Source organism: Williamsia phyllosphaerae, assembly GCF_014635305.1.
GTDB classification, from domain to species: Bacteria; Actinomycetota; Actinomycetes; order Mycobacteriales; family Mycobacteriaceae; genus Williamsia_A; species Williamsia_A phyllosphaerae.
The window spans coordinates 56,369-168,496 of record NZ_BMCS01000001.1 but is presented as its reverse complement, the minus strand read 5'-3'; the positions used below and the strand labels follow the sequence as shown (position 1 = coordinate 168,496).

Genomic DNA, 112,128 nt, shown 5'->3' with positions numbered 1-112,128 from the left:
GCGACACCCGGTCCGCGACCGGGGTCACCGCCGATCTGGCGGGACGCCCAGCAGCCCCACGAAGTACCGGTACGCGCTGTCCAGCACGATCGATCCGAACGCGGGCAACAACGGCGGCCGGGTCTTTCCCTACTGACGCCCCCGGCGCGGAGGTTGGTCTCGTGAATCGGACATCGGGTACGTTGTTCGCGTGACTAAGAGTGGCCGGGGTGTCCGGTTCGGTTCCGCGTTCCTCGTCGCGGTGGCAACCGCGTCCCTGACCAGCGCATTGGCGGCGTCGCCGGCGCAGGCTGCCCCGATCAAGTGGGGGCCATGCCCCAAGATCCACGGCGCCTCGCTCGCCACGCAGTGCACCGTCGTGCGCGTGCCCCGTGACTACGCGCGTCCGTCGGCCGGGACCATCGCGGTGACTGTGTCGAAGCTGCCCGCGCGCGATCAGGCGAACAAGCGTGGCGTGCTGATCGGCAATCCCGGTGGGCCGGGCGGGGACGCCATCCCCATGTTCAGCCAGCTGGTCACCCCCGCGCCCCTTCGTGAGCAGTGGGACCTGATCGCGGTTCAGCCGCGCGGGTTGCTGGACGCCAACCCCGTCGCGTGCGCCGAGGTCTCCGGACTCAGCCCGGCCGCGGTCTTCACCGCCGGAGCGGTCACCCGTTCAGCCTGCAACGCACGCACGCCGGGTGGTACCGCGAACATCACCACCGCAAACACCGCCCGCGACATCGAGTCCGCGCGCCGGCAACTCGGCCTCGGCGCGAAGGTCGACCTGCTCGGGATCTCGTACGGCACCACACTGATGTCGACGTACGCGACTCTCTTCCCGCAGCACGTCGATCGTCTGATCCTCGATTCCGCGGTCGACCCGAACCTGGAGTGGAACACGCTGCTGACCGCCCAGACCGAGGGGTACAAGGCGCGGGTACAAGCGCTGTTCGCCTGGATCGCAGAGCGCGACAACGTCTATCACCTCGGAAAGACCCCGCTGGCGGTGTACCGCACGTGGAGCCGCAAGGTGACCGCGGAGGCCGGCGTCCCGCCCTCGCTCGCACCGCCGCCTGCTCGGGTCGGCGACGCACCTCCGGGGTTGCGTGGTGCGGCTCGCGATTACCTGGCCGGCGTGAACACGAACGCGGCCACCCGCGCGTACTTCGACAACCTCGTGGCGAGCATCGCGACCGGCAAGTCGCAGAACGCGTCCACGCTGCTCTCGTTGACGCGCGCCGCGGCGCCGTCGCGCGACAACTGGCCGATCATCGCCCAGCGCATCATCGCCGCACCGAAGCCGGCGCCGCAGTACCCGCCGGACGTGCAGAAGCTGCTCGTCAACTCGTCGCAGATGCAGACGATCCTGCTGTGCAACGAGAACGCGGTCCCCGCCCGACCGCAGGTGGCGCCCGCGTCGCTGCTCGACTCGTTCGTCATCGGCGACGTGTTCACCGGCCCGGGGTACCTCTACGAGTCGGGCCTCGCATGCTCCGGCGCAGCGCCGGTCGCGCAGCCGATACGAATCAGCAACCGCGGCTTGGCCACCGCGCCGCTGCAGCTGCAGAGCATCGGCGACCCGCAGACCCCGTATCGGGGTGGTCTGGTGCACCGGGACCGCATGCGGTCGCACCTGATCGCCGTCGGCGGTGGCGACCACGCGCAGTTCGGCCGGGGGAACCCGGTCGTCGACGCCGCGATCGTCGAGTACCTCCGCACCGGTCGTACCCCGGTGACCAGTGCGCCGCAGGCCCCGATCACGACACCGCTGCTACCGGCGAAGCGATAGCGGTCGGCACCAACCGAATCCCCAACTTCTTCTGCACGGCCACGATGATCCAGCGCACGATTGCCCCGGCGACGAAGAGCACCGGTGTCGTGATCACGCTGATCAGCATGAAGAGGAAACCGGACATCACGGCAATGACGAAGGCGGCCGCGATCACACCCCAGACCGTCGCCGGAGCCATGTAGACGCCGATCCAGCCGAACGTCAGCACCACCAACGAACTCATGCCCCAGACGTAAAGAAGTGGCACGACCACGAAAGCCCCACCGTCGACGTGTCGAGCGCCGTGCGCGAACCACAGAGCGGCGATCACCACGACGACCACCAACGCGGTGATGCAGTACAACCCGACAAACCAGCGGGTCACACGGTGGCGGCATTCCTCGGTGAGCGGGCGACGAACATCGTTGTTCATTCCCACATCACACGCCCGGGGGCGCTCTCGAGAACAGGACCCCGGTCACATGTACGGCACATCACAGGCGTGCGGAATCGACCACGGCCATCCGGTGTTGTGCCCTCTATGAGCAACCTCATCTCCGTCGACGTGTGGTCCGACATCGCCTGCCCGTGGTGCTACGTCGGCAAGCGCCGCTTCGAGGCCGGTCTGGCCGCCTTCGACGGTCGTGACGACGTCACGCTGACCTATCACAGCTTCGAGCTGGCCCCCGACACCCCGGTGGACTTCGACGGCTCCGAGGTCGATTTCCTGGCCCAGCACAAGGGGATTCCCGTCGACAAGGTGGAGCAGATGCTCACCCAGATGACCGGTCTCGCCGCGGACGAGGGGCTCGCCTTCGATTACGACGCGCTGGCGCACACCAACACCCGCAAGGCGCACGAGGTGTTGCACTTCGCCAAACAGCGAGGTCTCCAGCTCGAGTTGGCCGAGCGGTTGTTCGCCGCCTACTTCACCCAGGGGCGGCACCTCGGTCGCGACGAGGAACTGGCGGATCTGGCGGCGGAGGTCGGACTCGATCGGGACGAGGTGCTGGCCGCGCTCGCGGGCGGGGACTTCGTCGACGCGGTCGACACCGATATCGAGCAGGCCCGCGCGTACGGCATCAGCGGCGTCCCGTTCTACGTCATCGACGGTCGGTACGGGGTGTCGGGTGCGCAGCAGCCGGAGGTCTTCCGATCCGCACTAGAGCAGGCCCGCGCCGACGGCCAGGTGACGGCGCAGTGAGCACCGAACCCGTTGCGACACCGACATTCACGATGATCGGATCGGACACCGCGGCGGCGTGCGATGGTGACGCGTGCGCCGTGGTCGTCGAAACGGTCGTGGAGTCGGCCGACTAGCCCACTCCGTTCGCCGTACGTTCACCTCCCGGGTACTCAGCGGGGCTAACGTTCCGTCGGTGATCAAGCATGCGTCGACGACGCTCCTGTCGGCTGTGGCCGTCCTCGCGGCCACTTTTGTCGCGGCCCCGGCCCCGGCCCAGGCAGTGCCGACGCCGGCCCCGACCTCGGTGACCATCGCTGAGGTCCAGGGTCCCGGGTTCGCGTCTCCGCTGGCGGGCCGGGCGGTCTCGGACGTCCCGGGGATCGTCACAACGATCAGGACCACCTCGCCGCGCGGGTTCTGGATGCAGTCCGCGGTTCCTGATCGCGACCCGTCGACCTCCGACGGCATCTTCGTTTTCACCGGTTCGACCGCCCCGACGGTGACACCGGGCGACGCGGTCACGGTGAGCGCGACCGTCACCGAGTACCGGTCGGTGGGGTCCGGCGAGACCGCCGCCACCACGGCGAATCTCGGCGTTACCGAGCTGACGAAGCCCACCGTCACGGTGAGGTCGTCGGGTAGCCCGCTGCCCGCCCCGGTGACCTTCACGCCGTTCTCGGTTCCGTCGCGCTTCGCGCCGCCGGTATCGGGAGACATCGAGCAGGTCAGGCGAGTGGTGCCGGCGCGTTCGGCGCAGGAGTTCCTCGAGGCGCACGAGGGAGAACGGGTGTCGGTGCCGTCCCCGCGCATCATCGCGCCGAGCAACACCTTCGGCGACGTCGACATCACCTCGAAACCGCAGAGCGACGGAACGATCCACGGTGGGGCCGTGCTGTCGAGCTACAACCTTCCCACCGGCCGTATCAAGGTCTCCGCACTCGACGGCAGCAAGCCGGTGATGAACACCGGCGACCGCTTCGCCGGTCCGGTCGTCGGGCCGCTCGACTGGTCGAACTTCGGCGGTTACGTCATCGATGCCCCGACACTGCCCGCGGTGGTCTCGAGCGGACTGACGCCGACCGTGGCGTCGAGGGTGAACGACCGAGATCTCTCGGTGGCCACCTACAACGTCGAGAACCTCGCGCCCGGCGACTCCGCGGGCAAGTACGCGGCCCTCGCACGGGGGATCGTGACCAACCTGGCGAGCCCGGATGTGGTGGCCGTCGAAGAGGTACAGGACAACTCGGGTGCGGCCGACGACGGAACCGTCGCCGCCGACGCCACGATCGCGCGCCTGACCACCGCCATCGCGGCCGCCGGTGGCCCGCGCTACGACCACCGCGGCATCGATCCGGTCAACGACACCGACGGCGGAGCGCCCGGCGGCAACATCCGAACGGTGTTCCTGTTCAACCCGTCCCGGGTGTCGTTCGTCGACCGCGGCAAGCCGTCATCCTCGGCCGCGACCGTCGGTGTGCGCGGACCCGCCGGCCGGGCGCAGTTGTCGGTGTCGCCGGGCCGGATCGCGCCCACCGACCCCGCCTGGAAGAACAGTCGCAAACCGTTGGCCGGCGAGTTCACCTTCCGAGGCCGCACGGTCTTCGTCGTGGGCAACCACTTCAACTCCAAGGGTGGCGACCAGTCCGCCGACGGACGCTTCCAACCACCGGCCCGATCGTCGGAAACCCAACGCACGGCGCAGGCGTCGGTGGAGAACGCGTGGGTCCGGTCGTTGCAGGCCATCGACCCGCGAGCCGCGATCGTCATCGCCGGCGATCTGAACGACTACCAGTTCAGCCCGGCTGTCCGCACGCTGACCGGCAGCGGGGCCGGCCTCACCGACCTCATCGCGACACTGCCGCGCGCGCAGCAGTACACCTACGTCTACTCCGGCGTCTCGCAGGTGCTCGACCACATCATCGTCAGCCGCAGCCTGCGTCCGAGCGCGCGCTACGAGGTCGTCCACCTCAACGCCGAGTTCGCCGGGCAGACCTCCGACCACGACCCGCAGGTGGTCCGCGTCCGGCCGTAGCTGTAGGCATTAAAGTCGGCATCATGCCAACAGCGCTGTTGATCGTCGACGTGCAGAACGACTTCACCGAGGGTGGCGCGCTGGGCGTCGTCGGGGGAGCGTCGGTGGCGCGTCGGGTCACCGAGTACCTGGCGTCGGACGCCGAGTACGACCTGGTCGTCGCCTCGCGGGACTGGCACGACGCGGACAACGACAACGGCGGACACTTCGCCACCGACGGGCCGCCGGACTTCGTCACCACCTGGCCCGTGCACTGCGTGGCCGGGACCACCGGAGCCGAGTACCACCCGGACCTCGTGGCCGACGCCGTGGACGTCCACGTACGCAAAGGGCAAGGCGTGCCTGCCTATTCGATGTTCGAGGGCACGACCGACGACGGGGCGCAACTGTCGGACGTCCTCCGCGAACTGGGGGTCACCGACGTCGACGTGGTGGGCATCGCGACCGACTACTGCGTACGCGCGTCCGCTCTCGATGCGCTCGGCGCCGGGTTCTCGGTGCGGGTGCTCACCGACCTCGTCGCCGGTGTCGCGCCCGAATCGTCAACAGCGGCACTGTCCGAGATGACCGCCGCGGGCGCAACCGTCATCTGACCTGAGCGACCACGAACACCCGCCGGAACGGGAAGTAGGTGGTCCCGTCCGGTCGCATCGGGTACGCCGCGGTCAGCTCGGGCGCGAGATCGGCGCGGAACGCCGCCCAGTCGTCCTCGGACAACACGTCACGCACCGGGGTGAGCGCCGTGCCGGTGACCCATTCCAGCACGGGGTCGGGACCGGACAGTTCCTGTGTGTAGGTGGTCTCCCACGCGTCGACCCGACACCCTGCCTCCGACAGCAGCGCGGCGTACCCGTCCGGGTCCTCGACGGTGTCGCCGCCACGGAAGTCGATGCCAGACAATGCGTCACGCCACCGATCGGACCGCGCCACCTCGCGGATGATGCGGTGCGACGGCGCCTCGAAGTTGCCGGGGACCTGGACAGCCAACCATGCGCCGGAGGAGAGTTCCTCCGGCCACCGACGGAGCAGGTCGCGGTGTTCGGGCACCCACTGCAGCGTCGCGTTCGAGATGACGACGTCGGTGTCGGCGGAGGGGGTCCAGTCGCGCACGTCCTGTAGTCGGGCGTCGAGTCCGCGGCCGCGTGCGGCGTCGACCATCTCCGGTGAGTTGTCGGTGGCCTCGATGGCGGCGTGCGGCCACCGGCGGGAGAGCTCGACCGTCAGATTGCCGGGGCCGCAACCGAGGTCGACGATTCGACGCGGGTCGGCGAGGTCGATGCGGGCGAGCAGTTCGCCGTAGGGACGTCCGCGGTGGTCGGCGAAGGTCAGGTAGTCGGCGGGGTTCCACATGGTCGGTCCTCCTTTAACAGGACGGGCGTACTGCTAGAAAACAGTACGCGCATACTGTTAGCGATCGCAAGGGTAACGGTTCCACAACACGAGTAACCCTTTCGGGAGATGCATCGATATCCGGGTGGTACCAGCAAGTACCGGTTGGGCGACAGGAGAAATGATGCGATCCCAGTACACGATGCTGCAGTTTGTGGGAGTGATCGCGTGTGCGAGCGCAGTCGTGGTCACGGCAGCGTGCGGGACCGACGGTGCGGAGTCGGCGCAGAGCTCGTCGACGGTGACCGTCACAGAGTCGGACGTTCCGACGTCGGCCGGCGAGCAGGCGAGCAGCGAGGCCCCATCGACTCCGGTTGCGGGATCCGCCGCGGCCGAGGCGACTGCGTCGGCAGCGAGCGGGGCGCCGATCATGCGGTTCCGGAAGGACGCGAACGTCAATGCCAACGATTTCTACGGTCCCGGTGCGGGTGTCAACGCCAAATTCTTCCAGTCCCCGTCGGGGAATGTGCGCTGTGGCATCGATTTCGACGATCCGCAGATACCGAGCGGCTGTCAGGCGTCGACCTCGGTCCGCAGCAACACCGGGGTGACCTGCCTGAACCGCGGCAACAGCGTCTACTCCACTCAGTTGATCAGCGGCGCCGCGGTGAGCAAATGCGTGAATCAGCCGTTCTTCGTCGGCGGTTCCGGTAACCCGGGCCAGGACACGGTCGGCGGCCGGGTCCTGCAGTACGGGCAGATCATCTCCGTCGGCGGAACGACGTGCGAATCGGCGGCTGTCGGCATCTCGTGCTGGGCGAATTCGGTGGGCTTCACCCTGGCGCGGGACCGCAACGACACCTACGACCCGGGGTACGGGCAGCGGTGACGTCGGCCTGCCCTCAGCGGGGCAGCGCGGTGATCGAGGCGTGGGTGCGGGCTTCGCCGTCGACGGTCATCCACACCAGGATCCCGCCGTCGGTGGGGGCGGTCGCGATGCGCACGTCCTCGCCGTAGGTGATCGGCTTGTTGTACTCGATGATCAGGCGGTACGGGTTGTCGATCACGTCGGCCAACTGGGGGAACACCTCGCGCATGGCCTGGAGGTAGACCGCGTTGTTGACGTGGTCGAGTCGGTCGGTGTCCCCGAGGCGCAGTGGGAACGGCTGCTCGGTCTGCGCATCCACCGGGTCGTTCAACCAGGCCTTCCACCGGAGGCGCCGTTCGTCGGTGGTGGTTGCGAGGAGTTCGAAGAACTTGTCCTCGAGACGCGACGGCGCACCGGTCTCCATGTTCATGTTGATCCAGAACCCCTCGGTCTCGATGAGACCGCCCTCGCGTCCGTCGACACCGTCGCTGGTCATCCGGACGCGCATGTTGCACCACCGCGGGGAGATGCCCGCGCACCAGCGTGAGAGGTGGACGGTGTCGGGCCACTCGATCGGCCGGATCACGTCGATGACGGTGCGCCGCACGATCCAGAACTTGTGCGTCTCGAACGCACCGCAGTCCACCAGGTGTTGGGCGCCGCACTCCTGGAGGTAGCGGGCCATGCCGTCGACGCTGAGCTTCTCGTACCGATCGATGTCACCGCTGGACAGCGGCCACGAGGTCCGGAAGACGTATCCCTCGTCGGGGAGGTCGGCGAGTGTGCCGGTCACGGTGGTCTCCATCAGTCCGGTAGTGCGGTGATCGACATGTGGGTCCGGGCGCGCCCGTCGACCGAGAGATACACCAGCACACCGTCGTCGATCGGTGTGGTGGTGAGGTGGACCTCTTCGCCGTACATGATCGGCTTGTTGTACTCGATGACCAGACGGTGCTTGCCTGCGACGACGTCGGGTACCTCGTCGAACACCTCGCGCAGCGCCTGCCAGTAGATCGCGTTGGTGACGTGGCCGAACCGGTCGGTGTCGCTGTGGCGGATCTGGAAGGTCCGCGGCGATTCCTGCGCCATCGGTGTCGTCAGCCAGGGAGACCATCGGAGTCGACGCTCGTCGGTGGTGCTGCCCAGCATCTCCAGGAACTTGCCCTCGATGTGGCCCGGGCCGCGGGTCTCCATGTTCATGTGGATCCAGAACGCCTCGGTCTCGATCCGACCGCCGTGATCGCCGATGATCTTCACGCGCATGTTGCACCATCGCGAACCCAGCGCAGCGCACCAGCGCGACAGGGTGAGCGTGTTCGGCCACGTGACCGGCTCGATCATGTCGATGACGGTGCGTCGGACTATCCAGAACGGATCGGTCTCCATCGCTCCGGCGTCGATGAGGTGATACGCGCCCACCTCCTGCAGGTAGCGGGCGACGCCGTCGACACTCAGCTGTTCGAACTGATCCATGTCGCTGGTGGCCGCCGGCCACGAGGTGTGGAAGACGTATCCCTCGGAGGGCATGTCGACGAGCGTGTCGCTCAGGGGCATTGATATCTCCCGGTAGGCGCCGGTGCACAGGGCTTTGTCGGTGAACCTACGTCATGGGTGCATCGTGAGCTGCTGCCCGCCCCGAACGGTCAGGGGAGCAGGATGAATTTGCCGATGTCGTGGGGTTGCTGCAGCTCGGAGTGGGCGGTCGCCACGTCGGCCAGGGGGAACGTCTTGGCCACGACGTTGACGAGCTTCCCCTCGCCGGCGAGGCCCACGAGTTCCTGGCGTGCGGCGTCGCGACGCTCGGCGCTGTCCGGGTTCGAGCCGCCGATGGACCCGAATCCCTCGGCCTGGGCGCGCTCGAACGCGGCCGTGGTGACGATGCGCGACCGGTCGGCGACGAGCTCGAGGGAGACGTCGACGGCCTCGTCGGCTCCGACGGTGTCGAATGCGGCCGTGATGCCCCCGGGAGCCAGATCGCGGACACGATCGGCGAGCCCGTCGCCGTAGGTGGTCGGTTGCGCGCCGATGCTGCGCAGGTAGTCGTGGTTGACCTCGCGGCCGGTGCCGATGACCGTCGCCCCGCGCAGTCGGGCCAGCTGCACGGCGAGGAGTCCCACGCCGCCCGCCGCGCCGTGGATCAGGACGGTGTCACCCTGGCCGACCCCGAGCACCTCGAGCGCGTCGTAGGCGGTCGCGGCGGTGAGCAGCAGCCCGCCCGCCTGCTCCCAGTCGAGACCGGCGGGCTTGGGGATGATCGACGACGCCGGCTGCACGGCCCGCGACGCGTAGGTCCCGACCCCGCGGAACGCGATGACCTCGTCGCCGACCGCGATCGGGCCCGCGGGTCCGACGGCGTCGGGACCCACGGCCGAGACCACGCCCGCGCCCTCGGATCCGAGGCGCTTCGGTAGTTGCGACTCGTCGGTGCCGAACGCACCGCTGTAGAGCTTGTGATCGATCGGATTGACGCCGATGGCGCGGAAATCGACGACGACCTCGCCCGGCCCGGGCTCAGGAACGTCGGCATCGATGACGGACAGGACCTCGGGGCCACCGAACGCGGTGGCGACAACGGTTGGGCTCATGACCGGGTCAACTCGCGCCACCGCGGGCGAATTCCTCGGTGTTTGTCCGGGACCTCGGGGCCTGGACCGGCGTCTTGGTGGGCATGTGGCCTCGCCGCGGGCGGACCGGGGGTAGATTCTGGAGCCATGTCCGATCAAGCCCGGAGCGCGTCGAGAGCATGACTCCGGTCTATCGCGCGGCGCTCGGCAGCGACTTCGAGAAACTCCACCCCAACGTCCAGTGGCGCTACGGGGTGGACTCGACGTCCGGCGTCGCCCAGATGACCAGCGGCATGGTCGAATCCGTTTTCTGCACGTCGAAGCTCACGCCGCCGGTGCTGCGGTTCTTCCGCAAGCGCAACGTCATGCCGACCACGACGAGCCGCCTGGTCCCGTTCTTCATGGACAACTACTGCTATCGCGACGAACGCGGCCGTGAGTGCCTGGCCGTCATCCGACGCTTCGCGTACTCCAACGGCGAGCAGCGTCTGCACTCGTTGCTGGTGAACGGCTCCACCGGTCTGATCGACTACTTCGGCGACGGTCCGGATCTGTTGATCCCGCTCACCCCGCGCGTCGGGCCGGGGGGATCGTTGATCCTGGAGAGCGAGCCGATGCGGATGCTCAGCCGCGGACTCCGCATGGGCATGCGCGGGTTGTTCGCGACGTCCATGCGCTACGTGGAGGAGTGGGACGACGACGCGCAGCGGTTCCGGCTCGACGCGACCGTCCGCAACGTGACGCTGGGGGAGATCATGCACTTCCGCGGGTGGTTCACCGCGGCGGATCGACCGTGTTCGATCCACGAGATCCCGGACGAGGCCTGGCCGCTGCGTCTCGAAGAGCGCGAATAGGTCGCTGCGGTTGGAAGAGCGCGAATAGCGTCACGGGACGCTGCGACCGTCGGGTAACTTCGCGGCATGGCTGTCAGTGGAGAAACCGAATTCGATGTCGACGTCGCGCCGTCGGTGATCATGGAGATCTTGCTCGATGTGGAGGCGCTGCCCGACTGGTCGGGACCGCACAAGAGTGCCGAGATCGTCGAGACGCATTCCGACGGTTCTCCGAAGCGCGTCAAGGTCGCCGTCAGCATGGCCGGACTGACCGACAACGAGGTGCTCGACTACACCTGGACCGACAACTCGTGCTCCTGGGAACTGGTGGAGGCCGATCAGCTGTCGTCGCAGAAGGGCAAGTACACCGTCACCGAGAAGAACGGCGGTGCGCATGTCGCCTTTGAGCTCGAGGCCGACCTGAAGATCAAGCTCCCCGGGATGATCGTCAAGCAGGCCCAGAAGAAGGCGGTCGACACCGCGAAAAAGGGACTCATCGCCGAGGCGAAGCGCCGCAGTTCCTAGCGCCGCACGGTGGCGCGGGAGTTCGTGATCGGACCGTTGCACGTGTTGCGATCGAAACCGCTGTCGCTGGTAGTACGCTAGCGATCATTCGGCAGACGAAATAGTTGCCTGCCTGCTCGCTGCGAAGAGAAAATCATTTGAGGTGCACCATGTTTCGTGTTGATCGTCGGTCCGCTCTACGCGGCGTCGCAGTGGCCTTCATCGGGTCCTCCGCGGTGGCCCTCACCTCGTTGATCGGCGCGGGCGGCGCGTCGGCCGCCCCGCTCGTCTGCGATGCGGTCAACGGCCAGCAGGTCAACCGCGTTGTCGGCACCGGCGGCTGCGGCGCGAGGGCGCTGACCCCGAGCCGTGCGCACGCCGAGGACCGCAGTGGTGTCGGCACCGCCGTCGCCTCGGCGCAGCGCAACGGTCGGGCCAACTCGTACAACACCGCGCCGAAGTCCAGTGCGCTCTCCGGCGCTGATTCCGGTGGCACGAGCTACTCGGTCACCACCGGACCGGGCGGGCTCGCGGTCTCGCAGGCACGCCTCGGCGGCACCTCGATCGCCGTGGCCGGCATCGGCGGCAACGCGTTCTCCGGCGCCGGCGGCGTGCGCTGCTCGGGTGGTGCGGCCGCGGCTTACGACACCACCACGGGCACCTACTGCTTCGGTACCGGTCGGACGTACTTCACCAACGTGCGCTGACCCCGCCCTCGATCGATTGGGTTGGGTCCCGTTCGTTCACCTGCAGGCCATGTGTCCGTACCGCCGACGATCTAGCGTGTAGCAGTGAGTGAACTCAAGGATCATTACCTGGCGCCCGTCACCGACATCGTCGATCTCAGCACGTCCATCGGTCGCGAGCAGCTCGCCGACATCGTCGACCTGGCGGACACGTCGGGGTTCTCCGTCGACGACACCGACGACGACGATCCCCGGCTGATCCTCAAGTCCGACCACGCGGTGGTCGACACGTGGCGCGAGGACTACCCGTACGACGAGCGCATGTCGCGCGCCGACTACGAGATGGAGAAGCGGCTCCTGCAGATCGAGCTGCTCAAACTGCAGAACTGGACGAAGGAGACCGGCGCGCGGGTCGTCCTGCTGTTCGAGGGGCGCGACGCCGCGGGTAAGGGCGGCACGATCAAGCGGTTCATGGAGCACCTCAATCCGCGTGGTGCGCGGGTCGTCGCGCTGGAGAAGCCGTCTGAGCGGGAGTCCACCCAGTGGTACTTCCAGCGCTACGTCAAGCATCTGCCCGCCGCGGGGGAGCTCGTCCTGCTCGACCGCTCCTGGTACAACCGCACCGGCGTCGAACGGGTGATGGGTTTCTGCACCGATGCCGAGCACGAGCGTTTCGTCCGCCAGGTCCCACTCTTCGAGAAGATGCTGATCGACGACGGCATCCACCTCGTGAAGTTCTGGTTCTCGGTCACCGCCCTGGAGCAGCGCACCCGGTTCGCGATCCGGCAGGTCGACCCGGTGCGGCAGTGGAAGTTGTCGCCGATGGATCTGGCCTCGCTGGACAAGTGGGACAAGTACACCGCCGCCAAGGAAGAGATGTTCTCCCACACCGACACCGACTTCGCCCCGTGGACGGTGGTCAAGAGCAACGACAAGAAGCGTGCGCGCGTCAACGCCATGCGCCACGTGCTGAGTCTGTTCGCCTACGACGGCAAGGACGACTCCATCGTCGCCACCCCGGATCCGCTGATCGTCGGGCGCGCGAAGAGCCTCATCGGCGAGTAACGACCGCCCGGTTTCGCGTACCGCTCAGAAGGGCGGTTCGCTGTCGTCGTCGAACCCGTAGTCGGCGGGGCGGGTCTCGGACGAGGCGACTCGTCCGAGGTCGTGGATGCCGTGCGGGTCGTCTGCCGCCTTCGTCTCGAACTCGGCTGCGGCTGTCTCGGCTACCGCTGCCGCGTCGTCGATCGCCTGCTGGTTGGCGACGCGTGCGTTTCGTCGGCGGGCGTGCTTCTCCTCCAGGCGGGTTCGGCGTCTGGTGGGTTCACGATCCGGTTCGTCGTCCGTGGGCGGCGGAGCGTGGGTGGGTTGTTCGAATCGGATGTCGCGCAGCGACGGGAACAGGTCGTCGCCGGTGAACGCCGGCCCGGGCACGATCAGCCCCTCGGGGGTGATGATGCTGGTCTCCGCGCGACCGTCATCGCCGATGACCAGGGTGTCGAGGAAGTCGCTGAACGTCTTCATGTTGTGGTGGAACCGGCACTTGGGGCCCAGTCCGGCGGGAGTGGTCTGGCCACCGCGCTCCGGGTTCTCGTGGTCGTACTCGTCGGTGTGGTCGAGGTCGCAGCGCCACGCCGGTTGGTTGCAGCCGGGGATGTCGCAGTACAGACCACGAGCGCGGATGACGGTGTCCAGGGCGGTCGACGGACGGTACGGATCGCTGGGTTGAGTCGACGGGAGGGGTGCATCGTCGGCGCCGATCGGCCGGATCTTCGTCCCGGGCTCCGACAGCATTTCCTGCACATGGTCTGCCGACACGACGCCGTAGCCATCGAGGAACCCGGGGTGCTCTCCGTCGCCGGCCGCGGTCTCGAGGTCGCACAGGACGTGGATGACGGTGGTCGTCCCCGAGGCGCCCGGAATGTCCCTCGGTGCGGGCGCACTCGGCTCGGGCACGGTGGGTGCTTCGCAGTGGTCGCCGCCGCACTGGCATTCCCAGGCGACGCCCATCGCGAGGCAGAACAGGGCGTCACTGCCAAGGGCCTGTTTCGTCCGTGGGTCGTCACGACACACGCACGAGGCCAATTGCGCGATCCGTCGCGTCATGGCGATGGCGTTCTCGGCCGTCATCGACGAGTTGATCGTCGCCATGCCGTCCTCGCCGCGTTCGAACCAGTACCCACGGGCATCGCGGGCCCGTGCCCGTCGAGCTCGAACGGCGGCCGGGTCGACGCGGAACACGATCCGGTCGATCATGTCGCGCATGCGGGGCGTCGACCACGATCCGCCTCGGCGCAGTGTTGCGGCGATGTCGGCATCGACCAACGACTGCAGGTCCGGGTCGAGGACGAGATCGGTGCGTTCGACGATCGTCCTGACCTGTTGGGCCGTGATCAGTCCGTCCCGCAGGCAGTCGCTCACCCCCGGCAGCCGGTCCCGCAATGCGATCGAGGTGTCCAGCAGGCGTTCCGCGGTGGCCTGCGGGATCGCGTGCACGACCGCGATCCGGGTCGCGCACCGCGACAACACATCCAACCGGCGCTTGTCGTTCGCCTCGTCCGGCGCCACGAGTTGCGTGTGCAACTCCGCGGCCCGCTGGAATCGCACCCACTCGAGAAACGACTGACCCGCCGCGGCGTGCTTCATGTCCAGTAGGAGGTCGTTGACCGGCGCGCCGATGGGGTCGGCGAGCAACCCCACCGCTGCCGCCGGCACCCCAGACCAGCTGGGTTTGCCCGAGGTGGGACCACTCTCGCCCCGAGCGTCAGTGCGCTCTTCGGTCGACGGGCATTCGATCATGTGTTCGATTGTAGTGCGGGGGTCTGACACCGAACAGACGCGCGGATCAGGTTGTGGACAACTCGATCGGTAGCCGCGGAGTCGGCCCTTCACGTCCTAGGACACGGCGTCCGCGATGGCGCGAGCGACACCACGAGGATCTCTGTGGGAGGTGTCGATCACCTCGGCAGCGTCGTGGAGCCACGTCTCGGCTGCATCTGCGTAGGCATCGAGGTACCGCAGACGGAACGACGAGGGGCCCATCACCGCGTCGTCCATGATCCGTGAGCGCAGTGTTGCCGGGTCGGCATGGAGCACGAAGTGGCGCAACGGGATGTCGTGGTCGGCGAGGCCCGAGCTGATCTCGCGCCAATACTGCTCGACCAGAACGGTCATCGGCATTATCATGATCCCGCCGGTGTAGTCGAGAACGTGGCGCGCCGTCTCGACGACCAGCGATCGCCATGGTGGCCAGTGTTGGAAGTTGTCCGTCGCAGGTAGCCCGGGTGTTATGTCCATCAGGGTCTCGCCCACCTTCTCGGCATCGAGCACCCGAGAGTTCGGTAGCAGGTCTCTGAGGATGGAACCCGTGGTTGTCTTGCCCGAGCCATGGGTGCCGTTGATCCAGACGATCACCATCCTGACGCTACCGTCGGCACCGGTGCGCGAATCCAGCCCGACCGCATCGGTAGCCTGAACGGGTGCGAACTCTCGGCGCGGGCCTGCTCACCCTGATCGCGACGATCGCAGTGGTCTGCGCGGTGCCGTCTCTGTGGGCGCACTACCGGGTCGTCGACCCCGGGGGTTTCACGTCGTTCGTCGAACCCATGGCCACCGACCGTGCCATCCAGGACCTGATCGCCGACGAACTGGCGGTGCAGATCTCCGACCAGGCCTCCGGTGTCGTCCCGTCGTCGATCGTGGAGCCGGCGACGCGCGCCTACACACGCAGCGACCAGTTCCCGGCCGACTTCGCCGATGTACTGGGCCAGCAACATGATTGGTTGTTCACCGAACCGACCACCGAGGCGCAACGCAACGGGATCATGGAGCTCAACCTGACCCCGATGGTCAACCGCGTTCTGCGGGGATACGGGCTGTCCGGGGTCCGGGTCGACGGACAGATCGAGGTGGCGCTGAGCGAGTCGCAGCGCAGCGGTCTCGAGGCCGGTCGCTATCGCGCCATCGGCGACCGCATCACGCAGGTCGGTTTCGGGGCTGCCGCGGTCGCGGCCATCGCTGCGCTGCTCGCGCTCGTGATCGCCCGTCGTCGCGGGTTCACCCTCGCAGCCCTCGGCGTCGGTGTGGTGGTCGCCGCCGCGGTCAGCTGGCTGCTCGGAGCACTGATGCGCAGCCGCGCGCGAGACGAGGTCGCCGGCGCCGAGAACTCACCCCGTCGGGTCGCCGAACTGATCATCGACAAGGCCGTGGCGGACTTCCACACCACCGCGCTGGTCGTCGGCGGCGCAGGGGTCGTGGCCGTTGCGCTCGGGATCCTGGTGTCGCTGATCTTCGAGCGTCGTCAGGCGCGCTGACCCGTCTCGCTCAGGCGTCCGCGCTCCCCACGGTCTGCCACAGGAACTCATACGCCAGAGCTGATTTGAACGCCGCCTGCTTGTTGTCGGCCGCGCCGCCGTGCCCACCCTCGATGTTCTCGTAGTAGGAGACGGTGTGCCCGTACTCCTCGAGTCGCGCGGTGAACTTGCGGGCATGTCCGGGATGGACGCGATCGTCGCGGGTGGAGGTCGTCACGAGCAGCGCCGGGTAGGTCGCCTCCCGTTGCACGCGCTGATACGGCGAGTACGCCGAGATGAACTCCCATTCGGCCGGGTCGTCGGGGTCGCCGTACTCCGCGACCCAGGACGCGCCGGCCAGCAGCAGGTGGTATCGGCGCATGTCCAGCAGCGGGACCTGGCAGACCAGGGCTCCGAACAGCTCCGGGTACGACGTCGCCATGACGCCCATCAGCAGACCACCGTTGGAACCGCCCTGCGCGGCGAGCTGACCCGGCGTCGTCAGACCACGTGTGACGAGATCGGTGGCCACCGACGCGAAGTCCTCGTAGACGAGGTGTCGGCCGGCCTTGATCGCCTGGGTGTGCCAGGACGGGCCGTACTCGCCGCCGCCACGGATGTTCGCGATCACATAGATACCCCCGCGGGTGATCCAGCTGCGGGCGGCGATCGCGGAATAGCCCGGGGTCATCGAGTTCTCGAAGCCGCCGTACCCGTAGAGCAGTGTGGGGCCGGTGCTGACGTCGTCGCGTTTGACGACGAAGTAGGGGATCGGTGTGCCGTCGTCGGAGGGGACGAAATACTGGGTGGCCGAGATGGATTCGGCGTCGAAGAAGGCCGGTGTCTGCTTGAGCACCGACACCCCGTCGGTCGTCGTCCCGTGCAGCAGGCTGGGTGGCGTCGTGAAGCTGCTGGCCGAGAGGAAGATCTCGTCGCTCACGTCCGGGTCGGTGTCGAGCACGGAGATCGTCGCCAGCTCGGGCAGACCCGCGAGGGTCGACTCCGACCATCCGTTGCCGATGTCGCGCAGGTGCACGTGGGTCTGGACGTCGCGCAGTGTGACCAGCACCAGGTGGGATCGGGTGAACTGCACGTCCTGCAGGCTGGTGTGCTCGTCGGGGCGGAACAGGACCTCACCGGTCGCGTCGCCACCGCCGACGAAGTCGTCGTAGTCGAAGGCGACCAGCGTGCCCGTCGCGTGGGTGACGCCGCCGCGCTCCCAATCCGAGCGGGTCAGCACGAACAACCACTCGCGCCGGATCATGGTGTGCGCATCGGTCGGGACGGGGATGCCGACCTCGCCGTCGGGACGGAGCTCGACCATCTCCTGATGGAAGAAGTCGGTGGCGCGCACCAGGAAATCGCGTTCGAAACCGGGCGTGTGATCGTGGCCCACCTGGACCGCCACATCGGCGACGTCGCCGGCGAACACCGTCTCGGCCGCGTCCAACGGGGTCCCGCGTGTCCACCGCTTGACCACCCGCGGGTAACCCGAGTCGGTCAGGGACGCCAGGCCGTCGGTGTGGACGCCGAAGTCGGTCCCGACGAACACGGTGTCGCGGTCGATCCAGCTGACGTCGGACTTGTTCTCCGCCAGTGCGAAACCGTTCGAGTCGCAGTCCGCGTCGATCCATGTGCGCGTGACGAGGTCGAACTCGCGGACCACCGCGGCGTCCGCGCCGCCGCGCGACAGCGAGATCAGGGCGCGGTCGTAGTCGGGTCGCAGCACCGATGCGCTCTGCCAGACCCAGTTCTCGCCCTCGGACTCCGCGAGCTGGTCGAGGTCGACGAGGACGTCCCACACGGGGTCCTCGGTGCGGTACGAGTCCAGATCCGTCCGCCGCCAGAGTCCGCGGGTGTTGGTGGCGTCGCGCCAGAAGTTGTAGAGGTACTCGCCGCGGCGCCGTGCGTAGGGGATCCGCTCGTCGGTGTCGAGCACCTCCTGGGCCGAGGCCTGCAGATCGGCGAATCGATCCCCCGAGGTGAGCGCGGCGACCGTCGGCGCGTTGTGCGCACGGACCCAGTCGAGGGATCGCTCCCCGGAGACGTCCTCGAGCCAGATGTACGGGTCGTCGGCGTCGATGTCGGCTGCGGTGCGATCCGCGGGATCGGAGTGGGTGTCGGTCACCGGTCGATTCTCTCAGTGTCGGCGCCCGGACCGCCCACTCACCGGGTGAACCGGTCCTTGAGACCCGGGTCGGCCTCCCACCACAGGGCGGGCGGAGCGGGTGCCGCCGCGTCGGTGTGGTCGTTCGGCGACGACGCCACGTCCGCGGCGGCCGCGTCGAGTTCGGCGTCGATCTCGGTCGCCCGGATCTTCTCGTCGGAGGTGAACCGACTCATCAGCGTCAGCAGGAACGGCAACCCGACCACGTCGCCGAGCACCCACAGCACCCCCGCGCCGATGATCTGGTCGGTACGCAGCGCCGGGCCCCACGTGCGATCGAGCGCGGCGTAGTAGCCGTGCGCGATGTCGTGGCCCTGCCAGATGACGACGCCGAGGGCTCCGTCGCCGATGGTCTCCACGATGGTGATGACCAGGGAGATGACCTGCGGGAACCGACGCGGTACCGGGTCGAGCTGCAGGCGTGAATAGAAGTAGAGGAAGCCGACGGCGACGAACAGCAGTCGGGTGGTGACGTCGGCGGCCGTACCGCGCAGCACCGCCTCGTACCAGCCGGTGAGGTAGAACAACCACGGCGTGACGAGGATGAGGCCCGACGCGACCGCCGGGTAGGTCAGCACCCGCGCGAACCGACTCGCGAGCGCGGCGTCGAACCGGCGGGTGCCCGCCGACCCGAGGGCGTCGCGCAGGACGGTGATCGGCATCCCCGACGCCAGCCCGAACGGGACCACCAGCAGCAGCAGGACCACCTGCAGGGCGCGGACCCAGAAGAGGATGTCGGCGTAGGCACCGACGAAACTCGAGGTGCTCGCCACCCAGATGCCGACCCCGAGCACGCTGAACGCGACCCCGCGCCCCACCGGCACCGTCGAGCGCCGCCACCCCCACCAGTATCCGGCAAGTACGACAAGACAGACGGTGACGGTGACGAGGTCGAGATGCCCTGTGACGAGGGCGGTTTCGACGGTCAGGGGCTCGTGCAGTGCGCTCACCGGATCGAGTGTGCGCCTGCCGGGGGTATTCGGCCAGGTCGGTGACCGGTTGGTGCGGAATGACCGGCATCACCCTCGGCCTACCTCGAGTCGGGGGCGCCACGTAGGCTAAGCCTCGTGGCTGAACACTTTGACACAGTTGTCCTCGGCGCAGGTCCCGGAGGGTACGTCGCCGCGATCCGGCTGGCGCAACTCGGGCAGAAGACCGCCGTCATCGAAGAGAAGTACTGGGGCGGTGTGTGCCTGAACGTGGGCTGCATCCCGTCGAAGGCGTTGCTGCGCAACGCCGAGCTGGCACACATCTTCCACTCGCAGGCGAAGACCTTCGGTATCTCCGGAGACGTCTCCTTCGACTACGGCGCGGCGTTCGACCGCAGCCGGAAGGTCTCCGAGGGGATCGTCAAGGGCGTCCACTTCCTGATGAAGAAGAACAAGATCACCGAGATCGACGGCTACGGCGTCTTCAAGGACTCGAAGACGATCACGGTGGGCGACGATCGTGAGATCACCTTCGACAACGTCATCATCGACACCGGGTCGACGGTCAAGCTGCTGCCGGGCGTCGAGCTGTCGGACAACGTCGTCACCTACGAGACTCAGATCCTCACCCGCGACCTGCCGAAGTCGATCGTCATCGTCGGCGCGGGCGCGATCGGCATGGAGTTCGGCTACGTGATGGCCAACTACGGCGTCGACGTCACGATCGTCGAGTTCCTCGACCGTGTGCTGCCCAACGAGGACAAGGACTCCTCGAAGGAGCTGGCCAAGCAGTACAAGAAGCTCGGCATCAAGATCATGACGTCGACCAAGGTCGACACCATCGACGACCAGGGTTCGCAGGTCGTCGTGAAGTACACCGACGCCAAGGACAAGGAAGGCGAGCTCACCGTCGACAAGGTCCTCATGTCGGTCGGTTTCGCCCCACGCGTGGACGGCTTCGGCCTCGACAAGGCCGGCGTCGACCTGACCGAGCGCGGCGCCATCGCCATCGACGACCACATGCGCACCAACGTCGACGGCGTCTACGCCATCGGCGACGTGACGGCCAAGCTGCAGCTCGCCCACGTGGCCGAGGCGCAGGGTGTCGTCGCCGCGGAGACCATCGCGGGCGCCGAGACCATGACGCTCGGTGACTACCGGATGATGCCGCGCGCGACGTTCTGTCAGCCGCAGGTCGCGTCGTTCGGTCTCACCGAGGACCAGGCCAAGGACGAGGGCTACGACGTGAAGGTGACCACCTTCCCGTTCACCGCGAACGGCAAGGCGCAGGGACTCGGCGAGCCGGCCGGCTTCGTCAAGCTCGTCACCGACAAGACGCACGACGAACTCCTCGGTGGCCACCTCGTCGGCGACAACGTCGCCGAGATGCTGCCCGAGCTGACCCTCGCGCAGAAGTGGGATCTGACCGCCAACGAGTTGGCCCGTAACGTGCACACCCACCCGACGCTGTCGGAGGCGATGCAGGAGACGTTCCACGGCGCGATCGGCCACATGATCAACCTGTAGGACCGTTCGAGAGGCCCGTCGTCGGAGAGGCCAGTGTGGATGCCGAGCTGACCAGGGCGTGGACACCACCCTGGCCGCTCGACATCCGACGGACGCTGTCGCTGCACCGCCGCGGCGCCGGTGACCCGGCGTTCCGTTTCCGCACCGACGGCTCGGTCTGGAAGACCTCGCACACACCGGACGGGCCGGGCACGCTGGCCATCACCCGTCGCGACGGGGTGGTCACCGGCCACGGTTGGGGGCCCGGGGCGGCATGGATGCTCGATCACCTGCCGAGTCTTCTCGGCGCGGACGACGACCCCGATGCTCTCGTCGCACACGATGACGTGGTCGCCGCACTGATGAAGCGGTCCGGAGGAGTGCGCCTGGGTCGCACCGACCGCGTGTGGGAGGCGTTGGTCCCGGCGATCCTCGAGCAGAAGGTCGTCGGCCGGGAGGCGTTCCGGGCCTGGCGGCATCTGCTGATGCGCTACGGCACACCGGCCCCGGGTGCGCCCGACATGAGAGTCGCCCCACCGCAACGCGATTGGCAGGACATCCCCAGTTGGGAATGGCATCGCAGCGGCGCCGAGCCGGTGCGTATGCGGACGATTCGGGGGGCGACGATGCTCGACGTCGAACGCCACCACACCCGACTCACGATGCTGCGCGGTGTCGGAAAATGGACAGAGTCGGAGACCCGGTGTCGCGCACTCGGCGACCCCGACGTGGTCCCGGTCGGGGATTACCACGTCTGCCGGACCGTCGGGCAGACGCTGATCGGCCGACCGGTCGACGACGCGGGAATGCTCGAGCTGCTCGAACCGTATGCGGGACAGCGATATCGCGTTGTGCGCCTGACCGAGATGTTCGGCACCCGGGCCGAGAGGCACGGCGCGCGGATGTCGATCCGCGACTACCGGTCCATCTGAGCGGCCGGCGGTCCGGAGACGGTTCAGTCGAGTCCGGCCTTGATCGGCGATTCGCGGAACTCGTCGTGTGAGCGCATGTGCCGGAGCGAGAAGGTGTGGGTCTGCGGGTCCCAGGCGCGGTTGGCGGGAAGCAGGATCGTCATGCGGATCAGGTTGCCGATCCCGGTGACCCACGCCAGTGCGGCCATCGCGGTCTTCCCGTGCAGCCGGTACGTGCGTGCGCCGCACGCCACGTACTTCAGGAACTCGCGCGGCCCGGCGAGGAGCCGTCGGCCGGACACGGTGGCTCCCATGCCGGGGATCAGCGCGATCTGAAACCCGGCCTCCTGTAGGTGCAGACTGCGGTCGAGATCCTCGAAGACGTCGCGTCGATAGGACACCTGGTCCTTGATCGCCTCCCACGCGTGGCGTCGGATGGCGGAGTTCGCACCGCTCAACGCCAGCAACCGCAGGTGCCTGCCGTCGGCCAGTCGCGCCGCGGCCACCCGCTTGATCCGGTCCTGTCGTCGTTGGAAGTGTTTCTGGAACGGCAGGTCGTGCATGATCATCAACGACCCGCCCGCCGCGATCTCGGCGTGCTCGGCGAAGGCCTCCTCGATGGCCTCGGCCCAGCCGGCCACGACCTCGGTGTCGGAGTCGATGCTGGCGATCACGTCGTGCGAGGCCGCGTCGAACCCGGCGTACCGCGCATGGGAGACCCCCGGCTTCGACTCGTCGATCATCCGCACGCGGCTGTCGCGGCGCGCGATCCCGGTCACCAGCTCGGCAGTGGCGTCGGTGCTGTTGTTGTTCACCACGATGATCTCGGCGACCGCCTCGCCCTGGTGGATCAACTGTTCCAGGCAGGCGACTATGCCGGCTTCTTCGTTGTATGCGGGGAGTACTACCGAAATGGGCACCGTCGATTCTAAACAGACGAAACGCGCGCGGTCCTGGTCATCGTGACCAGGAAGTCCGGAATCGTCCGTTCATCCGACTGACCCGACGGTCATGCCGTTGCGGGCAGAGGGAGCAGGCGTCCGGGGCGGCGCAGGGTGTCGAAGGCGAGGATCGCCGACTGCGCCTGCGCGATGGCCTTGGGGCGGTTCAGGTCGAGGCCCAGCGCGGCCGAGACCCGGGTCATCCGGTTGTCGACGGTGTTCGGGTGGACCGAGAGACGGCGGGCGGTCTCCCGACGGTTCATACCGCACGACATGTGTACCCGAAGGGTCTCGAGCAGTTCCGCACTCGCCTCCTCCAACGGGCGGATGAGTGCGGCGAGCCGTTCGTGGGCGGGACCGGGCCGGGTGATCTGATACTCCACCACCAGGTCGTCCATCGTGTAGACGCCGGGCGACTTCCCGATCGCCCGTGCCAGATCGAGCAGCTCGTCGGCGCGCAGGGCCATGTCGGGGATGGACTCGGCGGTGCCCGCGACCCGCGTCGCGGTGATCTCGGCGCCGACGGAGCGGCCCAGCGCGGTCACCTCGTCGGCGCCGACGAGTGCGTGGGCCCCGTCGGCGGGCAGGACGACGGTTCCGCCGGCCTCGCTGAGCACGGTCAACGCCTGATGGCCCAGGACGCGACGGACCGCGGAGTCGAGGGACCCGACGGTCGGGACGCCGGACCCGGCATCGAGCGTCCGCTCCTCGACCGCCAATGCGATCACCTGATAACGCTCGACCACCGCGAGGCCGACGAGACGCGCACCGGATATGTCGATCCGCCCGGCGAGGAGCGCCTCGCCGAAGGCCCGACGCGACGACGCGGTGACAGCGCGGGTGTCGGTGGCGGCGAAGGCGCCGGCGGCCTGGGTCGCGACATCGGCGCGCACGTCGACGAGGAGTTTGATGTCGGTGGTGAACCGGCCGGTGCTGGCGGCGCGCTCGGCGAGGGCGGTGAACACGATGTCGAAGCCGCGGTCGAGCAACGCCAGCACCGATGCGAGATCGACGCCGTCCCGGGCCCAGCCGGCGATCGTCTCCCGTAGTCGGACAAGGGGTTCGGGACCGGTGCGCAGGAAACCCGACGGCGCCATGGCGTCGGGGACGGTGGCGATCGCGACCCGCATCGACGTCTCGACGAGCTCGTCGACGACCGGTGTGGACGCGTCCGGCGCCGGGATCCGATGCGAGGCGATGGTGGCGGCGGCGCGGTCGACGAGGTGGTGGGCCAGTGGACCCAGGTCGGTCCCCGAACTCGGATCGCGCAGGTACGACCGGAACGTCTCGTGCAGTGCGTCGGTCAGCGATTGGTCGTTCGATGTGCGCTCACGCGTGATCATGGCAGCTTCCCCCCGGATGCTTCGTGGACATGCCCCCCGGCATGGAGTGTCAGGCTAGCCGACCGGACCGTCCCGGCGGGGCGTTACCGAGACGTCGGGGCCGGGGATTTGCGGGCGGTGACGAACTGGCCCTGACCGGTGATGGTCTGCTCGATGTCGACGAGGCCGGCCGCGGCGAGTCGATCGGTGATCTCGTGACGGCCGAAGATGCGGAAGCCGCTGACCCGGTTGAGGACGCCGAGTCCGGGCACCGCGGTGATGCGGGTGCGGACGGTGGTGAACACCGCGACCTCGCCACCGGGGGCGACGACGCGCGCCAATTCGTCGACCACCGCGAACGGATCGGTGATGAGGTACAGCGCCGCCAGGCAGGCGACGGTGTCGAAAGTGTTGTCGGCGAACGGCAGCGCGTGCGCATCGCCTCGGACGTATCCGGTACGTGCTCCGCTGTTGTCGCTCACAGCCCGGCCGAGCATCGGTGCGGAGAAGTCCACTCCCACGCTGATCCCGTCACCGGTCAACCCGGCGGCGAAACGGCGCGTGTAGTTGCCGGGACCGCAGGCGACGTCGAGGACCTTCCGGTCGCCGGAGCGGCTGAGGTGTGTGGTCAGGGTGCGGTCGTGGACGACCGTCGAGGCACCGCCCAGGCTGAACAGGCGGGTGAAGATCGGTCGCCACGCCCGCTCGTAGACCTCGGCGAACACCGGGTTCTGCATCACCCGGAGGCTCAGTGAATCCGCGGCCTCCGGGGGATCGAGGACGTCGAGGTAGCCGGCGGAGTCATCGCGGACGGGAACGGTCAGCATCGCCCGGATGCGGTCGGTGGGTGCGGTCATCGGTCACGCTGCACGCGCAGGGTACCCAGGGTGGTGGCCAACGAATCATATTGTCCGACAAGCATGACCAGGCCGATCTGCTGACGCTCGGACAGGTGCTCGGTGATTGTCCGCCAGGTGAGGTCGGTGATGTCGCGGTCGGTGACGAGCTCGTCCACCGCGCGCAGGATCGCCGTGTCCCGCGCGGACCACCCGGCGTCTGGCCCGGCGACGATGCGTTCGACCATCGCCGCGTCGATACCTGCGCGACGGCCGAGGCGTATGTGGTGGTCCATCTCGTAGGCGGAGTCGCGCAGGTGCGCGGTCCGGAGGATGACCATCTCGGTGTCGCGGCGCGACAGCGTCCCGAACGGCATGAGGCGGGCCGAGTAGTACAGCCACCCGCGGAACAACCCGCCGGTGCGTCCGAGGGTCGAGAAGATGTGCATGTCGGGCAGGCCCAGCGTGCGCGACGCGAGGCGGCAGAAGGCCCAGTTGATCGGGCCTAGCTGTCGGAGGGTGCCTGGTGCGATGCGAGGTTCGGTCACGCGCTCGACGGTAGCGGAGTCACTCGATGAGGTAGGGGGAGATGGTGCTGCGGTGCTCGTCGATCTGCAGCGTCGCTCCGAGAGCAGGGAACGCCCGCTGCGCGCAGTTGACCCGCTCGCAGACGCGGCAACCGGCCCCGATCGGCGTCACCTGGGCCTGCGGGCCGATCTCCAGACCGTCGGCGTAGACCAGCCGTCCGGCGTGGCGCAGCTCGCACCCGAGGCCGATGGCGAATGTCTTGCCCGGCTGGCCGTAGCGGGCCGCGCGCCGCTCCACCGTCCGCGCGACCCACAGGTAGGTGCGTCCGTCGGGCATCTGCGCGATCTGGGTGAGGATCTTGCCGGGTGATGCGAAGGTCTCGTAGACGTTCCACAGGGGGCAGGTGCCCCCGCTCGAGGAGAAGTGGAACCCGGTGGCGGACTGCCGTTTCGACATGTTCCCGGCGCGGTCGACCCGGACGAACGAGAACGGGACGCCGCGCAGGTTCGGGCGCTGCAGCGTCGACAACCGATGGCAGACGGTCTCGTAGGACACCTGGTAGAACGCCGACAACCGCTCGATGTCGTAGCGGAAGTCCTCCGCCGCGCCGTGGAACTGGGCGTAGGGCAGCACGGTGGCGGCGGCGAAGTAGTTGGCCAGGCCGAGCATCGCGAGACTGCGCGCCTCGTCGTTGGTGAAGTTGCCCTCGTCGGCCAGCGTGTTCAGCAGGTCGCCGTACTCCAGATAGGCCAACTCGGCGGCGAGCTTGAAGGTCCGTTGGCCGCCGGAGAGGTGCCGCGAGATCTCGAGGCGTCGCGCGGTCGGGTCGAACCGGTGCAGAACGGTGTCGCCCATGTCGACGCGGCGCACCACCGACACCCCGTGGACGGTCTCGAGTCGGTTGTGGATCTCGCGGCGCACGTCGCCGGAGTGCATCCGCATCCGGTTGGTCAGTTCCTCGGCGGCGGTGTCGAGGTCGTGGAGATAGTTGTGCCGTTGGTAGAAGTAGTCGCGGACCTCTTCGTGGGGCGCGGTGATCGCGCCGCGCATGCTGCCGTCGACCCGGTCGTCGGTCGCAGCCGCGAGTTGGTCGGTCGCGATCCGGTAGCGCCGGTGCAGGTTCACCATGGCGCGGGCGAGGTCGGGGTGGGCGCGGACCATGTCGGCGACCTCGGCCGATTCTGTCCCGCTGCCGACGTCGGGGTCCTGGAGCACCTCGTTCATCTCGGCGACCAGTCGCACGTTGTCCTGCGAGCTGAAGAACACCTCGTCGACGCCGAAGACCTCGCTGAGCTTGAGCAGGACCGGATCGGTCAGCGGTCGCGCGTCGTGCTCGAGCTGGTTCAGATAGGACGGCGAGATCGCCAGCGTCTGGGCCAGCGAGACCTGGGAGAGCCCGCGCTCGGACCGCAGTTGGCGCAGTCGCGATCCCACGTAGGTCTTGCTCACCGTCTCAGGCTACGACGGGTTCGGCGCGTGCCGCGGTGTCGCGTCGGGTCCGGGTTGCCGGACCCGCACTGTGATTGTCGCCACACCGGGACGCCTCGCCCCTGTGTGGACCCGACGTGTGGCGCCCGGAACGCCCGCGTCGGTCGGCGCAGCCCGCCCGTGTAAAAACGCAGTACGGGCGTACTTTTTGGCGCTCGACGCCCTGGGGCTTCGCAGACTTAACTTTGCAAACTTCGCAAGAAGTGCGCAAATGCTGGCCTCAATTGGCATTCGCAAGGTGTGGACCAGCAGGTTTGTTCTGTGGCACTCTCGTTGCAGGCACCGCCCAGTCAGCCAGTTGATTGCGAAGAAATTCGTGTCGACGTAGGCGGTCCGCAAATCGCACGATGAAACAACGAAAGCGAAGTGGCGTACATGAGCACTGTCGGAAAGCCGAAGACCCCCGCCGAGATCCAGCAGGACTGGGACACCAACTCCCGCTGGTCGGGCGTCAAGCGTGACTACACCGCCGAGCAGGTGTCGGAACTCCAGGGCACCGTCGTCGAGGAGCACACCCTCGCCCGTCGTGGCGCGGAGATCCTGTGGGACGGCGTCACAAAGGGTGACGGCAGCTACCTCAACTCGCTGGGCGCCCTCACCGGCAACCAGGCCGTGCAGCAGGTTCGCGCCGGCCTGAAGGCCGTGTACCTCTCCGGCTGGCAGGTCGCCGGTGACGCGAACCTGTCCGGTCACACCTACCCCGACCAGTCGCTGTACCCGGCGAACTCGGTGCCGAACGTCGTTCGTCGCATCAACAACGCCCTGCTCCGCGCCGACGAGGTCGCCGCGGTCGAGGGTGACAAGTCCATCGACAACTGGCTCGTCCCGATCGTCGCCGACGGTGAGGCCGGCTTCGGCGGCGCGCTCAACGTCTACGAGCTGCAGAAGGCCCTCATCGCAGCCGGTGCCGCAGGCACCCACTGGGAGGACCAGCTCGCGTCGGAGAAGAAGTGCGGCCACCTCGGTGGCAAGGTGCTCATCCCCACCCAGCAGCACATCCGCACCCTGAACTCGGCTCGTCTGGCCGCTGACGTCGCGAACGTGCCCACCGTGGTCATCGCCCGCACCGACGCCGAGGCCGCGACCCTCATCACCTCCGACGTCGACGACCGCGACAAGCAGTTCGTCACCGGCGAGCGCACCGCCGAGGGTTACTACAACGTCAAGAACGGCATCGAGCCCTGCATCGCGCGTGCGAAGTCCTACGCGCCGTACGCCGACCTGATCTGGATGGAGACCGGCACCCCCGATCTCCAGCTGGCCCGCAAGTTCTCGGAGGCGGTCAAGGCCGACTTCCCCGATCAGCTGCTCGCCTACAACTGCAGCCCGTCCTTCAACTGGTCGCAGCACCTGGACGACGAGACCATCGCCAAGTTCCAGAAGGAGCTCGGCGCGATGGGCTTCACCTTCCAATTCATCACCCTGGCCGGTTTCCACTCGCTGAACTACGGCATGTTCGACCTGGCCCACGGCTACGCCCGCAACGGCATGACGGCCTTCGTCGACCTGCAGAACCGCGAGTTCAAGGCTGCCGAGGAGCGTGGCTTCACCGCCGTCAAGCACCAGCGTGAGGTCGGCGCCGGCTACTTCGACCGCATCGCCACCACCGTCGACCCCAACACGTCGACCGCAGCACTGAAGGGCTCCACCGAAGAGGGCCAGTTCCACTAGGAGAACTGTTCCGCCTCTCCGGAACTCTTCGCCGGTAAGACAGGCGGTCCGCGACTTCCGTTGCGGGCCGCCTGTTGGCTTTCGTCACCTGAGTTCGTTCCCGAGAAGAGTTACCCTCGTCTCGCCTTTTGTCTGTTGTTGCGTGAGCACGCTGCGCGTCTTGTTTCTTTGAAGGAGTTGTTGTGAGCGAGAAGATTTCGCGGGTCGGTGTCATCGGCGCCGGTCAGATGGGCGCAGGTATCGCCGAGGTGTGCGCACGTGCCCACGCCGACGTCCTGGTGTACGAGAACACCCCCGAGTTGGTCGCCGAAGGTCGTGACCGGATCCTCAAGTCGCTCGACCGCGGCGTGAGCAGCGGCAAGCTGACCGAGCGCGAACGCGAACAGGCCACCGACAACCTGCGTTTCACCTCCGACCTCGCCGACTTCGCCGACCGCCAGATCGTGTGTGAGGCCATCATCGAGGACGAGACGATCAAGACGAAGGTCTTCGCCGAGCTAGACAAGGTCGTCACCGACCCCGACGCAGTCCTGGCCTCGAACACGTCCTCGATCCCGATCACCCGTCTCGGTGTGGCCACCGCCAACCCCGAGCGCGTCATCGGCATGCACTTCTTCAACCCGGTACCGGTGTTGCCGTTGGTGGAGCTGATCACCAGCCTCGCGACCTCGGATGCGGTCTCCGCCCGCGCCGAGCAGTTCGCCGGCGAGATCCTCGGCAAGCAGGTCGTGCGCTCGGCCGACCGGTCGGGCTTCATCGTCAACGCCCTGCTGGTGCCGTACCTGCTGTCGGCGATCCGCATGGTGGAGAGCGGCTTCGCCACCGCCGAGGACGTCGACAAGGGCATGGTCCTGGGGTGCGCGCACCCGATGGGTCCGCTCAAGCTCACCGACCTCGTGGGCCTCGACACCGTGAAGTCGATCGCCGACAAGATGTTCGACGAGTACAAGGAACCGCTGTACGCGCCGCCGCCCCTGCTGCTGCGCCTCGTCGAGGCCGGTCGCCTCGGCAAGAAGTCGGGACACGGCTTCTACGAGTACGCCAAGAAGTAGTCACATAACCCGCGCCGTTTCGCGGCTCGCGGTGTTTACTTTCTCCCACGTCGTCGGGTCGGTGACGCAGGCGAAAGGGTGACGATGACTGCTCGCCCGCGGGTCCGGTTGCCGGTTCTGCTCGTGGCTCTTGTGACGGCGGCGGTCACGGGTGGTCTCGGGTCGGCGCACGCCGCCCCTAGCGTGACCGTCGGTGGCGGCGCCGGACTACTCATCGGCACCCGGTCGTCGGCGCAGTTGTGCACGCTGAACTCGATCGGTCGCGACCGCTTCGGCGGACTGGTCGGGCTCACCGCGGGTCACTGCGGCAGCGTCGGAGAGACTGTGCGACTCGAGACCGCGGCGGGTTCCGGTGTGATCGGTGTCGTCCGGTCGTCAGTGCTCACCGCCGCACCCTCGTCGGTGTCGGGACTCGACTACGCGGTCATCACGTTCGCCACCACGAAGGTCCGACCGACCGCCACGCGTGGCCGGGTCATGATCGCCGGTGTCGGACGGGATCCGGCCGTCGGCGCGACGGTCTGCAAGCAGGGGCGAACCACCGGCTTCAGTTGCGGACCGGTCCTCCGTCCGCTGGCGCCGACCTCGATCGTCGTGGCGACCTGCGCGCAACCCGGCGACTCCGGTGGCCCGGTCATCGCGGGTGGACGCGTCGTCGGACTGCTGCGCGGGAGCGTCGTCTACTCCGGCACCGCCGGATCCGCGTATCCCTCGTGCTCGACGCCCGCCGATGCCGGGCGGACCCCGGCGGCAGCCTCGTCGATGAGCGCGATAGTCGCCGACCTCGGGCGCGCAGGTGGGGTGGGTGCCGGGTACCGACCGGTCTGAGCACCCGGCAGCCAGTCGGATCGTCAGCAGTTTGTGTCGCTCAGCGATACAAACTGCTACGGATTCGGCGCGTCAGCTCTCGGCGAGGCGCTTCTTCTCGTGTTCGACGTCGAAGTCGGGTTCCGGCCACTCGAGGTCCAATGCCTCCAGCGCCTCGATCAACAACTCCGTGATCGACAGGCGCGCAAACCATTTGCGGTCGGCAGGGATGACATACCAGGGAGCATCGTCGTTGTCGGTGCGATCGAGGACGACCTGGTAGGCCTCCTGGTAGGCCGACCAGAACGCCCGCTCGTCGATGTCGGACGGGTTGTACTTCCAGTACTTGTCCGGCCGGTTCAGCCGTTTGGTCAGTCGCTCGCGCTGCTCGTCCGGCGAGATGTGCAGCATCGCCTTGATGACGGTCGTTCCCTCGGCGGCGAGCTCACGCTCGAACTCGTTGATGACGTCATACCGCTTCTGCCACTCCTGCTCGGGCACCAGGTCGTGAACACGCACCGCCAGGACGTCCTCGTAATGCGAGCGGTCGAAGACCCCGATCTGACCGGGCGTCGGCAACTTCGCGCGGATCCGCCACAGAAAATCGTGCGCGAGCTCATCCTCGGTGGGTTTGCCGAACGTCGCGTGTGACACGCCCTGCGGATCGACCATGCCCACGACGTGCCGGACGATGCCACCCTTTCCGGACGTGTCCATCCCCTGCAACACCAGCAGGATGGAACGTCGGTCGCCGCTGCGGCCGTGGGCGTAGAGCCTCTCCTGCAGCGCCGCGAGCAGTTCACCACGCTCCTTGAGCAACGCCTTGCCGTCGGACTTGTAGCCGTCGAAACCCGGTGTGTCACGGGGGTCGACGTCGGTCAGACGGCCCATCGACGAAGCGCGCAGGGTGGTGGTGGGTGCCGCCGGCGGTTCGGCGTCGCTCGATGAGGCCATCGGGTCAACCTACCGGTCCGAACAGACCTCCACCGCCGAATGGCTCGCGGTGTGAGTCCGGTTGGCTGCCATCGTCGTTGGTCAACCCGTACGCCATACCGGCTTCGGAGCTGATGACCGTCGACCCGTTGTGTGTCGCCAGGTCGGGATCGGCGGCCAGCGCATCGATCACGCGTCCGACGAACGTCGGGTCCTCCGCGCGTTCGAGCGAGAACCCGGCGAACTCGTCGATGCCGAGGGACAGGAGCAGCTCGGTGCGGATGAGCCCGAGCCACAGACTGATCGCCGACACCCCGGTGCCGTCGAGTTCGTGGCCCATGTCGAACGACATCTTGTCCAGCGCGGTCTTGCTCATCCCGTAGAGCACCGAGTGCAGATGCCCCCGTGATCCGAACGACGAGATGTTCACCAGCAGCCCGGAACCCTGCGGGACCATGATCTGAGCGGCGTGGACCGACGCGACGTAGTGCGCCCGCAGACCCACCTCGATCAGCGTGTCCCAGTCGGAGATCGGGCGCTGCCAGAACCTGTCGCTGAAGCCGCCGAAACCCCGCGGTGCGGCCCAGACGTTGTTGACGAGCAGATCCAACCGCGACTCGTCGGCGCGGATGCGGGCGAAGACCTCGGCGACCTGATCGTCGTCGACGTGATCGCAGGTCACCGCGTGTGCGCGACCACCCGCGGACCGGATGTCGGCCGCGACCCGGCCCAGGGGATCGTCGGGGTCGGTCCCGCCGCGCCCGGTGAGATAGACCGTCCACCCGGCCGCGCCCAGTGCGACGGCCACACCGCGGCCCACGCCACGGCTGCCGCCCGTCACCAGGGCGACCCGGTGGTCGGTCACCGTTCCACGTCGTCGGGGAGCTGTGCGAACGGGGGAGCGCCCACGCCGGTCACCACGTGACCGCCGAACGCGTCCTGGGCGGCGAGCAGTCCGTCACCGGCGCCCCGAGGGGTCGCGATGTGGACATCGGTCCCGTCGGCGACCGGCGGGTCATCCGGGTCGGATGCGGCCGTCAATCCGCGAATACGGCCCTGCCACACGAACTTCCCGGCGATGGGATCGAAATGGCCGACCAGCTGCACCGGCACCTCGACGGGTCGACGCCCGGCGACGGTCACCGTGGCGGGACCGGAGTAGCTCCCCGCGTCGTCATCGTCGTGGCCGGACTCATCGGCATCGCTCATGTAGGGAGACTAGATGCTCACGGCGCATCGGAGGGGAAGTGCGGCAGCGGGTGCTCCTGCGCGTTGAACAGTTCCGCCGACCCGCCGACCTCGGTGATGCCGACGAACGAGGTCCACACCAGCATCGTCAGGTGGTTGATGAGCGCCTCCTGCGACACGCTGCGCTCGACCATCCACCAGTGGGTGGCCAGCTGCACCCCACCGACGAGGGCGTACGCCCAGGTCTCGAAGCCGCTCGTGTCGAGGTCGCGGTCGGACAGACGATCGGTCATCGCATAGGAGACGACCTGGGCGATGAGTTTCTCCGAGTCGGCGAGCACCTTCGGGGAGGCGTAGTTCGAGCTGGTGACGAACGCGTAGATCTCGGGCTCGTCGGAGATGGTCTGCACGTACACCGAGATGACGCCGCGGGTCATCGTGAACTCGTCGACGTCCTCGACCAGCGTCTCGGTCAGTCGGGGCAGCAGCGTGATCTCGATGAACCGCACCATCGCCGCGGTGTTGAGGTCGTTCTTGTCGGTGAAGTAGCGATAGAGGACCGTCTTCGACACCCCGATGTGGGCGGCAATCTCGTCCATCCCCACGTCGGCGCCGAGCACCCGCACCGCCTCGAGGGTCCCGTCGACCAACTCGGTGCGCCGCTCCTCCTTGTGCTGCGTCCACCGCTGCTTGCGGCCGTCGGTCTTGCCGTTCGTCTCGGCGGGGGCGGTGGCGCGCAGAGCCGCCTCCAGTCCCTTCGTCGCATGCGCGGCCGCGGCCACTGCGGCGCGAGCGGCGGCGGCTGTGGTGTGACGGGCTGGCATGACGCAAGAGTATCGGTGGTCACGCTGCACGACGACGTTGCTGCCGTCAGGGCCGATTCGGGTAAGACTGGACGGGTGAATCCGACCCATGTCCAGGAGCGCGACACCGCTGTGTCGCCCCCGCCGCCGAACACGCTCGGCGGCCTCAGCGGTGGTAACGCCGCCGACGACGAACGCCGTCGTTCGCTACGCAAGATGAAGATCGTGGCCACCGGACTGCTGGTGTTCGCCGCGTGTGTCTACCTGTTCACCCGGTGGCTCGAGGATCGCGGTGGCGACGACACCGCGGGCTGGGTGGCCTACGTCCGGGCGGCCTCCGAGGCGGGCATGGTCGGCGCGCTCGCCGACTGGTTCGCCGTCACCGCCCTGTTCCGCCAGCCCCTCGGACTCCCGATCCCGCACACCGCACTCATCCGTCGCAAGAAGGACCAGATCGGCGAGCAGCTCGGCGATTTCGTCGAGCAGAACTTCATGACCCCGTCGGTGATCGAGGGGCAGGTCTCGAAGCTGGAACTGCCCCAGCGCGTCTCGCGGTGGCTGGCCGATCCGAAGAACTCGCCGCGGGTCAGCGCGGAGGCGTCGCGCGCCATCGGCCTCGCCGGTGAGATGCTCGCCGACGACGACATCGAACAGTTCATCGTCGCAGGCATGCGCTGGATGGCCGAGCCGCAGTGGGGCCCGCCGGCGGGCCGTGTCCTCGAGTCGCTCATCGAGGAGAACCGGCTCGCACCGGTCATCCAGATGCTGTGCGACCGCGCGCACGACTGGGCGCTGGGCAGCCAGGGCCTCATCGACAGGGTCATCGACAAGGACGGGCCCACGTGGGCACCGAAGTTCCTCAACGCGGTGGTGGGGGATCGCATCCACCGCGAACTCGTCGACTACACCGACAAGGTGCGCACCGATCCCGACCACGACATCCGTCGGGCGATGAACGAGTTCCTCGAACAGTTCGCCCAGGACCTGCAGCACGACCCGGACACCATCGCCCGACTCGAGCAGATCAAGGAGGAGTTCATCGGCCGCGACGAGGTCGCCGGCGCGGCCTCCACCGCGTGGCGCTCGGCCAAGGCGGTGCTCGGCCAGGCTCTCGACGATCCCGACAGCACGCTGCGCTCGAACCTCGCCGACGCCGTCATCAAGGTGGCCACACGCGTCAGCAACGACGAGCCGCTGCAGGCCAAGATGAACATGTGGACCGTGCGCGTGGCCCGACACGTCGCGAACAACTACGCGACCGAGATCGTCTCGGTGATCACCGAGACCGTCCGAGGGTGGGACGCCGAGGACACCAGCCGCAAGATCGAGCTCCAGGTCGGCCGCGATCTGCAGTTCATCCGTATCAACGGCACGGTCGTGGGCTCGCTCGCCGGCCTCGCCATCTACACGGTGTCGGTGCTGCTGTTCTCCTGAGATGTGGCGTCTACCACTTATGACGGGGAAAATTAGCTGACTGCTTGCATTTGCTAGCACTCGTCCGAATACTGGACATCGGAACCAGAGGAGGTTACCGATGAAGCCAGAGGCGGTTGATCCCACGGAGAACACGTCAGATGACGTCGACCTCGAGGAAGCAGCCAGTCGAGCGGTCGCAGGCGTTGCCAGTGCCGCACTGGACATCGGTGGATTCATCCGGTCTCAGCGGGTCGCCGCGGAGGTGTCGCTGCGCCAGTTGGCGGAGCGCGCCGGCGTGAGCAACCCGTATCTCAGTCAGATCGAACGAGGGCTTCGCAAGCCCTCCGCCGATGTGCTGGCGCAGATCGCCAAGGGTCTGCGCGTGTCGGCCGAAGTGCTCTATGTACGCGCCGGCATTCTCGAAGAACGCCCAGCCAGCCCTGTGCGCGACGCGTTGCTCGTCGATTCGGCGATCAGTGAGCGACAGAAGCAGATGCTGCTGGAGATCTACGAGTCGTTCTGCAGAGAGAACAGCTCGGACTCCGCGAAGTCCTAGCAGCACATGGCTATTCGAGAATCATCGGTCGCGACCACCGCGCCGACATCACCAGATCACTCACATGAGGGAGACATCATGAGCAAGTCAGACCGTAACTTCGCCACCCCGATCTTCGCCGCTGTCGGCGCGGGCGACCTCGCCCTGCAGCAGGTCAACGAGGTCCTCAACCAGCTCCGCGAGCGCACCGAGGCGGCTGCCGAGACCGCGCAGACCCGCATCGAGGAGACCCGCGAGCGCCTGAACTCGCTGCCCGAGGACGTCCCGGCCGGCATCGACGAGCTGCGCACCCGCTTCACCCAGGAGGAGCTGCGCAAGGTCGCGGAGGCCTACATCGAGGTCGCCACCGGCATCTACAACTCGCTTGCCGAGCGTGGCGAGGAGACCGTCGAGCGCCTGCGTCAGCAGCCCGAGTTCCAGGAGAACGTCTCGAAGGCCGAGAAGGCCTACAACGAGGCGATCGACCTGACTGAGGACGCGCTGGGCACCATCTCGTCGCAGACCAAGGCCGTCGGTGAGCGCGCCGCCAAGCTCGCGAATCTCGCCTCGGGCAAGGTCGCCGGCGCCGCGGGCACCGTCGAGGCCAAGGGCCGTGGCGCCAAGGACTCGCCGGCCAAGAAGCTCGAGGAGCTCAAGAACGAGCCCGTGACCTCCAAGAAGGCCCCGGCCAAGAAGGCGCCCGCCAAGAAGGCCACCCCGGCCAAGAAGGCTCCGGCCAAGAAGGCCCCGGCCAAGAAGGCTGCGAAGTAAGACCCTCGCACCCTGCTCGACCCCGTGCCCCCGCGACTCCACAGTTGCGGGGGCACCGTCGTGTCCGGTGTCAGTGGACGCCGGTGTCCGCCGATGTCCGATATAGACTGCGCGCGTGAACTTCGTCTCCGTACTCGACTACTCCCGCAGCTTCTTCGTGCTGATCCTCACCGTGATCGCCGGCGTCGCGGCACTCGTCGCACTCATCCACGCCGCGATCCAACGTCCCGATGCGTTCCCGGCCGTCGATCGTCAGAGCAAGGTGATCTGGGTCAGCATCCTCGTGGTCGCGACCCTGTTCCTGTGGCTGTTCGGACTTCTCGGCATCTTCGGCATCATCGGGATCGTCGCCGTGCTGGTCTACCTGGTCGACGTCCGTCCCCGCGTGGACTCGATCCAGAACAAGAAGTGGTTCCGCAAGGTCTGACACCCCGATATGACAATGTTCGTTGTCGAAATACCTTGACATCGAGCAGTGTCATGTTGCATCGTTGATTGACAAGGTTTTTGTCGTCGACGACGGGTCATCCGGCCCGCATAGGAGTGCACGATGACCATCGCTGAACCGCTCACCCGGCTCGACAAGGTGTCCGACCGCCAGGATGTCGCGCGTCGTCTGCTCGCGTCGTCGGCACGGAAGTCCTACGACCCGCTGATCGAGGTCGACTGGGAAGCACCCATCGACCACGAAAGTTTCTACGGGATGACCCCCGAATGGTGCAGCCTCTACGGCACCGAGATGTGGGATCAGATGACCGAGGCGCAGCGCATCACGCTCACCGAGCACGAGGCCGCCAGCATCAGTGCGACCGGTATCTGGTTCGAGATCATCCTCATGCAGATGCTCATCCGCGACGCATACAAGCAGGACCCCGCGTCGCCCCACTTCCAGTTCGCGCTGACCGAGATCGCCGACGAGTGCCGTCACTCGACGATGTTCGCCAAGGCGGCCGACTACTTCGGCATCCCCAACTACGAGCGCCCGAAGTGGATCAACTTCCTGAGCCGTCCGTTCAAGGCGCTGGCCTCGGGGTCGCTCGCCTTCGGTGGCACGCTCGCCGCCGAGGAGATCCTCGACATGATGCAGCGCGATTTCATGAAGGATCCGCGCGTCCAGCCGGTCACCCGCACCGTGAGCAAGATCCACGTGCTCGAAGAGGCCCGCCACATCCGCTTCGCCCGCGAGGAGACGGTCCGCATCGCGGCTGACATGAGCCCGATCCGTCGGCACATGACGCGCCTGATGCTCGCGATCACCGTCTACATGGTCGTGTTCTGCCTGGTCAACCCCAAGGTGTACGAGGCGGCCGGGCTCGACAAGAAGGCCGCCGTCAAGGCCGCGCGTCGCAACACGTTCTACAACGACCGCAAGCGCAACGGATGCGCCAAGACCGTGTCCTTCCTCGACGAATGCGGTCTCATCGGCGGTCCGGGCAAGCTTCTGCTGCGTCGCGGCGCGATCATCTGATCGCCGCGTACGAGAACGCACGACGTGCGCGCATAGAATCGGCCGGTGGCTGAATACCGGATCAACGAGCTTGCCGACATCTCGGGTGTCAGTGTCCGAAACATCCGGGTGTACCAGGATCGTGGTCTGCTGCCATCTCCCAAGATCAAGGGGCGGACCGGGTGGTACTCGCAGGAGCATCTCGTCCGGCTGAACCTCATCTCCAAGCTGCTCGACCGCGGGTACACTTTCGCGACGATCAGCGAGTTGTTGCTGGCCGCGCACTACGGGATGAAGGTCGAGCACGTTCTCGACGGCGAGCCCAAGGGCGGCCGGTGGCGGACCTTCAAACGGGCCGCGACCATCACCATGACCGAACTGCGCCGCACCATCGGCGCCACCGACACCACCATCGCGATGAGTCAGCGACTCGGTCTGCTGGCCAAGGAGGGTGCGCAGTACGCGATCAAGAGCCCGGAACTCCTCGAGGGCGCCGAGGTGCTGGTCAAGGCGGGTATCGATCTGGAGTCGCTGCTGCGCAAGTGGGAGCGGGTGCAGAACGATCTCGACGACGTGGCCGACAGCTTCGTCGCGATCATCACCGACAAATACTTCGGCGAGGACGGGCAGCTGCTCGACCTCGAGGAGAAGGAGGTCGCGAAGGCCGCCCACCTCATCCGGACGGTGCGGCCGATGGCGCACGAGATCGTGCAGTCGGCCTTCCGTCGCGCGCTCGACCGGAAGATCTCGATCGCGATCGGCGAGGCGTCGGAGATACTCGAGGGCGACCACGGCGAATTCGACGCTCAGCTCGACATCGCGCCTGACGGCAGCGGACCCCAGACCACCTGACGAGAGGCACGACTCCATGACCAGGTCCAGCAAGGCACTCACCGGGCTCGCCGTCGCCGGGGGTGTCGGCGTCGGCGCGGTCGGGATCGGCGTCGGCACCATCCTCACCGCCCTGGTGCGCTCCGCGCTCACCGCCGCCCCGCCGGTCGACGACGGCCCCGATCATCTGCTGGACCGGCCGCGCGCGACGCCGGAGCGGATCGCCGTGCGCGCCGCGGACGGCAACCCGATCAACGTGCTCGCCTACGGGCCGGCCGACGGCGATCTGATCGTCGCCGCGCACGGATGGACCTGCAACACCCGGCACTGGTGGGCGCAGATCAACGACTTCGCCGACACGTGCCGCGTCGTCGTCTACGACCAGCGCGGTCACGGTGAGACCCCGCTCGGCAAGACCAAGCTCAGCACCGACCTGCTCGGATCCGATCTGGAATCGGTTCTGCAGGCGGTGGTCCCGGCGGATCGGCGTGCCGTCATCGCCGGCCACAGCATGGGCGGGATGTCGGTGCTCGCGTGGGCCGCCAATCACCCGCAGAGCGTGGAACGGTTCGCCCGGGGCGTGGTGCTCACCTCGACCGCCGCGGTCGAGATCATGCAGAACCTCGCGGTCATCCCCGAGGGGTTGCCGCGGTTCACCCGCCCACTGGAGTACGCGGTGGGCCGGATGATCGCGACGACACCGATGCCGTTGCCGCACACCACCGTCTCGCCGAAGATGGCGCAGTACATCGCGTTGAACACACAGGCCCGACTCGCGCACGTGGAGTTCTGCGACCGCATGATCTCCGAGTGCCCGGCCGTCGCGCGGGCGCGATGGGGTGCGGCCATGCTGGACCTCGACGTGTGGCAGGGCGTCCTCAACCTGACCGTGCCCACCGCCGTGGTCGTCGGCACCGACGACCGGCTCACCCCACGCAAGCACTCCGACGCGATCGCCGCGACGTTGGAAGAAGCCGGCCACCTGCACGAGTACCTCGTGCTGCCGCACACCGGACACATGAGCAACATCGAGGAGCACGACGCCTACGACCGGCTGCTCACCGAGCTGCTCGAGAAGACCACCGACAGAGCGCAGTTCATCGCCTGACGGCTCGGCGTGACGGGGCGGTCAGACGTCGTCGAACCCGTCGAGTACCGCGCGCGAACCCGACAACCCCAGCCGGGTGGCGCCGGCGGCGATCAACTCGGCCGCGAATTCCGCGGTCCGGATGCCGCCGGAGGCCTTGATGCCCACACGTCCGGGAACGGCGGCACGCATCAGTCTCACGGCCTCGACGCTCGCCCCGCCGCAGGGGTGGAATCCCGTCGACGTCTTGACCATCGACGCACCGGCGGCGGCCGCCTTCACGCACACCTGGGTGACGCAGTCCGGGCCGCTGAGCTCCAACAGCGCGGCGGACTCGATGATCACCTTGAGCACCACCTCGGGGCCCACCGCCTCGCGCACGGTCAGCACGTCGGCGAAGATCTCGTCGTAGTGTCCCGCCACGGCGGCACCGACGTCGATGACCATGTCGACCTCGTGGGCGCCGGAGTCCACGGCCAGGCGGGCCTCGGCCGCCTTGACGAGCGAATGGTGTTTGCCCGACGGGAATCCCGCTACGACGCACGTCGCCTGATGGCCGGTGTCGATGGGCAACATCGACGGCGAGAGGCAGACCGCCGCGACACCCAGTTCGGCGGCCTCGGCGACCGTGGCGTCGGCGTCGGCGCGGGTCGCCTCGGGCTTGAGCAGGGTGTGGTCGACGATGGCCGCGACCTGCCGGCGGGTGTATTGCGAGGTGATGGACTCGGTCATGCCCACGAGCGTGGCACACCGACGCCCGAGCACACCGACGCGCCCTGCGTGAGCGTCAGGTCCGGGTGCGGGCCGTCCGGGTGTCTCGCAGCAGCGCGTTCACCGCGAACAACAGGGTGCCCGCCACCAGAGCGGAGAACCCGGCCGCCAGAATCCAGTGCTCCAGCGGGTATTCGTGCCGCGGGCCGTGGTCGACGGCGGTCGAGTAGAACAGGGTGACGGCGAAGACCGCCACCGCGGCGTACAGGACACCGGCATAACTGACGATCGCGACCGCGGCTCGGTTCTGCTCAGGCATGATCATGCGCACCTCGTCTCGCCCCTGTGGGAACTGTGGCCGATCGTACGCGCGCCGCTGCGTCGACGTAGGCGTTCGGCGACCACGTCAGAACACCTCCCGGTGGGCTTCCTGCTCGAGCACCGCGTCGAGATCGGAGAGACGGTTCATCGTCGAGACCGCGCGTGCGGTGCGGTGATTGGCCGAGAGCATCTCCCGGTGCCGGTGGGTGAACGCCCAGTACCCGGCGGTGAACGGACAGGCGTCGTCGCCGACGCGCTTTTTCGGGTTGTACTCGCAGGAGCGGCAGTGGTCGGACATCTTGTTGATGTACGCGCCGCCGGATGTGTACGGCTTCGTGGCCATCAGGCCCCCGTCGGCGTGCTGACTCATCCCGATGACGTTGACCGGCATGACCCACTCGTATCCGTCGACGAAGTGGGCGCGGAACCATTCGGTCAGCTCGGCCGGATCGTAATTGCGTTGCAACGCATGGCTGCCCAGGATCATCAACCGCGGGATGTGGTGTACCCACCCGCGGTCCCGGACACCCTCGAGCGCATCGGACAGGCACCGTGCCGTCACGGCGTCGGCGTCGAGGTCGCGGAACCAGTCCGGCAACGGCACGTGCGCGTCGAGTGAGTTCTTCGTCATGTAATCGGCGCCGAAGTGCCAGTAGAGATGCCAGATGAACTCGCGCCAGCCGATGATCTGGCGGATGAAGCCCTCGGCGGCGGCGAGGTCCACGTCGCCGTTGCGTGCGGCGTCCTCCGCGGCGTGGACCACGTCGAGGGGATCGAGCAGCGACAGGTTGAGCGGCACCGACAGCAGCGAGTGCGACATCGTCCAGTCCGCGCCCATGATGGCGTCCTCGTAGCGTCCGAACGTCGCGAGCCGCTGGTCGATGAAGGTGCGCAGGGCCTCGTTGGCCTCGTCGGTGGTCACCGCGAACAGGCGCGGTCCGTCGGCGCCGGACCACTCGATCTCGAGGGCGTCGAGGTCGGCGCGGACCTGCTCGTCGATCTCGTCCTCGGTCGGCCACCAGGGTGGGTCGACCCCGAGGGTCTCGGACTTCGGCGGTGACTCACGGTTCTCGTGGTCGTAGTTCCACGTCCCGCCCGCAGGTCGGTCGCCGTCCATGAGGATGTCGAAACGGCGGCGTTGCTCCCGATAGAAGGTCTCCATGCGAAACGACGACGCCGTGCCCGCCCAGGTCTCGAAGTCGTCCCGGGAGAGGGCGAACGAGGGGTTGGGCAGCACCTCGGCGACGAGACCCTCCTCGACGAGGGCGTGCACGAAGTCGTGCGCTGCCCGCGAGGTGGGTTCGTGCACGACGACCGGCCGACCGAGTTCGACGAGCGCGTCGCGATATCCCTCCGCCTGCCACAGTTGGGCTCGCTCACCGAGTTCGGCCGCGAGGTGTCGCATCCCCGACAGCAGCAGGTGCGCCTTCTGGCGGTGTCCGCCGCGTCGACGCAGCGCCGCGGTCGACTCGATGAGGATGATGTCGCGGTCGGCGTGCTCGGGGGCCGAGTGGATGTGGCGCCCGAGTTGATCGGCGAAGAGCCACAACGGCTCCGGCTTCGAGGTCATGACCGCATCAGATCACCGTGCAGGTGGTCTGGCCCTGCGACCCCGACGTCGAGCCCGATGTGTTCTGGTCGAGCGGCACATCGGTTCCGGTGACCGCGAAGTCGACACCGGTGGGGGTGACGGTGAGCTTGTCGATCGAGAGCTGATCGAACAGGGGCGGGAACAGCGACTTCGACACCCCGTCGACGAGGGTCTGCGCGAAGTTCGACGGGATGCCGAACACGAGGGCGCTGGCCTTGACCACCTGGAAATCGATCTTGCCGCCGGTGGTGACGGGCTTGATCTCGGTGCTGACCGGGATGGAGATCAGCCCGGCCACGCTCACGCCCGCGTTGACGGTGATGGTGCCGCTCGACGGGTCGCCGGTGAGGCTGTCCAGCGTGAAGTCGCCGAACAGGCCGCCGAGGCCGGTCGAGGGCTGCTGGCTCTGGGTGGTGTCGGTGGACTGCTGCGAGGACTGCTTGCTCAACTCGACGATGCGGGAGAACGGGACCGATCCGGTGGCGGCGAGTCGGCCGATGGTCGAGCCGTCGGAGATGCCCTTGATGTTGTCGGCGCGGCCGTGCAGCGAGATCGCCGATCCGTCGTCCCCGGAGGTGTCGATCTGGACGTAGGGGACCTCTTTGGTGGCCGCCTGCAGCAGCATCGGCTTCTTGCTCAACGACACCGACGCCGACGACCCGGTCAGTTCCGTGAACGACTTCTCCAGGCAGTCCTTGGTCGCGTTACGCAGGTAGAGCTCGCTGCCCACCCCGGCGACGACCAGCACCAGCACCAGCACGAGAGCGCTGATCGTGACGATCATCCCGACGCGGCGGCGCGGCTTCGCCGGTCGCGGCGGGTCCCCCGCGGGCTGTGACGGATCGTCGAACCCGGTTCCGGGCGGAGGTGGACCCGACGGCGGGCCGTATCCGGGTACGGCGGGGTACTCCGTTCCCGGGGGAGCCTCGAACGGCCGGGTCTGCGAGTAGGCCTTGGCGGTGGGGGCGTCGTCGTTGTCGTTGCGCTCATTCATCGCCCTCGATTCTGCCTGCCCATGTTGTGCCGATCGTGAGACTTCTCTGAAACCTCTGACCGCGACGTCAGACGTGCAGCATCTTGTTGTCGAGCACCGCGATCGTCGACCGGGCCTTGTTGACGCGGTCGAAGTCGAGTTCGTGCAGGTCCAGGTGCTCGTCGTCACCGTATTCGGCGAGTACGTCCCCGAACGGGTCGACGAGCAGCGAATGGCCGATCCCGGTCGGCGCGGCGGAGTCCGCGACACCGGGATCCGGCGGGACCGGTTGGCCGACCGCGGCGACGATGGTGCTGCTGTCGAGTGCACGGGCCTGGGCCAGCACCCGCCACTGCTGCTGCTTGCCGGGGCCGGCGCCCCAGGATGCCGGGACGACGATCAGTTCCGCGCCGGCCCGCGCGAGGGTGGTGAACAGTTCGGGGAAGCGGATGTCGTAGCAGGTCGCCAGGCCGACGGTGTGTCCGCCGACCTCGATGACCACCGGGGTCGACCCGGGCGCGACCGTGGCGGACTCGCGGAACCCGAACGCGTCGTAGAGGTGGATCTTGTCGTAGGAGGTCACCGTTCCGTCCGGCGCGGCGGCGATCAGCGTGTTGCGCACGCGTCGGCGACCGTCGAGGGTGTCGGCCGGGGTGAACATCCCCGCCACGATCGTCACGGCCGACGTGGTGGCGGTGTCGCGGACGCCGGTGGCCCACGGACCGTCGAGGGGTTCGGCGATCGGGTCCAGCGACACCCCGAACCGGCACATCATCGCCTCCGGGAACACGACCAGATCGGCACCGTCGGCCGCGGCCTGCTCGGTCCGTGCACGCAGCAGATCCAGGTTGGCGGCGGGATCGGTCCCGCTCGGGACCTGGGCCATCGCGATACGCATGCATCCGATTCTACGGTCGGACGGGCGCGACGACCTCCCACGGGACGGTCAGGACGTTGTCGCGCAGGCGCCTACGGGGCAGCTCACACGGCACGCCCTGGGCGTGCAACGCGGTCCGGGCGTGCTGCCACCGCACACGACGGCCGTAGGCCGCGTACGGTGCCGCGGAATCCCAGCACCGATCGGCGGCGGTCAGCAGATCGTGGATCGGGGTCCCCGGCACGTTGTGGTGGATCAACGCCTTGGGCAGTCGGGGCGCGATGTCGGACGGTCGGTCGGTGTGCTCGGGGTCCCAGGCCAGGGTGAGCGAGCGCGGCCCGTCGGCGTCGAGGAGGATCCAGGCGCACCGACGGCCGATCTCATCGCACGTGCCCTCGACGATCAACCCGCCGGGAGCCAGACCGGACTGCATGCGCGCCCATGCGGGGCCGACCTGCGACTCGTCGTACTGTCGCAGGACGTTGAACGCGCGGACCAGGTGCGGGCGCAGTCCGGCGAGTTCGAAGCCGCCGCGGGCGAAGCGCACCCCATCGCGGTCGTCGACCACGCGGGCGGGGTCGATCTCCAGGCCCACCAACGTCGTTCGCGGTGCCACCGCCCGCAGTCGGCGTGACATCTCCACCGCGGTGTCGGGGCGGTCGCCGTAGCCCAGGTCCACCGCGAGTGGATCACGGTGCGAGCGAAGGAGTTCGACGATCTCGGCGCGACCGGCCATCCACCGGTCCACGCGACGGAGACGGTTGAGGTTCGTGGTGCCCCGGGTGATCTGGCCCTCCGGGGATGAGGCTGTCCGTACGGACCCGTCGGGACCCACGCGAACCCAGGTGGGAGGTCAGCTGTTCTTGGCGATCCAGTCGGCCGTGAACTCCGCCTCTCCGCGGAACAGGTCGACGAGGTTCACCAGGATGAGCTGCTCGAGTTTGCCGTTGACGAACGGGACGTAGACCTTGACCTCGGTGGTGCGTCGCAGGGTGCACCCGGTGTCGGTGGGGAACAGTTCCTGCACGCCGGACACGTTGCCCGGTCCCGCCGGGATGCCCGCGCTGTAGGTGCCCTCGGTCTTCTCCGGGTTGTACGGCCCGAGGAACTCCTTGCGGGTGATGATCATGTCCTTCTTGATCACCGCGCTGGCGATGGCAGGCAGGTCGGATTTGGGGAGCGTCTGCACGAGGACGATGTCGACACCGTTCTCGTCGACGACGAATTTGTCGACGTCGGACTGCGGGGTCAGCTTGCGGAACTCGACCATCTGGTCGTCCCAGAACTCGCGGCTGGACAGTGCCGAGTAGACCTTCTCGGTTGGATGCTCATATCGGGCTGAATAACTGAGACGGCGCGCCATGGTGGTTACCGTACCGCCCGGGCGATCAGCGGTGCTCCTCGTGCCACGCAACGGTGAAGTCGCGCTCGGCGTCGAAGAGATCGGTGAGGTTCGCGGCGATCATCTTCTCGATCTTGCCGCCGACCAGGGGGATTCGGACAGTGACCGTGCCGCTGAACTCGACGGTGGTCTCGTCGGCGGTGCCCGAGGCGTTGATCGTGCCGCGGACCGTGGCCGGGGCGCCCGACACGACGGCGTCGAACGTCCCGGTGGTGTGGTCGGCGTCGTCGAATGTGAGCTCGACCCCACGGTGGATCGACAGGTCGCCGGAGATGAGGCCCGAGACCGCCGAGGGCAGCTTGTCCGACGGGATGCGCTGGATCAGGTGGATCTCGGCGGCCGTGTCGGTGATGTCGGTGGATTCCAACTCGCCGGGAGCATCCGGGGTGCCGACCGCGAGGGTCGCCCAGTACTCCGGGTCGGAGAGCGCCGCGACGTACGCGGACATCCCGAACGGGCAGGTGATCGTGTGCCGCAGCTTCGTCGCCATGATCTGCAGACGTTACCGTTGGGTCCGTGAGCCCCGAACGCGCCTCCGCGGACAGCCCCGGTCAGCCGGTGTCGCTGTCGCAGCTCACCACCCTGCGCCTCGGCGGTCCGGCCCGCGCGTTCGTACGTGTGACCACCGCTGATGACCTCGTCGCGACCCTCACGCGCCTCGATCGCGCCGGTGAACCGGTCCTGCTCGTCGGCGGTGGATCCAATCTGGTTGTCTCCGACGACGGTTTCGCCGGGACCGTCGTGCAGATCGCCAACGACGAGGTCCGCTACGACGTCGGTTCGGACGGCTCCCCGCGAGTGGTGGCCGACGCCGGGGCCGGCTGGGATGCCGTGGTCGCCGACACCGTCGACCGGAACCTCGGCGGTCTCGAGTGCCTGTCCGGGATCCCCGGGGCGGTCGGGTCGACGCCGGTGCAGAACGTGGGTGCGTACGGCGTCGAGATGGCCGACGTGCTCGACGGCGTCGAGGTGCTCGACCGCACCGACGGCACCCTGCGGTGGATCACCCCCACCGAGCTCGCCCTGGCCTATCGGACCAGCGCGCTGAAGAACCATGACGACCGCGTCGTCGTCCGGGTCGCCATGGCGCTGACCGACGACGGACTCAGCGCTCCCATCCGCTACCGCGAACTCGCGCACACGCTGGGGGTGGAGCAGGGCGAGCGCGTCCCGGTCGCCGTCGTCCGCGAGCAAGTGCTCGCGCTACGGTCCGGCAAGGGGATGGTGCTCGACGCCGATGACCACGACACGTGGAGCGCGGGGTCGTTCTTCACCAACCCGATCGTCACCGACGATGATCTCCCTCACATCCTGGCGGCCATCGCGACCCGGGTGGGCGATGTGCCGGTCCCCCGATTCGCCGCCGAGGGAGGCATCAAACTGTCCGCCGGGTGGCTCATCGAGCGAGCCGGGTTCTCCCGCGGATACCCCGACGAGACCTCTCCTGTACGCCTGTCCACCAAGCACACCCTGGCCTTGACCAATCGTGGCGACGCCACGACCGAGAATCTGCTCACCCTCGCCCGCCAGGTGCGCGACGGTGTCGAGGCCGCGTTCGGGGTCCGGCTCGAACCCGAGCCGGTGCTGGTCGGCTGCCGCCTGTAGGCCCTTCGGCCGAGACGGGCACCGTAGATCACCAGGTAATGTCGATTTACATGACCAGTAGTGACCCAGTGCGGTTGACCCGGCGAGGAGCTCTCGCGGCTTTGGCCGTGGGCGCTGTCGGCGTGACCGCCGCAGCCTGCAGCAAGAGCGACAACGGTGGTTCGACCACCGGCGCCGCCGCGTCGAAGAGCGCCGAGCCGACCGCGGAGATCAGCTACCTGCCGAAGTTGGACTCCGACGCCAACCCGAGCCCGACGGCCGAGTTCGCCGTCAAGGTCTCCAAGGGGCAGTTGAACCCGGACGTCAAGCTCACCAACGCTCGCGGCAACGTCGTGACCGGCGCGTTGTCGGAGGACCGCTCGACGTACACCGTCACCGAGCCGCTCGGTTACGGCGGCACGTACACCTGGTCCGGTTCGGCAACCGGCGAGGACCGCAAGGTCGTGCCCATCGAGGGCACCGTCACCACGCTGACCCCGCAGGAGCAGGTCAACGTCGTGGTGAACGTCGCCGACGGCCAGGAGGTCGGCATCGCCGCGCCCCTGATCCTGAAGTTCGACTCGACCGTGACGGACAAGAAGGCCGTCGAGCGTGCGCTGAAGGTGACCACCACGCCGCCCACCGAGGGCAGCTGGGCGTGGCTCCCCGAGGACAACGGCTCACGTGCGCACTGGCGCAGCAAGGAGTACTTCGCTCCGGGGACCAAGGTGTCGATGAAGGCATCGTTGTACGGCCTCGACCACGGCGACGGCGCCTACGGTGCGGCCGACGTCACCAGCGATTTCGTCATCGGGCGTGCGCAGATCGTCAAGGCTGACGCGAATTCGTTCAAGATCGATGTGATGCGCGGCAGCGACGTGCTCATGACGCTGCCCTGCAGCTACGGCAGCGGCGATCTCGACCGCAACGTGACGCGCTCGGGCATCCACGTCGTCAGCGAGAAGTACGAGGACTTCGCGATGTCCAACCCCGCGGCCGGTTACTTCAACGTCCGCGAGCGGTTTGCTGTGCGCATCTCCAACAACGGCGAGTTCATCCACGCCAACCCGGAGACGATCGGTGTGCAGGGGGCGTCGAACGTCACCAACGGTTGCATCAACCTGTCGCTGGACAACGCCCAGCAGTACTTTGGCGTCGCGGTCTACGGCGATCCGGTGGAGGTCACCAACACCCGGATCCCGCTGTCGGAGGCCGACGGAGACATCTACGACTGGACGTTCTCGTGGGACGACTGGAAGTCGATGTCGGCGCTGGAGGGCGAGGTCGTCAGCTCGAGCGCGCCGGCGACGCCGTCGAATGCGCCGCAGTTGTCCGGCACCCCTACCTCGACCCCGCAGCCGGCCCGTCAGGGGCAGACGGGCTGATCGGGCTCTACCCGGTCTTGACGTTGCGGCGGGCGCTGGCCTGATCGCGCGGCTTGAGCAGGATCTGGTCGAGGTTGACGTGCGGCGGGCGTGAGGCCACGAAGCCGATGACCTCGGCGACGTCGTCGGCGGTGAGCGGGGTCAACCCGTCGTAGACCGCGTCGGCCCGCTCGGAGTCGCCGTCGAACCGCACCAGCGAGAACTCGGTCTCCACCATTCCGGGCAGGATCTCGGTGAATCGGACGGGTTGCCCGATCAACTCCAGCCGCAGGGTGCGGTGCAGGACCGCCTGCGCGTGCTTGGCCGAGGTGTATCCGGCGCCGTTGTCATAGGCCTCGATCGCCGCGATCGACGTGACGGTCACGACGAGTCCGTCGCCGGAGGCGATGAGCGCGGGCAGCAGCGCCTTGGTCATCCGCAGTGTGCCGAGCACATTGGTCTCCCACATCCAGCGCCACTCGTCGAGGTCGGCGTCGGCCACCGTGGACAGTCCACGAGCGCCACCGGCGTTGTTGACGAGGATGTCCACAGAGTCGAGCTGGGCGCAGAACCGGGCGACGGAGTCGTCGTCGGTGACATCGAGTTCGATGGCGCGACCGTTTATCGATTCGGCCACCGCGGTGAGTCGGTCGAGTCTGCGGGCACCGACGACCACCTCATAACCCTGTGCGGCAAGCGTTCTCGCCGTGGCCTCGCCGATGCCCGAACTGGCGCCGGTGACGACCGCGACGGGTCGGGGGTCGGACGGAGTCGATGTGTCGCTCATGTCCACGAGTTTACGGTTGCCGTCTGTGCGCCTTAGGCTTAGGCCCACAGGCGCCTTGAAGCAGTTCGAGGACCGCCGTATCGCAGGGTTTCACCGACGGTTAGGGCGCCGACCGCGTATGGGCACAATCAAGCGTGACGTTTCATCGATGATGGACATCTGGGTGGACTCGGCCACCGAACTCGAACTGCAGGTCACCGTCGCTCGTCTTCCCGGCATGGAACTCGTCGAGACGCTGTCGGTGTCGGTGAACGGCAGCTCGGTCACCCCCGAGGAGATCATGGGGGAGGCCGGCACCCGGATCCACCGACTGAACGTGGAGCGCGGCAACGTGCTCGTCCAGTACTCCGCGGCGGTCAACGCCCCGGCCGATCCTGTCGCGGTGCAGGTGGGTGAGCGGTCGCTGTACCTGCGTCCCAGTCGATACGCCGAGGCCGACAAGTTCTTCGGTTACGTCTCAGCGGAATTCGACCTGTCCAAGCCGCCGATCGATCTGCTCTACGAGGTGTCGCGGTTCGTCGCGGCCCGCCTCAACTACATCCCCGGTGCCAGCGACCCGATCGACGGCGCCGAGGACACGTTGCTGGCCAACGCCGGTGTGTGCCGCGACTTCGCCCACCTCGTGGTCGCGCTGCTGCGCGCGCTGAACATCCCGGCCCGTCTCGTCGCCGTGTACGCACCGGGCTGTGTGCCGATGGACTTCCACGCCGTCGCCGAGGCGTTGATCGACGACAAGTGGCTGGTCGTGGACGCGACCGGACTGGCCCCGCGTCAGGCTCTGGTCCGCATCGCGACCGGTCGCGACGCCGCCGACACGGCGTTCCTCGACAACCACTCGGGCAACATCACCCTGAACAACTACGAGGTCATCGCGACCGTCGACGGGGACCTGCCCATCGACAACGGCGCCGACCACATCAGCATCGGCTGAAATCGTCCGATATACGGGCCGTCGAGGGCAATATGCCCTCGACGGCCCGTATTCCGGACGATCTCGGTGGAGGGTCAGGCTCCGAGAAGGGCCGCGCAGCGCAGCAAACCGATGTGGCTGTAGGCCTGCGGGTGGTTGCCCAGGGACCGTTCGGCGACGGGGTCGTACTCCTCGGACAGCAGGCCGGTGGGGCCGGCGGCCTTGACGAGCTGGTCGAACAGCGCCTCGGCGTCCGAGCGACGGCCGATCAACAGGTACGCCTCGACGAGCCACGCGGCACACAGGTGGAAGCCGCCCTCGCCGCCGGGCAGGCCGTCGTCGTGGTGGTAGCGGTACACGGTTGCGCCGCTGCGTAATTCGGCTTCGGTGGCCTTGACCGTCTGAGCGAATCGCTCGTCGGTCGGGTCGATGAGCCCGGACAGCCCGATGTGCAGGGTGGCCGCGTCGAGGTCGACGCCGTCGTAAGCGGCGGTGAACGACTTGGCCGAGGCGTTCCAACCCTGCTCGAGAACCTGCGCCGCGATCACGTCGCGCAGCACCGACCAGCCCGGTTCGACCTCACGCCCGAAGCGCGCGCCGATGCTCAACGCGCGGTCGACGGTCAACCAGCACATGACCTTCGAGTAGACGTGGTGGCGCGGGTTGCCGCGGATCTCCCAGATCCCGTGGTCGGGCTCGAACCACCGACGTTCCACGGCCCACACCATGTTGGCGACGAGATCCCAGTCGGCGTCGGTGAGCGGGGTGGCCAGGCCGGATGCGGCGCGGGCATCGGCGAGGTGCCCGATGAGTTCGACGATGGGGCCGAACACGTCGAGCTGGACCTGCTGATTGGCGGCGTTGCCAACACGGACCGGCCGCGATCCCGCGTATCCGGGCAGCGAGTCGATGATCGCCTCGGGTGGCAGACCGCCACCGGCGAGCGTGTAGAGCGGGTGCAGCCACTCGGGTCCGTTGACCGTCCCCAACACCCGGTAGAGCCAGTTCAGATAGCCCTCGGCCTCGGCGTGCGAGCCCACCGACACCAGCGCGGACGCGGTCATCGCGGCGTCACGCAGCCAGCAGTACCGGTAGTCCCAGTTGCGGACGCCACCGATCTCCTCGGGCAGCGAGGTGGTGGCCGCGGCCATGATCGACCCGGAATCGGCGTGCACGAGTCCCCGCAGCGTCAGTGCCGACCGCTTCATCAGGTCGGGCTTGAGGCCCGGCAAGGTGAGGCGGGAGACCCAGTCGCTCCAGTAGGTCTCGGAGAGTGCGCGGCGTTGTCCCTCGCTGCGCTCCTCCTCGCCGATGTAGTCGGTGCCGCAGCGCAATTCGAGGACGATTGGCCCGTCGGACGGATCGACGACGGCGGTCGCACGCTGGTAGAAGCGATCGGTGTCGATGCTCCAGGTGACACCCGGCGACCGCAGCACGATCGGCTCGTTCGAGCCGAGCACCCGCAGACCCTCGTCGACGGCTTCGAGCTGGACGCTGGCCTGACCGAACTCCGGACGCGGCGCGAACTCCACGAGCGTCGGCACGGTCCCGGTGACCACGCGCATCAGATCGGTGCGGCCAGGTGCGACATCGTGCGGCAGGTAGTCGATGACCTCGAGCCCGGCCCAGCGGGTCTGGATGGTCATGGTGCCGTCGACGTAGCGCTGGCTCTGCGGCAGCGGCGGGCGCCGATCACCGTCGACCCACGGCCGCACACCGAACTCCCCGGCGTCGACGGTGCCCAACAGGCTGGCGAACACGGCGGCCGAGTCCGGCTCGGGATGACACATCCAGCAGATCTTGGCGTCCGGCGTCATCAGCGCGACGGTGCGCGGCGACGCGAGCATCGACAACCGCTCGATCGGGGCGGCGTTCTCCCCGCGCAGCCAGGCGCGGCGCTCCTCGTAGAGGAAGGCCAGGGCGGTCGCGACGTCGTCGGTGGTGGACACGCGGTAGGTGGCGAGGGTGTCGCCGTCACCGACCTTCACGCCGAAGTCCGGCCCGTGCAGCCGGCGGAAGGCCTTCTCGTCGGTCACGTCGTCGCCGAAGAAGATGGCCGCGCCCGCGCCCGCCTGATGACGCAGGATGTCGAGCGCCTGGCCCTTGTCGGTGCGGATGACGGCCAGTTCGATGACCGACTTGCCCTCGGTGACCTGCACCCCGTCCCAGGACGCGGGCCCGACGCGCACGCGATGGACGGCGGCGTCGGCATCGGTGGTCGACGCGTTGCGGACGTGCAGTGCGGTGCTCGCCGGTTTGGTCTCGACGGTCACACCGGAATAGTCGACGGCGATCGCACGCAGTTCGGTGATCACGGTGTCGAGGAGCTCGGTGGCCTCGGGGCTGATCTCGTGGACGAAGCCGATGTCGAACTCGCTGCCGTGGCTGCCGACGAGGTGGACCTCGGCGGGCAGTCGGGAGAGGGTGGCCAGGTCCCGCAGCGCGCGGCCGGAGATGACCGCGGCGGTGGTGGAGTCGAGGTCGGCGATCGCCCGCATCGCCCGGACCGAATCGGGATTGGGTCGGGCGTCCTCGGGTCGCGACACGATCGGGGCCATGCAGCCGTCGTAGTCGGAGGCGACGAGGAGTCGAGGCGTACGCGCGATGTCCTTCAACGCGCGACGAAGTTCCGGTGCTAGATCTTGGGCACTCACCCGGTGAGTCTAGAGCGAGAAACCAGGTACCCGTCCAATCGAGCGCACCGGGTCAGCGATCAATCACCCGTCGACGATGTCGACGCCGCGATTGGCGCTCGACGCGGTCTCCTGCGTGCTGCCGAGTGCCCCCAGGAAGCTCTTCGCCCACCGGCTCACATCGTGTGCGAGAACCTGCCTGCGCAGCGCTCGCATGCGTCGTCGACCTTCCTCGTCGTCCTGGTTCACCGCGGCCATGATCGCGTCCTTGACGCCGTCGAGGTCGTACGGGTTGGCCTGGTACGCCGACCGCAGTTCGGCCGCGGCACCGGTGAACTCGCTGAGCACCAGGGCGCCACCGAGGTCGCTGCGGCAGGCCACGTACTCCTTGGCCACCAGGTTCATGCCGTCGCGCAGCGGCGTCACCAGCATCACGTCGGCGGCGACGAAGAAGGCGATGAGCTCGTCGCGGTCGACCGGCCGGTGCAGGTACTGGACGACCTGGTGTGCGACCTCGCCGTAGGTGCCGTTGATGTTGCCGACGAGTTGCTCGATACCGGCGCGCATCTGGATGTAGCTGTCCACGCGCTCGCGGCTGGGGGTGGCCAGCTGGATCATCACGGTGTCCGACGGGTCGATGCGTCCCTCGGCCAGCAGCTCCGACAGCGCCTGCAGGCGGACGTCGATGCCCTTGGTGTAGTCGAGACGGTCGACGCCGAGCAGGATCGTCGACGGATTGCCCAACTCGGTGCGGATCTCGGCGGCCCGTGCCCGGATCTTGCGCGACCGGGACTCGGCGTCGAGAGCGCCGGAGTCGATCGAGATGGGGAACGCGCCCACACGGACGTGTCGGAACCCGACCTGGACCACACCGAACTTCGAGCGCACCCCGACCGTGCCCTTCGACGTCGCCTGGCCGGCGAGTCGGCGTGCGAGGTAGAGGAAGTTCTGGGCACCGCCGGGCAGGTGGAATCCGATGAGGTCGGCGCCGAGCAGCCCCTCGACGATCTCCGTGCGCCATGGCAGCTGCATGAACAGCTCGACCGGCGGGAACGGGATGTGCAGGAAGAACCCGATCTTGAGATCGGGACGCAGCATGCGCAGCATCTTGGGTACCAACTGCAGTTGGTAGTCCTGGATCCAGACCATCGCGCCGTCCGAGGCCGCCGCTGACGCGGCCTCGGCGAAGCGCCGGTTGACCTCGACGTAGGCGTTCCACCATTCACGGTGGTACTCGGGTTTGACCAGGACATCGTGGTAGAGCGGCCACAGGGTGGCGTTGGAGAAACCCTCGTAGTACTCGTTGATCTCGGATGCGCTGAGCGGGACCGAGATCAGTTGCAGGCCGTCGACGACCGGGTTGTCGTGCGAGTCGGGGACGCCCGACCAGCCGACCCAGGCGCCGGTCTGTGACCGCAGGATGGGCTCGAGGGCGGTGACGAGACCGCCGGGACTCCGCTTCCAGCGGATCGAACCGTCGGGGAGTGTTTCCTTGTCGACCGGGAGACGGTTGGCGACCACCACGAAATCCGCCGTGTGCAACTCATCGGGGTCGATCTGGAGGTCGGTACCGGTCGAGCTCACGCTCAGGCTTCGTCGGTGGGTGCGATCCCGAGCATGGCCAGCAGCATCCGGCACTCGTCGGCGTCGGTGGCGAACGCGGCCACCACGCGGCGCGCGGCACGGGCTGTCTCGTCTGCGACCGTCGCCAGTTCTTCGTCGGGAATGTCGGTCTTGTCCGTGGTCTTCGCTGGCATGACCTCTACTTTACCCGGTTCGTCGAATCGGGTTGTGCCCGGAGCGGCTCGGTGATGGCACTGAGCAGCGGATCGCTGACCGGCTGCGGTTCGGTGTCGGGTCGGGTGAACCGTTTCGGCCGCAGTGCCGACCGCGCGGTGAGCAGGGCGCGGGTGGGTCGCGTCGTGATCCGCGGACGCCGCAGGGTGCGGGCGATGAACTCGCCGAGGGTCACCCCTGCGGCCAGGGCGGCGCCGATGCCCAGAGCGGACGCCAGGGCGGTGAAACCGTCGAGCGTCTGTTCGTTGAGCACGCCGTACAGACCGCGGTAGACGGCCAGACCGGGCAGCAGGGGGGTGATGCCCGCGACCGCGACGACCAGCGGCGGGGTGAGCGCGCGGCGGGCCAGGAGACCACCGACGAAGCCGACCGTCAACGCGGCCATGCCACCTCCGATCACCGCGCCGACCTCGGCGAGGGCGGCACCGGCCGACACCGCCGCACCGATGAACCCGCCCATGAACGCCACCGGAAGCGCGCGGTTCTCCGCGTAGCTGGCCAGCGCATACGAACCGGCCGCGACACCGCCACCGATGATCTGGGCGGGGGCATCGATGAGGCCCAGCTGCGTGGTGCTGGTGATCGTCGGCAGGTAGATGCCGGTGCTCTCCAGCAGCTGGATCGCGACGGTGACGCCGGCGATGATCCCGCCGGTCAGGATCAGCAACTCGAAGAACCGGGCGACACCGGTGATGGGGGCGCCGGTGATCGCGTCCTGAACCGAGCCGACCAGTGACAGCCCGGACAGCAGCACGATCACGCCCGCGGCGATGACCAGCGTCGGGGATATGCCGACACCGAGCGCCTCCTGATACTGGTAGACGACCGCCGCCGGGATCACCGCGACGAAACCGCCCGCGATCTGTTGGAAGAACACCGGCGTGCCGAGACGGTTGAGTGCCTGGTTGAGTCGGTAGATGACCGCGGTTGTCAGGAACGACACCAGAGCGACAAGCCAGTTGCCGCCCAGCGTGACCGACAGCGCTGCCGCCATCGACGACCACGCGAGTGTCGCGAGCCATCGTGGGTACGGGTGCGGCGCGGAGATGATCTCGTCGATCACGATGTGGGCCTCGGCCGGTGTGACGGCGAGGCTGCGGATCTTGCGGATGAGTCGGTCGACCTGCGCCAGGCGGGTGAAGTCGAGTGATCGGTAGTGCACCGTGCGCATCGCGGTCACCGGCGGCATCGCCGATCCGCGCCGGGCGCTGGCCATGATCGTATTGTAGGTCACGTCGACGTCGCAGCGCTCAACGCCGAACATTCCGGCCACGAACCGGATCTGAGTCGAGGTGTCGATCGCGCCGGTGCCTGAGTCGAGCAGCACCGACCCGACCTTGATGGCGAGGTCGAGGACCTCGGTGACCGCGCCGTCGTCGGTGAGATCGACCGGCTGCCGAGGCGACAGCGGCGATGTGTACGGCTCGATCGTGTCGATCGTGGCCCGCTTGGAGCCCGCCAATGGGCGCAACATCCGGCCGATATACTCACGCACGAGACACACGCCTCCTTAGCTCAGCGGTAGAGCACTCGCCTTGTAAGCGAAAGGTCGTCGGTTCAATCCCGACAGGAGGCTCCACGAGTCCGATCACACTGTCGCTGAACACGATAATCTCTTTGGATGCTCGACATCCTCGACGCCCTGGTCGTCGAGTCCACCCGATCGCCGGTGGCACTCGCGCGGATCGTCGGTGTCACCGGATCGTCCCCGCGCACGGTGGGTTCCGCGCTCATGGTCACCGCTGCTGGAGACGTGATCGGATCGCTTTCGTCCGGGTGTGTCGAGGCGGCGGTGATCGCGGTCGCCGCCGACGTGATCGCCACTGGCGAACCATCGTTCGAGCGCTTCGGCGGATCCGACATCGACCCGTTGGCGGTCGGTCTGACCTGTGGCGGCGAGATCGAGGTGCTCGTCGAGCGGGTCGATGATCCTGCCGTCCTCGTCGACCTGCGCGATCGGATCGCGGCGCGGACGCCGTGCGCCCTCGTGACCACCATCGCAGTGCCCACGAGCCGGACGGTGCTGTGCGCAGGCGACACCGGCGAACCGGATCCGCTGTGGAACCGCGTCGACCGCGATTCCCGTGCGATGCTCGCGGTCGGTCGCAGCGGGTTGGTCGGCGGCAGCGACATCAACGGTGGCGAGGAGGCGGCCGGGTGCCGTCCGACGGTCTTCGTGCAGTCCTTCGCGGTCGCGCCGCGCATGATCCTGGCCGGCGCCAACGACTTCGTCCGGGCACTGGGCGACACCGCCCGGTCGCTCGGCTACGACGTAGCCGTTGTCGATGCCCGCGCCACTTTCGCATCGCCGCAGCGTTTTCCGGGTGTCGACGTCGTGGTGGACTGGCCGGACCGGTACCTGCGCGCCGAGCACGCGGCCGGACGCCTCGACGCACGGACGGTGGTCGCCGTGATGACCCACGACGACAAGTTCGACGTCCCGACCATTCAAGCGGCGTTGACGATCGACCGGTTCGCGTTCGTCGGGGCGATGGGATCCCGTCGAACCCACGCCGACCGGTGGTCGCGACTCATCGACGCCGGTGTGGCCACCGAGGACCTGGCTCGTCTGCACAGCCCGATGGGTCTCGACCTCGACGCCCACACGCCCGAGGAGACGGCCGTGTCGATCGTGGCTCAGATCATCGCGGAGCGCTCCGGCGCCTCGGCGCAACCTTTGTCGACCCTCGACGGCCCGATCCACCGATAGCGAGCGCGTCTTCGTGATCGGTGTCACGTGGGATCTCGAGTGCAGAACTCCGTCGGCCGCCGACTCATCTCATGTAACCGCGGCACTCCGGTCGCGGGACCTGAGGAAGGAATCACCATGGGAATCGTCGACAAGGCCAAGAACGCTGCAGAAGACGCGATCGGCAAGGCCAAGGAGGTCGTCGGTGACGTGACCGACAACAAGGATCTCGAGGCCGAGGGCAAGAAGGACCAGGGCGTCTCCGGCGCCAAGAAGGTCGGCGAGAACATCAAGGACAAGCTGAGCTGATCAGCCCCTTGATCTGCCGTTCGACACATGCTCGTCGGGTCGCCGCCCATCCGGCGGCGACCCGCAGGGCCGCGATTCGGCCACCCGCCCTCGCCCCGCCCTGAACCACCCACTTTCACCACCTCTGAGAGAGAAGGCATCGCCATGGCCACCGCCACCACCGACACCACGACCCACCGTTCCGGACGCCGCACCTTCGGTGCCGCGTCGAAGCTGATGCTCGCCGTCGCGACCGTTCTCGTCGCCGCGCTCGTCGTCTTCGTCCTGCAGAACACGGTGCACACCAGCATCAGCTTCATCGCGTGGGACTTCGACCTGGGTGTCGGTGTCGCGCTGCTGGGTTCGGCCGTCGTCGGTGCCGTGGTCGCGTTGACCCTCAGCGGAGCCGTTCGCGCCCGCCGCGCGCTGCGCTGATCTCCTCCGCTCCACCGGACCCCGTCGCGACGTGATCGCGGCGGGGTCCTGTGTCGGTCCGACCGGGCGTCAGCGCTCGCGTTCCTCGTCCACGAGTTCCTTGGTGCGGAGCAGTCGCAGCGCCGTCACCAGCACCACACCGCCGATGATGTTGAACGCGGTGGTGTACCAGAACCAGTTGAGCCAGTCGAGGTAGCTGACCGAGGCGCCGCTCTGGATGGCACCGAAGATGATCAGCGAGTCCAGGACCGAGTGGAACAGCTGCAGGCCGGCGAGCAGGAATGCGGCGCCGACCGCCGCGACGATCTTCGCCACGTCGGACTGCGTCCCCTGTTGCATGCGGGTCAACAGGGTCATCGTGGCCCCGCCGAGCACGGCGAGGCAGATCGACTGCAGCGCGAGCGGCGCGTCGACGAAATGGTGTGCGGATTCGCTCAGCACGTCGGACCATTCGGGAAACGCCCGCGTGATGATCCACATGATCGCCCACCCGCCGACGAGGTTGGCCGCGAGCGTCCCGATCCACAGCTTGGCCAGCTGGGCGACGGACCCGTCTCGAGACACCACCGCCGCGACGGGCATCAGGAAATCCTCGGTGAACAACTCGCTGTGCGCCAGGAAGATCGCGATGAGCCCGATGCTGAACGCCAGTCCGGCGAGCAGGTGGTTGCCCGTCTCGTGCAGCACGGCCAACATCGCCATGATGCCCAGGGCGACCTCGATGCCGCCGAAAAGGCCGGTGATGATCACCGTCCGGACGGTGCGGTGTAGCCGCTCGGCCCCCTCGGTGACGATTGCCTCGAAGCTGTCCTCGAGTTCGCTCTCGAGCGGGCCGTCGTTGCGTCCGATGCTGCGGCGCTGCTCCTCGGTCATCCGCGGTCGCTCCGTGCGGTGACCCATTCGAGAACGGACTTCGCGACGTCGGACCAGCCGTTGTCGATGACCAGTGAGTGCCCACGGTCGGCGAAGACGCGGCGCTCGGTGACCGCGTCGGCGTGACGGTACGACTCGAAGCTGGACGTGGGCGCGGCGTCGTCGGCGTCCTGACCCCGGCCGCTGGAGACGAGGAGCAGTGGGCCGCGGGCCGGGTCGTCGGCCGCGGGCGGCTCGCTGCCCGCGAAATCGGTCTCGAACAGCAGCGCTCCGGAGGCAGGGATCGTCCAGCGTTCGTACAGGCTGTCCGACTCGTCCTCGCCGATCGCATTGCCGAACACCGACCGGAACTGGCGGTTGTTCAGGTTCACCTCGCGGCCGCGGTTGGCCGGGTTCGCCATGGCGGGGTACTCCGCGATCAGCTGCGAGATGGGTTGTGGCAGTTCTTCGCTCAGTCGGGCCGGGTCGATGGCGACGGCGGCTGACGCGAGCCCGCGTGCGAGCAGGTACTCGGCGACGAGGCCACCGTGCGAGTGACCGACCACCACCGGCGGGCTGTCGAACTCGGCGGCGATGCGCGAGTAGTGCGTCGCGACCTCGGCGATCCCCATGCCCACTACGTCCTCGCCGCGTTGACGGCACTTGAACACCGAGGAGTGCTCGCGCGGCCACCCGGGCGCAGACGCGGGGATGTCCTCGGCGGAGAACAGATCGATCCAGGGTTTCCAGGTGGACGAGTGCAGCCAGAGGCCGTGGACGAAGATCACCGGTGTGGATGCGGCCATGCGGCGCTCCTTCATCGATAGCGGAACAGGCCCGATGCTGGAGACGCTGCGGTACCCCGAGATCCGGGACACAGACCGACGCTACTCGGATACGAGGGCCACCGGAGGGCGACGACGTAGGGTGGTCCCCATGTCGCAGTTACGCCTGAACGGCTCCGAGACGCTCTACGACGGTGGATTCACCTACAGCGCAACGGCGTTGCCCGGATCGATCATCTTCACCGCCGGCGCTGCACCCACCGAGGCCGACGGATCGACCTTCGGGCCCGGCGATGTGCAGGCCCAGGCGCGCCAGTGCATGCTCAACCTCACCACCATCCTGTCCGAGGCGGGCGCCTCGCTCTCGGACGTGGCCAAGGTGACGGTCTACGTCGCCGAGGGGCTGCAGGCCGACCTCTCGGTGGCCTGGGACGCGGTGGTCGAGGCCTTCGGTGCCCACAAGCCGGCGGGCACCCTGATCGGTGTCACCGTGCTCGCCCACGACGGTCAACTCGTCGAGATCGAGGCGATCGCGGCCATCCCGCAGAGCTGACCCGCGCGTCGATGTCCACCCGGTTGCGAGTCACCGCGGCGCAGAGGCGTGCTCGCATGCTGCGACGGCACCTGCTGACCGACGCCGACCGCGCCGACGACGCGCTCGAGGTGGCCCGGGCGGTCGTCGCGCTGCACGCCACCTGCCCGCCGACGGTGTTCATGTCGGTGTGGGCGCGCACAACGGGTTTCGTGCCCGATGATCTCCAGGCCCTGCTGTACGAGTCGCGTTCTCTCGTCAAGCAGCTCGCGATGCGTCGCACCGTGTTCGTCGTCGACCGTGCGACCCTCGCCGACGCGGTGAGCGCGGTCGGTCCGCGGGTGGCGGCGAGCGAGCGGACCAACATGCTGCGCGATCTGCGGCGCAGCCCCGACTTCGATGATCCCGAGGGGTGGATCGACACGGCGCGGTCGGCCGTCGTCGCCGAGCTGTCCGACGGCACCCTCGCGTCGTCGTCGGAACTGCGCAAACGTCTTCCGCAACTCGACGGTGTCATCGTCGCCGGTCCGCTCGATACGTGGGGCGGGTCGTCCCCGATGGGCCCGCGGGTGCTGAACATGATGAGCGCGGCCGGCGACATCGTCCGCGGACCGAACACCGCGGGCTGGCATGTCTCCCGGCCGCGGTGGTCGTCGATGTCGCGCTGGCTGGGGACTGAACTGGTTCTCGCCGATCCCGAGGCCGGACACCGGGCCATGGTGGAGCGGTGGCTGCGGTCGTTCGGGCCCGGTACCGAGACCGACATCGTGTGGTGGTTGGGATCGACCAAGAAGGCCGTCCGGACCGCGTTGGCGCAGCTCGACGCGGTGGAGGTGGACATCGAGGTAGACACCGACCGGTTCGAGCCCGGATACCTGCTGCCCGACGACCTCGAACCCGTGGAGCCGGTGCCGCCGACCGGGGCCGTGCTGCCCGAGCTCGACCCCACCACCATGGGGTGGAAGGAGCGCGGGTGGTACCTCGGTGCGCACGGCGCGGAGATGTTCGACCGCAACGGCAACGGCGGGCAGAGCATCTGGTGGGACGGTCGGATCGTCGGCGGATGGTTCTTCCGACCGGACGGCTCGATCGGGCTGCACCCGTTGGAGAAACTTCCGCGCGCGGCGACGAAAGACCTGAGCGCGCGTGCCGACGCACTGGCAGATTGGCTCGGCGAGGTGCGGCCCAAGCCGGGGTATCCGGCACCGTTCATGGCAGAACACCGTCTCGTGATGAACGAGAAGAAGTGAACTTCCGCGACCGGGGGTTCGCGCTGTTCGACACCGCGCTGGGGACCTGCGGACTGGCCTGGGATCTCGAGGACCGCATCGTCGCCGTCGCCTTGCCCGAGCCGGACGCGCGCGATGTCGTCGACTACCTCCGCGGGTTCGACGCGACCGAGCAGACCCCACCGGAGGCGATCGGCGAGGTGGTCGAGTCCATCGTCCGACTGTTCGCAGGCGAGGACGTCGACCTGTCGGCGATCGTCGTCCACATCTCGGACCTCCCCGAGTTCGACCAGCGGGTCTACGCGGTCACCCGAACGATCCCGCGGGGTCGAACCCTGACGTATGGACAGGTCGCGGCGCGGATCGGTCAGCCGTTGGCCGCGCAGGCGGTCGGGCGATCGCTGGGCCGCAACCCCATCCCGGTCGTCATCCCGTGTCACCGGGTGCTCGGGGCGGGGTCCGAGGTCGGAGGGTTCTCGGCACCAGGGGGAGCGGCGACGAAGGGTCGGATCCTCGCCGCCGAGAGCGTCCCCGGGTTCGGTGAACCCACGCTGTTCTGACGCCCCACATGGTGCGATGAGAGTTCACAGCGAGCTGCCAGGAACTGTTCAGCGGTGCCCCAGCGTCATCACGGAAGGTGTCACCATGACTGATTCCGGTGCCCGGGTGCTCGTCGTCGACGACGAGCCCAACATCCTCGAATTGCTGTCGGTGTCGCTGAAGTTCCAGAACTTCGACGTCGCCACCGCGGCGAGCGGTCCGGCCGCGATCGACAAGGCGCGGACCTTCCGTCCCGACGCGCTCGTCCTCGACGTGATGATGCCCGGCATGGACGGTTTCGGACTCTTGCGACGTCTGCGTGCCGACGGCATCGAGGCGCCCGCGCTGTTCCTCACCGCGCGCGACTCGATGGAGGACAAGATCAACGGCCTCACCATCGGTGGCGACGACTACGTCACCAAGCCGTTCAGTCTGGAGGAGGTCGTCGCGCGTCTGCGGGTGATATTGCGACGCAATGGTTTCGGTGAGCAGAAGGCCGAACCCACCCGGATCACGTTCGCCGACATCGAGCTCGACGACGACACCCACGAGGTGTGGAAGGACGGCGAGTTGGTCGCACTGTCTCCGACGGAGTTCACGCTGCTGCGCTACTTCATGATCAACGCGGGCACCGTGCTGTCCAAGCCCCGGATCCTCGACCACGTGTGGAACTACGATTTCGGCGGCGAGGTCAACGTCGTCGAGTCGTACGTGTCGTACCTGCGTCGCAAGGTCGATACCGGGGAGAAGCGACTGATCCACACGTTGCGTGGCGTGGGATATGTGATGCGCGAACCCCGATGACCACCGCCCATCCGGATCACGTCGCGCCCGCGGCGCCGTCGCCCCCGACGCAGCCCCGGCATCGCCGGGGCATCCCTCTGCGGGTGTCGTTGGTCGGGTTGATGCTGGTGCTCGTGGCGCTGGGACTGCTCGTGTCCGGCGTGTCGGTCACGTCGGCGATGCAGAACCGTCTCATCGAGCGCACCGACAACGGACTCAAGGGGGCGGCCGAGGGCTGGGCCCGTCCGCGGGAGGGTGACGACAAGGGTCCGTTCTCGCCCAACGCAGGCGGACAGAGCGGAAGCCCCACCGTCGAACGCCGTCCGCCGTCGCCGTACTACGTGGTGCTGTTCCGCTCGGACGGGAGCACCTTCACCATCAACGACGTCGGCGGATCCCCCGACCTGTCCGACGTCGACCGGCTGGGCCCGGATCCCGAGACCGTCGGGAGCGCGACCGGATCGGACACCCGCTGGCGCGTGGTCAAGGTGTCGGCGACGAACTCATCCGGGGCCATGACCACCTCGGTGGTGGCCATCAAGCTCACCGATTTCGACGACACCGTCACCCGACTCATCTGGCTGCAGCTCGCCATCGGTCTCGGGGTCGTGGTGATCGTCGGCGGGCTCGGATACCTGTTGGTACGCAGTAGCCTTCGACCGCTACGACGCGTGGAGGTCACCGCCGAGGCCATCGCCGGCGGTGACCTCGACCAACGTGTCCCGGTGTCGCCGGCCAACACCGAGGTCGGTCGACTCGCGGCGTCGCTGAACGTGATGCTGCACCAGATCCAGACCGCGTTCGCCACCACCGCCGCGTCGGAGGAACAGGCTCGCCGCTCCGAGGACAAGATGCGGCGTTTCGTCGCCGACGCCAGCCACGAACTTCGCACTCCGCTGACCTCGATCCGCGGCTTCTCCGAGTTGTACCGGCAGGGCGCGATGACCGATCCCGACCAGTTGATGTCGCGGATCGAGCACGAGGCGGGCCGGATGGGGCTGCTGGTCGAGGAGTTGCTGATGTTGGCCCGGCTCGACGCGCAGCGCCCGCTCGAGCGTGCCCAGGTCGACCTGCTCGGTCTGGCGTCGGACTCGGTCCACAGCGCGCGGGCCACCGCCCCGAACCGCGACATCTCCGTCGAGATGATCGACGGACCGGGCATCCCCGCCGTGATGGGTGACGCCGCGCGGTTGTCGCAGGTGCTGAGCAACCTGATCACCAACGCCATCCGGCACACCGGAGACGACGCACGGATCACCGTCCGGGTCGGCACCGACGACCACAGCGCGGTACTCGCCGTCGCCGACACCGGCCCCGGGCTGAGTCCTGAGGACCAGGCGCGGGTCTTCGAACGCTTCTACCGGGGCGACAGCTCGCGGCATCGGGACGAGCGTTCCGGCGGCAGTGGGCTCGGGTTGTCGATCGTGGCCGCACTGGTCGCCGCCCACGGCGGCACCGTCGGCGTCGAGGACACCCCCGGCGGCGGAGCCACCTTCTGGGTTCGGTTGCCGCGGTTGGAGTGAGTGGGTCAGATCCGCTCCGATCTCACGAACCCGCCTGTTGTCCGACGCGGGTTCGCAAGTTTCGCGCGGATCGAGCGCTGACACCCGACCCGACCGAGTGGACCCGACGCATACGATCGGTCCCATGGCTTCGGTATTCAGCATGATCATCAACGGCGACATCCCGGGACGTTTCGTCTGGAAGGACGACACGGCCGTCGCGTTCCTCACCATCAACCCGGTCACTCCCGGGCACGTGCTGGTGGTGCCGCGCGAGGAGATCGATCACTGGGAACAGGTCGACCCGGCGGTCTTCGCCCACCTGACGGCGGTGTCGCAGACGATCGGGCAGGCCACCCGGGACGCGTTCGACGCCCCTCGGATGGGCCTGCTCATCGCCGGCCTCGAGGTGCCGCACCTGCACATCCATGTCTTCCCGGCGCATTCGGTGGAGACGTTCGACCTCGCGCTGGCCGAGAAGGACCCCGATCCGGCGTCCCTCGAAGACGCCGCGACGCGTATCCGTGCAGCTCTGCGTGCTGCCGGGCACGAGGAGCACACCTCCGACTAGGGGTCTGCCCGCTCACAGGTAGCTGACAGGCCGGCCGCAGAGACGCGGCAGCTTCCGGGGTCAGAGTCTGTTCCATGACAACAGACACCGTCGATCGCTCGGGCGGCACCTCGATGCCGGAACCGACAGACGCCCCCGAGATGATCGTCGTCGTGGACGGCACCGCCGGACATCCCGAGCTCGACATCGTCGTACCGGTCTACAACGAGGAAGCCGACCTCGCCGGCTGCATACGCCGCCTGGGCGAACACCTGAAGAACAACTTTCCCTACTCGGCGCGGATCACCATCGCCGACAACGCGAGCACCGACAGCACCCTCGCCGTCGGTGTCGAACTCGCGCAGACCATGGATCAGGTGCGCGTCGTGCACCTGGCGCAGAAGGGCCGCGGCCGCGCACTCAACGCGACGTGGACCATGAGCGACGCCACCGTCGTCGCCTACTGCGACGTCGATCTGTCGACCGACCTCAACGCGCTGATGCCGTTGGTCGCGCCGCTGCTGTCCGGCCATTCCGATGTGGCGATCGGTTCGCGGCTGTCGCGGTCGGCGCGGGTGGTCCGCGGGGCCAAGCGCGAATTCATCTCGCGCAGTTACAACCTGATCCTCCGCACGACGATGGGGGCCAAGTTCTCCGACGCCCAGTGCGGTTTCAAGGCGATGCGCGCCGACGTCGCGCAGGCACTGCTGCCGTACGTCGAGGACACCGGCTGGTTCTTCGACACCGAGCTGTTGGTGCTCGCTGAGCGCATCGGACTGCGGATCGCCGAGGTGCCGGTGGACTGGGTGGACGACCCCAACAGCAGCGTCGACATCGTCAAGACCGCAACCGAGGACCTCAAGGGGTGCTGGCGCGTCGCCCGCGCGCTGGCCAGCGGCGATCTCCCGGTGGCCGAGCTGCGACGCAGTCTGGGGCGCAATCGCTTCGACGATCCGCAACTCACCGGGGTGCCGCACGGCATGGTCGGTCAGCTGGTCCGCTTCGGTGTCATCGGGGTCATCTCCACCGTCGCCTACGCCGTGCTCTACCTCGTCCTGCACTCGATGCTCGGCGCCCAGTTCGCGAACTTCGCGGCGCTGCTCATCACCGCGGTGTTCAACACCGCCGCCAACCGCGCGTTCACCTTCGGGGTCAAGGGCCGCGAGGGCGCTGCCCGGCACCACATGCAGGGAATCGCGGTGTTCCTGTTCGGATGGGCGATCACCGCGGGATCCCTGCTCGCCCTGGAGGCCGGTTTCCCGGGCGCTTCCAAGCACGTCGAACTCCTCGTCCTCGTGGTCGCGAATCTCGTTGCCACTCTGACCCGATTCGTCGCCTTCCGCTGGGTGTTCCGCAACGCCCACGGCTCGGCGAGCCGGGCCCGATCCGACGATGCAGGCATGGAGGCCGCAGCGTGACCTCAGTACTCGACACCCCCACCGGCGTCTCCCCATCCGAGGATGGGAGGCGCCGGTGGGCGGTTCCCCGTCCGGACCGGTGGGGGCTCGGCATACTGCTCACCGCCACCGCCGTGCTCTACCTGTGGAATCTGAGCATCAACGGCTACGCCAACTCGTTCTACTCGGCGGCGATCCAGGCCGGGTCGCAGTCGTGGAAGGCGTGGTTCTTCGGTTCGTCGGACGCCGGCAACTCCATCACCGTCGACAAACCGCCGGTCTCGCTGTGGATCCCGGGGATCTCTGTCCGCATCTTCGGGCTCAACTCGTGGTCGATCCTGGTCCCGCAGGTGCTGATGGGTGTGGCGTCGGTCGCTCTGCTCTATCTGATCGTCAAGAAGTACCTCGGGGTCTCGGCGGGCCTGCTGGCCGGCGCCGCACTCGCGCTCACTCCGGTGGCCACGTTGATGTTCCGCTTCAACAACCCCGACGCACTGCTGGTCCTGTTGATGATCGCCGCCGTCTGGGCGACCCTGAAGGGGATCGAAGACGGTCGTATCCGGTGGATGGTGCTGACCGGCGTGCTGGTGGGTATCGGGTTCCTCACCAAACAACTGCAGGTGTTCCTGGTGATACCGCCGTTGGCGATCACCTATCTCGCGTTCGGGCAGCACACCTGGCTGAAGCGTCTCGGTCATCTGATCACCGCCCTGGTCGCGATGCTCGTCAGCGCGGGCTGGTGGGTACTGGCCGTGACGTTCTGGCCCAAGGACTCCCGACCATTCATCGGCGGTTCACAGAACAACTCGATTCTGGAGTTGACGTTCGGCTACAACGGATTCGGTCGACTCACCGGAAACGAGACCGGCAGTGTGGTTCCCGGTGGCGGGAACCGGTCCGGTGCGGCCGAGGCGGCCACTGGCGCCTTCGGTGGTCAGGCCCCCGGCGGTGTGGGCGGACCGGGCGGACGTGGCGGCATGTGGGGTGAGACCGGGTTGTTCCGGATGTTCCAGCCCGAGCAGGGCGGCCAGATCGCCTGGCTCATCCCCACCGCTCTCATCCTCGGTATCGCGGCACTGGTGCTGTGCGGCAGGTCGTCTCGCACCAACATCCACAGGGCGCTCATCAGCGTCTGGATGCTGTGGCTGCTCACCACCACGGCCGTCTTCAGCTTCATGTCCGGGATCTTCCACGCGTATTACACCGTCGCACTCGCGCCGGCAATCGCCGCGCTCGTCGGGGCCGGCGGCGTCATGTGCTGGAAGGCGCGGGACACCTACGGGGTGCGGATCGTGCTCGCGGTCGCCGTCGCGGTGACCGGCGCGATGTCGTTCTTCCTGCTCAACCGCTCGTCGGACTTCGTGCCGTGGCTGCGGTGGGTGGTCGTGGTCCTCGCCGTGGTCGCCGCCGTCGCGCTGGTTGTGCCGAAGTGGCCGAGGGCTGCCGCGATCGCGGCCGCGGTTGCGATCGTGATGGGCCTCGCCGGTCCGACGGCGTACGCCCTCGACACCGTGACGACCGCGAAGAACGGACCGATCGTCTCGGCCGGGCCGTCGCAGGGCGGCTTCGGTCCCGGCGGTATGGGCGGGCGTCGTGGCGGGATGCGCGGAGGCTTCGGACCGGGCGGGTTCGGTGGCCAGGCGCAAGGAGGCCAGACCCCCGGTGGTCAGATATCCGGCGGCTTCGGTGGTCAGATGCCTCCGGGGATGGCTCAGGGCGGCGGGCAACAGGGTGGTGCGACGCCGGGCGCCGGAACGGGTTCCGCCGGTTCGACCATGGCCGAGCGTTTCGGCGGTATGGGCGGTCCCGGTGGGTTCATGCAGGCGTCGAAGCCGTCGACGCAACTGGTGGAGCTGCTGGAATCCGACTCCGACGAGTACACGTGGGTGGCGGCCACCGTCACCGCGATGTCGGCGGCGGGGTATCAGCTGGCGACGCAGGATCCGGTCATGCCGATCGGCGGGTTCAACGGCAGCGATCCGTCGCCGACGCTGGCGCAGTTCCAGGAGTACGTCCGTCAGGGCAAGATCCACTACTTCATCGGCGGCGGGATGATGGGTGGAGGGATGAACGCCGAGGGCACGGCCACACAGATCAGGGAGTGGGTCACCGCGAACTACACCGAGAAGACGGTCGGTTCGGTGACCCTCTACGACCTGACCCAGCCCAAGAGCTGAGTCACGGCAGCGACGGCCGTCGGACCCCCGATCCGGCGGCCGTCGCGTTGTCGACTGCTGCGGAAAACTCGTTGTACGTCGCGCCGGCCCGCGCGTAGCGTCACTCGCCGAGCCCGACCGACGATCAACGAAAAGTGACCCCATGGACCCCGTGAACGAAGCCGACATCAGGTCGTCGTTCGTCAACTGCACCAAGGGCGAGGCCAAGCGCATCGTCATCCCGCGCGATCTCGACACCCGCCCGTGGGACGAACTCGACTTCCTCGGGTGGACCGATCCGACGTACGCCGGCCGGTGCTACCTCGTCACCCCACACGGGGACGACCTCGTCGGGCTGGCCCTGCGGCACGAGACCGGCGGGTCCAGGCGGGCCCAGATGTGCAAGATCTGCCTCACCACGCATCCTTCGGGCGGGGTCTCGCTGATGACGGCGAACAAGTCCGGGGACGCGGGTCGGAAGGGCAACTCGGTGGGCACCTACATGTGCACCGACCTGGCCTGTTCCCTCTACGCGCGCGGGAAGAAGACCCCGGCGCTGGGCAAGCAGTACCGCGAGGACCTCGACGTCGAGGCCAAGATCGAACGGGTGCGGGTGAACCTGAGCGCGTTCGTCGCCCGGGTCTGACCGCCGCGTCGAGTACGGATCAGTTGTCGGCCGCACGCGCGGCGCGGGCGATACGTACTATTTCGCAATGACTTCAGACCCCGGCAACGGTGGAGCAAAGGTCCTGAGCCATCGCGTCGCGCAGATGACCGGCCGCGCGCGGGACGAAGAAGGTCGCACCGCAACCAGTCTGGAACTCTTCTTCGACCTCACATTCGTCGTCGCGTTCTCGTTGGCAGGCAGCGAGGTGGCGCACTATCTGGCCGACGGCGACTACAAGACCGCGGTCATCGGGTTCCTGTTCGCGACGTTCGCCAGCATCTGGGCGTGGATCAACTTCTCGTGGTTCGCCTCCGCCTTCGACACCGACGACTGGGTGTTCCGCGTCGTCACGATGGTGCAGATGGGTGGCGTGCTGATCCTTGCGCTCGGCATCGAGCCGGTGTTCGCCTCCGTCGCCGAGGGGGAGCACATCGACAACCGGGTCGCGGTCCTGGGATACGTGGTCATGCGCGTGGCGATGATGTTCCAGTGGATCCGCGCAGCGCTACAGAGCCCGGAGTACCGACGAACCTGCCTGACCTACGCGCTGGCCATCCTCGTCGCACAGGTCGGGTGGATTGCGATCATCGTGGTGAACACCTCGCTGATCCCCACGCTCGTCGCGACACTGGGCCTGGTGGCCGTCGAGTTGTCCGGTCCGTTCATCGCCGAGCGCCTGAACTCCGAGCCGGACACACCGTGGCATCCGCACCACATCGCCGAGCGGTACGGACTGCTGGCGATCATCACCCTCGGCGAGGGCATCGTGGGGACGGTGGTCGCGTTGCAGGCGGTGATCCACGCCCAGGGCTGGACCCTGGAGACCGCCGTTCTCGGGCTCGCCGGGACGGCCGCCACCTTCGCGATGTGGTGGATCTACTTCGTCGTCCCCACCGGCGACGCCTTGGAACTCCGACGCGCCAAGTGTTTCGGATGGGGATACGCGCACATCATCGTCTTCATTTCCATCGCCGCGGTCGGTGCCGGGCTGCACGTCGCGGCGCTCTACCTCGAACACGAGTCGCACATCTCGGCCGCGGCCGCGGTGGCGTGTGTCGCCGTCCCACTCGGCGTCTACATCGTGTCGATCGCCGCGATGTACACCTACCTCGTCGAGTTCGACGTGCTCAACCTGGCGTTGACGGTGGTGGCGGTCGCGATCCTGGTCGGTTCGGTGTTGCTCGCAGCGGCCGGGTTGTCGGTGGTCTACGCCCTGGTGGTCACGGCCGTCGCGCCGGTCGCCGTGGTGATCCTCGACGAGATCGTCGGCACCCGGCACCGTGCGGTCGCGCTCGCCCGGCTGGAACAGAGCCTGTCCTGATCGCGCGGCGGTCCTAGTAGAGTCAGGCCCCGTGCGAACACTGGTGATCGGATCGGGCGGCCGCGAACACGCGCTGCTCGTGGGGCTGTCGAACGACCCGGAGGTCACGGCACTGCACGTCGCCCCCGGCAACGCGGGCACGGAACGGTTGGCCACCAACCATGCGGTCGACATCGCCTCGGCCGACGCAGTCATCGCGCTGGCGCGTGAGGTCGAGGCCGACCTCGTGGTGATCGGACCCGAGGTGCCCCTGGTGCTCGGTGTCGCCGACGCCCTGCGGGACGCGGGTTTCGCGACCTTCGGTCCCGGGGCGCAGGCCGCACGGATCGAGGGGTCGAAGGCGTTCGCCAAGGACGTCATGGCCGCGGCGAACGTCCGGACCGCCCACAGCGAGATCGTCGACAACCCCGCTCGTCTCGACGCCGCGCTGGACCGGTTCGGCCCCACGTGGGTGGTCAAGGACGACGGGCTGGCCGCGGGCAAGGGTGTCGTGGTCACCGCTGATCGTGCCGCCGCCCGCGTGCACGCCGCGGACCTGCTCGAGGGCGGGCACCCGGTCCTGTTGGAGTCGTTCCTCGACGGACCCGAGGTCTCCCTGTTCTGCCTGGTCGACGGCACCGTGGTCCTCCCGTTGCTCCCCGCGCAGGACCACAAACGAGTCGGCGACAACGACCAGGGGCCCAACACCGGCGGCATGGGCGCTTACACGCCGTTGCCGTGGTTGCCCGACGGCATGGTCGATCGCATCGTCGACGAGGTCGTCAGACCGGTGGCGGTGGAGATGGAATCGCGCGGCATCCCGTTCAGTGGTCTGCTCTACGCCGGGCTCGCCATCGGTGCCGACGGGCCCGCGGTCGTCGAGTTCAACTGTCGCTTCGGCGATCCCGAGACCCAGGCCGTGCTCTCGTTGCTCGAATCCCCGTTGGGACAGGCGTTGTCGGCCACCGCGACCGGCACACTGGCCGACCTCGAGCCGCTGCGCTGGCGTGAGGGTTCGGCCGTCACCGTCGTCGTCGCCGCCGAGAACTACCCCGGCACACCGCGTAAGGGTGACGTGATCACCGGCAGTGAGGCCGACGGGGTGCTGCATGCCGGCACCGCACGCAACTCCGATGGGTCGATCGTCTCCAGCGGGGGACGTGTCCTGAGCGTCGTCGGTTCCGGTGCCGACCTGGCCGCCGCCCGGGCCCAGGCCTACGAGCGCATCGCCGCGGTCAAACTGCCGGGCGGACACCACCGTTCCGACATCGGCCTCGCGGCCCTCGAGGGACGCATCACCATCCCCTGACCGTCGACGACGGGATCTTCAGGCGGCGAGACTGCGACCCAGGAACGCCATCTGGTCGGGCAGCACGCTGCGCCAGTACCGGTTGTTGTGTCCACCGGGGGAGGTGGAGAACGCCGCGGCCGGATGCAGGCCGGCCATCCACTGGCGGGTGTAGAGGTAAAATTGGTCGCTCGACCCGATGTTGATGAGCACGGGGATCTTGGTCAGCGCGGCCTGCTGGCCGAACAGCGAATTGGCCTGGTAGTCGGCCGGGTTGTCGAAGGCGCGGGGCGGGAAGTTCCGCGGATCACCCCACAGCGCAGGCGAACTCGCCGCGATGCCGGCCACCCGCGACGGACCCATGATGGCCCCGAGCCGCAGCGCACCGTAGCCGCCCATCGACCAGCCGTACAGGCCGATGCGGTCGGTGCGGAGACCGAGTGAGCGGTTGTCGGTGAGCATCGGGAGGAACTCGTCGATGACCATCGCCCCGCTGTCGGTGCCGTCGACCCGGGGATGAAAATACGACCGCGCCGCGTCGACGGCCGCGAGGGCGAACGGCGCCGTGCCGCCGGCGACCGACTGGGCCAGATAGCGGTGCATCTGCAGGCTGCTGTCGAAGGCGGTGCGCTCGTCAGAGTTCAGCGCGTGCAGGATCACCACGACCGGGATGTCGCCGGTGACACCCGGGGGTCGGGCGACGACCCAGCGGGTGTCACGACCACGCATGGCGGCCGAGCGAAAACTGCCGGTGATCAGGGCGGGGTCGCCGGGGACGACGGCCGCGCTGGTCGGGCTCTCGGGTACGACCTCGTCCTGTGCCCGCGCCTGCATCCGTTGCCGCGGAGCCGATCCGGTGGCCGGTTCGCCCGCGCACGCGGCCAGCGCGCCCAACGCGGTGAGACCGGCGCCGGCGCGGAACAGCGCACGACGGTTCAGTCCGCCCGTCACAGCTCGCCCCCCGTCATCGTCGTCCCCCGTGTCCCTGACCCGTCCGCCCCGTGGTCATCGAACACACAGGGTACCGGTGGCGCCGCGGACCGATGAATCGCGACGTGGGCGCCCTTTCCCGCCCCGGATCGACGTCACTTAGGCTCGACGAATGGCGGCAGCGGAGGGATCGCGGCGATCGGACGTGGCGATGTTCCACGTCATGGATGTGCTTGCCGCGAGTGCCGCGCGACGCGCCGCGGGGCTCGAGGTGGTCTCGCTCGCCGCCGGCCAACCGTCGACACCGGCGCCTGCCCCGGTACTGCGTGCGGTGCATGCAGCCCTGGACTCCGACCTGCTCGGCTACACCGAGTCGTTGGGTCTGACGCCGCTGCGTGAGGCCATCGCCGACCTGTACCGACGCCGTTACGGCCTGGCTGTCGACCCGACCGATGTCGTGGTCACCACGGGGTCGTCCGGCGCGTTCACGCTGATCTTCCTCGCCGCGTTCGACGTGGGGGACCGCGTCGCGATGGCGCGCCCGGGTTACCCCGCCTACCGCAACGCGCTGACCGCGCTCGGATGTGAGGTCGTCGAGCTCGACTGCGGTCCGGAGTCGAGGTTCGTCCCGACCCCGGCCATGCTCGACGCTCTCGACGAACCTCCCGCGGGACTCATCGTGGCGAGTCCGGCCAACCCCACCGGGACGATCCTGACGCCGACCGAACTGGCCGACCTCGCCCGCTGGTGCGATGCCCACGGCACACTGCTGATCTCCGACGAGATCTATCACGGCATCGAATACGGCAGCCCGGACCGGGCGACGTCCTGCGCGTGGGCGACCTCGCGCGAGTCGGTGGTGATGGGTTCGGTGTCGAAGTACTTCTCGATGACGGGGTGGCGCCTCGGCTGGATGTTGGTGCCGCGGCGGTACCTCCGGGGCGTCGAGCGGCTGACGGCGAACCTCACGATCTGTCCGCCCGCGGTGTCGCAGATCGCGGCGATCGCGGCCTTCGACGACGAGTCGATCGCCGAGTGCGACGCCCACGTCGCCCGGTACGCCGCCAACCGGGCGGTCCTGCTCGACGGTCTAACGAGTCTGGGCATCGACGACATCGCCCCGCCGGACGGGGCCTTCTACGTCTACGCCGACGTGGGTGCGGTGACCGACGACACCCTGGCGTGGTGCGCGCGGGTGCTGACCGAGACCGGGGTGGCCATGGCTCCGGGCGCGGACTTCGACACCCGTACCGGACACCGCACGGTGCGGATGAGCTTCGCGGGTAGCGCGGCAGACATCGAGCGCGGCATCGAGTTGCTCGCCCCCGTGGTCCGGCGCTGACGGCTGCTCACGACGGCCGGGAGGATTGCGGATCGGTCCACATCAGATTTGCGCAAAACAAGTCTGAGGTCGCGTGTGCTTTGGCACGATGAGTCGATGACGTCGGCAGCCACGCCCAAGGGATTGCGACGGCGGGCGCGACTGATCTCCGCCGCCGGAGAACTCTTGCTGGAGGGTGGGTTTGATGCCGTCCGCCACCGGGCCGTGGCCGAACGTGCCGGGCTGCCCCTGGCGTCGACGACGTATTACTTCGAGTCGCTCGAGGATCTGATCGTCGAGGCGGTCACCTTCGCGTGCCACCACGATGAGGAGGCGATCCGGTTGCGGTCGGAGCTGCTGACGCGTCGTCGTCGTGGCGGTGAGGCGACGGCGGAGGCACTGGCGGACGTCTTCGTCGGCGACTGCACGACGCGCGACGAACTCACGACCCGCTACGAGATGGTCGTGCTCTGTGCTCGCTTCCCGCGACTGCGGCCGGTGTTGGCCAACCGGCGCAAGCTGTTGGCCGGCCTGCACGGCGAGGTGTTGGAGAAGTCCGGGCGCGTCGGGAGTCCCGCGCGGATCGTCCAACTGATGGCGGTCGAGGACGGCGCCGTGGTGGGCGCGCTCGCCGACGCCGAGGACGACGTGATGGCCGTGACGAGGGTGGCACTGTGCGACGTGGTCGACGTCCTCGCACCGGTCAACGCCTGAACCTGCACGCATTAACACTCGATGAACACCCCGGTCTGAGCTGGCCCGTCATGCCACGACACCCATAGTTTGGACTCTCGTGAACTCTTCTCGCCTGCTCCGCAGTGCCGCCCTGCTCACCGCCGCCGCGGCTGCCACCGTCGGTCTCGCCGCCTGCGGCTCGGATTCGTCGCCCGCCGCGTCCGACTCGTCGTCGAGTTCGGCGTCGGGATCGGACCGCGCGTTCGATCTGCAGGCGCACCGTGGCGGACGTGGTGAGCACACCGAGGAGTCGCTGTACGGGTTCGAGCAGGCGCTGAAACTGGGCGTCGACACCCTCGAACTCGACATCGTCCTGACCAAGGACCTGCAGCCGATCATCTGGCACGACCCCACGATCGACCCCACCAAGTGCTCCGACACCGCGGCCGCGACACCGGGCGACCCGCAGTTCCCGTACGTCGGCAAGGTGGTCCACGACCTGACGTACAAGCAGATCGAGACACTGACGTGTGGCAAGAAGCTCGAGGGCTTCCCGGACGCGAAGGTCGTCGAGGGCAACAAGATCGCGCTCCTGCCGCAGTTGTTCGCGCTGGCGGACAAGTACAACGCGAAGGTGCACTACAACATCGAGACCAAGATCGAGGGCGAGAAGCGCAGCGAATCGGCGACGCCGCAGCAGTACGTCGATGTGATGCTCGGTGCGATCAAGGCTGCGGGTAAGACCGATCTCGTCGACATCCAGAGTTTCGACTGGCGCACGCTGCCGCTCGTGAAGGAGGCGAACCCGTCCATCCCGCTGGTGGCTCTGTGGGACGAGACGACCTGGAAGCCGAAGTCGCAGTGGACCGGGTCGGTGGACTACGACGCGGTCGGTGGCGACGTGATCGCCGGTGCCAAGCAACTCGGGGTGCAGGTGCTCTCGCCCGGCTACTCGAACCCCTACGGCCAGACGACCAAGGACGCCGGCTTCCGGCTCATCGCCGACAAGTCGTTCGTCGACCGGGCTCATTCCCAGGGCTTCACCGTCATCCCGTGGACCATCAACGACACCGACGTGATGAACGCGCAGATCGACGCGGGCGCCGACGGGATCATCACCGACTACCCGACGCGGTTGCGTCAGGTGCTCGCCGATCGCAAGATGCCGCTGCCCGCGACCTACTGAGCCGCCAGTTGGGCACGTAAGCCCGCCAGTTGGGCAGATAAACCCGTCAGTTGGGCAGCTACGGACGTCGAGTGGGCAGCTACGGACGTCGAGTGGGCAGCAGGGCAGAATGAGCGTCGTGTCTGACAAACCCCGCATCAGCAATGTCCTGGCCGGCCGCTACGCATCGGCCGATCTCGTGTCGTTGTGGTCGCCCGAGCACAAGATCTCTCTCGAGCGTCAGCTCTGGATCGCCGTGCTCTCGGCGCAGCGGGAACTCGGTGTCGATGTGCCCGACGGTGTCATCGAGGACTATCAGCGCGTCGTCGACCAGATCGACCTGGCGTCGATCGCCGACCGCGAACGGGTCACCCGGCATGACGTGAAGGCGCGCATCGAGGAGTTCAACGACCTCGCCGGCCACGAACACATCCACAAGGGCATGACCAGCCGCGACCTCACCGAGAACGTCGAGCAGCTGCAGATCCTGCGATCGCTGCAGCACGTGCACGCCCACGGTGTCGCCGTCGCGGCCCGTTTGGCCGACCGCGCCGCGGAGTACTCGTCGGTCGTGATGGCCGGCCGCAGCCACAACGTCGCCGCACAGGCCACCACGCTGGGCAAGCGTTTCGCCTCCGCCGCCGACGAACTGCTGGTGTCGCTGACGCGGCTGCGCGAGCTGATCGACCGGTACCCGCTGCGCGGCATCAAGGGACCGATGGGCACCTCGCAGGACATGCTCGACCTGCTCGACGGTGACACCGCGAAACTGGCGCAGCTGGAGTCGAAGGTCGCTGCGCACCTGGGCTTCTCACACTCGCTGACCTCGGTGGGGCAGGTCTATCCCCGCTCGCTCGACCACGACGTGGTCTCGGCGCTGGTCCAGGTCGCCGCCGGACCGTCGTCGCTGGCGCACACGATCCGGCTGATGGCGGGACACGAACTGGTCACCGAGGGCTTCCAACCCGGCCAGGTGGGCAGCTCGGCCATGCCGCACAAGATGAACACCCGCAGCTGCGAGCGCGTCAACGGCCTCGCGGTGATTCTCCGCGGCTACGGCTCCATGGCCGCCGAACTCGCAGGCGCGCAATGGAACGAGGGAGATGTGTTCTGCTCGGTGGTGCGCCGTGTCGCGCTGCCGGATGCGTTCTTCGCCATCGACGGGCTGATGGAGACCTTCCTGACGGTGCTCGCCGAGTTCGGTGCGTACCCGGCGGTGATCGAGAAGGAACTCGCGCGGTACCTGCCCTTCCTCGCCACGACCAAGGTCCTCATCGCCGCCGTGCGCGCGGGTGTCGGACGCGAGACCGCCCACGAGGCGATCAAGGAGAACGCGGTCGCCGTCGCGTTGGCGATGCGTGAGCAGGGTCGCGAGCCCGACCTCATCGATCGTCTCGCCGCCGACGACCGGCTCCCGTTGGACCGGGCCGCGCTCGACGCCGCGCTCGCCGACAAGGCCGCGTTCATCGGGGCCGCGGAGCAGCAGGTGGCCGACGTGGTCGGCGCGGTCGGCGAGCTGGTCGCACGCTATCCCGACGCCGCGTCGTACGAGCCCGCACCGATCCTGTAAGTCCGGGAGTCGACGCCGTCGCGGGGCGGTCGCCGTCAGAAGTTGGCGGCGAGGCCCTTGAGGTAGGCGGCCTGGCCGATGTGCTGCGTCGCGTCGTTGATGACGCTGACCAGGCGCACCGACACGGTCACCGGCGGATCCCAGTTCTCGTCGACGACCCGTTCGAGTTCGGCGAGCGTCAGCGCCTCGAGGTAGCGGACGGTCTGCTCGTGCACGTCGTGGTGGTATCCGGCCAGCAACTCGGCGTCGACGACGACCTTGCCGACGTCCTCGGAGCTCATGCCGTAACCGGTGGCGAAGTCGTCGAACGGGAGATCGAAGCGGTCGCGCCACTTCGGCCACACCTGGTCGACGTCGGCGACACCGGCGACGTGGTCGTCCTGTACGCGCGCCGAGTGCCAGATGAGCCACGCGATGGAGTTGGCCTCGGGCTCGGGGCGGAAGGTCGCGGTCTGGGTGTCGAGGTCGCCGGTCAGCTCACCGACGAGCTCGTCGATGCGGCCGAAGCAGTCGATGAGCAGCTCGCGCGCCGCGACGATCTCACCTGATGTCTCCTGGTCTGTCATGTGTCCTCCGTAGTGCTGGGTGAGTGGTCGACGGTGGGCGTCACAGGTCGGCTCCGGTCCCCGTGCCCGAGGTCTCGGTCCGGATCTGCCACGTCGCGAACCCGTTGTTTGAGGGTGACGATGTCCGGAAACCCGCCGTCGCGTCTGCGGTCCCACACCGAATTGTCGTCGACCTCCACGGTGAAGATCCCGCCGGTACCCGGTATCAGGGTCACGCCGGAGAGATCGGAGCCGAAGGTCGACAGCAGTTCGGTTGCCATCCACGATGCCCGGAGCAGCCAATTGCACTGCGTGCAGTAGGTGATGCGCACGGCGGGGGCATGGTCCACGCTTCAAGCCTGCCACGCCCTGACTAACCTCGGAGCCATGCGTCCTTCACTGGAGTCCTATCAGCACGTGGCGTCGGGAAAGGTGCGCGAGCTCTACGCAGTCGATGACGAGACGTTGTTGATGGTCTCGTCGGACCGCATCTCGGCCTACGACCACATCCTCTCCACGCCCATCCCGGACAAGGGCCGCGTCCTGACCGCGATGACCTTCTTCTGGTTCGACACCCTCGGTGTGCCCAACCATCTGGCCGGGGGGCCCACCGACGAGCGCATCCCGGCCGAGCTCGTCGGGCGGTCGATGGTGGTCCGGCGTCTGCCGATGCTGCCGGTGGAGTGTGTGGCGCGGGGGTATCTGACGGGGTCGGGTCTGTTGGACTACCAGGCGTCCGGAGCGGTCTGCGGGATCGCTCTCCCGGACGGCCTGGGCGAGGCGTCGCGGCTGCCCGAGCCCATCTTCACCCCGGCGTCGAAGGCCGATCTCGGCGACCACGACGAGAACATCGACTACGAGACGGTCGTCGGCAAGGTCGGTGTCGAGGTCGCGGCAGCCGCCCGCAGTGCCACGCTCGAGATCTACTCGCGAGGAACCGAACTGGCGGCAGAGCGTGGGATCATTCTCGCCGACACCAAGTTCGAGTTCGGGACCGCCGCCGATGGATCATTGGTGCTCGCCGACGAGGTGATGACGCCGGACAGCTCCCGTTACTGGGATGCGGAGACCTATCGTCCGGGGGAGGTGCAGCCCAGCTTCGACAAGCAGATCGTGCGGAACTGGTTGACCGGCCCGGATTCGGGATGGGACCGCCGTGCCGACGGCCCGCCACCCCCGTTGCCCGCCGACGTCGCCGAGCGCACGCGGGCGCGTTACATCGAAGCCTATGAACGTATTTCAGGTCTGTCGTTCGCCGACTGGCCGGAGGGAGAGCAGTGACCGACAAGCAGGCCGTGCCCGTCGCCAAGAAGGTGCCCAGCACCCGGGTGCACCATGGCGACGAGGTCGTCGACAACTACGAGTGGCTGCGCGAGAAGGACGACCCGGAGGTCATCTCCTTCCTCGAGGCGCAGAACGCCCTCACCGAGGCCGACACCGCGGAGCTCGCCGACCTACGGGCTGCGATCTACGGTGAGATCAAGTCGCGCACACAGGAAACCGACATGTCGGTGCCGTCGCGGCGCGGGCAGTACTGGTGCTACGCGCGGACGGTGGAGGGCCAGCAGTACGCACTGCGGTGCCGCGCGCCGATCTCCGGCGACGACGACTGGGATCCGCCGACGGTGTCCGGTGACGACCCGCTGCCCGGCGAGCAGGTCCTCCTCGACTCCAACCTCGACGCCGAGGGCACCGACTTCTACAGCCTCGGTGCGTTCTCGGTGACCGACGACGGAACGATGCTGGCCTACAGTGTCGACAAGGTCGGCGACGAGCGATACACGCTGCGTTTCAAGGATCTTCGCAGCGGTGAGCTGCTGACGGAGACGGTGGAGAACACCGCCCCGGGCGCGACCTGGTCGCACGACGGTCGTCACATCTTCTACCTCACCGTCGACGACGCCTGGCGTCCCGACACCGTGTGGCGCCACGATCTCGGCGCCGGCACCGACGACGTGAAGGTGTTCCACGAGCCCGACGAGCGGTTCTGGGTCGGCATCGGCGGGACGCGCAGCGACAAGTACCTGATGATCGGGCTCGGGTCGAAGATCACCTCCGAGGTGCACGTGCTCTCGGCCGACGACCCGACCGGGGAATTCCAGGTGGTCTGGCCACGCCGCGACGGTGTCGAGTACGACGTCGAGCACGCCGTGATCGGTGGCGAGGACCGCTTTCTCATCACCCACAACGAGAATGCCGAGAACTTCGAGCTCCTCGACGCCCCGGTCGACGACCCCACCGCGACGCGGGTCCTGATCCCGCACGACGCGGAATCGCGGCTCGAGGGGGTCGACGCCTTCGCCGATCAGTTGGTGCTCAGCTACCGACGTGCGGCGACCCCGCGGATCGCGATCGCCGACATCCGTGGGGCGAAGAGCTCGTCGGATGTGTCGTTCGAGGAGTTGACCTTCGACGAGCCGCTGTCGTCGGTCGGACTGGCCGGCAACCCCGAGTGGGCGGCGCCGCGACTGCGGATCGGCTACACCAGCTTCATCGAGCCCAGCGAGATCATCGACCTCGACGTCACCTCGGGGGACCGGATCCTGCTCAAACGTCAAGTGGTGCTGGGTGATTACGACCCGGCCGACTACGAGCAGAAGCGCGAGTGGGTCACCGCGGCCGACGGCACGCAGGTCCCGTTGTCGATCGTGAGTCGCAAGGGGGTGTCGCGGCCGGCTCCGACACTGCTCTACGGCTACGGCTCGTACGAGGCGAGCATGGATCCCGGGTTCTCGATCGCGCGGTTGTCGCTGCTCGACCGGGGTGTCGTGTTCGTCATCGCGCACATCCGCGGTGGTGGCGAGATGGGTCGGCACTGGTACGAGAACGGCAAGACCCTCACGAAGAAGAACACCTTCACCGACTTCGTCGATTCGGCACGGCATCTCGTCGATTCCCGGGCGACCACCCCGGCGCAGCTCGTCGGGGAGGGTGGCTCGGCCGGCGGTCTGCTGATCGGGGCGGTCGCGAATCTCGCGCCCGAGCTGTTCAGCGGGATCCTCGCGGTGGTGCCCTTCGTCGACCCGCTCACGTCCATCCTCGACCCGTCGTTGCCGCTCACCGTCATCGAATGGGACGAGTGGGGGAACCCGCTGGAGGACAAAGAGGTCTACGAGTACATGCGGTCGTACTCGCCGTACGAGAACGTCGCCGCACTCGAGTACCCGGCGATCCTCGCGCTCACGTCGCTCAACGACACCCGCGTGATGTACACCGAGGCGGCCAAGTGGGTGGCGCGGTTGCAGGACAACTCGACGTCGGACAACGCGATCCTGCTCAAGACCGAGATGTCCGCCGGGCACGGCGGCGTCAGCGGTCGCTACAAGCAGTGGGAAGAGGTCGCCTTCGAACACGCCTGGGTCCTCCGCCAGACGGGTGCCGTCTGACCCCCCGCCAGTTGGGCACCTAAACCCGCCAGTTGGGCACCTTTGCGCGCTGGTTGGGCACTTACGGCAGCCAGTTGGGCAGTTGTGGTGCGTATCAGTGTCGCCGAGGTTCGCGACAGCCGCGGATGGCCAGCAACTCCTCGATCCTGGAGACGACCGTGTCCGGGTTCGTCGACATCGCCTGACCGGTGACGCGGATGGTGTCCCAGCCGAGTTCGGCGAGCTTGCGATCGCGTTCAGCATTGTCGGCGCGATCGCCGGCCGATGTGTGGTGCTCGACGCCATCGAACTCGATGTCGATCTTGTACCGGCGGTAGCCGAGATCCAGTTTGGCGATGAGGCGGCCGTCTGCACCGAACACCTCTATCTGTGCCTCCGGACGCGGCAGACCACTCTTGATGATCAGGTATCGCAAGGCGCTCTCGCGAGGGGATTCCGATTTGGGCTCGATGTACTGGATCAGGTCGCGGATCTGGCGGATCCCTTTCGTGTGTGGGTGATCGCGGATATACGACCAGAGTTCCGCGAGGTCCAGGTCGGATACATAGGCGAGATCGTCCAGGCGTGCCAGAGCTTTCCAAGCCGGTCCCCGTCGACCTATGTCGTAAGCGGTGCGAACCGGGGTGGTTACAGTCAGGCCGTCGACCACCTGTACGTCTCCTGCTGCGAGGTGGTCGGTTCGCATGATGCGCACACCGTCGAACTGTCGGCCCTGGCCCGTTAGGCCCCGAATCAGTTCGATGTCTGCGTCGTAGTCGGCGAAACGGGCTCCGTGGAGAACCGCGGCACTCATTCCAGCGACGACCGCGCCATCCCCGGCGCGCATCGCTGCCGCCCGGATGAGGTCGTGGTCGGTGAGGGTGAAGTGGGGTGGAGCGTGTACGCCGCGTTGGATTCGACGACAGTCCCTCCGCACGTCTCGCGCCGCGGCGTCAGTACGGATCAAGTTCTCGTCTCCCCAGAAGGGATGCTGGTCGGGCTGCACGATGGATCGGACGTCCCTGACATCACGACGGTTCCATCTGGTTCGGGTCCTGCCCAACTGGCGTGCTTACGTGCCCAACTGGCGTGCTTACGTGCCCAACTGGCGTGCTTACGTGCCCAACTGACGTGCTTACGTGCCCAACTGGCGGAGGTGGAATGCGGAAGGCCCCGCCGGTGTGGTGCTACCAGCGGGGCCTTCCGGTCGAGAATCAGCTCAGTGCATCATGACCGGAGCGGCCTTGACGGGCTCGCCGTCGGCACCGATCTCGGTGTGCACCGACACCTTCTTGCGGGGCAGGAAGAACGCAGGCACCAGGCACAGGACGATCAACACCACGGCGACGACGAACGTGTCACCGAAGGCCCCGGCGAGACCGGACGGCGTCGGGGGCGTCACCGACTTGAGGTTGCTGGCGAGGATCACCGAGATGACCGCGGTACCGACCGAGGCGGCGGTCTGCTGGACGACGTTGACGAGCGTCGAGCCGTCGGCGACCTTGTCGGCCGACAGGGTGGCCAACGCGGCCGACATCATCGGCATCATCGACATGCCCATACCGAGACCCTGCACGAACAGCGCCGCACCCAGGATCCAGTAGGACGTCCCGGCGCCGAGGAACATGAACGCCCCCAGGCCGAAGGCGATCAACACGATGCCGGTCAGGACGAACTTGCCCGGACCGATCTTGTCGGTCATCCGGCCCGCGATGGGCATGGTGATCATCGCGCCGAGACCCTGTGGTGCGACCAGCAATCCGGCCATCAGGGTGGACTCGCCGCGCACGCCGATGAAGTACTGCGGGAACAGCAGCGAGGCGCCGAAGAACGCGATCAGGAACAGGCTGAACGTGACCACGGTCCAGCTCAGCGTGGGGTTCTTGAAGAGTCGCAGGTCGATCAACGGGTTGTTGTTCTTGCCGCGCAGGGCGTGGAACACGAACGCGATGATCAGGGCGGCGCCGATCACCATCGGGATCAGCACCTTGGCTGCGATGAACGTTCCCGCGTCGTTCGACGACGACACGCCGTACAGGAACAGCGCGAGACCCGGCGAGAGCAGCAGCAGTCCGACGAAATCGAACGGCGGCCTGGTCTTCTCGTCGTCGTCCTCGAGGATCCAGGCCGAGTACAGGAAGGCGAGGATGCCGATCGGGACGTTGATCAGGAAGATCCAGTGCCAGGACACGTACTCGATGAGCACGCCGCCCAGGATCGGGCCGGCGATGGGGCCCAACAGCATCGGGACACCGAGGACTGCCATGACCGAACCGACACGCTCGGGTCCGGCAGCGCGCGTCAGGATCATCATGCCGACGGGCATCAGCATGCCGCCGCCAGCGCCCTGCAGCATGCGGAACGCGACGAGCGAGCCGATGTTCCAGGCGAAAGCACAGAGGATGGACCCGATGACGAACAGGACCAGCGAGGTCAGGTAGACCTTCTTGGTGCCGAAACGTGCTGCGGCCCAGCTCGACAGCGGGATGACCGCGGCCAGGGCCAGGGTGTAGCCGGTCGCGGTCCACGCGGCGCTCGCCGCGGACGTGTCGAAGACGTCCTGGAAGGTGTTCTGCGCCACCGCGACCACGGTGGTGTCGAGGATGGACATGATCGCGCCGAGCACGACCACGGCGGCGATCTTCAGAACCCGCGCGTCGAGACCGCCGCTCTCTGCGCCTGCCCCTTCTGCGGAGGCCTTGGTAGGTGAGGTCATCCGTTCACTTTCTGGCTCTTCCGGTGCACGAACACCGGATCGGATTCGGAGAGATAGTCGCCGCTGACTATCGAGTTCAGGACGGAATGCAGTCCGTCACGCAGTTCTTCGGGCAACCGGCCCACGAAGCTGCGGAACTGGTCTTCCTTGTTGTCGAGATGTGCGCTGACCATCGCGTGGCCCTCGTCGGTGAGGGACACCCGCTTGACCCGGCGGTCCTGGCTGTCCTCGCGCCGGTCCACCAGTCCCAGACCCACCAGCTTGTCGACGTTGCGTCCGGCCGCCGCGAGCGACAGGTGCAACGCGTCGCCGAGCTCGTTCAACGACAACGCCCGGCCGCGCCCGGACAGGATCATCAGGGTTCGGAAGTGGGAGAACGAGATCTCGGTGTTCATCATGCTGTCGAGCGCGTCGACCTCGGTCGTGCAGAGCAGACGGTTGAGGAAATCGACGAGCACGTCGAACGTCTGCTCCTCCGACACCGATGCCGAGAGCGCAGGCTGCGGGTGGGTGAGAGTCACCGAAAAAAGGTAACGCACGCGCAACTATCGTCGCCAACGCAATTGTTGTGGGATCGAACACACCTCCCAAAACCGGTGGTCCGGGTCACTTCGCTGTCGTCGGTCGAACGACCTACTCTCATCAGATGACCTCCATCAACACCATCCCCCTCACCACCCTGCAGGGCTCCGACACCACGCTCGGCGACTTCAGCGGTCCCGTCCTCGTCGTCAACGTGGCCAGCAAGTGCGGCCTGACCCCGCAGTACAGCGGCCTCGAGAAGATCGCCGAGGACTACCGCGACCGTGGACTCACCGTCGTCGGCGTCCCGTGTAACCAGTTCATGGGCCAGGAGCCCGGCACGGCGGAGGAGATCGAGACCTTCTGCTCGACCACCTACGGCGTGACCTTCCCTCTGTTGGAGAAGGTGGAGGTCAACGGCGACGATCGGCACCCGCTCTACGTCGAGTTGACGCAGGCGACCGATGATTCCGGTGAGGCGGGTGATGTGCAATGGAATTTCGAGAAGTTCCTGCTCGACGCCGACGGGACCGTCGTCCGACGCTTCCGTCCGCGCACCGAGCCCGACGCCCCCGAGGTCATCGAGGCCATCGAAGCCGTTCTCTGACCTCGTCCGGCGCCTGCGAGACGCGGCGCATGTCACACGGGTAGTTCGATCGCCGTACACGTCGACTCCACCATCGCAACACCTCCGCGGTCGACACTGGGACCCATGGCAGGACAGCTCTACGTATCGATCTCCGGCATCCGTACCGAGACCGCGGCCGCGGTCCGGGACTTCACCGAGACCCTCGCCGCGCGTGAGGTCCCGGTGTCGTTGCTGGTTGCGCCGCGTCTCAAGCACGGGTACCGACTCCTGGACGACACCGACACCGTCGGGTGGCTGCGGGACCGACGGTCCGGCGACGACGCGATCGTGCTGCACGGATACGACCAAGCGGCCACCAAGCGTCGTCGCGCCGAGTTCGCGGTCATCGCCGCCCACGAGGCGGCGCTTCGGCTGACCGCCGCCGACCGGGTCCTCGAGCGCAGCGGTCTGCGCACGCGCATCTTCGCCGCCCCTCGGTGGTCCGCGTCCGCGGGCGCGCTCGAGGCACTGCCGCAGGCCGGGTTCCGGGTCAACCTCGGGTTCTCCGGCTGGAACGACCTGTCGACCGGGTCGTTCCACCGCTCGCGGGTGCTCGGGTTCGGCGACGGGTTCCGGGCGGACGCCTGGTGGTGTCGCATGGTGGTCGTCGCGTCGAACCGCACCGCACGAAAGGGTGGGGTCGTTCGACTGTCGATCGCCGCCAAACACCTCGACAACCCGATGGCGCGCTCGACCATCCTCGACTGCGTCGACCTCTCGTTGCACCACGGTCTGGCGCCGGTCACCTACCGTGAGCTGACGCACTCGGCCGCGCGACGCAGCGCTGCGTAGACCAGCCGCGACAGCCGGTAAGCTGACCCCAGAATCAGCCCCCGGTGATACAGGAGCGAACAAGATGGCGCGTGTGGTTGTCGACGTGATGCCCAAGACGGAGATCCTCGACCCGCAGGGGCAGGCGATCGTGGGAGCGCTCGGCCGACTCGGCTTCGCCGGCATCGCCGACGTCCGGCAGGGCAAACGATTCGAGCTGGAGGTCGACGGTTCGGTCGACGACGCCGCCCTGGAGCGCATCGCAGCGGAACTGTTGGCCAACACCGTGATCGAGAACTTCACCGTCTCCCGGGCGGAGCAGTGACGGCACGCATCGGGGTCATCACGTTCCCGGGGACCCTCGACGACATCGACGCCTCGCGGGCGGTCCGTCTCGCGGGTGCCCAGCCGGTCGAACTCTGGCACGCCGACGCCGATCTGCAGGGCGTCGACGCGGTCATCGTGCCCGGCGGTTTCTCCTACGGCGACTACCTGCGTGCCGGCGCCATCGCCCGCTTCGCCCCGATGATGGGCGCGGTGGTCGAGGCGGCCACCCACGGCACCCCGATCCTGGGTATCTGCAACGGTTTCCAGGTGCTGTGTGAGGCCGGTCTGCTGCCGGGTGCATTGACCCGTAACACCGGGTTGCACTTCGTCTGCCGTGACCAGTGGCTCAAGGTCGAGTCGACGACGTCGGCGTGGAGCAGTCGCTTCGAGCCGGGCGCCGAGATCCTGGTGCCGCTCAAGTCCGGCGAGGGGCGGTTCGTCGCCTCCGAAGAGGTGCTCGACGAACTCGAGGGCGAGGGCCGCGTCGTGTTCCGTTACGCCGGCGACAACCCGAACGGGTCGCTGCGTTCGATCGCGGGCATCTCGAGTGCCGACGGCCGCATCGTGGGCCTCATGCCTCACCCCGAGCACGCCACCGAGCCGCTGACCGGTCCCAGTGACGACGGACTCGGACTGTTCTTCTCCGCCATCGACGCGGTCCTGGCCTCGGCCTGAATCGCATGACGATCCCGACGTCGGCGACCGCGGCCGGCCTCTGCACGTTCGTCGACGCCTCGCCGTCGCCGTTCCACGTGTGCGCGAGCGTTGCGGCCGAACTGGCGACCGCCGGATACACCGAGCTGCACGAGACGCAGGCGTGGGCCGACGTCGCGGGGGCGCACTACGTCGTTCGCGGCGGATCGATCATCGCCTGGGACGCCCGCGGCACCGACACCCCCTTCCGGATCGTCGGCGGCCACACCGACAGCCCCAACCTGCGTCTCAAGCAGCACCCCGAACTCCGTTCGGTCGGATTGCGCATGGTCGGTCTCGAGCCGTACGGCGGCGCGTGGTTGAACTCCTGGCTCGACCGGGATCTCGGCGTCTCCGGTCGCCTCGCGATCCGGCGCGGGACCGGGCTCGAACAGCGATTGGTCCGGGTCGACGACCCCGTGCTTCGAGTGCCGCAGCTGGCCATCCACCTGTCCGAGGATCGCAAGGGCGTGACCCTCGACCCGCAGCGACACGTCAACGCCATCTGGGGAGTCGACGACGGCGCATCGGCCCAGTTCCTCGAGTGGCTGTGCGCACGTGAGGATCTCGACCTCGGCGACGTGGTCGGCTGGGAACTGATGACCCACGACCTCGTCCCCAGTTCGCTGATCGGCGCGCACTCGGACCTGCTCAGCGCACCGCGCCTGGACAACCAGGGCACCTGCTACGCGGGGCTGCGCGGCCTGCTCGACGCCGCGGACTCGACCGGCCCGACGCGCGTGCTCGCGTTGTTCGACCACGAAGAGGTCGGCAGCGGATCCGAGCGCGGCGCCGCGTCAGACTTCCTCGCGAGCACGTTGGAACGAATCGTGTTGGCGCGCGGGGGAGATCGCGGCGACTACCTGCAGACGATGGCCGCCAGTGTCTGTGCGTCGGGCGACATGGCGCACGCGACGCACCCGAACTATCCGGACCGTCACGAGCCCGCTCATCGGATCGCGGTCAACGGCGGACCGGTGCTCAAGGTAAACCAGAACCTGCGCTACGCCAGCGATGCCGAGGGCGAAGGTCTGTTCGCACTGGCCTGCGAGCAGGCCGGGGTACCACTCCAGCGCTACGTCCACCGCGCCGACCTGCCCTGCGGATCGACGATCGGGCCGATCACGGCCACCCGCACCGGTCTTCGCACGGTCGATGTCGGCGCCGCGCAGCTCGCGATGCACAGTGCGCGGGAGATGATGGGCGCCGACGACGTCGCGAGCTATTCGGCTGCGCTGCAGGCGTTCCTCGCACCGGCCTGACGGGCGTCGCGCGCCGGGTCACACCGGCGGCAGGTCCGCCAATTCGCCGGAGTCGAGCGCGATCTCGGCGCGATTGAACATCCACTCCAGGGCGTCACGATCGGCCTGCAGGGTGATCTGCTCGTAACCCACCAGCAGATACATCGACCATTTCGCGAACATCTCGGCGCCGCGCTCGTTGCCGACGATCGCGAAGGCGGCGTCGTGCAGCACCTGGACGCGCTGGGCGTCGACTTCCTGCTGCACCGCGAGCACCGCGGGATCGAGGCTGCTCCAGGTCCGGATCGCCGACTCCGCGCGGTAGGGCAACGACATGCCGATCGCGCGGAGGGCCTCGATGCGCTTGCGCGGATCCGGTTCGGCGCGAACGTGTTCGATGAGCGCGGCCGACCGCTCGGTACGCCAGTGTTCGAGAAGCTCACCGGTGTAGTGACCCCAGTTGTCAAAGAAGTGATAGAAGGACCCCGACGTGACACCGAGTCGTCGACACACCTCGGCGAGCTTCAGCCCGCCGTACCCGAGATCGGCGAGTACATCCAGCCCGGTCTCCAGGTACGCCTGGCGCGTTGTCGTGGTCGCCATCGCCTCAGCCTAGTGCTCTGCGCTTGAAATCCTTAGACGGTTCGCGGCGTTCGATCGCCGCCTGACGGGGTTGTCGTCGGTCGAGATAGCTAGCGCTATCCCTCCCTCCTCCGTCCACGCCAGACGATGATCGCTCCACCGCGCACCGCCTGAGGATTTCAAGCGCAGACCACCAGGTCGTCAGTGTGCTTCTGCGACGGACGGGTGTCCGATTCCCTTGACCATAAGTGAAGTTATGGCTACTGTGATCCACACCTCATCCGTTCGATGGGGTCAGCCCTGAACTGCGACAACGGAGGACATGATGGGTTTCGCCAGTGCCGACGAGGTGTGCACCTACATCGGAGGGATCTTCGAGACGGCGTTCACCGACGATGAGATCGGTCCGAAGCTGGCCGGCACGGGGATCGTTCTCGAGTTCGCCTTCTCCGAGCCCGAGGCGCACGTGGTGATCGACGCCGCCAATCAGAAGGTGTTCGGTGACGGTCTGCCGGGTGGACTCGACGCCGCACCGACACCCGGCGCCACGATGTCGATGACCGCAGACGTCGGCAGCGCCTACTGGCAGGGCAAGGTCAACCTCCCGATGGCCATGGCCAAGAAGAAGATCTCGGTCGACGGCAACGTCGCGGCGCTGCTCAAACTCGCACCCCTGTCGAAGAAGCTGTTCCCCACCTACGTCGATCGACTGAAGGCCGACGGCCGCGACGACCTGCTCGTCTGACGCCCAGCCCCGTTCTCGAAGACAAGGATCTCACCCATGAGCGCACCGACCACAGACCGAACCTTTCATCCCGTGAGCATCTCGCCGCAGTCGTTCTGGGCGGCCACCGCCGAGGACCGCGAGGCGACCTTCCGACTCCTGCGGGACAAGGCGCCGATCAGTTGGCACCCCCCGATCGAGGGCGCACTGATCCCGCCGGAGCAGCCCGGCGTGTGGGCGGTGGCCACCCACGCCGACATCACCTACGTCAGCAAGCACCCGGAGCTGTTCACCTCCGCACAGGGCGTGATGGTCGAAGAGCTCCCGGAGGAGTTGCTCGAGGCGTCGATGTCGTTCCTCGCCATGGACGGAAAGCGTCACGCCTCGCTGCGTCGGCTGGTCAGCGCCGCGTTCACCCCTCGGCAGGTGAAGACCATCACCGAGCAGATCCAGAGCCAGGCCGAGCGCATCGTCGATGATCTGCTGGCCAATCCCGAGGGTGACTTCGTCATGCAGGTGTCCAAGCGTCTGCCCATGTGGACCATCTACGAGATGATGGGACTCGACGAGAGTCACCGTGACGACGCGGCGCACCACGCCGACGGCCTGGTCTCGTGGAACGACCCGGCCGTCGCCGCCGGTCGTGAGCCGGGCGAGGTGCTCAACGAGTCGTTGGTCGCGCTGCTCACCATGGCTCTGGAGCTGGCCGAGGCCCGCCGCGCCGAACCCCGCGACGACCTCATGACCAACCTCGTGCAGGCCGAGGTCGACGGCGAGAAGCTGACCGACGACGAGATCGCCGCGTTCTTCGTGCTGCTGTCGGTGGCGGGCAACGACACCACCCGAAACACCATCAGCCTCGTCGCGAAGGCGTTGCAGGACAACCCTGCTCAGCGCCAACTGCTCGTCGACGACTTCGACGGGACCATCGGCACCGCCGTCGACGAGTTCATCCGATACGCCACCCCGGTGATGACGTTCCGACGGACCGCGCTGGTGGACACCGAGGTGGGCGGGCAGCCGATCCGCGCGGGGGAGTGGCTGTTGATGCTCTATCCGTCGGCCAACCGCGACGCCGAGGTGTTCACCGATCCCGAACGGTTCGACGTCACCCGGTCGCCCAACCCGCACGTCGGATTCGGCGGCGGTGGACCGCACTTCTGCATGGGGGCCTTCCTCGCCAAGACGCAGCTCCGAGAGTTGTTCGGCCAGTTGCTGACCCGTGCTCCCCACATGCAGCTCGGTGAGCCTGAGTTCCTGGTCGGCAACTTCGTCCACGCCGTCAGGTCCATGCCCTACACCGTGCGGGGATGACCCGGGGAATCCTTCGGTTCCGCCCGGCCGGGCAGGCTCGATGGGTGACGATGATCCCTACACGGCATCTGAACATCTGACAGGACACATCATGGCTGCACCCACACTGCCCACCACACCCGTCGTCGAATCGGTCGACCCATCGGTGCTCGCCGACCTGCGCCGGTACCACGCGTCCGGCGCGACTCGGGACATCGGTTGGCGCACAAGTCAGTTGGCGGCGCTCGAGCGCATGCTGGACGAGCGCGAGTCCGACATCGTGGCCGCACTCGACGCCGATCTCGGTCGCGCGGGCTTCGACGCGTGGCTCGGCGACATCGCATCGACCAAGGGTGAGGCCACGTTCGCGCGCAAGAACCTCAAGAAGTGGATGAAACGGCAGCGTCAGTCGCTCCCGCTGGCCCAGTTGCCCGCCCGCGGCTGGGTGCAGTACGAGCCCCTCGGGGTGGTGCTGGTCATCGGCCCGTGGAACTACCCCGTGTATCTGACGCTCGGACCGCTGGTCGCGGCGATCGCAGCGGGCAACTGTGCTGTGCTCAAGCCGTCGGAGATGGCGCCGGCGTCGTCGGCACTGCTGGCCCGGATCGTTCCGGAATACCTCGACACCTCCGCGTTCCGCGTGATCGAGGGCGACGCGTCGACCACCCAGGACCTCCTCGCACTGGGTTTCGACCACGCCGTGTTCACCGGCGGCACCGAGGTCGGCAAGAAGATCATGGCCGCCGCGGCCCCGACCCTCACGCCGGTGACTCTCGAACTCGGCGGTAAGAGTCCGGTCTACGTGGCCGCCGACGCCGACCTCGACGTCACCGCGCGCCGCATCGCCTGGACCAAGCTGCTCAACTCCGGCCAGACCTGCATCGCACCCGACTACGTGCTCGCCGACCGCGCGGTGGTCGACGAGCTCGTCGGCAAGATCGGCGCCACCATCGCCGAGTTCCGCAAAGACAAGGTCGAGGCGACGGTGAAGATCGTGAACAGCCGCCAGTTCGAGCGTCTCGCCTCCTACCTGGAGGCGACCACCGGACGCGTCGTCCTCGGCGGCGGCATCGATCGAGAGAACCTGCGGATCGAACCCACTGTGGTCGTCGACCCCGACCCCGATGACGCCGTGATGGAGAACGAGATCTTCGGCCCCATCCTGCCCGTGCTCACCGTCGAGTCGCCCGAGGCTGCGATCGCGTTCATCAACTCCCGACCCAAGCCGCTCGCCAGCTATGTCTTCACCTCGTCGAAGTCGTTGGCCGCGAGAATGATCGATGCCATCCCGTCGGGAGGCGCGGTGGTCAACCACATCGCGATGCACTGCCTGATCCCGCAACTACCGTTCGGCGGTGTCGGTGCCAGCGGCATGGGTGCCTACCACGGTCGCTGGGGTTTCGAAGCGCTCAGCCATCGCAAGGCGGTGCTCTCCAAGCCGGCGAAACCCGATCTGTCACTGATCTATCCGCCCTACAGCGACCGCGCGGTGAAGCTGCTGCGTCGGATGCTCTGAGACCCCCTTCGACACGAGAGGTTCGACCATGAAGGTGACCGTGGACCGTGAATTGTGCTGCGCATCGGGCATGTGTGAGATGACCGCGCCGGAGGTGTTCCTGCTCGCCGACTCCGGTGATGTCGAGGTCGACAACGACGAGGTCGACGCCCACTCCGACAAAGTGCGCCGCGCCCTCATCGAATGCCCTACCCAGGCGCTGACCCTTATCGAGTGACGCCGACGACGCGGAAATCGTCCGATATGAGTGCCGTCGAGGGCAATATGCCGACGATGCACCGTATAGCGGACGATTTCCGTCAGTACTGCCCGAGGTAGAACCGCACGCCCTGGTCGTCGACGCATTCCGCGGTGGTCGCGTACGGCATCCGCTCGGGCCCGCTGATCACCTCGCCGCCGGCCTCCCGGACACGTGTCACCGCGGCCTCGATGTCGTCGACCGACCACATCGCCACCACGGAGTACTCGTCGGCGCCGCCGGCGATCCCGATCTGTGGTCGAGAATCGTCGACCTCCCACCCGTCGTCGACGCGACCGGCCGTGAACTCCCAGCCCAGGACCCGGGAGTGGAAGTCGCGGAACGCCCGGCTGTCGGGGGTGTGCACCGTGATGTAGGTGAGTTCGCCGTGTCCGGCCGGATGCTGTTCCCCGCGAACCTCATCGGGGTCGGCTACGTAGACCGCGAAGCGGGCGCCCTGGTCGTCGCTCGCGTCCAACGACCCGGGGTGACCGTCGGCCTCGGTGAGGTCGGTGCCCCCGGCCGCGACGATCGCCTCCCGCGCGCCCTCGAGATCGGCGACGGCGTAGACGAGGAACAGAGATCGCAGATCCCCGAGCGTTGACAGGCCGAGACGGTGTCCGAGGTTGGTGACCTGACGCGTCTCGGCGTCGTAGCGCCACCCGAGCACCGCCCCATAGAACCGGACCGCGCGCTCGACATCGGGGGTGCACAGCGACGGGTACACGACGTCGCCGGGACGGACCCGGTCAACCACACCCGTAGGGGTGCGCACCGGCCCGGACAGCATCCACCGATGACCGAAGGGGTCGATGATCACCGCCGTCCTGGACCCGTGGCCCTCGTAGGGCTCTCGCTGCACAGACGCGCCGCCGGCGCGGGCAGCGGACAGCGCGCGGTCGGTGTTGTCGACGGCGAGCATGAGACTCACCGAGACTGCGCCGGGCGCAGGGGCGGCCAGCCCGATCTCGTCGAACGCCGCGGCCAGGTAGATGACGCCTCCGCCGATCTCCAGCTCGGCGTGGCCGACACGGCCGTCGTCCATCAGGATCGGCTCGCCACGCAGGCGCGCGCCCAGATGGGCCCGGTACCAGTCGATCGCCGCCAGGCCGTCCGCGACCGTGAGGTAGGGCAGGGCGCCGGGTCGCTCGATGATCCCGGTCGGGGCGGTCTGGTCTGCGGTGACCCCACTCATGACGACTCCTCGGGGTAGATCGGCTCCGCGCTCGAGACGGGCGCGGAGTTGTCGGGAGAACACCGACGCCGGGTCGACATCGGTGTCGACCGCGCGCAGTGCGGTGAAGGGATCGGGGCGGATCGGGCCGGTCATCGCCGTGCCCCCTGTCGTGGGTTCCGCGAGCCGCGGTCGTCGGGATACGTCGCGCGGAACTCGCGCTTGGCCCGGGTCAGCAACGCCTCGGTCGCCATCACGGTGCGGCCGAGGACCTCGGCGCAGCGGGGGACCGTGCAGTCGTCGACGTAGCGAAGCGTCAGGATCGCCCGGTGCAGAGGGCTGATCTGCGCCAACGTGTGCTCGGCGATCAGGCGGTCGAGCTCGGTGTCCCAGGTGTCGTGGGCGGTCTCCGGCGGGTCACCCACCGGCTCGGCGGTCCGCTGCATGCGCCGCCAGTGGTCGGCCAGCTTGTGTCGGGCCACGCCGATCAGCCACGGCACGGTCGGGTCGGGTGGATCGACCCGTCGGACGCTGTCCATCGCCGCGAGGAACGTCTCGGAGGTGAGGTCCTCGGCGAGGGTGGTGTCGCGGCAGCGACGCAGCAGGTACCCGTAGACGGCGGGCAATGCGTCGTCGTACACGTCGAGCAGGAGCTGCGACCCCGGGTGAGCACTCACATCCTCATAGTCGTCGGTGGGCACGGTTTTCCGACGGAGTCGGGCGAAAGTGGCTTCGGCTACCGCGACCGGACCGCGGTGGTGCGCCGTCGTATCGTGTGCACCGTGGCCCACGGTTCCCTCATCCGCATGCTCGGCGACGCGATGACGATCCCCCTGCGGGTGGGCGGCCTGCTCACGCATTCGACCGACGATGTCGGTGAACTCGCGCCCGACCAGGAGGTCGACAACCCCGCCCCGCGCGGCGCCGCACGCGACCGACAGAAGGTCGCCTACAACTTCTTCTCCGGCATCGGGCCCGAGATCGCCAACCCCGGTGGGGCCCTACCCGGCGCGAACCAGTGGGACGCCCCGGTGGACCCTGCTCATCCCAACCCGGTGATCCTGGTGCACGGCACAGGCGGGGGCGGTCAGACCAACTGGGGCACCTACGTCCCGCTGCTCGCGCTCGAGGGCTACTCCGTGTTCACGCTCACCTACGGCGCTCTCGCCCACGTGCCGTGGCCGCTCAAGGCCATGGGCGGGATGACGCTCATGGAGGACAGCGCCGCCGAACTCGGCGACTTCATCGAGAAGGTCCTCGCCGCGACCGGCGCCGAGAAGGTCGACATCGTCGGCCATTCGCAGGGCACGCTGGTGCCGAACCATTACGCGAAGTTCCTCGGCGGCGGCGACAAGATCGGGCGCTACGTCTCGCTCGCCCCGCTGTGGGAGGGCACCACGGCATTTGGTGCCGGTCTGCTCCACACCGTCGACCTGCGGCTCGGGATCGACCCGCTCAAGGTGCTGCCGTGTCGCGCGGTGGCGCAGATGACGCGGGGCTCGGAGTTCATCACCGCGATGAACGCCGACGGCGGCCCGTATGTGCCGGGCATCGACTACGTCAACATCTCCACCCGCTTCGACGAGTTCGTCCGGCCGTACACCAGCGGTCAGCTCCCCGCGGTCAGTGACGACCAGACGGTCACGAACATCGTTGTCCAGCACGATTGCTCGCAGGACTTCTGCGATCATCTGGGTATCTGCGGGTCACCACGCGCGGCGCGACACGTGCTCAACGCGCTCGACCCGTCCAGCAGTGAGAAGGTGCCATGTCAGTTCGTCCCGCCGTTCTTCGGCTGATCGTCCTCGTCGCGACCGCGTCGGCCTGTCTCGTGCTCGCCGCTCCGGCCTCGGCGGCCCCCGGTCGGCCGACCCTCCCGGTCACCTACGACTTCTTCGCCGGAGCCCGTGACGCTGTGGCGCGTCCGGGTGCGTCGGCGCCCGGGACCAACGACTTCTCGTGCCGTCCCACCGCGGCGCATCCGAACCCGGTGGTCCTGGTCCACGGCACCGGCGGCAACCGTCAGACCAACTGGGCCACCCTCGGGCCGGTGCTGCACAACGCGGGCTACTGCGTGTTCGCGCTGACCTACGGCACGCTGCCCGGCACGCCCTATCCGATCAACGCGCTCGGTGGACTGACCAGCATGATCCCCAGCGCGAAACAGTTGGGCGCGTTCATCGACCGCGTCCGAGGCGCGACCGGCGCGGCGAAGGTCGACATCGTCGGGCACTCCGAGGGCACGCTCATGCCGGAGTACTACGTGCGCTACCTCGGGGGTTCGCGCGTCGTGGAGCGGTACGTCTCGCTCGCGCCGTACTGGAAGGGGCAGGACAGCTCGGGTTATCTGGCGCTCGAGAAGGCTACGCGCGCAATCGGGCTCGACCCGAAGCGCGTACTGCCGTGCCCGGAGTGCGCCGAGGAGCAGTACGGCAGCCCGTTCATGCGCGCCATCAACGCCGGCGGCAGCCCGTACGACCCCGCGGTCGTCTACACCAACATCATGACCCGCGACGACGGCGTCGTGGAGCCGTGGACAGACGGTTTCGTGCCCGGCCCGCGGACGACGAACATCGTCGTCCAGGACACGTGCGCGGCCGACCGCTCGGACCATCTGTCGTTGGTGTCGTCACCGCGCACGGCAGCATTTGTCCGCACCGCCCTGGACCCGCGGAACCCGGTTGCGGTCCCGTGTGTGCCGGTTCCGCCCGGTATACCTGGCTGAGCGACGATGAGTTCTCGCCGGATGGCCAGTCAGTACTCACATGGCAACAGCGACGATCTCCAGTGCACTGCTCTCCAGCGACAACCCCGAACGCCTGCGCGACTGGTACGCGCGCGTGTTCGACGCGTCGATCGAACGAACACCGGGTGAGCCCGGCTACGACGTCGTCGATCTCGACGGTTTCTATCTGATGATCGACTCGCGTCCCGACGTCCGCGGACCGGCGGCCGAGGCGGCGCGGCTCATCGTCAACGCCGAGGTCGACTGCGCGCAGACCACCGGGGCGCTGGTGGACGAACTCGGCTACGGATGGCTGAGCCCGCTCGAGCGCCGCGACGCCGGATGGTTCGGGACCGCGCTCGACCCCGACGGCAACTACGTGCAGCTCATCGGTTTCGACGAAGAGATGCAGCGCGAGGCGTCCGAGGCGTCGATGACGCCGTTCAGCGGTTTCGCGGTGCACGACGTGGACGCCGCGGCAGCGTTCTACTCCGACGTCCTCGGGCTGCGAGTGGACCGCAACCCGATGGGCCTGCTGGCGCTCCATCTCGACCGCCACACCCGGGTCGTCATGTACCCCAAGGACGACCACGTCCCGGCGTCGTTCACGGTCCTCAACATCCCGGTCCCCGACATCGACGCCGCCGTCGACGACCTCGAGGCGAAGGGAGTCCGGCTGCTGCGGTACGACGGCCTCCCGTGCGACGACCGCGGCGTGATGCGCGGTCGGAGTGTGCAGATGGGCCCCGACATCGCCTGGTTCACCGACCCGTCCGGCAACGTGATCTCGGTGATGCACTGACCGATAGTCTTGACCACCATGGCGCCCCCGACCGACATCGACACCGCGCCGGGTGATGACACGGTCGTCCGGTTGCTCGAGGCGATGGCGACATCGGTGGACGAACGTGGCTTCAAGGCGACGACGGTCGCCGATGTGGTGCGGATCGCGAAAACGTCGCGGCGCACGTTCTACGAACACTTCTCCGGCCGCGACGACTGTTTTCTCGCACTGCTCGCGCGGGTCAACGGCGAGTTGATCGCGCACATCACGGACGCGGTCGATCGCAGCCTGCCGTGGCGTGAGCAGGTGCGCCAGGCCATCGAGGCGTGGATCGGCGGTTCCCTGTCGCGTCCGGCGATCACCCTGTCGTGGATCCTCGACACCCCCGGCCTCGGGACGGCCGCCCGCGCCCAGCAGCGCGAGTCGATGGCCGAGTTCTACTCGCTGATCGCCGATCTGCTCGATTCGCCCACCTATCACGTCGAACACCCGCAACCGGTGCCGCGATACGTGTCGATCATCCTCGTCGGCGGGCTCCGTGAACTCCTCGCCATCCACGTCGAGGACAGTGGCGACGTGTCCGACATCGAGGACATCGTCGACGCCGCGACCGAGGCGACCATCGCGGTCCTGTCGGCCTCGATCGACTGAGCGTTTTCCGCGCGGGGACGTGGGTGTCTCGCTACGCTCAGAGCACCGATCGCACCTGCAGTCACCCGGGTGGACGCGTCTCACAGCCCACACGACACGGCGAGGTTCCCTCATGACTGCACCCCATTCGACCCCGATCACCCGCGCACTGGCCTCCGTCGAAGGGGTGTCGGCCCTCGACGCACCCGCCGATGTGATCGCCGGGCCACTGCGGGCGCTGCTCGACAACGGCCTCGGTGACGCTCTGCGCGGATCCTGGCTCGGTCACCCGCTGCACCCGGTGGCCGTCACCGTGCCCATCGGGGTGTGGACCGCGGCCCCGGTGTTCGACCTGTTCCGGCAACCGCTGGCCGCTCAGCGACTGGTCCTCGTCGGTCTCGGTGCCGCGATGCCGGCCGCGGTCACCGGACTCGCCGAGTTCACCACCCTCGACGCCCCGCAACGTCGGGTGGCTGTCGTGCACGCGTCGTCGAACTCGGTGGCGATGACGCTGCTCGCGGGGTCGATGCTGGTGCGCCGCAAGGGTCGACGTCTTGCAGCGATCGGCCTCACCCTGGCGGGCCTGTCGGTCACGGGTGTCTCGGGCGCGCTCGGGGGTCATCTGGCGTACGTCCAGGGCGCCGGAGTGCAGCGCGAGGCCCGACCGTCGGTTACGGCCGACTCCTGGGACGTGTGAACGGCGCGCGGGCTGATCATGCGGTGAGTGTCCGACGGAATTCGCGCGGGCTCACCCCGCGTGCGCGCTTGAAGGCGGCGCTCAGCGCGAAAGCGCTGCTGTACCCCACCTCTCGTGCGACCGAGTCGAGCGTGCGGACGGGGTCGGCGAGCAGATCGGCGGCCACGGACAGGCGCCACTGTGTCACGTAGGTCATCGGTGGATCGCCGACGAGATCGGTGAAGCGCCGTGAGAAACCCGCTCGGGAGATACCGACCGCGGCGGCCAGTCCGTCCACCGACCACGGGTGCGCGGCGTTGTGGTGGATGAGACGGAGAGCCTGTCCCACAACGGCATCGGACTGTGCGGTGTACCACCGTGGGGCGGCGGCGCCGGGGCGGTCGAACCACTCGCGCAGGCTCGTGATGAGGATCAGATCCAGCAGTCGGTTCACCACGGTCTCGTGACCGGGGGCGTCTCGAAGCATCTCGGCGTCGAGTAGACCGGCGAGAGGATTGTGGGCCCCGGTGACCAGGATCGTGCGGTCCAGGGCATCGAGCAGGCGTGAACTCACCTCTCCCGCCGAGACATACGTCCCGATCAACATCACCACCGATCCGTCGGTCCCCGGAGTCGCGTTGCCCCAGGTGCGCACCCCGAGCGACATGTGGTCGGGCAACGTCGCGCCGACCTCGCTGCGACACACACCGTCCGGGTGGATGACCGCGGTCAGATCGGTGCCCGCGGTGTCGGCGAACACGTAGGGATCAGGCCCGCGCAGGATGACGACGTCGCCGGGCCCGGCGTGCAGGAATGCTCCGTCGGCGTAGGTGATGTCGACGTGCCCGGCGACCATGACCACCACGGTCAGCGGCGCCTCGTCGCGGACCTCGATGGCCCACGGCGACTCCATCACCACGCGCAGCAGGAACGGGGTGTGCGCCCGGGGGCCGTCGAGCAGGCCGGACAGCATGTCCATGTAGACGATTGAACATGAAAACGAGTCGATAAGCCATGTTCTGTCCAGGTGCTCAGGGCTTGACTGTTATCCATGACCGCACTTCGCCAGACCATCCTCGTGCTCGGCGTCACCACCACCGGACTCATGGCCGGACTCTTCTGCGCGTTCGCCTATGCGGTGATGCCGGGTCTGCATCGCACCGACGCGCGCACGCTGGTGACGGCGATGCAGAAGATCAACGCCGCCATCGTCAATCCCGTGTTCCTGCTGTTGTTCTTCGGCGGTCTCGTCGTCACCGTCGCGGCGGCCTGGTTGTGTCGCCACGAGGCCATCGCGCCGTGGGTGATCGTCGCGGCGGTGCTCTACCTTCTCGGGCTGGTCGTGACCGTCGCGTTCAACATCCCGTTGAACGATCGACTCGCAGCGGCCACCGATCCGGACACCGCACGGGCCGCGTTCGAGACCGCCTGGGTGCGATGGAATCTCGTGCGCGCCGTGCTGCACACCGGCGGTTTCATGGTGTTGGCCGCCGGGCTGGTGGTCTCGTCTTCCGCCTGATGGGCATGATGGAACCGTGGAGACGGCAACGGTACGAGCAGGGGTCCTCGATATCGCGATCGAGCGGCACGGCGATCCCGGCGGGCGTTCGGTGGTGCTGGCACACGGGTTCCCGTACGACCCGAGGTGTTTCGACGACGTCGTGGCACTGCTGGTCGCATCGGGTGCCGATGTGGTCGTGCCCTACCTACGCGGCTACGGCCCGACCCAGTTCATCTCGCCGACCACGGTGCGGTCGGGACAACAGGCCGCGTTGGCGCACGATCTCCGGGAGCTCATCATCGCGATGGACCTGGATCAGCCGGTGGTGGCCGGATTCGACTGGGGTGGTCGGGCCGCCTGCCTGGTGTCGCTGCTGTGGCCGGAGCTGGTGTCCGGGTTGGCGACCGTCGGCGGGTACAACGTCCAGGACATCGCCGCGTCCGCAACACCGGCACCGCCGCATCTCGACCGCCGCGCCTGGTACCAGTACTACCTGCACTCCGAGCGTGGTCGTGCCGGCCTGGCCGAGTACCGCGCCGAGTTCGCGCAACTGCTGTGGACGGAGTGGTCCCCGACGTGGCGGTTCGGCGACTCCGAGTTCGCCGCGACCGCACCGTCGTTCGACAACCCGGACTTCGTCGACGTGGTCGTGCACTCCTACCGGCACCGGTACGGACTCGTCGACGGTGACCCCGCCTACGCGGCGACCGAGGACGAGATCGCGCACCGGCGACCGATCGGCGTCCCGACGGTCGTCCTCGAACCCACCGAGGACCCGATCGCCTCGCTGTCGGGGACCGGCGACCACGAGCAGCACTTCACCGACCTCGTCGATGTCCGTCCGATCGATTGCGGCCACAACCCACCCCAGGAACTGCCCAGCCTGTTCGCCGACGCGGTTCGTCGCCTGTTCTGATCGACGCCGCGGCTACGCCAATGCCGCCCGGATGACGTCGACGAACGGGGTGGACGGCCGTCCGAGCAGATCGGCGAGGTCGGTCGACGTCGAGTCCAACTCGCCGCGCGCGATCCCGGCGTCGGAGTCGGCGAGTACGGCCGGCATCGGCTCGGGTACCCCGGCCTGCGCCAGTGCGGCGGCGTAGTCGTCGGTGGAGAGGTCCTGGTACCGGACAGGTGTGCCCGCGACGTCGGCGATGACGGCCGCGATGTCGGCGTAGGTCAGATGCTCGGTCCCCGCGAGCTCGAACACCCCCGGGCGGCCGGCGATGAGGGCCGACACGGCAGCGCCGGCGAAGTCGGGTCGGGTCGCCGGAGCGACGCGTCCCTCGCCGGCGGCACCGTAGAGGACGCCGCCGTCGATGGTCGGCTGCAGTGACGCGACATAGTTCTCCGAGTACCACCCGTTGCGCAGCAGGATGTGGTCCAGGCCGCTGTCGGCCAGGGCCTTCTCGGTCGCGACGTGCTCGGTGGCCAGCGAGAGTCCACTCGACTCGGCCTTGAGAACGCTCGTGTACGCGACGAGACCGACCTGCGCGGCGACGGCCGCATCGACGACCGAGGAATGCTGCGCAAGGCGCGAGCCCACCTCGGAGCCCGAGATGAACAGCAGGCGGTCGACGCCCGCGAAGGCTGCGGTGAGCGCGGCGGTGTCCGCGTAGTCCGCGACGCGGACGACGACGCCACGCTCGGCAAGGCCGCTCGCCTTGGCCTCGTCGCGCACCACGGCGACGATGTCGCCGGCCGGGATGCCCCGGTCGATGAGGTCGTCGACGGCCAGACGGCCCAACTGGCCGGTGGCCCCGGTGACTCCGTAGATGGTCATTGCGTCCCTCTTTCGTGTCGGTGGCGCGCGGACCGTCCTGTCCGCGCCGCTCACTACATTGTTAGCACTTACTTTTAATACAGTGCAAACACAAATGCCAGCACAGGCATGATCTGAGGTACCATCGGTGCATGTCGACGGACGAATCAGCTGCGCAGGACGCCTTCCTCGAGGCCGACGTCTTCGCGCGCAACTGTGGTTCGCGAGACGTGCTGCAGAACCTGACGAGCCGGTGGGGTCTGCTCGCGCTGCTGGCCCTGACCGAGGGCGACTACCGGTTCAACGCGCTGCGGCGTCGGGTCGACGGCGTCAGCGAACGGATGCTGTCGCAGACGTTGCAGACCCTCGAACGCGACGGCTTCGTCACCCGCACGGTGCTGCAGAGCATCCCGCCGCGCGTCGAGTACTCACTGACCGATCTGGGACGTGCGGTCGGGGCATCTGTCGAGGGGCTCATCGAACAGGTCGAGGCCGCGGTACCCGAGGTCATGTCGGCTCGTGAACGCTATGACGACCGGCCGCCTCGGGACTGACCTATCCGCTGCGCGGGGGTCGGTGCGAGATCGATTCGATCGCGCTGCTGACGGCGTCCGGTTCGTCGATCGCGACGAATGTGCGCGCGCCCGGCACCGCGACGTACGTCGAATCCGGAAAACGGTCGGCCAGTCGCTTTCCGAGGCGCGGGGTGAAGCAGCGATCGTCCTGACCCCAGACGAGCGTGACCGGCTTGTCGAACCGCGGCAGCCGGTTGCTCACCTCGAGCAGGTCCGCGGGTCGGATGGAGCGCAGCAGTCCGGCGAGGTCGCGGGCGATGCGCGGATCGGTACGCGACGGTTCCGTCCAGGACCGCGTGAGCTCGGCGTCGGCTCGCTTCACCAGCAGCCCGAAGCCGAGCGGACTGTGTCGTAGGACCGTCGGGCGCATCGCGTTCATCAGTGCGCGCAGCGTCCTCGGGCCGCGCATCAGCGCGAAGACCTGCTTGAACGGCGCCGGCGGGAACCGGTCGAAGGCGTCGCAGTTCAACAGCACCAGACGGCCGACGTGGTCGGCGTACTCGTCGATGACGAACTGACAGAGCGCACCGCCGGTGTCGCAGCCGACGAGCGTCACGTCGGTGAGTTCGAGCTCGACGATCAGGTCGCGGATCATCCGGGCCGATGTCTTGGGGGTCGGGCTCGCGCGTGCGTCGAGCGGGATGGTGTGCGAGCCGAGGGGAAGGGTTGGGATGACGCAGCGGTAGCCCCGCTCGGCGAGTTGATCGGCCACCACCGTCCACAGGCGGTGGTCCACGAGGATGCCGTGGACGAACAGCACCGTCGGATGCAGTGAATCCTCCGGTCCGACGACGCGGTAGGCGATGGTCCCCTCGGGGAGCGTGATCTCGGGCATGGGGGTCGACCTCCTCTCGATCTCATCAGCTCTACCACCTGTTCAACGACGGGATGGCGCTGTTCGTCGAGGTCGACTCTGGGTGTGCCGAGTGCCCGATCGGCCCGTTGACCGCACGATGAGCACAATTCGGCTCGCGTTCGCTGACGGCGTAGGGCATCGGTGAAGATCCCCGGGTGCTGCGACGTTGTGATCGATACGGCCGCGATCTGCGGTCGACAACCGCCGACGAGGTGGAGTTACCCGCGAGGAGTCGACCTGCGGCCACTACAGTGGTGACAAGGCTGCCGCCGACGTCTTTCGCCACCCCACGTGACGAATCATCTCGGTGGCCGTGGGCCCACCAGGGACCGACCTGAGTGTCCAGGTCGATCTCGTTGTCAGTAAAGGGAGAACAATGTTCGAACGGTTCACCGATCGCGCACGCCGGGTTGTCGTCCTCGCCCAAGAAGAGGCGCGGATGCTCAATCACAACTACATCGGCACCGAGCACATCCTGCTCGGCCTCATCCACGAGGGCGAGGGAGTCGCGGCGAAGTCGCTCGAGTCGCTCGGCATCTCGCTCGAGGGTGTCCGCAGCCAGGTCGAGGAGATCATCGGACAGGGCCAGCAGGCTCCGTCGGGTCACATCCCCTTCACGCCGCGTGCCAAGAAGGTCCTCGAGCTCTCGCTGCGTGAGGCGCTGCAGCTCGGCCACAACTACATCGGCACCGAGCACATCCTGCTCGGCCTGATCCGCGAGGGCGAGGGCGTCGCAGCCCAGGTCCTGGTGAAGCTGGGCGCCGACCTCAACCGTGTGCGCCAGCAGGTCATCCAGCTGCTCTCGGGCTACCAGGGCAAGGAGCCGCAGGAAGCCGGTACCGGCGGACGCAGCTCCGAAGCGGGCACCCCGTCGACCTCGCTCGTGCTCGACCAGTTCGGTCGGAACCTGACGGCCGCGGCCGCCGACGCCAAGCTCGACCCGGTCATCGGGCGCGAGAAGGAGATCGAGCGGGTCATGCAGGTGCTCTCACGACGCACCAAGAACAACCCGGTCCTCATCGGTGAGCCCGGCGTCGGCAAGACCGCCGTCGTCGAGGGCCTCGCCCAGGCCATCGTGTCCGGCAACGTCCCCGAGACGCTGAAGGACAAGCAGCTCTACACCCTCGACCTCGGTTCGCTTGTCGCCGGTAGCCGCTACCGCGGTGACTTCGAGGAGCGCCTGAAGAAGGTCCTCAAGGAGATCAACACCCGCGGCGACATCATCCTGTTCATCGACGAGCTGCACACGCTCGTCGGCGCGGGTGCCGCCGAGGGCGCGATCGACGCGGCCTCGATCCTCAAGCCGAAGCTGGCCCGTGGTGAGCTGCAGACCATCGGTGCCACCACGCTCGACGAGTACCGCAAGTACATCGAGAAGGACGCCGCCCTCGAGCGTCGTTTCCAGCCGGTCCAGGTCGGCGAGCCCTCGGTGGAGCACACCATCGAGATCCTCAAGGGTCTGCGCGACCGCTACGAGTCGCACCACCGCGTCTCGATCACCGACGGCGCGCTGGTGGCCGCGGCCACCCTGGCCGACAGGTACATCAACGACCGTTTCCTGCCGGACAAGGCGATCGACCTCATCGACGAGGCGGGCGCGCGAATGCGCATCCGCCGGATGACCGCGCCGCCGGACCTCCGCGAGTTCGACGACAAGATCGCCGGCGCGCGCAAGGAGAAGGAATCGGCGATCGACGCCCAGGACTTCGAGAAGGCCGCGAACCTGCGCGACAAGGAGAAGCAGCTCGTCGTCGAGCGTGCCGAGCGCGAGAAGCAGTGGCGCAGCGGTGACATGGACGTCGTGGCCGAGGTCGACGACGAGCAGATCGCCGAGGTGCTGGGCAACTGGACCGGTATCCCCGTCTTCAAGCTCACCGAGGAGGAGACCACCCGTCTGCTCCGCATGGAGGACGAGCTGCACAAGCGGATCATCGGCCAGGTCGAGGCGGTCAAGGCCGTCTCCAAGGCGATCCGTCGTACGCGTGCCGGTCTGAAGGACCCCAAGCGCCCGTCGGGCTCGTTCATCTTCGCCGGCCCGTCCGGTGTCGGTAAGACCGAGCTCTCCAAGGCGCTGGCGAACTTCCTGTTCGGCGAGGACGACGCGCTCATCCAGATCGACATGGGCGAGTTCCATGACCGCTTCACCGCATCGCGGCTGTTCGGTGCCCCTCCCGGGTACGTCGGCTACGAAGAGGGTGGTCAGCTGACCGAGAAGGTCCGCCGCAAGCCGTTCTCGGTGGTGCTGTTCGACGAGATCGAGAAGGCGCACTCGGAGATCTACAACACGCTGCTGCAGGTGTTGGAGGACGGTCGTCTGACCGACGGTCAGGGTCGTACGGTCGACTTCAAGAACACCGTGCTGATCTTCACCTCGAACCTCGGTACGGCCGACATCTCCAAGGCGGTCGGGCTGGGCTTCACCTCGGGTGAGGGCGCCGGCTCGAACTACGAGCGGATGAAGCAGAAGGTCAACGACGAGCTGAAGAAACATTTCCGCCCGGAGTTCCTCAACCGCATCGACGACATCGTGGTGTTCCATCAGCTCACCAAGGACGAGATCATCTCGATGGTCGACCTGATGCTCAACCGCGTCGAGGGTGCGCTGAAGAACAAGGACATGGCCCTCGAGGTCACCGACAAGGCCAAGAGCTTGCTGGCCAAGCGCGGGTTCGACCCGGTGCTGGGTGCGCGGCCGCTGCGTCGCACCATCCAGCGCGAGATCGAGGATGCGCTGTCGGAGAAGATCCTGTTCAACGACATCACCGCCGGCCAGATCATCCTGGTCGACGTGGAGAACTGGGACGGCGAGGGCGACGGCGACGAGGCGAAGTTCACCTTCGTCGGATCGAAGAAGCCCGTCGAGCTCCCCGACACCCCGGTGGAGCTGGCCAAGAGCGCAGAGTGATCGGCTGCTCGGTCTGATCTGATCGACAGAGAAGGGACGCAACCGTTTCGGTTGCGTCCCTTCTGCTGTCAGCGTGGGCAGTCGACGGGTGTTTCTGCACAGTCAGCACGCGCAGAATCAGAACCAGGCCGGCTCGAGATCCAGGGTGGTGCGGTCGAGAGAGGCCAGTAGGTCGAACTGCGGGCCGGTCTTCGGCAGCTCGTACCGGAAGAAGTACTGTGCTGCAGCGCGTTTGCCGTCGTAGAAGTCGCCGGTGTTGTCGCCGACCGCGAGCAGTTGCTCCAGCCAGATCCAGGCGAGGACGACGTGACCGGTGGCCTCGAGATAGACCGTCGAGTTCGCCAGCGTGGTGGCCGGATCGCCGACCGACCACAGTGCGACGGTGACCTCGGTCAGTCGATCCACCGCGCGGCGCAGATCGGCGGCGTACACCGCGGCGTCGGCCCCGGCCGACTCGGCGCGATCGATGGTCGCCGTGATGGTCTCGGCGAGCAGCTTGAGTCCGGCGCCGTCCTGCATGACGACCTTGCGGCCCAACAGGTCGAGGCCGTGGATACCGTGTGCGCCTTCGTGGATCGGGTTCAGGCGGTTGTCGCGGTAGTACTGCTCGACGTCGAACTCCTTGGTGTAGCCGTATCCGCCGAGCACCTGGATGGCCAGGCTGTTGGCCTCGAGGCACCACTGTGACGGCCAGCTCTTGGCGATGGGGGTGAGCACCTCGAGCAGCAGATGGGTCCGGTCGCGGTCGGCGCCGGTGGTGGTCTGCTCGTCGTCGACGAGCTGCGCGCAGTACAGGGTGAGTGCGAGAGCGCCTTCCACGTATGACTTCTGCGCCAGCAGCATGCGGCGGACGTCGGCGTGGTCGATGATCGGGACCGCGGGCGAACTGGGGTCCTTGTTGTCCAACGGGCGTCCCTGCGTGCGGACCTTGGCGTACTCGAGCGAGGCGAGGTAACCGGCGTAGCCGATCGCGGTGGCGAGGAACCCGACACCGATCCGAGCCTCGTTCATCATGTGGAACATGTACATGAGGCCGTGGTGCTCCTCGCCGACCAGATAGCCGACCGCGCCCTTCTCGTCTGCGGGACTGTGTGTTCCGTCCCCGAAGTTGAGCAGGGTGTTGGTGGTGCCGCGGTTGCCCATCTTGTGGTTCAAGCCCACCAGGGCGACGTCGTTGCGGGTTCCGTCGGCGAGGTACTTCGGGACGATGAGCAGCGAGATGCCCTTGACCCCGGGAGGTCCGCCGGGTGTCTTGGCGAGCACCAGGTGGACGATGTTCTCGCTCAGTTCGTGTTCGCCGGCGGAGATCCACATCTTGGTGCCGCTGACCCGGTAGCTGCCGTCGTCGGCTGGGACGGCCTTGGTGGTGATGTCCGCCAGCGACGACCCGGCCTGCGGTTCGGACAAGCACATCGTCCCGTAGAAGCGCCCCTCGACCATGGGCCGGACCCAGGTGTCGATCTGCTCGGGGGTGCCGTACTCGATCAACAGGTTCGCGTTGCCGATCGTGAGGAACGGGTATGTCGACGACGACGGATTCGCCGCCTGGAACCAGGCCAGCGCGGCCTTGCCGATGACGTTGGGCAGTTGCAGCCCGCCGACGGACTCGTCGAACGACCCGGCCATGAGACCCGACTTGGTGAACTCGTCGAGAGCGGCCTGCACCTCGTCGATGAGGACGACCTTTCCGTCGTCACCGATGTAGGGCTCGTTCTGGTCGCCCTTCTTGTTGTGCGTCGCGAACATCTTGGTCGCGATGTCGGCACTGAGGTCGAGGACGTCGTCGAACGTCTCGCGGGAGTGCTCGGTGAAGCGTTCGCGGGTGGTCAGGGCGGCGACGTCCAGCCACTCGAACAGCAGGAAGTCGATGTCGCGGCGGGACAGCGGGGCGGCCATGGTTCTCCTCGATCGGGACTGCAGTGTGTCTCGCGCCGCGGGGGCGACGAGCTCTGCGAATGAGCACTCGCTAACAAATGAGCGTCTGCTTATGATGCTCCCCAGACCGTGACGTCGTCAACGGGCGCGTACCGAATCGCAGCAGGGGAGTGTGATGACCACCGGGACCACCGTGGGTGACTCCGCTGCCGCGGACCGCATCCGACGAGCGGCGATCGAGGCCTTCGCCGAGTCCGGGTACGCGGGCAGTTCGACGCGGCAGATCACCAGACGTCTGAACATGAGCGCCACCGCGATGTACCCGCACTTCCGATCCAAGGAAGACCTGCTCTACGCCATCGCCCTCGACGGACACCGGGCCGTTCTGGCGGCGCTCCGCGACGCCGACGACCCCGCGTCACCCGTCCTGGATCGGCTGACCTCGGTGGTCTCGGCGTTCGCGACCTGGCAGGCGGAGTTCCATCAACTCGCCCGGGTCGTCCAGTACGAGTTGGCCGCGCTGACCCCGGTGCACTACCGGACGATCACCGCGATGCGTCGGGACACGGTCGCGGTGGTCGCGGCGATCGTGCAGGCGGGCAAGGACTCCGGCGAGTTCTCGGTCGACGACGTCGACGATGTGGTCTTGGCCATCTCGTCGCTGTGCGTGGACGTGTGCCGGTGGTTCCCGTCGAAGATCCACGACGACCCGCGACGTCTCGGCGTGGCGTACGGCCGGATCGCGCAGCGCCTCGTCCGCTGACGCCCGACGTCCTCAGGCGACGATGCTGTCGAGCAGACCGAACGAGATCACGAGCAGGACGAGCTGGACGGCCATGCCTAGCAGCGGAACCCAGAACGCGATGTGCTTGCGGACCATCAGCACGATCGCGGCGATCGAGGTGGACAGCAGGACCAGACCACCGACGAGGTCGGTCAGGATGTACGCCCAGGTGAGGTTGTCGTAGTTGCACGTCTGGTAGCTGCACGAGTCGGTCCCCATCACCCAGAAGAGGCTGAAGAAGGCGACGAGCACGAAGCCGCCGACGTAGGTCGTGATGAGCATGGACGTCACCACCACGTCGGCGGTGTGCGATCGACGTACCGGCACGAACGGTGCCTGCGGCGCGGGGAACGGCTGGTAGTAGGTCATGTCGATGAACCTACGAATCATTCGCCGCGCTCGACAGCGTGAAACTACTCAACTGCTCGGTACCGCGGCGATCGGCGCGGGACACTTGCCGTCTTTCTCGCCGATGGAGTTGATCTCGGCGTTGCTGCGGGGGTCGCCCGCGTAGTTCAACTGATCCGTGCACGACTTCTCGGCTGCTGTGATCGGCGCGGGGCACGCCCCGTTCTTCTCGCCGATGGAGTTGATCTCGGCGTTGCTCCGTGGATCGCCCGCGTAATTCGTCCGGTTGGTGCACCGGTTGTCGGGGGTGGACCGGGCGGCGGCCGGCGGTCTGGTCGTCCCCCGTGGTGTGGCCTCGATGCCCGCACCGTCGGTGTCCTCGGGCGGCGCGATGCCGGGTCCGTCTGACGAGGTGGAGGTGGTCGCAGCCGACGACGATGTCGAGGATGACGCGACCGCCGAAGAAGATGACGATGACGAACTCGATGAACCGCTGTTACCGGGATCGTCTGTGCCGCATCCCGACAAGAGAAGGCCTGCCGCGGCCGCACAGATCAGGCCGGCGCCTCGAAGGCGAAGCATCACGGAGCGAAAGTCGTTGTCAGCATGAGGGAACTCTAGAGTTCCGCTCTGCGGTCGGCGCCTGCTCTGGCGTTTCGATTCGATAACGAACGACGCGGAGAGCTCGAGTGCGTCCGGACGGATCGGCCGCGCGAGTCTCTCTCGGCGAAAAGGAGTTCGACGGATCATGTCGCGACGCGTACCCACTCGGCGGAGGTGCGACCCGACCAGTTGGCGAGAACCTCGGTGGGGCCTGCGTCCGACCTGCTCGTCACGACCTCGCCGAACGGGACGTCACCGATCGCGCGGATGTCGGCGCCGATGAACATCTGCGCGATCGGCAGAGTGGCCTCGGCCAGCCCGGCCGGCGCCTCGGCGTCCTGACCGGTGGCCACCGCGAGATCCCATCCGTGCACGAGGGTCTCGTTGACGTAACCCCACAGCGCACCGCTGCCGGGAACGGTGCCCCACGGAACGGTGACCGGGGTGTCGAGCTTCGCGTCGTCGGACCACAGCTCCCGTGCCCGGCGGGTGGTCGCGGCGTACTCCGCCGGCTCGTGGAGCCGGTCGGTCACCGAGACCGCGAAGATGTCGGTGCCCGCGCCCAGCGCAGCGGCGCGGCCCGCGGTGCCGAGCAGGTGACCGCTCAGGGCGAGGACGTCGAACTCGGTACACGGCGTGGGGTTGTCGAGCTGGTCGGGCGCCACGGCCTCGAGCAGGGACGTGACCCACTCGGTCGCGGCGGCGTAGACGGGGCGGGGATCGGCTGCGTTCATGATGGTCTCGTTTCCTGGGCTGATGGTGGCTTCCGGAATCAGTCAATCGTCGATACATGACACCAACTGTCATGTATTTCTGACACGATTGCCGCCATGCGGGCCGACCGACTCCTTGCGCTGGTGATGCTGCTCCGTCATCACGGGCGGATGACCGCGGCCGCGCTCGCCGCCGAGCTCGAGGTGTCGCAGCGAACGGTCCTGCGTGACATCGACGCGCTGTCGGTGTCGGGGGTGCCGGTCTACGCCGATCGCGGTCGCAACGGCGGATTCGCGCTTCTGCCCGGTTACCGCACCGACCTGACCGGGCTCACGCTCGACGAGGCCAGGGCGCTGTTGTCGTCGGGCGCGGGCCGGTTGACCTCGCCGGCGTTCGTCAGCGCGATGCGGAAGGTGGCCGCGGCGATCCCGGACTCGCATCGCGACGAGGTGAAGCTCGCCGCGCGGCGCATCCTGGTGCGCCCCGAGGGGTTCGTCGCCGAGGCGCCGGCGTCGCAGCCGCTCGCCCAACTCCAGGAGTCGGTGTTCCTCGGTCACCGGATCCGGCTGCAGTACAAGCGGTTCGGAGCCGAGTCCGTCGAGCGGACACTGGATCCCGTCGGCCTCATCATGGGCGGCGACACCTGGTATCTCGTCGCCCGTCGCGATGGAACCGAGCGCATGTACCGCGTCTCACGCATGTCCGACGTCACCGTGCTCGACGAGCCCGCGGACCGACCCGACGACGTCGACCTCGAACACATCTGGCAGGAACGGCGCAGTGAGTTCCGCGGACGGTTCGTCCCGAGCGAGGTTGCGGTCCGGGTGCGCGCGGATCGCTACGACGACCTCACGCGCATGCGGTTCGACGTCCTCGACGTCGGGCCCGTGACCGACGGGTGGCGGTCGGTGCGGATGACCTGCGCCGACCTGCGGTACGCGCTCGGCGCGCTGTGGTCGATGGCCGACGCCGTCGTGGTCAACTCTCCCGGCGAGGTCGCCGACGAGATCCGCCGCCGCACCCGGGCGATGACCGGTGCGTCCCGATGATGTGTGGTTTCGGTGACCCTCACCTGGGGAAACGGTCACCGAAACGGCACACTTCCGGCGCCGGGTCAGTTGCGGGAGTCGCGCCCGGCCAGCAGTAGTTCGATGGTCAACTCGAGACGGTTGGTGACGTCGGTCGCCGAGGCGCGACGGGTCAACCACTGCACCAGGTTCGACATCCACACGTCGGATATGACGCGCGCGATCTTGAGGTCCTCGTCGCTGGGCTCGCCGGTGACCATCGCGCCCGCGAGGAGGCGGTCGATGACGGCGGCGACGGCGTCGACCTCGGTGGCCGCGGAGGCGTCGGCGAACATGAACGCCCGCGTCATCGCCTCGGTCAGCAGCGGATCGCGCTGCATCGCGAGGGTGATCAGGTCGAGCACGCTGCGGAGTCGTTCGAGTGCGGTGTCGCCCTGCAGGCGTGAGCGATCGGCCCGCGACTCGACGCGTTCGAGTTCGCGAGCCAGGGCCGTCACCAGCAGGTGCACCTTCGACGGGAAGTAGCGGTAGAGGGTGCCGACGGCGACGTCGGCCTTGTCGGCGACAGCGCGCATCTGCACGGCGTCGTATCCGCCCTTCGAGGCCAGGGCCAACGTCGAGTCCAGGATCCGACGACGGCGTTCCCGTTGCGCGTTGGACCCCAGATCCGGGTCGGTGGTCACGCCCACGGTGGGCACCGGGCCGCCGGGTGTCGCGGGGGTGGCCATGGTCACTTCCTTACTTCCGCGCTCCGCTCGGGTGACCCCGCCGCGGTGCTGCCGCAAAACCGATTTGTCCACGATATGCCGCGCCGCCTTCGGTCGACGAGTTGACATCCCGAGTACCCGACTACCCGCATCCGTCACCAACAGGCATAATTAGAACAGGTTCTACTTTGCCCGCACGCGGAATTGAGTGAGGTCGCCGGAGTCATGACGATTGCCAGCACGGAAGATCAGACGACGTTCGCCGAGGCCATCGGACGCTGGGCGCAGCACACCGGGGTCGTCGACGTGGTCCGCCGCAGTCTCGACGAGCAGGCCGTCGACGACGAATCCGACGCGCGATCGGCGGTGTGGCCCGGCGTCGCCGAACTCGGCCTGTTCGCGGCGACCGCACCCGACGAGCGCGGCGGCCTCGACCTGGGGTTCGTGGACCTCGCGGTGATGCTCGAACAGTGTGGGCGTGATCTGGTCCCCGGCCCGCT

116 protein-coding genes and 1 tRNA gene (1 of these 117 running past the window's edge) are annotated in these 112,128 nt (G+C 67.7%); 67 read left to right on the top strand and 50 right to left on the bottom strand.

Features of this window, described 5'->3' with window-relative positions:
• Nucleotides 1-190: 190 nt before the first annotated feature.
• Nucleotides 191-1,771, top strand: coding sequence for an alpha/beta fold hydrolase (locus IEV93_RS00855; RefSeq protein WP_188486042.1), 1,581 nt, complete (start codon nt 191-193; stop codon nt 1,769-1,771).
• On the opposite strand, the gene IEV93_RS00850 is transcribed toward IEV93_RS00855, so the two are convergent.
• Nucleotides 1,740-2,186 carry a hypothetical protein gene (locus IEV93_RS00850; RefSeq protein ID WP_188486040.1) on the bottom strand — a complete coding sequence of 149 codons (447 nt, stop codon included), beginning with the start codon at nt 2,184-2,186 and terminating at the stop codon, nt 1,740-1,742. The two genes, IEV93_RS00855 and IEV93_RS00850, sit on opposite strands and share 32 nt — an antisense overlap.
• A 108-nt stretch (nt 2,187-2,294) precedes the next feature.
• Between IEV93_RS00850 and IEV93_RS00845 the strand changes: the two genes are divergently transcribed.
• From IEV93_RS00845 to IEV93_RS00835, 3 genes are all read left to right on the top strand, one after another.
• On the top strand, nt 2,295-2,957 hold the full coding sequence (locus IEV93_RS00845; RefSeq protein ID WP_188486038.1) for a DsbA family oxidoreductase: 663 nt from the start codon (nt 2,295-2,297) through the stop codon (nt 2,955-2,957).
• Nucleotides 2,958-3,132: 175 nt separating this feature from the next.
• Nucleotides 3,133-4,971 (top strand): DUF8508 domain-containing protein, encoded by a 1,839-nt coding sequence (locus IEV93_RS00840; protein ID WP_188486036.1) that lies wholly within the window; start codon nt 3,133-3,135, stop codon nt 4,969-4,971.
• Between the two features lie 23 nt (nt 4,972-4,994).
• Nucleotides 4,995-5,564: an isochorismatase family protein gene (locus tag IEV93_RS00835; protein ID WP_188486034.1), complete on the top strand. Its 570-nt coding sequence runs from the start codon at nt 4,995-4,997 to the stop codon at nt 5,562-5,564.
• On the opposite strand, the gene IEV93_RS00830 is transcribed toward IEV93_RS00835, so the two are convergent.
• Nucleotides 5,557-6,321, bottom strand: coding sequence for a trans-aconitate 2-methyltransferase (locus tag IEV93_RS00830; protein ID WP_188486032.1), 765 nt, complete (start codon nt 6,319-6,321; stop codon nt 5,557-5,559). The genes IEV93_RS00835 and IEV93_RS00830 overlap by 8 nt on opposite strands.
• 223 nt (nt 6,322-6,544) lie before the next feature.
• Here IEV93_RS00830 and IEV93_RS00825 point away from each other — a divergent pair, with 223 nt between their 5' ends.
• Entirely contained in the window at nt 6,545-7,189 is a 645-nt protein-coding gene (locus IEV93_RS00825) for a hypothetical protein (RefSeq protein ID WP_188486030.1), read from the top strand.
• Nucleotides 7,190-7,202: 13 nt separating this feature from the next.
• Here the strand turns inward: IEV93_RS00825 and IEV93_RS00820 are convergent, their stop codons facing one another.
• The 3 genes from IEV93_RS00820 to IEV93_RS00810 form a co-directional block, all read right to left on the bottom strand.
• Entirely contained in the window at nt 7,203-7,961 is a 759-nt protein-coding gene (locus IEV93_RS00820; protein WP_229704794.1) for an acyl-[acyl-carrier-protein] thioesterase, read from the bottom strand.
• Nucleotides 7,962-7,972: 11 nt separating this feature from the next.
• Nucleotides 7,973-8,722 carry an acyl-[acyl-carrier-protein] thioesterase gene (locus tag IEV93_RS00815; RefSeq protein ID WP_188486026.1) on the bottom strand — a complete coding sequence of 250 codons (750 nt, stop codon included), beginning with the start codon at nt 8,720-8,722 and terminating at the stop codon, nt 7,973-7,975.
• A gap of 89 nt (nt 8,723-8,811) precedes the next feature.
• Nucleotides 8,812-9,753: an NADP-dependent oxidoreductase gene (locus IEV93_RS00810; RefSeq protein WP_188486024.1), complete on the bottom strand. Its 942-nt coding sequence runs from the start codon at nt 9,751-9,753 to the stop codon at nt 8,812-8,814.
• Between the two features lie 158 nt (nt 9,754-9,911).
• On the opposite strand from IEV93_RS00810, the gene IEV93_RS00805 reads away from it, so the two are divergent.
• From IEV93_RS00805 to ppk2, 4 genes are all read left to right on the top strand, one after another.
• Nucleotides 9,912-10,586: a DUF4166 domain-containing protein gene (locus tag IEV93_RS00805; protein WP_188486022.1), complete on the top strand. Its 675-nt coding sequence runs from the start codon at nt 9,912-9,914 to the stop codon at nt 10,584-10,586.
• Between the two features lie 66 nt (nt 10,587-10,652).
• Entirely contained in the window at nt 10,653-11,090 is a 438-nt protein-coding gene (locus tag IEV93_RS00800) for an SRPBCC family protein (RefSeq protein WP_188486019.1), read from the top strand.
• Between the two features lie 149 nt (nt 11,091-11,239).
• Entirely contained in the window at nt 11,240-11,776 is a 537-nt protein-coding gene (locus tag IEV93_RS00795; protein WP_188486017.1) for a DUF6764 family protein, read from the top strand.
• Between the two features lie 84 nt (nt 11,777-11,860).
• Nucleotides 11,861-12,820: a polyphosphate kinase 2 gene (ppk2, locus tag IEV93_RS00790; RefSeq protein ID WP_371873772.1), complete on the top strand. Its 960-nt coding sequence runs from the start codon at nt 11,861-11,863 to the stop codon at nt 12,818-12,820.
• Between the two features lie 24 nt (nt 12,821-12,844).
• Here the strand turns inward: ppk2 and IEV93_RS00785 are convergent, their stop codons facing one another.
• Together IEV93_RS00785 and IEV93_RS00780 are read right to left on the bottom strand one after the other, a co-directional pair.
• A complete protein-coding gene (locus IEV93_RS00785) occupies nt 12,845-14,554 on the bottom strand; it encodes an HNH endonuclease signature motif containing protein (protein WP_188486015.1) in 1,710 nt (569 codons plus the stop codon).
• Nucleotides 14,555-14,650: 96 nt separating this feature from the next.
• Nucleotides 14,651-15,169: an AAA family ATPase gene (locus IEV93_RS00780; RefSeq protein WP_188486014.1), complete on the bottom strand. Its 519-nt coding sequence runs from the start codon at nt 15,167-15,169 to the stop codon at nt 14,651-14,653.
• 65 nt (nt 15,170-15,234) lie between these two features.
• On the opposite strand from IEV93_RS00780, the gene IEV93_RS00775 reads away from it, so the two are divergent.
• A complete protein-coding gene (locus IEV93_RS00775; protein WP_188486012.1) occupies nt 15,235-16,068 on the top strand; it encodes a hypothetical protein in 834 nt (277 codons plus the stop codon).
• Nucleotides 16,069-16,078: 10 nt separating this feature from the next.
• Here IEV93_RS00775 and IEV93_RS00770 read toward each other — a convergent pair whose 3' ends face one another.
• A complete protein-coding gene (locus tag IEV93_RS00770; protein ID WP_229704791.1) occupies nt 16,079-18,175 on the bottom strand; it encodes a prolyl oligopeptidase family serine peptidase in 2,097 nt (698 codons plus the stop codon).
• A 38-nt stretch (nt 18,176-18,213) separates the two neighbouring features.
• The gene (locus IEV93_RS00765; protein WP_188486010.1) at nt 18,214-19,164 is read right to left on the bottom strand and encodes a cytochrome c oxidase assembly protein; all 951 of its coding nucleotides are present in this window, start codon (nt 19,162-19,164) and stop codon (nt 18,214-18,216) included.
• A 117-nt stretch (nt 19,165-19,281) separates the two neighbouring features.
• Here IEV93_RS00765 and lpdA point away from each other — a divergent pair, with 117 nt between their 5' ends.
• A complete protein-coding gene (gene lpdA / locus IEV93_RS00760; protein WP_188486008.1) occupies nt 19,282-20,670 on the top strand; it encodes a dihydrolipoyl dehydrogenase in 1,389 nt (462 codons plus the stop codon).
• Nucleotides 20,671-20,705: 35 nt separating this feature from the next.
• On the top strand, nt 20,706-21,581 hold the full coding sequence (locus tag IEV93_RS00755) for a DNA-3-methyladenine glycosylase family protein (protein WP_188486006.1): 876 nt from the start codon (nt 20,706-20,708) through the stop codon (nt 21,579-21,581).
• A 23-nt stretch (nt 21,582-21,604) separates the two neighbouring features.
• Here the strand turns inward: IEV93_RS00755 and IEV93_RS00750 are convergent, their stop codons facing one another.
• The 5 genes from IEV93_RS00750 to ramB form a co-directional block, all read right to left on the bottom strand.
• Nucleotides 21,605-22,480, bottom strand: a complete 876-nt coding sequence (locus IEV93_RS00750; protein ID WP_188486004.1) for a glycosyltransferase family 2 protein — start codon at nt 22,478-22,480, stop codon at nt 21,605-21,607.
• A gap of 89 nt (nt 22,481-22,569) precedes the next feature.
• Nucleotides 22,570-23,844, bottom strand: coding sequence for a PucR family transcriptional regulator (locus IEV93_RS00745; protein WP_188486003.1), 1,275 nt, complete (start codon nt 23,842-23,844; stop codon nt 22,570-22,572).
• A gap of 83 nt (nt 23,845-23,927) precedes the next feature.
• A complete protein-coding gene (locus IEV93_RS00740) occupies nt 23,928-24,680 on the bottom strand; it encodes a class I SAM-dependent methyltransferase (RefSeq protein WP_188486000.1) in 753 nt (250 codons plus the stop codon).
• The gene (locus tag IEV93_RS00735) at nt 24,677-25,207 is read right to left on the bottom strand and encodes a carboxymuconolactone decarboxylase family protein (protein WP_188485998.1); all 531 of its coding nucleotides are present in this window, start codon (nt 25,205-25,207) and stop codon (nt 24,677-24,679) included. Before IEV93_RS00735 ends, IEV93_RS00740 begins: the two co-directional genes overlap by 4 nt.
• A gap of 19 nt (nt 25,208-25,226) precedes the next feature.
• Nucleotides 25,227-26,636, bottom strand: a complete 1,410-nt coding sequence (ramB, locus tag IEV93_RS00730; RefSeq protein ID WP_188485996.1) for an acetate metabolism transcriptional regulator RamB — start codon at nt 26,634-26,636, stop codon at nt 25,227-25,229.
• Nucleotides 26,637-27,050: 414 nt separating this feature from the next.
• On the opposite strand from ramB, the gene aceA reads away from it, so the two are divergent.
• The 3 genes from aceA (at nt 27,051) to IEV93_RS00715 (ending at nt 30,226) form a co-directional block, all read left to right on the top strand.
• Nucleotides 27,051-28,346 (top strand): isocitrate lyase, encoded by a 1,296-nt coding sequence (gene aceA, locus IEV93_RS00725; protein ID WP_188485994.1) that lies wholly within the window; start codon nt 27,051-27,053, stop codon nt 28,344-28,346.
• A 182-nt stretch (nt 28,347-28,528) separates the two neighbouring features.
• On the top strand, nt 28,529-29,398 hold the full coding sequence (locus tag IEV93_RS00720) for a 3-hydroxybutyryl-CoA dehydrogenase (RefSeq protein ID WP_188485992.1): 870 nt from the start codon (nt 28,529-28,531) through the stop codon (nt 29,396-29,398).
• A gap of 84 nt (nt 29,399-29,482) precedes the next feature.
• Entirely contained in the window at nt 29,483-30,226 is a 744-nt protein-coding gene (locus IEV93_RS00715; RefSeq protein WP_188485990.1) for a chymotrypsin family serine protease, read from the top strand.
• A gap of 72 nt (nt 30,227-30,298) precedes the next feature.
• On the opposite strand, the gene IEV93_RS00710 is transcribed toward IEV93_RS00715, so the two are convergent.
• The 4 genes from IEV93_RS00710 to IEV93_RS00695 are packed head-to-tail and all read right to left on the bottom strand — an operon-like array spanning nt 30,299 to nt 33,150.
• Nucleotides 30,299-31,159, bottom strand: a complete 861-nt coding sequence (locus IEV93_RS00710) for a polyphosphate kinase 2 family protein (RefSeq protein ID WP_188485988.1) — start codon at nt 31,157-31,159, stop codon at nt 30,299-30,301.
• A gap of 4 nt (nt 31,160-31,163) precedes the next feature.
• The gene (locus IEV93_RS00705) at nt 31,164-32,003 is read right to left on the bottom strand and encodes an SDR family NAD(P)-dependent oxidoreductase (RefSeq protein ID WP_188485985.1); all 840 of its coding nucleotides are present in this window, start codon (nt 32,001-32,003) and stop codon (nt 31,164-31,166) included.
• Nucleotides 32,000-32,347 (bottom strand): DUF4873 domain-containing protein, encoded by a 348-nt coding sequence (locus tag IEV93_RS00700; protein ID WP_188485983.1) that lies wholly within the window; start codon nt 32,345-32,347, stop codon nt 32,000-32,002. The genes IEV93_RS00705 and IEV93_RS00700 overlap by 4 nt, the downstream gene beginning before the upstream one ends.
• A gap of 17 nt (nt 32,348-32,364) precedes the next feature.
• Entirely contained in the window at nt 32,365-33,150 is a 786-nt protein-coding gene (locus tag IEV93_RS00695) for a TetR/AcrR family transcriptional regulator (protein ID WP_188485981.1), read from the bottom strand.
• A gap of 195 nt (nt 33,151-33,345) precedes the next feature.
• Here IEV93_RS00695 and IEV93_RS00690 point away from each other — a divergent pair, with 195 nt between their 5' ends.
• The 7 genes from IEV93_RS00690 to IEV93_RS00660 all read left to right on the top strand — a co-directional run bounded on the left by IEV93_RS00690 (nt 33,346) and on the right by IEV93_RS00660 (nt 39,237).
• Nucleotides 33,346-34,563 carry a DUF445 domain-containing protein gene (locus IEV93_RS00690; protein WP_188490265.1) on the top strand — a complete coding sequence of 406 codons (1,218 nt, stop codon included), beginning with the start codon at nt 33,346-33,348 and terminating at the stop codon, nt 34,561-34,563.
• Between the two features lie 100 nt (nt 34,564-34,663).
• Entirely contained in the window at nt 34,664-35,101 is a 438-nt protein-coding gene (locus IEV93_RS00685) for a helix-turn-helix domain-containing protein (RefSeq protein WP_229704789.1), read from the top strand.
• Between the two features lie 78 nt (nt 35,102-35,179).
• A complete protein-coding gene (locus IEV93_RS00680) occupies nt 35,180-35,851 on the top strand; it encodes a heparin-binding hemagglutinin (RefSeq protein ID WP_188485979.1) in 672 nt (223 codons plus the stop codon).
• Between the two features lie 115 nt (nt 35,852-35,966).
• Nucleotides 35,967-36,278 (top strand): DUF2516 family protein, encoded by a 312-nt coding sequence (locus tag IEV93_RS00675; protein WP_188485977.1) that lies wholly within the window; start codon nt 35,967-35,969, stop codon nt 36,276-36,278.
• Between the two features lie 123 nt (nt 36,279-36,401).
• A complete protein-coding gene (locus IEV93_RS00670) occupies nt 36,402-37,319 on the top strand; it encodes an AurF N-oxygenase family protein (RefSeq protein WP_188485975.1) in 918 nt (305 codons plus the stop codon).
• A 45-nt stretch (nt 37,320-37,364) separates the two neighbouring features.
• Entirely contained in the window at nt 37,365-38,150 is a 786-nt protein-coding gene (locus tag IEV93_RS00665) for a MerR family transcriptional regulator (RefSeq protein WP_188485973.1), read from the top strand.
• Between the two features lie 16 nt (nt 38,151-38,166).
• The gene (locus IEV93_RS00660) at nt 38,167-39,237 is read left to right on the top strand and encodes an alpha/beta fold hydrolase (RefSeq protein ID WP_188485971.1); all 1,071 of its coding nucleotides are present in this window, start codon (nt 38,167-38,169) and stop codon (nt 39,235-39,237) included.
• Nucleotides 39,238-39,258: 21 nt separating this feature from the next.
• On the opposite strand, the gene deoC is transcribed toward IEV93_RS00660, so the two are convergent.
• From deoC to IEV93_RS00620, 8 genes are all read right to left on the bottom strand, one after another.
• Nucleotides 39,259-39,948, bottom strand: a complete 690-nt coding sequence (gene deoC, locus IEV93_RS00655; RefSeq protein ID WP_188485968.1) for a deoxyribose-phosphate aldolase — start codon at nt 39,946-39,948, stop codon at nt 39,259-39,261.
• Between the two features lie 55 nt (nt 39,949-40,003).
• Nucleotides 40,004-40,246, bottom strand: coding sequence for a hypothetical protein (locus IEV93_RS00650; RefSeq protein WP_188485966.1), 243 nt, complete (start codon nt 40,244-40,246; stop codon nt 40,004-40,006).
• An 87-nt stretch (nt 40,247-40,333) separates the two neighbouring features.
• Nucleotides 40,334-41,818 (bottom strand): cryptochrome/photolyase family protein, encoded by a 1,485-nt coding sequence (locus tag IEV93_RS00645; RefSeq protein ID WP_188485965.1) that lies wholly within the window; start codon nt 41,816-41,818, stop codon nt 40,334-40,336.
• Between the two features lie 7 nt (nt 41,819-41,825).
• The gene (locus tag IEV93_RS00640; RefSeq protein WP_188485962.1) at nt 41,826-42,833 is read right to left on the bottom strand and encodes an LmeA family phospholipid-binding protein; all 1,008 of its coding nucleotides are present in this window, start codon (nt 42,831-42,833) and stop codon (nt 41,826-41,828) included.
• A 67-nt stretch (nt 42,834-42,900) separates the two neighbouring features.
• Nucleotides 42,901-43,710, bottom strand: coding sequence for a carbon-nitrogen hydrolase family protein (locus IEV93_RS00635; RefSeq protein WP_188485960.1), 810 nt, complete (start codon nt 43,708-43,710; stop codon nt 42,901-42,903).
• Between the two features lie 10 nt (nt 43,711-43,720).
• Complete coding sequence (locus IEV93_RS00630) at nt 43,721-44,425, bottom strand: class I SAM-dependent methyltransferase (RefSeq protein WP_229704787.1); 705 nt, start codon at nt 44,423-44,425, stop codon at nt 43,721-43,723.
• A gap of 117 nt (nt 44,426-44,542) precedes the next feature.
• On the bottom strand, nt 44,543-45,052 hold the full coding sequence (locus tag IEV93_RS00625; protein ID WP_188485955.1) for a DUF2505 domain-containing protein: 510 nt from the start codon (nt 45,050-45,052) through the stop codon (nt 44,543-44,545).
• A gap of 25 nt (nt 45,053-45,077) precedes the next feature.
• Entirely contained in the window at nt 45,078-45,581 is a 504-nt protein-coding gene (locus IEV93_RS00620) for a DUF2505 domain-containing protein (protein WP_188485953.1), read from the bottom strand.
• Between the two features lie 26 nt (nt 45,582-45,607).
• Here IEV93_RS00620 and IEV93_RS00615 point away from each other — a divergent pair, with 26 nt between their 5' ends.
• Together IEV93_RS00615 and IEV93_RS00610 are read left to right on the top strand one after the other, a co-directional pair.
• Nucleotides 45,608-46,696, top strand: coding sequence for a UDP-N-acetylmuramate dehydrogenase (locus tag IEV93_RS00615; protein ID WP_188485951.1), 1,089 nt, complete (start codon nt 45,608-45,610; stop codon nt 46,694-46,696).
• Nucleotides 46,697-46,746: 50 nt separating this feature from the next.
• Entirely contained in the window at nt 46,747-48,060 is a 1,314-nt protein-coding gene (locus IEV93_RS00610) for a L,D-transpeptidase (RefSeq protein ID WP_188485949.1), read from the top strand.
• Nucleotides 48,061-48,067: 7 nt separating this feature from the next.
• Here IEV93_RS00610 and IEV93_RS00605 read toward each other — a convergent pair whose 3' ends face one another.
• A complete protein-coding gene (locus tag IEV93_RS00605; protein WP_188485947.1) occupies nt 48,068-48,826 on the bottom strand; it encodes an SDR family oxidoreductase in 759 nt (252 codons plus the stop codon).
• Between the two features lie 148 nt (nt 48,827-48,974).
• On the opposite strand from IEV93_RS00605, the gene IEV93_RS00600 reads away from it, so the two are divergent.
• Complete coding sequence (locus IEV93_RS00600) at nt 48,975-49,757, top strand: transglutaminase-like domain-containing protein (RefSeq protein ID WP_308690695.1); 783 nt, start codon at nt 48,975-48,977, stop codon at nt 49,755-49,757.
• A gap of 74 nt (nt 49,758-49,831) precedes the next feature.
• On the opposite strand, the gene otsB is transcribed toward IEV93_RS00600, so the two are convergent.
• The 4 genes from otsB to IEV93_RS00580 all read right to left on the bottom strand — a co-directional run bounded on the left by otsB (nt 49,832) and on the right by IEV93_RS00580 (nt 55,661).
• Complete coding sequence (gene otsB, locus IEV93_RS00595) at nt 49,832-52,390, bottom strand: trehalose-phosphatase (protein ID WP_188485943.1); 2,559 nt, start codon at nt 52,388-52,390, stop codon at nt 49,832-49,834.
• Between the two features lie 63 nt (nt 52,391-52,453).
• Nucleotides 52,454-53,953: an alpha,alpha-trehalose-phosphate synthase (UDP-forming) gene (locus tag IEV93_RS00590; protein WP_229704785.1), complete on the bottom strand. Its 1,500-nt coding sequence runs from the start codon at nt 53,951-53,953 to the stop codon at nt 52,454-52,456.
• A 2-nt stretch (nt 53,954-53,955) separates the two neighbouring features.
• A complete protein-coding gene (locus IEV93_RS00585) occupies nt 53,956-54,126 on the bottom strand; it encodes a hypothetical protein (RefSeq protein ID WP_188485940.1) in 171 nt (56 codons plus the stop codon).
• A gap of 5 nt (nt 54,127-54,131) precedes the next feature.
• Complete coding sequence (locus tag IEV93_RS00580; protein ID WP_188485938.1) at nt 54,132-55,661, bottom strand: threonine/serine exporter family protein; 1,530 nt, start codon at nt 55,659-55,661, stop codon at nt 54,132-54,134.
• 9 nt (nt 55,662-55,670) lie between these two features.
• On the opposite strand from IEV93_RS00580, the gene IEV93_RS00575 reads away from it, so the two are divergent.
• From IEV93_RS00575 to IEV93_RS00560, 4 genes are all read left to right on the top strand, one after another.
• Nucleotides 55,671-55,745: transfer RNA gene (locus tag IEV93_RS00575), tRNA-Thr, on the top strand.
• A gap of 42 nt (nt 55,746-55,787) precedes the next feature.
• Complete coding sequence (locus IEV93_RS00570; protein WP_188485936.1) at nt 55,788-56,876, top strand: XdhC family protein; 1,089 nt, start codon at nt 55,788-55,790, stop codon at nt 56,874-56,876.
• Nucleotides 56,877-56,993: 117 nt separating this feature from the next.
• A complete protein-coding gene (locus IEV93_RS00565; protein ID WP_188485934.1) occupies nt 56,994-57,164 on the top strand; it encodes a CsbD family protein in 171 nt (56 codons plus the stop codon).
• Between the two features lie 144 nt (nt 57,165-57,308).
• Nucleotides 57,309-57,578 (top strand): LapA family protein, encoded by a 270-nt coding sequence (locus IEV93_RS00560; protein WP_188485932.1) that lies wholly within the window; start codon nt 57,309-57,311, stop codon nt 57,576-57,578.
• A 69-nt stretch (nt 57,579-57,647) separates the two neighbouring features.
• On the opposite strand, the gene IEV93_RS00555 is transcribed toward IEV93_RS00560, so the two are convergent.
• Both IEV93_RS00555 and IEV93_RS00550 read right to left on the bottom strand, forming a co-directional pair.
• On the bottom strand, nt 57,648-58,451 hold the full coding sequence (locus IEV93_RS00555) for a formate/nitrite transporter family protein (protein ID WP_188485930.1): 804 nt from the start codon (nt 58,449-58,451) through the stop codon (nt 57,648-57,650).
• On the bottom strand, nt 58,448-59,236 hold the full coding sequence (locus IEV93_RS00550; protein WP_188485928.1) for an alpha/beta hydrolase: 789 nt from the start codon (nt 59,234-59,236) through the stop codon (nt 58,448-58,450). Before IEV93_RS00550 ends, IEV93_RS00555 begins: the two co-directional genes overlap by 4 nt.
• 130 nt (nt 59,237-59,366) lie before the next feature.
• On the opposite strand from IEV93_RS00550, the gene IEV93_RS00545 reads away from it, so the two are divergent.
• The 11 genes from IEV93_RS00545 (at nt 59,367) to purD (ending at nt 71,180) form a co-directional block, all read left to right on the top strand.
• Complete coding sequence (locus IEV93_RS00545) at nt 59,367-59,768, top strand: RidA family protein (protein WP_188485925.1); 402 nt, start codon at nt 59,367-59,369, stop codon at nt 59,766-59,768.
• 56 nt (nt 59,769-59,824) lie between these two features.
• Nucleotides 59,825-60,997, top strand: a complete 1,173-nt coding sequence (locus tag IEV93_RS00540) for a winged helix DNA-binding domain-containing protein (RefSeq protein WP_229704782.1) — start codon at nt 59,825-59,827, stop codon at nt 60,995-60,997.
• The gene (locus tag IEV93_RS00535) at nt 60,994-61,536 is read left to right on the top strand and encodes a methylated-DNA--[protein]-cysteine S-methyltransferase (RefSeq protein ID WP_188485920.1); all 543 of its coding nucleotides are present in this window, start codon (nt 60,994-60,996) and stop codon (nt 61,534-61,536) included. The genes IEV93_RS00540 and IEV93_RS00535 overlap by 4 nt, the downstream gene beginning before the upstream one ends.
• An 85-nt stretch (nt 61,537-61,621) precedes the next feature.
• Entirely contained in the window at nt 61,622-62,320 is a 699-nt protein-coding gene (locus tag IEV93_RS00530) for a response regulator transcription factor (RefSeq protein ID WP_188485918.1), read from the top strand.
• The gene (locus IEV93_RS00525) at nt 62,317-63,822 is read left to right on the top strand and encodes a sensor histidine kinase (RefSeq protein ID WP_188485916.1); all 1,506 of its coding nucleotides are present in this window, start codon (nt 62,317-62,319) and stop codon (nt 63,820-63,822) included. The genes IEV93_RS00530 and IEV93_RS00525 overlap by 4 nt, the downstream gene beginning before the upstream one ends.
• Before the next feature lie 124 nt (nt 63,823-63,946).
• Nucleotides 63,947-64,372: an HIT family protein gene (locus IEV93_RS00520; RefSeq protein WP_188485914.1), complete on the top strand. Its 426-nt coding sequence runs from the start codon at nt 63,947-63,949 to the stop codon at nt 64,370-64,372.
• Between the two features lie 113 nt (nt 64,373-64,485).
• Complete coding sequence (locus IEV93_RS00515) at nt 64,486-65,769, top strand: bifunctional glycosyltransferase family 2/GtrA family protein (RefSeq protein WP_229705098.1); 1,284 nt, start codon at nt 64,486-64,488, stop codon at nt 65,767-65,769.
• Complete coding sequence (locus IEV93_RS00510; protein WP_188485910.1) at nt 65,766-67,925, top strand: ArnT family glycosyltransferase; 2,160 nt, start codon at nt 65,766-65,768, stop codon at nt 67,923-67,925. Before IEV93_RS00515 ends, IEV93_RS00510 begins: the two co-directional genes overlap by 4 nt.
• A 142-nt stretch (nt 67,926-68,067) precedes the next feature.
• Entirely contained in the window at nt 68,068-68,550 is a 483-nt protein-coding gene (locus tag IEV93_RS00505) for an FBP domain-containing protein (RefSeq protein ID WP_188485908.1), read from the top strand.
• A 67-nt stretch (nt 68,551-68,617) separates the two neighbouring features.
• Nucleotides 68,618-69,892 (top strand): low temperature requirement protein A, encoded by a 1,275-nt coding sequence (locus tag IEV93_RS00500; RefSeq protein WP_229704780.1) that lies wholly within the window; start codon nt 68,618-68,620, stop codon nt 69,890-69,892.
• Between the two features lie 31 nt (nt 69,893-69,923).
• The gene (gene purD / locus IEV93_RS00495; protein WP_188485905.1) at nt 69,924-71,180 is read left to right on the top strand and encodes a phosphoribosylamine--glycine ligase; all 1,257 of its coding nucleotides are present in this window, start codon (nt 69,924-69,926) and stop codon (nt 71,178-71,180) included.
• An 18-nt stretch (nt 71,181-71,198) separates the two neighbouring features.
• Here purD and IEV93_RS00490 read toward each other — a convergent pair whose 3' ends face one another.
• On the bottom strand, nt 71,199-72,110 hold the full coding sequence (locus IEV93_RS00490) for an alpha/beta hydrolase (protein WP_188485903.1): 912 nt from the start codon (nt 72,108-72,110) through the stop codon (nt 71,199-71,201).
• Nucleotides 72,111-72,261: 151 nt separating this feature from the next.
• Here IEV93_RS00490 and IEV93_RS00485 point away from each other — a divergent pair, with 151 nt between their 5' ends.
• The 4 genes from IEV93_RS00485 (at nt 72,262) to purB (ending at nt 76,820) form a co-directional block, all read left to right on the top strand.
• Nucleotides 72,262-73,431: a pyridoxal phosphate-dependent aminotransferase gene (locus tag IEV93_RS00485; protein WP_188485901.1), complete on the top strand. Its 1,170-nt coding sequence runs from the start codon at nt 72,262-72,264 to the stop codon at nt 73,429-73,431.
• A 96-nt stretch (nt 73,432-73,527) separates the two neighbouring features.
• Nucleotides 73,528-74,124 carry a TetR/AcrR family transcriptional regulator gene (locus tag IEV93_RS00480; protein ID WP_188485899.1) on the top strand — a complete coding sequence of 199 codons (597 nt, stop codon included), beginning with the start codon at nt 73,528-73,530 and terminating at the stop codon, nt 74,122-74,124.
• A 79-nt stretch (nt 74,125-74,203) separates the two neighbouring features.
• Nucleotides 74,204-75,271, top strand: coding sequence for a glycerophosphodiester phosphodiesterase family protein (locus IEV93_RS00475; RefSeq protein WP_371873771.1), 1,068 nt, complete (start codon nt 74,204-74,206; stop codon nt 75,269-75,271).
• A 118-nt stretch (nt 75,272-75,389) separates the two neighbouring features.
• Nucleotides 75,390-76,820, top strand: coding sequence for an adenylosuccinate lyase (purB, locus tag IEV93_RS00470; RefSeq protein WP_371873770.1), 1,431 nt, complete (start codon nt 75,390-75,392; stop codon nt 76,818-76,820).
• A gap of 35 nt (nt 76,821-76,855) precedes the next feature.
• Here the strand turns inward: purB and IEV93_RS00465 are convergent, their stop codons facing one another.
• Together IEV93_RS00465 and IEV93_RS00460 are read right to left on the bottom strand one after the other, a co-directional pair.
• Complete coding sequence (locus IEV93_RS00465; protein ID WP_188485894.1) at nt 76,856-77,386, bottom strand: mycothiol transferase; 531 nt, start codon at nt 77,384-77,386, stop codon at nt 76,856-76,858.
• The gene (locus tag IEV93_RS00460) at nt 77,383-77,715 is read right to left on the bottom strand and encodes an Rdx family protein (protein WP_188485892.1); all 333 of its coding nucleotides are present in this window, start codon (nt 77,713-77,715) and stop codon (nt 77,383-77,385) included. Before IEV93_RS00460 ends, IEV93_RS00465 begins: the two co-directional genes overlap by 4 nt.
• Before the next feature lie 37 nt (nt 77,716-77,752).
• Between IEV93_RS00460 and IEV93_RS00455 the strand changes: the two genes are divergently transcribed.
• Nucleotides 77,753-78,646, top strand: coding sequence for a phosphoribosylaminoimidazolesuccinocarboxamide synthase (locus tag IEV93_RS00455; protein WP_188485890.1), 894 nt, complete (start codon nt 77,753-77,755; stop codon nt 78,644-78,646).
• On the top strand, nt 78,643-80,751 hold the full coding sequence (locus IEV93_RS00450; RefSeq protein WP_229704779.1) for a S9 family peptidase: 2,109 nt from the start codon (nt 78,643-78,645) through the stop codon (nt 80,749-80,751). Before IEV93_RS00455 ends, IEV93_RS00450 begins: the two co-directional genes overlap by 4 nt.
• A gap of 94 nt (nt 80,752-80,845) precedes the next feature.
• Here the strand turns inward: IEV93_RS00450 and IEV93_RS00445 are convergent, their stop codons facing one another.
• The 3 genes from IEV93_RS00445 to IEV93_RS00435 all read right to left on the bottom strand — a co-directional run bounded on the left by IEV93_RS00445 (nt 80,846) and on the right by IEV93_RS00435 (nt 83,967).
• Nucleotides 80,846-81,736 carry a type IV toxin-antitoxin system AbiEi family antitoxin gene (locus IEV93_RS00445; RefSeq protein ID WP_188485888.1) on the bottom strand — a complete coding sequence of 297 codons (891 nt, stop codon included), beginning with the start codon at nt 81,734-81,736 and terminating at the stop codon, nt 80,846-80,848.
• Between the two features lie 213 nt (nt 81,737-81,949).
• Nucleotides 81,950-83,446 carry a DHA2 family efflux MFS transporter permease subunit gene (locus IEV93_RS00440; RefSeq protein WP_188485886.1) on the bottom strand — a complete coding sequence of 499 codons (1,497 nt, stop codon included), beginning with the start codon at nt 83,444-83,446 and terminating at the stop codon, nt 81,950-81,952.
• A complete protein-coding gene (locus tag IEV93_RS00435) occupies nt 83,443-83,967 on the bottom strand; it encodes a MarR family winged helix-turn-helix transcriptional regulator (protein ID WP_229704777.1) in 525 nt (174 codons plus the stop codon). The genes IEV93_RS00440 and IEV93_RS00435 overlap by 4 nt, the downstream gene beginning before the upstream one ends.
• A 125-nt stretch (nt 83,968-84,092) precedes the next feature.
• On the opposite strand from IEV93_RS00435, the gene IEV93_RS00430 reads away from it, so the two are divergent.
• The 5 genes from IEV93_RS00430 (at nt 84,093) to IEV93_RS00410 (ending at nt 87,649) form a co-directional block, all read left to right on the top strand.
• A complete protein-coding gene (locus IEV93_RS00430) occupies nt 84,093-84,575 on the top strand; it encodes a glutathione peroxidase (protein WP_188485884.1) in 483 nt (160 codons plus the stop codon).
• A gap of 105 nt (nt 84,576-84,680) precedes the next feature.
• Complete coding sequence (locus IEV93_RS00425) at nt 84,681-85,388, top strand: DUF2334 domain-containing protein (protein WP_188485882.1); 708 nt, start codon at nt 84,681-84,683, stop codon at nt 85,386-85,388.
• 64 nt (nt 85,389-85,452) lie between these two features.
• On the top strand, nt 85,453-85,692 hold the full coding sequence (gene purS / locus IEV93_RS00420; RefSeq protein ID WP_188485881.1) for a phosphoribosylformylglycinamidine synthase subunit PurS: 240 nt from the start codon (nt 85,453-85,455) through the stop codon (nt 85,690-85,692).
• Nucleotides 85,689-86,369, top strand: a complete 681-nt coding sequence (gene purQ / locus IEV93_RS00415) for a phosphoribosylformylglycinamidine synthase subunit PurQ (RefSeq protein ID WP_188485879.1) — start codon at nt 85,689-85,691, stop codon at nt 86,367-86,369. The genes purS and purQ overlap by 4 nt, the downstream gene beginning before the upstream one ends.
• Before the next feature lie 5 nt (nt 86,370-86,374).
• A complete protein-coding gene (locus IEV93_RS00410; protein WP_188485877.1) occupies nt 86,375-87,649 on the top strand; it encodes a M18 family aminopeptidase in 1,275 nt (424 codons plus the stop codon).
• 18 nt (nt 87,650-87,667) lie between these two features.
• On the opposite strand, the gene IEV93_RS00405 is transcribed toward IEV93_RS00410, so the two are convergent.
• On the bottom strand, nt 87,668-88,231 hold the full coding sequence (locus tag IEV93_RS00405; RefSeq protein WP_188485875.1) for a TetR/AcrR family transcriptional regulator: 564 nt from the start codon (nt 88,229-88,231) through the stop codon (nt 87,668-87,670).
• A gap of 304 nt (nt 88,232-88,535) precedes the next feature.
• On the opposite strand from IEV93_RS00405, the gene IEV93_RS00400 reads away from it, so the two are divergent.
• From IEV93_RS00400 to IEV93_RS00385, 4 genes are all read left to right on the top strand, one after another.
• Nucleotides 88,536-88,955, top strand: a complete 420-nt coding sequence (locus tag IEV93_RS00400; RefSeq protein WP_188485873.1) for an SCP2 sterol-binding domain-containing protein — start codon at nt 88,536-88,538, stop codon at nt 88,953-88,955.
• 36 nt (nt 88,956-88,991) lie between these two features.
• Nucleotides 88,992-90,248 carry a cytochrome P450 gene (locus IEV93_RS00395; RefSeq protein WP_188485871.1) on the top strand — a complete coding sequence of 419 codons (1,257 nt, stop codon included), beginning with the start codon at nt 88,992-88,994 and terminating at the stop codon, nt 90,246-90,248.
• 91 nt (nt 90,249-90,339) lie between these two features.
• Nucleotides 90,340-91,743, top strand: coding sequence for an aldehyde dehydrogenase family protein (locus tag IEV93_RS00390; protein ID WP_188485869.1), 1,404 nt, complete (start codon nt 90,340-90,342; stop codon nt 91,741-91,743).
• Nucleotides 91,744-91,771: 28 nt separating this feature from the next.
• A complete protein-coding gene (locus IEV93_RS00385) occupies nt 91,772-91,960 on the top strand; it encodes a ferredoxin (protein WP_188485867.1) in 189 nt (62 codons plus the stop codon).
• An 82-nt stretch (nt 91,961-92,042) separates the two neighbouring features.
• On the opposite strand, the gene IEV93_RS00380 is transcribed toward IEV93_RS00385, so the two are convergent.
• Together IEV93_RS00380 and IEV93_RS00375 are read right to left on the bottom strand one after the other, a co-directional pair.
• Entirely contained in the window at nt 92,043-93,311 is a 1,269-nt protein-coding gene (locus IEV93_RS00380) for a VOC family protein (RefSeq protein ID WP_188485865.1), read from the bottom strand.
• Nucleotides 93,308-93,805: an RNA polymerase sigma factor gene (locus IEV93_RS00375; RefSeq protein WP_229705096.1), complete on the bottom strand. Its 498-nt coding sequence runs from the start codon at nt 93,803-93,805 to the stop codon at nt 93,308-93,310. The genes IEV93_RS00380 and IEV93_RS00375 overlap by 4 nt, the downstream gene beginning before the upstream one ends.
• A 132-nt stretch (nt 93,806-93,937) precedes the next feature.
• Here IEV93_RS00375 and IEV93_RS00370 point away from each other — a divergent pair, with 132 nt between their 5' ends.
• The 5 genes from IEV93_RS00370 to IEV93_RS00350 all read left to right on the top strand — a co-directional run bounded on the left by IEV93_RS00370 (nt 93,938) and on the right by IEV93_RS00350 (nt 97,991).
• Entirely contained in the window at nt 93,938-94,954 is a 1,017-nt protein-coding gene (locus tag IEV93_RS00370; protein WP_229704774.1) for an esterase/lipase family protein, read from the top strand.
• Nucleotides 94,924-95,880 carry an esterase/lipase family protein gene (locus IEV93_RS00365; protein ID WP_188485859.1) on the top strand — a complete coding sequence of 319 codons (957 nt, stop codon included), beginning with the start codon at nt 94,924-94,926 and terminating at the stop codon, nt 95,878-95,880. The genes IEV93_RS00370 and IEV93_RS00365 overlap by 31 nt, the downstream gene beginning before the upstream one ends.
• Nucleotides 95,881-95,920: 40 nt before the next feature.
• Entirely contained in the window at nt 95,921-96,682 is a 762-nt protein-coding gene (locus tag IEV93_RS00360) for a VOC family protein (RefSeq protein ID WP_188485857.1), read from the top strand.
• 18 nt (nt 96,683-96,700) lie between these two features.
• On the top strand, nt 96,701-97,315 hold the full coding sequence (locus IEV93_RS00355; RefSeq protein WP_188485855.1) for a TetR/AcrR family transcriptional regulator: 615 nt from the start codon (nt 96,701-96,703) through the stop codon (nt 97,313-97,315).
• 112 nt (nt 97,316-97,427) lie between these two features.
• The gene (locus IEV93_RS00350; protein WP_188485853.1) at nt 97,428-97,991 is read left to right on the top strand and encodes a DUF2231 domain-containing protein; all 564 of its coding nucleotides are present in this window, start codon (nt 97,428-97,430) and stop codon (nt 97,989-97,991) included.
• Between the two features lie 16 nt (nt 97,992-98,007).
• On the opposite strand, the gene IEV93_RS00345 is transcribed toward IEV93_RS00350, so the two are convergent.
• Entirely contained in the window at nt 98,008-98,949 is a 942-nt protein-coding gene (locus IEV93_RS00345) for an AraC family transcriptional regulator (RefSeq protein WP_188485851.1), read from the bottom strand.
• Nucleotides 98,950-99,021: 72 nt separating this feature from the next.
• On the opposite strand from IEV93_RS00345, the gene IEV93_RS00340 reads away from it, so the two are divergent.
• A complete protein-coding gene (locus IEV93_RS00340; protein WP_188485849.1) occupies nt 99,022-99,489 on the top strand; it encodes an anthrone oxygenase family protein in 468 nt (155 codons plus the stop codon).
• A 16-nt stretch (nt 99,490-99,505) separates the two neighbouring features.
• Entirely contained in the window at nt 99,506-100,387 is an 882-nt protein-coding gene (locus IEV93_RS00335) for an alpha/beta fold hydrolase (RefSeq protein WP_188485847.1), read from the top strand.
• Between the two features lie 12 nt (nt 100,388-100,399).
• Here the strand turns inward: IEV93_RS00335 and IEV93_RS00330 are convergent, their stop codons facing one another.
• Nucleotides 100,400-101,254 (bottom strand): NAD(P)H-binding protein, encoded by an 855-nt coding sequence (locus tag IEV93_RS00330; protein ID WP_308690694.1) that lies wholly within the window; start codon nt 101,252-101,254, stop codon nt 100,400-100,402.
• 131 nt (nt 101,255-101,385) lie between these two features.
• Between IEV93_RS00330 and IEV93_RS00325 the strand changes: the two genes are divergently transcribed.
• A complete protein-coding gene (locus IEV93_RS00325) occupies nt 101,386-101,787 on the top strand; it encodes a winged helix-turn-helix transcriptional regulator (protein WP_188485846.1) in 402 nt (133 codons plus the stop codon).
• A 1-nt stretch (nt 101,788) separates the two neighbouring features.
• Here IEV93_RS00325 and IEV93_RS00320 read toward each other — a convergent pair whose 3' ends face one another.
• On the bottom strand, nt 101,789-102,643 hold the full coding sequence (locus tag IEV93_RS00320; protein ID WP_188485844.1) for an alpha/beta fold hydrolase: 855 nt from the start codon (nt 102,641-102,643) through the stop codon (nt 101,789-101,791).
• Between the two features lie 397 nt (nt 102,644-103,040).
• Between IEV93_RS00320 and IEV93_RS00315 the strand changes: the two genes are divergently transcribed.
• Nucleotides 103,041-105,569: an ATP-dependent Clp protease ATP-binding subunit gene (locus tag IEV93_RS00315; protein ID WP_188485842.1), complete on the top strand. Its 2,529-nt coding sequence runs from the start codon at nt 103,041-103,043 to the stop codon at nt 105,567-105,569.
• Between the two features lie 117 nt (nt 105,570-105,686).
• On the opposite strand, the gene IEV93_RS00310 is transcribed toward IEV93_RS00315, so the two are convergent.
• Complete coding sequence (locus tag IEV93_RS00310; protein WP_188485839.1) at nt 105,687-107,465, bottom strand: acyl-CoA dehydrogenase; 1,779 nt, start codon at nt 107,463-107,465, stop codon at nt 105,687-105,689.
• Nucleotides 107,466-107,619: 154 nt separating this feature from the next.
• On the opposite strand from IEV93_RS00310, the gene IEV93_RS00305 reads away from it, so the two are divergent.
• The gene (locus tag IEV93_RS00305) at nt 107,620-108,207 is read left to right on the top strand and encodes a TetR/AcrR family transcriptional regulator (protein WP_188485837.1); all 588 of its coding nucleotides are present in this window, start codon (nt 107,620-107,622) and stop codon (nt 108,205-108,207) included.
• A gap of 12 nt (nt 108,208-108,219) precedes the next feature.
• Here the strand turns inward: IEV93_RS00305 and IEV93_RS00300 are convergent, their stop codons facing one another.
• The 3 genes from IEV93_RS00300 to IEV93_RS00290 all read right to left on the bottom strand — a co-directional run bounded on the left by IEV93_RS00300 (nt 108,220) and on the right by IEV93_RS00290 (nt 109,913).
• Nucleotides 108,220-108,597: a hypothetical protein gene (locus IEV93_RS00300; RefSeq protein WP_188485835.1), complete on the bottom strand. Its 378-nt coding sequence runs from the start codon at nt 108,595-108,597 to the stop codon at nt 108,220-108,222.
• 48 nt (nt 108,598-108,645) lie between these two features.
• The gene (locus IEV93_RS00295) at nt 108,646-109,158 is read right to left on the bottom strand and encodes a hypothetical protein (RefSeq protein WP_188485833.1); all 513 of its coding nucleotides are present in this window, start codon (nt 109,156-109,158) and stop codon (nt 108,646-108,648) included.
• Between the two features lie 164 nt (nt 109,159-109,322).
• A complete protein-coding gene (locus IEV93_RS00290) occupies nt 109,323-109,913 on the bottom strand; it encodes a TIGR03086 family metal-binding protein (protein WP_188485831.1) in 591 nt (196 codons plus the stop codon).
• 96 nt (nt 109,914-110,009) lie between these two features.
• Between IEV93_RS00290 and IEV93_RS00285 the strand changes: the two genes are divergently transcribed.
• The gene (locus tag IEV93_RS00285) at nt 110,010-110,942 is read left to right on the top strand and encodes a helix-turn-helix transcriptional regulator (protein WP_188485829.1); all 933 of its coding nucleotides are present in this window, start codon (nt 110,010-110,012) and stop codon (nt 110,940-110,942) included.
• A gap of 65 nt (nt 110,943-111,007) precedes the next feature.
• Here the strand turns inward: IEV93_RS00285 and kstR are convergent, their stop codons facing one another.
• The gene (gene kstR, locus IEV93_RS00280) at nt 111,008-111,649 is read right to left on the bottom strand and encodes a cholesterol catabolism transcriptional regulator KstR (protein ID WP_188485827.1); all 642 of its coding nucleotides are present in this window, start codon (nt 111,647-111,649) and stop codon (nt 111,008-111,010) included.
• Between the two features lie 204 nt (nt 111,650-111,853).
• On the opposite strand from kstR, the gene IEV93_RS00275 reads away from it, so the two are divergent.
• A protein-coding gene (locus tag IEV93_RS00275) for an acyl-CoA dehydrogenase family protein (RefSeq protein ID WP_188485825.1) crosses the window boundary here: on the top strand, nt 111,854-112,128 show its 5' portion. It continues 1,942 nt past the right edge of the window; the window shows 275 of its 2,217 coding nt (coding positions 1-275); it begins with the start codon at nt 111,854-111,856; its stop codon lies beyond the right edge, outside the window.

What these genes read in the sequence shown, in the direction of transcription:
- IEV93_RS00650 (WP_188485966.1), bottom strand. Translation starts at nt 40,246, where the DNA reads ATGCCTGAGCAGAACCGAGCCGCGGTCGCGATCGTCAGTTATGCCGGT.
- IEV93_RS00530 (WP_188485918.1), top strand. Translation starts at nt 61,622, where the DNA reads ATGACTGATTCCGGTGCCCGGGTGCTCGTCGTCGACGACGAGCCCAAC.
- IEV93_RS00695 (WP_188485981.1), bottom strand. Translation starts at nt 33,150, where the DNA reads ATGCCAGCCCGTCACACCACAGCCGCCGCCGCTCGCGCCGCAGTGGCC.
- IEV93_RS00425 (WP_188485882.1), top strand. Translation starts at nt 84,681, where the DNA reads ATGGCAGGACAGCTCTACGTATCGATCTCCGGCATCCGTACCGAGACC.
- IEV93_RS00680 (WP_188485979.1), top strand. Translation starts at nt 35,180, where the DNA reads ATGAGCAAGTCAGACCGTAACTTCGCCACCCCGATCTTCGCCGCTGTC.
- IEV93_RS00355 (WP_188485855.1), top strand. Translation starts at nt 96,701, where the DNA reads ATGGCGCCCCCGACCGACATCGACACCGCGCCGGGTGATGACACGGTC.
- IEV93_RS00315 (WP_188485842.1), top strand. Translation starts at nt 103,041, where the DNA reads ATGTTCGAACGGTTCACCGATCGCGCACGCCGGGTTGTCGTCCTCGCC.
- IEV93_RS00645 (WP_188485965.1), bottom strand. Translation starts at nt 41,818, where the DNA reads ATGACCTCGAAGCCGGAGCCGTTGTGGCTCTTCGCCGATCAACTCGGG.
- IEV93_RS00710 (WP_188485988.1), bottom strand. Translation starts at nt 31,159, where the DNA reads ATGGCCTCATCGAGCGACGCCGAACCGCCGGCGGCACCCACCACCACC.
- IEV93_RS00685 (WP_229704789.1), top strand. Translation starts at nt 34,664, where the DNA reads ATGAAGCCAGAGGCGGTTGATCCCACGGAGAACACGTCAGATGACGTC.
- IEV93_RS00815 (WP_188486026.1), bottom strand. Translation starts at nt 8,722, where the DNA reads ATGCCCCTGAGCGACACGCTCGTCGACATGCCCTCCGAGGGATACGTC.
- IEV93_RS00350 (WP_188485853.1), top strand. Translation starts at nt 97,428, where the DNA reads ATGACTGCACCCCATTCGACCCCGATCACCCGCGCACTGGCCTCCGTC.
- IEV93_RS00430 (WP_188485884.1), top strand. Translation starts at nt 84,093, where the DNA reads ATGACCTCCATCAACACCATCCCCCTCACCACCCTGCAGGGCTCCGAC.
- IEV93_RS00600 (WP_308690695.1), top strand. Translation starts at nt 48,975, where the DNA reads ATGATGGACATCTGGGTGGACTCGGCCACCGAACTCGAACTGCAGGTC.
- IEV93_RS00345 (WP_188485851.1), bottom strand. Translation starts at nt 98,949, where the DNA reads ATGGACATGCTGTCCGGCCTGCTCGACGGCCCCCGGGCGCACACCCCG.
- IEV93_RS00550 (WP_188485928.1), bottom strand. Translation starts at nt 59,236, where the DNA reads ATGGCCGCATCCACACCGGTGATCTTCGTCCACGGCCTCTGGCTGCAC.
- IEV93_RS00405 (WP_188485875.1), bottom strand. Translation starts at nt 88,231, where the DNA reads ATGGCGACCACGACAACGCGCCAGGCGTACCTGGAGACCGGGCTGGAT.
- IEV93_RS00810 (WP_188486024.1), bottom strand. Translation starts at nt 9,753, where the DNA reads ATGAGCCCAACCGTTGTCGCCACCGCGTTCGGTGGCCCCGAGGTCCTG.
- IEV93_RS00610 (WP_188485949.1), top strand. Translation starts at nt 46,747, where the DNA reads ATGACCAGTAGTGACCCAGTGCGGTTGACCCGGCGAGGAGCTCTCGCG.
- IEV93_RS00660 (WP_188485971.1), top strand. Translation starts at nt 38,167, where the DNA reads ATGACCAGGTCCAGCAAGGCACTCACCGGGCTCGCCGTCGCCGGGGGT.
- IEV93_RS00455 (WP_188485890.1), top strand. Translation starts at nt 77,753, where the DNA reads ATGCGTCCTTCACTGGAGTCCTATCAGCACGTGGCGTCGGGAAAGGTG.
- IEV93_RS00395 (WP_188485871.1), top strand. Translation starts at nt 88,992, where the DNA reads ATGAGCGCACCGACCACAGACCGAACCTTTCATCCCGTGAGCATCTCG.
- IEV93_RS00795 (WP_188486017.1), top strand. Translation starts at nt 11,240, where the DNA reads ATGTTTCGTGTTGATCGTCGGTCCGCTCTACGCGGCGTCGCAGTGGCC.
- IEV93_RS00630 (WP_229704787.1), bottom strand. Translation starts at nt 44,425, where the DNA reads ATGGCCGGTCGCGCCGAGATCGTCGAACTCCTTCGCTCGCACCGTGAT.
- IEV93_RS00360 (WP_188485857.1), top strand. Translation starts at nt 95,921, where the DNA reads ATGGCAACAGCGACGATCTCCAGTGCACTGCTCTCCAGCGACAACCCC.
- IEV93_RS00305 (WP_188485837.1), top strand. Translation starts at nt 107,620, where the DNA reads ATGACCACCGGGACCACCGTGGGTGACTCCGCTGCCGCGGACCGCATC.
- IEV93_RS00700 (WP_188485983.1), bottom strand. Translation starts at nt 32,347, where the DNA reads ATGAGCGATGCCGATGAGTCCGGCCACGACGATGACGACGCGGGGAGC.
- IEV93_RS00465 (WP_188485894.1), bottom strand. Translation starts at nt 77,386, where the DNA reads ATGACAGACCAGGAGACATCAGGTGAGATCGTCGCGGCGCGCGAGCTG.
- IEV93_RS00620 (WP_188485953.1), bottom strand. Translation starts at nt 45,581, where the DNA reads ATGGCGACGAAGCTGCGGCACACGATCACCTGCCCGTTCGGGATGTCC.
- IEV93_RS00785 (WP_188486015.1), bottom strand. Translation starts at nt 14,554, where the DNA reads ATGATCGAATGCCCGTCGACCGAAGAGCGCACTGACGCTCGGGGCGAG.
- IEV93_RS00565 (WP_188485934.1), top strand. Translation starts at nt 56,994, where the DNA reads ATGGGAATCGTCGACAAGGCCAAGAACGCTGCAGAAGACGCGATCGGC.
- IEV93_RS00715 (WP_188485990.1), top strand. Translation starts at nt 29,483, where the DNA reads ATGACTGCTCGCCCGCGGGTCCGGTTGCCGGTTCTGCTCGTGGCTCTT.
- IEV93_RS00635 (WP_188485960.1), bottom strand. Translation starts at nt 43,710, where the DNA reads ATGCGTATCGCGATGGCCCAGGTCCCGAGCGGGACCGATCCCGCCGCC.
- IEV93_RS00480 (WP_188485899.1), top strand. Translation starts at nt 73,528, where the DNA reads ATGACGTCGGCAGCCACGCCCAAGGGATTGCGACGGCGGGCGCGACTG.
- IEV93_RS00525 (WP_188485916.1), top strand. Translation starts at nt 62,317, where the DNA reads ATGACCACCGCCCATCCGGATCACGTCGCGCCCGCGGCGCCGTCGCCC.
- IEV93_RS00400 (WP_188485873.1), top strand. Translation starts at nt 88,536, where the DNA reads ATGGGTTTCGCCAGTGCCGACGAGGTGTGCACCTACATCGGAGGGATC.
- IEV93_RS00500 (WP_229704780.1), top strand. Translation starts at nt 68,618, where the DNA reads ATGACTTCAGACCCCGGCAACGGTGGAGCAAAGGTCCTGAGCCATCGC.
- IEV93_RS00605 (WP_188485947.1), bottom strand. Translation starts at nt 48,826, where the DNA reads ATGAGCGACACATCGACTCCGTCCGACCCCCGACCCGTCGCGGTCGTC.
- IEV93_RS00325 (WP_188485846.1), top strand. Translation starts at nt 101,386, where the DNA reads ATGTCGACGGACGAATCAGCTGCGCAGGACGCCTTCCTCGAGGCCGAC.
- IEV93_RS00835 (WP_188486034.1), top strand. Translation starts at nt 4,995, where the DNA reads ATGCCAACAGCGCTGTTGATCGTCGACGTGCAGAACGACTTCACCGAG.
- deoC (WP_188485968.1), bottom strand. Translation starts at nt 39,948, where the DNA reads ATGACCGAGTCCATCACCTCGCAATACACCCGCCGGCAGGTCGCGGCC.
- IEV93_RS00805 (WP_188486022.1), top strand. Translation starts at nt 9,912, where the DNA reads ATGACTCCGGTCTATCGCGCGGCGCTCGGCAGCGACTTCGAGAAACTC.
- IEV93_RS00285 (WP_188485829.1), top strand. Translation starts at nt 110,010, where the DNA reads ATGCGGGCCGACCGACTCCTTGCGCTGGTGATGCTGCTCCGTCATCAC.
- IEV93_RS00380 (WP_188485865.1), bottom strand. Translation starts at nt 93,311, where the DNA reads ATGACCGGCCCGATCCGCCCCGATCCCTTCACCGCACTGCGCGCGGTC.
- IEV93_RS00340 (WP_188485849.1), top strand. Translation starts at nt 99,022, where the DNA reads ATGACCGCACTTCGCCAGACCATCCTCGTGCTCGGCGTCACCACCACC.
- IEV93_RS00555 (WP_188485930.1), bottom strand. Translation starts at nt 58,451, where the DNA reads ATGACCGAGGAGCAGCGCCGCAGCATCGGACGCAACGACGGCCCGCTC.
- IEV93_RS00625 (WP_188485955.1), bottom strand. Translation starts at nt 45,052, where the DNA reads ATGGCGCGCCGTCTCAGTTATTCAGCCCGATATGAGCATCCAACCGAG.
- IEV93_RS00390 (WP_188485869.1), top strand. Translation starts at nt 90,340, where the DNA reads ATGGCTGCACCCACACTGCCCACCACACCCGTCGTCGAATCGGTCGAC.
- IEV93_RS00740 (WP_188486000.1), bottom strand. Translation starts at nt 24,680, where the DNA reads ATGACCGCACCCACCGACCGCATCCGGGCGATGCTGACCGTTCCCGTC.
- aceA (WP_188485994.1), top strand. Translation starts at nt 27,051, where the DNA reads ATGAGCACTGTCGGAAAGCCGAAGACCCCCGCCGAGATCCAGCAGGAC.
- IEV93_RS00850 (WP_188486040.1), bottom strand. Translation starts at nt 2,186, where the DNA reads ATGAACAACGATGTTCGTCGCCCGCTCACCGAGGAATGCCGCCACCGT.
- IEV93_RS00745 (WP_188486003.1), bottom strand. Translation starts at nt 23,844, where the DNA reads ATGATCACGCGTGAGCGCACATCGAACGACCAATCGCTGACCGACGCA.
- IEV93_RS00520 (WP_188485914.1), top strand. Translation starts at nt 63,947, where the DNA reads ATGGCTTCGGTATTCAGCATGATCATCAACGGCGACATCCCGGGACGT.
- IEV93_RS00330 (WP_308690694.1), bottom strand. Translation starts at nt 101,254, where the DNA reads ATGACCATCTACGGAGTCACCGGGGCCACCGGCCAGTTGGGCCGTCTG.
- IEV93_RS00545 (WP_188485925.1), top strand. Translation starts at nt 59,367, where the DNA reads ATGTCGCAGTTACGCCTGAACGGCTCCGAGACGCTCTACGACGGTGGA.
- IEV93_RS00830 (WP_188486032.1), bottom strand. Translation starts at nt 6,321, where the DNA reads ATGTGGAACCCCGCCGACTACCTGACCTTCGCCGACCACCGCGGACGT.
- IEV93_RS00410 (WP_188485877.1), top strand. Translation starts at nt 86,375, where the DNA reads ATGACGATCCCGACGTCGGCGACCGCGGCCGGCCTCTGCACGTTCGTC.
- IEV93_RS00540 (WP_229704782.1), top strand. Translation starts at nt 59,825, where the DNA reads ATGCTGCGACGGCACCTGCTGACCGACGCCGACCGCGCCGACGACGCG.
- IEV93_RS00560 (WP_188485932.1), top strand. Translation starts at nt 57,309, where the DNA reads ATGGCCACCGCCACCACCGACACCACGACCCACCGTTCCGGACGCCGC.
- IEV93_RS00310 (WP_188485839.1), bottom strand. Translation starts at nt 107,465, where the DNA reads ATGGCCGCCCCGCTGTCCCGCCGCGACATCGACTTCCTGCTGTTCGAG.
- IEV93_RS00295 (WP_188485833.1), bottom strand. Translation starts at nt 109,158, where the DNA reads ATGCTTCGCCTTCGAGGCGCCGGCCTGATCTGTGCGGCCGCGGCAGGC.
- IEV93_RS00320 (WP_188485844.1), bottom strand. Translation starts at nt 102,643, where the DNA reads ATGCCCGAGATCACGCTCCCCGAGGGGACCATCGCCTACCGCGTCGTC.
- IEV93_RS00505 (WP_188485908.1), top strand. Translation starts at nt 68,068, where the DNA reads ATGGACCCCGTGAACGAAGCCGACATCAGGTCGTCGTTCGTCAACTGC.
- IEV93_RS00585 (WP_188485940.1), bottom strand. Translation starts at nt 54,126, where the DNA reads ATGCCAGCGAAGACCACGGACAAGACCGACATTCCCGACGAAGAACTG.
- IEV93_RS00690 (WP_188490265.1), top strand. Translation starts at nt 33,346, where the DNA reads ATGAAGATCGTGGCCACCGGACTGCTGGTGTTCGCCGCGTGTGTCTAC.
- kstR (WP_188485827.1), bottom strand. Translation starts at nt 111,649, where the DNA reads ATGGCCACCCCCGCGACACCCGGCGGCCCGGTGCCCACCGTGGGCGTG.
- IEV93_RS00300 (WP_188485835.1), bottom strand. Translation starts at nt 108,597, where the DNA reads ATGACCTACTACCAGCCGTTCCCCGCGCCGCAGGCACCGTTCGTGCCG.
- IEV93_RS00800 (WP_188486019.1), top strand. Translation starts at nt 10,653, where the DNA reads ATGGCTGTCAGTGGAGAAACCGAATTCGATGTCGACGTCGCGCCGTCG.
- IEV93_RS00365 (WP_188485859.1), top strand. Translation starts at nt 94,924, where the DNA reads ATGTCAGTTCGTCCCGCCGTTCTTCGGCTGATCGTCCTCGTCGCGACC.
- IEV93_RS00845 (WP_188486038.1), top strand. Translation starts at nt 2,295, where the DNA reads ATGAGCAACCTCATCTCCGTCGACGTGTGGTCCGACATCGCCTGCCCG.
- IEV93_RS00515 (WP_229705098.1), top strand. Translation starts at nt 64,486, where the DNA reads ATGCCGGAACCGACAGACGCCCCCGAGATGATCGTCGTCGTGGACGGC.
- IEV93_RS00290 (WP_188485831.1), bottom strand. Translation starts at nt 109,913, where the DNA reads ATGAACGCAGCCGATCCCCGCCCCGTCTACGCCGCCGCGACCGAGTGG.
- IEV93_RS00485 (WP_188485901.1), top strand. Translation starts at nt 72,262, where the DNA reads ATGGCGGCAGCGGAGGGATCGCGGCGATCGGACGTGGCGATGTTCCAC.
- IEV93_RS00670 (WP_188485975.1), top strand. Translation starts at nt 36,402, where the DNA reads ATGACCATCGCTGAACCGCTCACCCGGCTCGACAAGGTGTCCGACCGC.
- purS (WP_188485881.1), top strand. Translation starts at nt 85,453, where the DNA reads ATGGCGCGTGTGGTTGTCGACGTGATGCCCAAGACGGAGATCCTCGAC.
- IEV93_RS00570 (WP_188485936.1), top strand. Translation starts at nt 55,788, where the DNA reads ATGCTCGACATCCTCGACGCCCTGGTCGTCGAGTCCACCCGATCGCCG.
- IEV93_RS00385 (WP_188485867.1), top strand. Translation starts at nt 91,772, where the DNA reads ATGAAGGTGACCGTGGACCGTGAATTGTGCTGCGCATCGGGCATGTGT.
- IEV93_RS00440 (WP_188485886.1), bottom strand. Translation starts at nt 83,446, where the DNA reads ATGACCTCACCTACCAAGGCCTCCGCAGAAGGGGCAGGCGCAGAGAGC.
- IEV93_RS00640 (WP_188485962.1), bottom strand. Translation starts at nt 42,833, where the DNA reads ATGAATGAGCGCAACGACAACGACGACGCCCCCACCGCCAAGGCCTAC.